General features: G+C 70.7%; 88 protein-coding genes and 2 pseudogenes (1 of these 90 running past the window's edge). 47 read left to right on the top strand and 43 right to left on the bottom strand.

Annotated features, from left to right (window positions below):
* Window positions 1–241: the beginning of a Crp/Fnr family transcriptional regulator gene (locus tag ASF20_RS02295; RefSeq protein WP_244472508.1), read on the bottom strand. The gene continues 476 nt to the left of window position 1, outside the view; 241 of the gene's 717 nt are visible here — the first part of the coding sequence; the start codon lies at window positions 239–241; its stop codon lies off the left edge, out of view.
* Between the two features lie 896 nt (window positions 242–1,137).
* Here ASF20_RS02295 and ASF20_RS02305 point away from each other — a divergent pair.
* Window positions 1,138–1,605, top strand: a complete 468-nt coding sequence (locus ASF20_RS02305) for a Crp/Fnr family transcriptional regulator (RefSeq protein ID WP_244476300.1) — start codon at window positions 1,138–1,140, stop codon at window positions 1,603–1,605.
* 6 nt (window positions 1,606–1,611) lie between these two features.
* Window positions 1,612–1,854: a helix-turn-helix domain-containing protein gene (locus tag ASF20_RS24800; RefSeq protein WP_348271539.1), complete on the top strand. Its 243-nt coding sequence runs from the start codon at window positions 1,612–1,614 to the stop codon at window positions 1,852–1,854.
* Between the two features lie 12 nt (window positions 1,855–1,866).
* On the opposite strand, the gene ASF20_RS02310 is transcribed toward ASF20_RS24800, so the two are convergent.
* From ASF20_RS02310 to ASF20_RS02335, 6 genes and pseudogenes are all read right to left on the bottom strand, one after another.
* Window positions 1,867–2,478, bottom strand: coding sequence for a DsbE family thiol:disulfide interchange protein (locus ASF20_RS02310; protein ID WP_056270393.1), 612 nt, complete (start codon window positions 2,476–2,478; stop codon window positions 1,867–1,869).
* A complete protein-coding gene (gene ccmD, locus ASF20_RS02315) occupies window positions 2,475–2,639 on the bottom strand; it encodes a heme exporter protein CcmD (RefSeq protein WP_056270397.1) in 165 nt (54 codons plus the stop codon). Before ccmD ends, ASF20_RS02310 begins: the two co-directional genes overlap by 4 nt.
* A gap of 64 nt (window positions 2,640–2,703) precedes the next feature.
* Window positions 2,704–3,516, bottom strand: a complete 813-nt coding sequence (locus ASF20_RS02320; RefSeq protein ID WP_056219994.1) for a heme ABC transporter permease — start codon at window positions 3,514–3,516, stop codon at window positions 2,704–2,706.
* Between the two features lie 86 nt (window positions 3,517–3,602).
* Window positions 3,603–6,011 carry a PAS domain-containing protein gene (locus ASF20_RS02325; protein WP_348271540.1) on the bottom strand — a complete coding sequence of 803 codons (2,409 nt, stop codon included), beginning with the start codon at window positions 6,009–6,011 and terminating at the stop codon, window positions 3,603–3,605.
* A pseudogene (locus ASF20_RS02330) lies at window positions 5,974–6,782 on the bottom strand (Crp/Fnr family transcriptional regulator). The gene ASF20_RS02325 and the pseudogene ASF20_RS02330 overlap by 38 nt, the downstream one beginning before the upstream one ends.
* Window positions 6,783–6,970: 188 nt before the next feature.
* A complete protein-coding gene (locus ASF20_RS02335) occupies window positions 6,971–7,222 on the bottom strand; it encodes a hypothetical protein (RefSeq protein ID WP_056220000.1) in 252 nt (83 codons plus the stop codon).
* Window positions 7,223–7,447: 225 nt separating this feature from the next.
* On the opposite strand from ASF20_RS02335, the gene ASF20_RS02340 reads away from it, so the two are divergent.
* Both ASF20_RS02340 and ASF20_RS02345 read left to right on the top strand, forming a co-directional pair.
* Window positions 7,448–7,663: a hypothetical protein gene (locus ASF20_RS02340; protein WP_056220003.1), complete on the top strand. Its 216-nt coding sequence runs from the start codon at window positions 7,448–7,450 to the stop codon at window positions 7,661–7,663.
* A 689-nt stretch (window positions 7,664–8,352) separates the two neighbouring features.
* Window positions 8,353–9,978, top strand: coding sequence for a hybrid sensor histidine kinase/response regulator (locus ASF20_RS02345; protein ID WP_056211791.1), 1,626 nt, complete (start codon window positions 8,353–8,355; stop codon window positions 9,976–9,978).
* Window positions 9,979–10,197: 219 nt separating this feature from the next.
* On the opposite strand, the gene ASF20_RS02350 is transcribed toward ASF20_RS02345, so the two are convergent.
* Window positions 10,198–11,268, bottom strand: a complete 1,071-nt coding sequence (locus ASF20_RS02350) for a hypothetical protein (RefSeq protein WP_056270401.1) — start codon at window positions 11,266–11,268, stop codon at window positions 10,198–10,200.
* A gap of 112 nt (window positions 11,269–11,380) precedes the next feature.
* Window positions 11,381–14,452 carry a transglycosylase domain-containing protein gene (locus tag ASF20_RS02355; RefSeq protein ID WP_056270404.1) on the bottom strand — a complete coding sequence of 1,024 codons (3,072 nt, stop codon included), beginning with the start codon at window positions 14,450–14,452 and terminating at the stop codon, window positions 11,381–11,383.
* Window positions 14,453–14,691: 239 nt separating this feature from the next.
* Here ASF20_RS02355 and ASF20_RS02360 point away from each other — a divergent pair, with 239 nt between their 5' ends.
* Window positions 14,692–16,359 carry an alpha-amylase family protein gene (locus ASF20_RS02360; RefSeq protein ID WP_056270409.1) on the top strand — a complete coding sequence of 556 codons (1,668 nt, stop codon included), beginning with the start codon at window positions 14,692–14,694 and terminating at the stop codon, window positions 16,357–16,359.
* 80 nt (window positions 16,360–16,439) lie between these two features.
* Here the strand turns inward: ASF20_RS02360 and ASF20_RS02365 are convergent, their stop codons facing one another.
* Window positions 16,440–16,700, bottom strand: coding sequence for a DUF3892 domain-containing protein (locus ASF20_RS02365; RefSeq protein WP_056270413.1), 261 nt, complete (start codon window positions 16,698–16,700; stop codon window positions 16,440–16,442).
* A gap of 140 nt (window positions 16,701–16,840) precedes the next feature.
* On the opposite strand from ASF20_RS02365, the gene ASF20_RS02370 reads away from it, so the two are divergent.
* Window positions 16,841–17,140 (top strand): HigA family addiction module antitoxin, encoded by a 300-nt coding sequence (locus ASF20_RS02370; protein WP_056220016.1) that lies wholly within the window; start codon window positions 16,841–16,843, stop codon window positions 17,138–17,140.
* Window positions 17,141–17,155: 15 nt separating this feature from the next.
* Here the strand turns inward: ASF20_RS02370 and ASF20_RS02375 are convergent, their stop codons facing one another.
* A complete protein-coding gene (locus ASF20_RS02375; protein ID WP_056220018.1) occupies window positions 17,156–18,790 on the bottom strand; it encodes an AarF/UbiB family protein in 1,635 nt (544 codons plus the stop codon).
* Between the two features lie 336 nt (window positions 18,791–19,126).
* Between ASF20_RS02375 and ASF20_RS02380 the strand changes: the two genes are divergently transcribed.
* Both ASF20_RS02380 and gyrB read left to right on the top strand, forming a co-directional pair.
* A complete protein-coding gene (locus tag ASF20_RS02380; RefSeq protein ID WP_056220021.1) occupies window positions 19,127–19,771 on the top strand; it encodes an MBL fold metallo-hydrolase in 645 nt (214 codons plus the stop codon).
* Window positions 19,772–19,991: 220 nt separating this feature from the next.
* Window positions 19,992–22,439, top strand: coding sequence for a DNA topoisomerase (ATP-hydrolyzing) subunit B (gene gyrB, locus ASF20_RS02385; protein ID WP_056270416.1), 2,448 nt, complete (start codon window positions 19,992–19,994; stop codon window positions 22,437–22,439).
* A 221-nt stretch (window positions 22,440–22,660) separates the two neighbouring features.
* On the opposite strand, the gene ASF20_RS23025 is transcribed toward gyrB, so the two are convergent.
* Genes ASF20_RS23025 through ASF20_RS02395 form a run of 3 tightly spaced genes read right to left on the bottom strand, consistent with a single transcriptional unit; the run spans window position 22,661 to window position 25,250 of the window.
* Complete coding sequence (locus ASF20_RS23025; RefSeq protein WP_082486892.1) at window positions 22,661–22,777, bottom strand: DUF2474 family protein; 117 nt, start codon at window positions 22,775–22,777, stop codon at window positions 22,661–22,663.
* An 11-nt stretch (window positions 22,778–22,788) separates the two neighbouring features.
* On the bottom strand, window positions 22,789–23,802 hold the full coding sequence (cydB, locus tag ASF20_RS02390; protein WP_056270418.1) for a cytochrome d ubiquinol oxidase subunit II: 1,014 nt from the start codon (window positions 23,800–23,802) through the stop codon (window positions 22,789–22,791).
* Window positions 23,803–23,807: 5 nt separating this feature from the next.
* Entirely contained in the window at window positions 23,808–25,250 is a 1,443-nt protein-coding gene (locus tag ASF20_RS02395) for a cytochrome ubiquinol oxidase subunit I (protein WP_056270421.1), read from the bottom strand.
* Between the two features lie 266 nt (window positions 25,251–25,516).
* Here ASF20_RS02395 and ASF20_RS02400 point away from each other — a divergent pair, with 266 nt between their 5' ends.
* From ASF20_RS02400 to ASF20_RS02415, 4 genes are all read left to right on the top strand, one after another.
* Window positions 25,517–27,463, top strand: a complete 1,947-nt coding sequence (locus ASF20_RS02400) for a heavy metal translocating P-type ATPase (RefSeq protein ID WP_056270425.1) — start codon at window positions 25,517–25,519, stop codon at window positions 27,461–27,463.
* 75 nt (window positions 27,464–27,538) lie between these two features.
* Window positions 27,539–28,354, top strand: a complete 816-nt coding sequence (locus tag ASF20_RS02405; RefSeq protein WP_056270428.1) for a universal stress protein — start codon at window positions 27,539–27,541, stop codon at window positions 28,352–28,354.
* On the top strand, window positions 28,354–28,677 hold the full coding sequence (locus tag ASF20_RS02410) for a cytochrome c (RefSeq protein ID WP_056270431.1): 324 nt from the start codon (window positions 28,354–28,356) through the stop codon (window positions 28,675–28,677). The genes ASF20_RS02405 and ASF20_RS02410 overlap by 1 nt, the downstream gene beginning before the upstream one ends.
* Window positions 28,678–28,735: 58 nt before the next feature.
* The gene (locus tag ASF20_RS02415; RefSeq protein ID WP_056220039.1) at window positions 28,736–29,140 is read left to right on the top strand and encodes a BLUF domain-containing protein; all 405 of its coding nucleotides are present in this window, start codon (window positions 28,736–28,738) and stop codon (window positions 29,138–29,140) included.
* A 196-nt stretch (window positions 29,141–29,336) separates the two neighbouring features.
* On the opposite strand, the gene ASF20_RS02420 is transcribed toward ASF20_RS02415, so the two are convergent.
* Window positions 29,337–30,203: a universal stress protein gene (locus ASF20_RS02420; protein WP_056220044.1), complete on the bottom strand. Its 867-nt coding sequence runs from the start codon at window positions 30,201–30,203 to the stop codon at window positions 29,337–29,339.
* Window positions 30,204–30,505: 302 nt separating this feature from the next.
* On the opposite strand from ASF20_RS02420, the gene ASF20_RS02425 reads away from it, so the two are divergent.
* On the top strand, window positions 30,506–32,056 hold the full coding sequence (locus ASF20_RS02425) for a PAS domain S-box protein (protein WP_056270434.1): 1,551 nt from the start codon (window positions 30,506–30,508) through the stop codon (window positions 32,054–32,056).
* Window positions 32,046–32,654 (top strand): response regulator FixJ, encoded by a 609-nt coding sequence (fixJ, locus tag ASF20_RS02430; protein ID WP_056220050.1) that lies wholly within the window; start codon window positions 32,046–32,048, stop codon window positions 32,652–32,654. Before ASF20_RS02425 ends, fixJ begins: the two co-directional genes overlap by 11 nt.
* 102 nt (window positions 32,655–32,756) lie before the next feature.
* Here fixJ and ASF20_RS02435 read toward each other — a convergent pair whose 3' ends face one another.
* Complete coding sequence (locus ASF20_RS02435; protein ID WP_056220053.1) at window positions 32,757–33,062, bottom strand: hypothetical protein; 306 nt, start codon at window positions 33,060–33,062, stop codon at window positions 32,757–32,759.
* A gap of 80 nt (window positions 33,063–33,142) precedes the next feature.
* Window positions 33,143–33,460, bottom strand: a complete 318-nt coding sequence (locus ASF20_RS02440) for a phasin family protein (protein WP_056270437.1) — start codon at window positions 33,458–33,460, stop codon at window positions 33,143–33,145.
* 284 nt (window positions 33,461–33,744) lie between these two features.
* Between ASF20_RS02440 and ASF20_RS02445 the strand changes: the two genes are divergently transcribed.
* From ASF20_RS02445 to ASF20_RS23765, 4 genes are all read left to right on the top strand, one after another.
* Window positions 33,745–34,113, top strand: a complete 369-nt coding sequence (locus tag ASF20_RS02445; protein WP_056270439.1) for an SPW repeat protein — start codon at window positions 33,745–33,747, stop codon at window positions 34,111–34,113.
* A gap of 7 nt (window positions 34,114–34,120) precedes the next feature.
* On the top strand, window positions 34,121–34,432 hold the full coding sequence (locus tag ASF20_RS02450; protein ID WP_244476302.1) for a hypothetical protein: 312 nt from the start codon (window positions 34,121–34,123) through the stop codon (window positions 34,430–34,432).
* A gap of 124 nt (window positions 34,433–34,556) precedes the next feature.
* Entirely contained in the window at window positions 34,557–35,243 is a 687-nt protein-coding gene (locus tag ASF20_RS02455) for a helix-turn-helix domain-containing protein (protein WP_056270442.1), read from the top strand.
* Between the two features lie 116 nt (window positions 35,244–35,359).
* Window positions 35,360–35,581 carry a hypothetical protein gene (locus tag ASF20_RS23765; protein WP_156647932.1) on the top strand — a complete coding sequence of 74 codons (222 nt, stop codon included), beginning with the start codon at window positions 35,360–35,362 and terminating at the stop codon, window positions 35,579–35,581.
* A gap of 511 nt (window positions 35,582–36,092) precedes the next feature.
* Here the strand turns inward: ASF20_RS23765 and ASF20_RS02465 are convergent.
* The 4 genes and pseudogenes from ASF20_RS02465 to ASF20_RS02480 form a co-directional block, all read right to left on the bottom strand.
* Window positions 36,093–36,953, bottom strand: coding sequence for a universal stress protein (locus ASF20_RS02465; RefSeq protein ID WP_056270448.1), 861 nt, complete (start codon window positions 36,951–36,953; stop codon window positions 36,093–36,095).
* 115 nt (window positions 36,954–37,068) lie between these two features.
* Entirely contained in the window at window positions 37,069–39,660 is a 2,592-nt protein-coding gene (locus tag ASF20_RS02470; RefSeq protein WP_056270451.1) for a cation-transporting P-type ATPase, read from the bottom strand.
* Window positions 39,661–40,429: 769 nt separating this feature from the next.
* Window positions 40,430–40,705, bottom strand: coding sequence for a hypothetical protein (locus tag ASF20_RS02475; protein WP_200927181.1), 276 nt, complete (start codon window positions 40,703–40,705; stop codon window positions 40,430–40,432).
* 114 nt (window positions 40,706–40,819) lie between these two features.
* A pseudogene (locus ASF20_RS02480) lies at window positions 40,820–41,731 on the bottom strand (bifunctional enoyl-CoA hydratase/phosphate acetyltransferase); the annotation flags it as partial.
* Between the two features lie 508 nt (window positions 41,732–42,239).
* Between ASF20_RS02480 and ASF20_RS02485 the strand changes: the two are divergent.
* From ASF20_RS02485 to ASF20_RS02500, 4 genes are all read left to right on the top strand, one after another.
* Window positions 42,240–43,418 (top strand): S41 family peptidase, encoded by a 1,179-nt coding sequence (locus ASF20_RS02485; protein WP_280136462.1) that lies wholly within the window; start codon window positions 42,240–42,242, stop codon window positions 43,416–43,418.
* Between the two features lie 49 nt (window positions 43,419–43,467).
* Complete coding sequence (locus ASF20_RS02490) at window positions 43,468–43,815, top strand: DUF1476 domain-containing protein (protein WP_056270454.1); 348 nt, start codon at window positions 43,468–43,470, stop codon at window positions 43,813–43,815.
* 52 nt (window positions 43,816–43,867) lie between these two features.
* Window positions 43,868–44,518 carry a BON domain-containing protein gene (locus tag ASF20_RS02495; protein ID WP_056270457.1) on the top strand — a complete coding sequence of 217 codons (651 nt, stop codon included), beginning with the start codon at window positions 43,868–43,870 and terminating at the stop codon, window positions 44,516–44,518.
* Window positions 44,519–44,607: 89 nt separating this feature from the next.
* On the top strand, window positions 44,608–45,006 hold the full coding sequence (locus tag ASF20_RS02500) for a hypothetical protein (protein WP_056270460.1): 399 nt from the start codon (window positions 44,608–44,610) through the stop codon (window positions 45,004–45,006).
* A gap of 139 nt (window positions 45,007–45,145) precedes the next feature.
* Here the strand turns inward: ASF20_RS02500 and ASF20_RS02505 are convergent, their stop codons facing one another.
* The 3 genes from ASF20_RS02505 to ASF20_RS02515 are packed head-to-tail and all read right to left on the bottom strand — an operon-like array spanning window position 45,146 to window position 49,096.
* Complete coding sequence (locus ASF20_RS02505) at window positions 45,146–45,346, bottom strand: polyhydroxyalkanoate synthesis regulator DNA-binding domain-containing protein (protein ID WP_056270463.1); 201 nt, start codon at window positions 45,344–45,346, stop codon at window positions 45,146–45,148.
* 55 nt (window positions 45,347–45,401) lie between these two features.
* Window positions 45,402–46,571, bottom strand: a complete 1,170-nt coding sequence (locus ASF20_RS02510) for an acetate/propionate family kinase (protein WP_082501136.1) — start codon at window positions 46,569–46,571, stop codon at window positions 45,402–45,404.
* Window positions 46,568–49,096 carry a phosphoketolase family protein gene (locus tag ASF20_RS02515; protein ID WP_056270466.1) on the bottom strand — a complete coding sequence of 843 codons (2,529 nt, stop codon included), beginning with the start codon at window positions 49,094–49,096 and terminating at the stop codon, window positions 46,568–46,570. Before ASF20_RS02515 ends, ASF20_RS02510 begins: the two co-directional genes overlap by 4 nt.
* 201 nt (window positions 49,097–49,297) lie before the next feature.
* On the opposite strand from ASF20_RS02515, the gene ASF20_RS24805 reads away from it, so the two are divergent.
* From ASF20_RS24805 to ASF20_RS02550, 7 genes are all read left to right on the top strand, one after another.
* Window positions 49,298–49,666: a hypothetical protein gene (locus ASF20_RS24805; RefSeq protein ID WP_244476312.1), complete on the top strand. Its 369-nt coding sequence runs from the start codon at window positions 49,298–49,300 to the stop codon at window positions 49,664–49,666.
* Between the two features lie 108 nt (window positions 49,667–49,774).
* On the top strand, window positions 49,775–50,785 hold the full coding sequence (locus tag ASF20_RS02525) for a zinc-binding alcohol dehydrogenase family protein (RefSeq protein ID WP_056270469.1): 1,011 nt from the start codon (window positions 49,775–49,777) through the stop codon (window positions 50,783–50,785).
* Between the two features lie 110 nt (window positions 50,786–50,895).
* Window positions 50,896–51,084 (top strand): hypothetical protein, encoded by a 189-nt coding sequence (locus ASF20_RS02530; protein ID WP_244476305.1) that lies wholly within the window; start codon window positions 50,896–50,898, stop codon window positions 51,082–51,084.
* 32 nt (window positions 51,085–51,116) lie between these two features.
* Window positions 51,117–51,764 carry a BON domain-containing protein gene (locus tag ASF20_RS02535; RefSeq protein ID WP_056270472.1) on the top strand — a complete coding sequence of 216 codons (648 nt, stop codon included), beginning with the start codon at window positions 51,117–51,119 and terminating at the stop codon, window positions 51,762–51,764.
* A gap of 447 nt (window positions 51,765–52,211) precedes the next feature.
* The gene (locus tag ASF20_RS02540; protein ID WP_056270476.1) at window positions 52,212–53,027 is read left to right on the top strand and encodes a universal stress protein; all 816 of its coding nucleotides are present in this window, start codon (window positions 52,212–52,214) and stop codon (window positions 53,025–53,027) included.
* Window positions 53,027–53,374: a cytochrome c gene (locus tag ASF20_RS02545; RefSeq protein WP_056270478.1), complete on the top strand. Its 348-nt coding sequence runs from the start codon at window positions 53,027–53,029 to the stop codon at window positions 53,372–53,374. Before ASF20_RS02540 ends, ASF20_RS02545 begins: the two co-directional genes overlap by 1 nt.
* A 14-nt stretch (window positions 53,375–53,388) precedes the next feature.
* Window positions 53,389–54,249, top strand: a complete 861-nt coding sequence (locus ASF20_RS02550; RefSeq protein ID WP_056270481.1) for a universal stress protein — start codon at window positions 53,389–53,391, stop codon at window positions 54,247–54,249.
* 132 nt (window positions 54,250–54,381) lie between these two features.
* Here the strand turns inward: ASF20_RS02550 and ASF20_RS02555 are convergent, their stop codons facing one another.
* The 8 genes from ASF20_RS02555 to ASF20_RS02590 all read right to left on the bottom strand — a co-directional run bounded on the left by ASF20_RS02555 (window position 54,382) and on the right by ASF20_RS02590 (window position 59,467).
* Window positions 54,382–54,828, bottom strand: a complete 447-nt coding sequence (locus ASF20_RS02555; protein WP_056270483.1) for a host attachment protein — start codon at window positions 54,826–54,828, stop codon at window positions 54,382–54,384.
* 31 nt (window positions 54,829–54,859) lie between these two features.
* Window positions 54,860–55,669: a universal stress protein gene (locus ASF20_RS02560; RefSeq protein WP_056270485.1), complete on the bottom strand. Its 810-nt coding sequence runs from the start codon at window positions 55,667–55,669 to the stop codon at window positions 54,860–54,862.
* A 75-nt stretch (window positions 55,670–55,744) separates the two neighbouring features.
* The gene (locus ASF20_RS02565; RefSeq protein WP_056270488.1) at window positions 55,745–56,392 is read right to left on the bottom strand and encodes a BON domain-containing protein; all 648 of its coding nucleotides are present in this window, start codon (window positions 56,390–56,392) and stop codon (window positions 55,745–55,747) included.
* Window positions 56,389–56,880, bottom strand: coding sequence for a histidine kinase (locus tag ASF20_RS02570; RefSeq protein WP_348271541.1), 492 nt, complete (start codon window positions 56,878–56,880; stop codon window positions 56,389–56,391). Before ASF20_RS02570 ends, ASF20_RS02565 begins: the two co-directional genes overlap by 4 nt.
* 101 nt (window positions 56,881–56,981) lie before the next feature.
* Window positions 56,982–58,325: an Nramp family divalent metal transporter gene (locus ASF20_RS02575; RefSeq protein WP_056270492.1), complete on the bottom strand. Its 1,344-nt coding sequence runs from the start codon at window positions 58,323–58,325 to the stop codon at window positions 56,982–56,984.
* Complete coding sequence (locus ASF20_RS02580) at window positions 58,322–58,612, bottom strand: hypothetical protein (RefSeq protein ID WP_056270495.1); 291 nt, start codon at window positions 58,610–58,612, stop codon at window positions 58,322–58,324. Before ASF20_RS02580 ends, ASF20_RS02575 begins: the two co-directional genes overlap by 4 nt.
* A gap of 25 nt (window positions 58,613–58,637) precedes the next feature.
* Entirely contained in the window at window positions 58,638–58,853 is a 216-nt protein-coding gene (locus ASF20_RS02585) for a hypothetical protein (protein WP_056270499.1), read from the bottom strand.
* Entirely contained in the window at window positions 58,850–59,467 is a 618-nt protein-coding gene (locus ASF20_RS02590) for a potassium channel family protein (protein ID WP_082501138.1), read from the bottom strand. Before ASF20_RS02590 ends, ASF20_RS02585 begins: the two co-directional genes overlap by 4 nt.
* A 211-nt stretch (window positions 59,468–59,678) precedes the next feature.
* Here ASF20_RS02590 and ASF20_RS02595 point away from each other — a divergent pair, with 211 nt between their 5' ends.
* The 4 genes from ASF20_RS02595 (at window position 59,679) to ASF20_RS02610 (ending at window position 61,227) form a co-directional block, all read left to right on the top strand.
* Complete coding sequence (locus ASF20_RS02595) at window positions 59,679–59,918, top strand: biotin/lipoyl-containing protein (RefSeq protein WP_056270502.1); 240 nt, start codon at window positions 59,679–59,681, stop codon at window positions 59,916–59,918.
* 115 nt (window positions 59,919–60,033) lie between these two features.
* On the top strand, window positions 60,034–60,411 hold the full coding sequence (locus ASF20_RS02600; RefSeq protein WP_056270505.1) for an SPW repeat protein: 378 nt from the start codon (window positions 60,034–60,036) through the stop codon (window positions 60,409–60,411).
* On the top strand, window positions 60,408–60,767 hold the full coding sequence (locus tag ASF20_RS02605; protein ID WP_056270508.1) for a hypothetical protein: 360 nt from the start codon (window positions 60,408–60,410) through the stop codon (window positions 60,765–60,767). Before ASF20_RS02600 ends, ASF20_RS02605 begins: the two co-directional genes overlap by 4 nt.
* A gap of 19 nt (window positions 60,768–60,786) precedes the next feature.
* Complete coding sequence (locus ASF20_RS02610) at window positions 60,787–61,227, top strand: glucokinase (protein WP_056270512.1); 441 nt, start codon at window positions 60,787–60,789, stop codon at window positions 61,225–61,227.
* A 409-nt stretch (window positions 61,228–61,636) separates the two neighbouring features.
* Here ASF20_RS02610 and ASF20_RS02615 read toward each other — a convergent pair whose 3' ends face one another.
* The 6 genes from ASF20_RS02615 to ASF20_RS02645 form a co-directional block, all read right to left on the bottom strand.
* Window positions 61,637–62,329: a copper-binding protein gene (locus ASF20_RS02615; RefSeq protein ID WP_056270515.1), complete on the bottom strand. Its 693-nt coding sequence runs from the start codon at window positions 62,327–62,329 to the stop codon at window positions 61,637–61,639.
* Window positions 62,330–62,407: 78 nt separating this feature from the next.
* The gene (locus ASF20_RS02620) at window positions 62,408–62,698 is read right to left on the bottom strand and encodes a copper-binding protein (protein ID WP_056270518.1); all 291 of its coding nucleotides are present in this window, start codon (window positions 62,696–62,698) and stop codon (window positions 62,408–62,410) included.
* Window positions 62,699–62,862: 164 nt separating this feature from the next.
* A complete protein-coding gene (locus ASF20_RS02625) occupies window positions 62,863–64,281 on the bottom strand; it encodes a copper oxidase (protein WP_056270520.1) in 1,419 nt (472 codons plus the stop codon).
* Between the two features lie 41 nt (window positions 64,282–64,322).
* The gene (locus tag ASF20_RS02630; protein ID WP_056270522.1) at window positions 64,323–65,858 is read right to left on the bottom strand and encodes a TolC family protein; all 1,536 of its coding nucleotides are present in this window, start codon (window positions 65,856–65,858) and stop codon (window positions 64,323–64,325) included.
* Between the two features lie 47 nt (window positions 65,859–65,905).
* Complete coding sequence (locus ASF20_RS02635; protein WP_056270524.1) at window positions 65,906–66,193, bottom strand: hypothetical protein; 288 nt, start codon at window positions 66,191–66,193, stop codon at window positions 65,906–65,908.
* Window positions 66,194–66,993: 800 nt separating this feature from the next.
* On the bottom strand, window positions 66,994–67,602 hold the full coding sequence (locus tag ASF20_RS02645; protein ID WP_056220153.1) for a DUF2231 domain-containing protein: 609 nt from the start codon (window positions 67,600–67,602) through the stop codon (window positions 66,994–66,996).
* A 524-nt stretch (window positions 67,603–68,126) separates the two neighbouring features.
* Here ASF20_RS02645 and ASF20_RS02650 point away from each other — a divergent pair.
* From ASF20_RS02650 to ASF20_RS02660, 3 genes are all read left to right on the top strand, one after another.
* Window positions 68,127–68,681 (top strand): sigma-70 family RNA polymerase sigma factor, encoded by a 555-nt coding sequence (locus tag ASF20_RS02650; RefSeq protein WP_056270687.1) that lies wholly within the window; start codon window positions 68,127–68,129, stop codon window positions 68,679–68,681.
* The gene (locus tag ASF20_RS02655; protein WP_056270527.1) at window positions 68,678–69,328 is read left to right on the top strand and encodes a DUF1109 domain-containing protein; all 651 of its coding nucleotides are present in this window, start codon (window positions 68,678–68,680) and stop codon (window positions 69,326–69,328) included. Before ASF20_RS02650 ends, ASF20_RS02655 begins: the two co-directional genes overlap by 4 nt.
* A gap of 112 nt (window positions 69,329–69,440) precedes the next feature.
* Window positions 69,441–69,917, top strand: a complete 477-nt coding sequence (locus ASF20_RS02660) for a DUF411 domain-containing protein (protein WP_056220158.1) — start codon at window positions 69,441–69,443, stop codon at window positions 69,915–69,917.
* 114 nt (window positions 69,918–70,031) lie between these two features.
* Here ASF20_RS02660 and ASF20_RS02665 read toward each other — a convergent pair whose 3' ends face one another.
* On the bottom strand, window positions 70,032–71,195 hold the full coding sequence (locus tag ASF20_RS02665; RefSeq protein WP_244476307.1) for an AI-2E family transporter: 1,164 nt from the start codon (window positions 71,193–71,195) through the stop codon (window positions 70,032–70,034).
* 298 nt (window positions 71,196–71,493) lie between these two features.
* Here ASF20_RS02665 and ASF20_RS02670 point away from each other — a divergent pair, with 298 nt between their 5' ends.
* The 9 genes from ASF20_RS02670 to ASF20_RS02710 all read left to right on the top strand — a co-directional run bounded on the left by ASF20_RS02670 (window position 71,494) and on the right by ASF20_RS02710 (window position 78,982).
* Window positions 71,494–71,796: an acyl carrier protein gene (locus ASF20_RS02670; RefSeq protein ID WP_055949487.1), complete on the top strand. Its 303-nt coding sequence runs from the start codon at window positions 71,494–71,496 to the stop codon at window positions 71,794–71,796.
* A gap of 75 nt (window positions 71,797–71,871) precedes the next feature.
* Complete coding sequence (locus ASF20_RS02675) at window positions 71,872–72,342, top strand: 3-hydroxyacyl-ACP dehydratase FabZ family protein (RefSeq protein WP_056220162.1); 471 nt, start codon at window positions 71,872–71,874, stop codon at window positions 72,340–72,342.
* A 42-nt stretch (window positions 72,343–72,384) separates the two neighbouring features.
* The gene (locus ASF20_RS02680; protein WP_056220165.1) at window positions 72,385–73,524 is read left to right on the top strand and encodes a beta-ketoacyl-ACP synthase; all 1,140 of its coding nucleotides are present in this window, start codon (window positions 72,385–72,387) and stop codon (window positions 73,522–73,524) included.
* A 52-nt stretch (window positions 73,525–73,576) separates the two neighbouring features.
* Window positions 73,577–74,875: a beta-ketoacyl-ACP synthase gene (locus ASF20_RS02685; RefSeq protein ID WP_056270531.1), complete on the top strand. Its 1,299-nt coding sequence runs from the start codon at window positions 73,577–73,579 to the stop codon at window positions 74,873–74,875.
* Entirely contained in the window at window positions 74,872–75,651 is a 780-nt protein-coding gene (locus tag ASF20_RS02690) for an SDR family NAD(P)-dependent oxidoreductase (protein ID WP_056270533.1), read from the top strand. Before ASF20_RS02685 ends, ASF20_RS02690 begins: the two co-directional genes overlap by 4 nt.
* Before the next feature lie 13 nt (window positions 75,652–75,664).
* The gene (locus ASF20_RS02695; protein WP_056270536.1) at window positions 75,665–75,943 is read left to right on the top strand and encodes an SH3 domain-containing protein; all 279 of its coding nucleotides are present in this window, start codon (window positions 75,665–75,667) and stop codon (window positions 75,941–75,943) included.
* Between the two features lie 108 nt (window positions 75,944–76,051).
* A complete protein-coding gene (locus ASF20_RS02700) occupies window positions 76,052–77,074 on the top strand; it encodes a zinc-binding dehydrogenase (protein ID WP_056270690.1) in 1,023 nt (340 codons plus the stop codon).
* Between the two features lie 92 nt (window positions 77,075–77,166).
* Complete coding sequence (locus tag ASF20_RS02705) at window positions 77,167–78,204, top strand: lipid A biosynthesis lauroyl acyltransferase (protein WP_082501141.1); 1,038 nt, start codon at window positions 77,167–77,169, stop codon at window positions 78,202–78,204.
* A 4-nt stretch (window positions 78,205–78,208) separates the two neighbouring features.
* Window positions 78,209–78,982: a DUF1223 domain-containing protein gene (locus tag ASF20_RS02710; RefSeq protein ID WP_056270540.1), complete on the top strand. Its 774-nt coding sequence runs from the start codon at window positions 78,209–78,211 to the stop codon at window positions 78,980–78,982.
* 149 nt (window positions 78,983–79,131) lie between these two features.
* Here the strand turns inward: ASF20_RS02710 and ASF20_RS02715 are convergent, their stop codons facing one another.
* The 4 genes from ASF20_RS02715 to ASF20_RS02730 form a co-directional block, all read right to left on the bottom strand.
* Window positions 79,132–80,007 carry a hypothetical protein gene (locus ASF20_RS02715; protein ID WP_056270542.1) on the bottom strand — a complete coding sequence of 292 codons (876 nt, stop codon included), beginning with the start codon at window positions 80,005–80,007 and terminating at the stop codon, window positions 79,132–79,134.
* Between the two features lie 393 nt (window positions 80,008–80,400).
* Window positions 80,401–81,696 carry an aminopeptidase gene (locus tag ASF20_RS02720; RefSeq protein ID WP_056270545.1) on the bottom strand — a complete coding sequence of 432 codons (1,296 nt, stop codon included), beginning with the start codon at window positions 81,694–81,696 and terminating at the stop codon, window positions 80,401–80,403.
* A gap of 108 nt (window positions 81,697–81,804) precedes the next feature.
* Window positions 81,805–82,098, bottom strand: coding sequence for a DUF2218 domain-containing protein (locus ASF20_RS02725; protein ID WP_056220187.1), 294 nt, complete (start codon window positions 82,096–82,098; stop codon window positions 81,805–81,807).
* 235 nt (window positions 82,099–82,333) lie between these two features.
* The gene (locus tag ASF20_RS02730) at window positions 82,334–83,800 is read right to left on the bottom strand and encodes an FAD-binding oxidoreductase (protein WP_056270693.1); all 1,467 of its coding nucleotides are present in this window, start codon (window positions 83,798–83,800) and stop codon (window positions 82,334–82,336) included.
* Between the two features lie 145 nt (window positions 83,801–83,945).
* Here ASF20_RS02730 and ASF20_RS02735 point away from each other — a divergent pair, with 145 nt between their 5' ends.
* Entirely contained in the window at window positions 83,946–84,644 is a 699-nt protein-coding gene (locus ASF20_RS02735) for a fumarylacetoacetate hydrolase family protein (RefSeq protein WP_056270547.1), read from the top strand.
* A gap of 5 nt (window positions 84,645–84,649) precedes the next feature.
* A complete protein-coding gene (locus ASF20_RS02740; protein WP_056270550.1) occupies window positions 84,650–85,126 on the top strand; it encodes an NUDIX domain-containing protein in 477 nt (158 codons plus the stop codon).
* The last annotated feature ends 193 nt before the right edge of the window (window positions 85,127–85,319 follow it).

Raw genomic sequence — 85,319 nt, forward strand, 5'->3', positions numbered from 1 at the left:
TACCCTCAGGCCCAACGATCCCGGCCTCCGATTGAACGCCGTCGGGCGTGTGCGCGATCACGGAGATCATGCCCGGCTCCGGAAAATGCACGGCCGCAATCGGCTCGCCAGGGACTTCGAGCACGGCCCCTTGCTCGAATGAGCAACGAACCAGCGATGGCTGGAGACGCTCGAACTCGAGCGGCAGCAACGCGCGAAGGAGGCGGTTACGAACTTCGGATTGCAGAATGATCGACGTCACAACCCCGACAATCAATAGGCGGGCGTGCGAACGCAAGGTCACCCGCAGCCCAGACTTACCTCGGGCGACGAAGCGGACATGCCATATCGAATCTGCATTGTGAAGAGAACAACAAGTTGTATTTCCATCCGTTATCAGACGAAGCACTTATCTAGAAAAATAGAGTGCTTCATCGAAAACGGGGATCACGAGTTACGTCACACATCAATATAGATTTAGTTGAAAATATATAGCCACAACCGACGGAGGCATGGTTCCATCCGTGATTGCCCTGTCAGCCGAGTCGGACATCGGGCGCGTCATTCACCGGTGATCGGCGCGGAATCCCTTCCTGTCTTCTCGATATTCTTACCCGTGGCTGCACCCACGACGGGACCCTCAGATGGCAGACCCAGGGGACCGGGGCTCCTCTACAAAGACACGCACTTCGCGGCGCCCTTCAACCCTCGTGTCGCGTGAGGACATCGAGGTGATTACCGAATGGAACCGCCACGACCCAGTACCTCCTGCGTATCCGGGATCAAGGTACATTGGTCCGTGATCTCCAGGGCGATGTCCGACTGGGCTTGCCTCAGGCAGGGGACCTCGTCGAACGGACTGCTCGCGACATTCGCAACCGCCAAAAGACATATGGTGATCCGAAAAATCAGGAAGCGCCGCAGCTTCGAAGTCACGGATCCATCCGGTTTGATCCTGCTCGCGATCGCGTTTTCGACCGTGCGATCGCGTACCGTTTGGGGCAGGCACAGACATGCCTGGCCCAAGAAATTGTACGGCATAGTACAGACGCCCTCCGGTGCAGTTCCTTCAGACCTGGATCCGGCTATGAGAGACGACTGTCCCCCTGTCCGAGCAGCAAGACGTTCGACGGCTGCTCTATCGAGCCGCTACGTTTCATGCCGGTGTCGTCACAGCGATACGTTCGAAATCACCTCCTCAGCATCCTCAGCCCCGATGATTATGAGGCGATCCAATCCGTTGCGGAAGGCGTGGCGCTGGGGCGCCGGGACATCCTGATCGCCGCCAACAAATCGATCACGCACGTCTATTTCCTTGAATCGGGCATCGCCTCGGAGGTTGCCGCTACACCCGAGGGCCGGCGGATTGAGGTGTGTATCACCGGTCCCGAAGGAATCGTCGGGGTCCCGCTACTGCTCGATGTCGACCGGACGCCCCACGAGACCTTCGTGCAGATCGAGGGGGACGCGGTGCGGGTCGAGGCCGCAGCATTCCGGCGTCTCGTTGAGGAACGGCGGATCCTCAGGCGGATCGTCGGGCATTATGCCTATGCGGCTCATCTACAAACCGCCGGAACCGCGCTTTCCAACGGCAGTCATACCCTGGAGGAACGCCTCGCCCGTTGACTCCTGATGTGCCACGATCGGGTGGACGGAGACGAGTTCCCCGTCACCCACGAGTTCCTCTCGACGATGCTCGGCGTGCGCCGCCCCGGCGTGACGACGGCGATCCATAGCCTTGAGGGGGCCGGCATGATCAAGGCTCGACGCTCGCATGTCCAAGTGCTGGACCGCGACAAACTCAAGGCCGCGGCAGGAGACAGCTACGGCGTGCCCGAGGCGGAGTATCGCCGCCTGATCCACGCGGGGCGCTGAGCACCCGCCGGGTCACCGCGGGACGGAGGCCGCCGATCCGATGGATCGGATCTTGTCGAGCACGCCGGCATAGCTCTCCGGGGTCAGAATTCCCACGAGCTTTTCGCGAATGATCCCATCCGGTCCGATGATGAAGGTCTCCGGCACTCCGTAGACGCCGAAATCGATCCCGGTCCGTCCCTCCGCATCGAGGCCCACGGCTCGGAATGGAACGCCGTTCCGGGTCAGGAAACGACGTCCGTTCTCCGGCGTGTCCTTGTAGTCGATGCCGACCAAGTGGACGCCCGGCTCGCGCGCCAATCGCATGAGCTGCGGATGCTCGATCTGGCAGGGAGCGCACCACGAAGCCCAGAAGTTGACCACCGTGACCTTGCCGAGAAGGTCGGCACGGGAGAGGCCGGGAACCGGCGCGCCCTGCGCAATCAGGCCCGGCATCGCCGGAAGGGTGAAGGCCGGCGCCGGCTTGCCGATCAGCGCAGAGGGAATGGCCGCGGGATCGGCGCCCGAGCGCAGGCGAAGAAAGAAGATTCCGGCAAGGACTGCGAAGGTGACGAGCGGCAGGATGACCAGAAGCGATCGCCGGACCGGTGCCGGAGTCTGCAGCGAGGGTTGGGGCGCGCTCATAAGCGGACTCCCGACCCGTCTATCACCTCGCCTTGCAGCCGATCCAGTTCCCGCTTCCGGGCGCGATGATCGCGCAAGGCATGCAGGATGAGCCCGCCAATCACCAGAGCGGTGAAGGCATAGGCGCCGAGGATGTAGCCGGCGTGGTGGCCAAGGGTCATGGGCGGGACTTCACGAGTGAGGTTTCCGGAGTGCCGGTCTCTTCGGCCCGCATCGACGCGGAGCTCACAGGCTTTGAACCACCCGACCGATCGGCGCCTGCCCCATCGGCTCCTGGCTGATCGACGCCCCACGTACGGACGACGGGCTGGCATCGAGGCGTTCGGCTTCGCGCAGGGTCAGGGCCCGAACGCGCCGGCGCAGGATCTCGGTGCGCATGGCATAGAGGTGCAAGGTGACCCCGAGGATCGTGAAGGCGAGGATCATCTCGAGCAGCGGGTAGAGCATGCTGGGATCGATGGACGATCCGCCCATGCGCATGATCGAGGCCGGTTGGTGCAGGGTCGACCACCAGTTCACCGAGAACTTGATGATCGGCAGGTTCACCGCGCCGACCAGGGTCAGGATGGCGATGGCACGCGCGGCCCGGTTCGGATCTTCGATCGTGCGCCACAGGGCGATGATCCCGCAATAGATCAGGAACAGCACGAGCATCGAGGTCAGGCGCGCATCCCAGACCCAATAGGTGCCCCACATGGGCTTGCCCCACAGCGACCCGGTCACGAGGCAGATGAGCGTGAACGCCGCTCCGATCGGCGCGGCGGCGCGCTGGGCGACGTCGGCCAGGGGGTGACGCCAGACGAGGGTTCCGATGGCCGAGATCGCCATGGCGCCGTAGAAGAAGACGCCGAGCCAGGCCGCCGGCACGTGGATGTACATGATCCGTACGGTCTCGCCCTGCTGGTAATCGGGCGGCACGACGAACCAGGTGAGATACAGACCGACCCCGAGGAGCAGGCCCGACAGCCCGGCGAGCCAGGGCATCACGGGCTGGGTCCAGCGCAGGAAGTGACCGGGATGGGCAAGGCGTGTCCACATGGTCTCGCCCTCTAGCGCAGGGTGCGGTGCAGCGGCAATGCGTGGGTTACGCGCAGGAGGCGCGGCCCGGTCACGTCCTCGGGTGGTCAGCCACTGGACTGGAAGCCTTCCAAAGGTGCCACCACGCGGCAGACGAGGCCGGTGGGGCGATAATCCAACTCGATCGTGCCGCCGACGGCGCCGACGAGGCCGCGCTCGATCAGTCGCGACCCGAATCCCTTGTGCGTCGGCGGTACGACCATCGGTCCGTCCGCTTCGGACCAGATCAGTCGAACGGTCGCTCCACCCGCGGTTGCGTCCCGGTCGAGGCTCCAGTGGAGTCTGACCCGCCCATCGGGAACCGAGAGCGCACCGTACTTGGCGGCGTTGGTCGCCAGCTCGTGCAGCATCAGCGCGAGGGCCAGGGCCGCCTTCGATCCGAGAAGCACTGGGGGCCCCGCGACGTCAAAGCGACCGGGTTGCCGATCGTCATGTATCGAGAGGGCGCCGCGCATCACCGCCTCCATCTCGGCGCTCTCGTGCACCCCGGCGAGCAGGATGTCGTGCGCCTTGCCGAGGGCGATGAGACGGGCGGCCAGGGCTTCCTTGGCCGCCTCGACGTCGGTGACGTTGCGCAGGGTCTGCGAGGCGATGGCCTGGACCATCGCGAGGGTGTTCTTGAGGCGGTGGCTCAATTCCCGGTTCAACGTGCGCTGCTGCTCGTCGGCTTCGACGCGGGTCAGTCCGCCCCAGGCGCGCTCCGCCACTTCGCGCGCGAACGTGATCTCGCCGGCACTCCAGTCGCGGGGATGGCGATCGAGGACGTAGAGAATGCCCACGAGGCGGCCGCGCCGGAGAACCGGCACCTTGATCACGGCGCGCATCCCGAGCCGGCCATAGCCCTCCGGGTCGTCGACGCGTTCGGGGGTTGCCGCGATATCGGCCACGCTGATGACGTCGCCGCGCCCCAGACGGTCGACGCTCGCGGCCAGGGTCGACCGAGATGCGGTCGGCAGGCCGACGGCGCAGGTCGGCTCCGCGTCCCCCTCGGCGGTCCAGTCCGGATTGAGCGACGCGATCTGGCCGCCGGGATCGACCTGGGCATAGCCCGCCCGGGCGACCCGGAGGGTCCGGCCCAGGCTCTCGGCCGTAGCGGAGACCACGTCGGCGTGGGTGTGCAGGTCGCGCAGGCGGTCGCCGAGGGCGATCAGCGCCTCGCGGCGGGCATCGGCCCGCTTCTCCTCCGTGATGTCCTCGATCATCGCAGTGGCGTGGACGTCGCCGCCCAGGCGCTGCGAGACCAGGTTGACCCGCGCCCAGATGATGCGCCCGTCCATGCGCCGGTAGCGCTTCTCCAGGCGGAGCTGCAGGGTCGCCCCGGTCGCGAGGCGCTCGTGCAGCGCCGCCCGGTCGTCGTCGTCCTCGGGCGGTGTCCAGCGGGCGAGGGAATGGCCGAGGATCTCGGATTCCGGCGCCCCCCAGATCTCGCAGAGCTTGGCGTTCACCGCGAGGGCGCGCACGGTCCGCGGATCGAACTGGACGATGCCGATATTGGCGCCCTGGAACACCGCGCGGAACTGGGCGCCGACGCGGTTGCGCTCGGTCAGATCGAGCATCGCGGCGATCATCCGCAGGGGGGCCCCGTCCGCGCCGCGGACCAGGGAGCCGCGGTCGAGGACCTCCGCGTACGTGCCGTCGGCGCGCCGGAACCGGTACTCCTGGCTCCAGGCCTCGACGCCGCCGGCGAGGGTCGCCTGGAGACCGGCCGCGACGCCGGGGCGATCGTGCGGGTGGATCTGGGCGAGCCACCAGGCGCTGGTCGGCACGACCTCCGACGGCGCCCAGCCGTAGGCGGTGGTCAGGGCGGCGTTCCACAGGACGGCCCCGGTGGCGAGGTCCCAGTCGCGGACGGCGTCGTTGGTGGCGCGCGCGGCGATCTCGGCCGCCCGCGCCTCGGTGACGTCCTGCACCGTGCCGACGAGGCGGGCGGGGCGGTCCTGGTCGACCACGCGTCGCGCCCGCGCCCGTATCCACAGAGGTCGTGTCGAGGTCGCGCGCCGGACCGTGCAGTCCAGCGTCCCGGACCCCGCCGGGTCGAGGGCGGCGCCGAATGCCCGGTCCAACGCGGCGCGATCCCCGGGGTCGAGGGCCGACAGGACGGTGTCCGCGTCGGCGACCGGCCCCGGCGACGCGAGGCCGAGCAGGCTCCGGAATCCGGCGTCGCCCCGGAGGGTCCGGGTGGCGGGGTCGTAGGCGAAGAGGCCGAGGCCCGCCGAGTCCGCGGCGAGGCGCAGGAGCGTCGCCGCGTCGGACGGGGCGAAGGGGGAATCGCCGGCGGGCTCGAAGACGGCTCCGCCCGCAGACGTCCCGTCCCCGGCGGCCGGGGGCGGCGCGTCCGGGGCCTGGCCGGGCTGCTGGTCTGCGGCGGGCTGCGTCATCGGGGGCGGGCGGAGGATCGAAGCTCTGCGGAGGGGAGGGTCAGGCCGATTCGGATATCGCGAGTTCGCGCGGCGCATCCGTCTCCCGCCGATCGGGGGGCGGCTCCACCGCCACGAGGGCGCCACCGGGCGCGTAGATCGCGCCGAGCACCGTTTCGTAGTGCCGCCGGACGACGCCGTGGCACTCGCAGGCGGCGGTCTCCGCCAGCACGCGGTGCGGATGGTGATGCGGCCGCGCCCGACCTCGATGAGGCCCTGCTGTTGCAGCGCCCGCAGGATCCGGGTGAGGTAGGTCCGCTGGACGCCCAGCATGGTGGCGAGCAATTCGTGGGTCACCGGCAGGACGTCGGTGCCGATGCGGTCCTGCAGGGTCAGGAGCCAGCGCAGGCAGCGCGACTCGATCGGGTGCAGGGCGTTGCACGCCACCGATTGTAGGACCTGGGCGAGCAGGCAGTCGGCGTAGCGGGTGAACAGGTTGCGCAGGGCCGGGGAAGACCGCTTGACCTCCTGGAGGCGCAGGGCGTCCAGGCGCAGGACCGGTCCGCCGATCTGCACAACGGCGTTCGTGGAGGCGGGCAGGAATCCGCTGCTGACGACGCCGCCCACGGCGCCCTCGCGTCCCACCGTGGCGACCTCGGCGCTGCGGCCGTCGCGCATGGCGACGATGAGGGTGACCACCGTCTGCCGGCACGGGAAGGCGATGGCGGTGACGTCGCTGCCGGCCTGGAACAGGGCTTCGCCGCGGTCCCGGGAGAGGCGATCGAGATGGGGGTCGAGAAGCGCGCGATCCTCGGGCCGGAGGCCGTCGAGGAGAAGGTTGCCCGTCGATGGATCGGAGGCCGGGCCCATGCAGTGCGCTGTGTTCACCGTCTGTCTCTCCGGCCTCTAGCGCAGCGCCGTCGCGTCCGTCTGTCTAGAAGTAGACCCTGGTGAGACAATTTTGTTGTTTTGATGGGAACCCGAAGAATGGGTGCTCCGAAACGGGTCGGGCGGAGAGGCCGACCGGGGCCAGGCGCGCCCATGGCGCCCGTCGCACCTCAGCGCGCCTGTCCGGCCTCGTCGCCCTCGCCGATGCAGTCGAGGGCCCGTTCCACGGCCGTCACGGCGTCGAGGAGGTTCTGGACCGTCCGCTCGACCTCGCGGGCCGGTCGTCCCATGGCGGCGGCCCGGGCGCTCACGAGCTCCAGCTGCTCCAGGAGCGCGAAGAGGTCGTCGGCGACGGCGACCACGTCGGTGACGACGACCGGCGGAGCGGCGGGGCGGCGGAGGAAGGGGACGACGTTGCTCATCGGCCCTATGTCTCGCGTGTTCCCGGCCAAAGCGCCAGCCTGCGCGGGCCCCGATTCCCCATCTTCACCCCCGAACCGCCGCTTCCTTGCGGAGGTGGTGAGCATTTTCGTGGCGCGGCGACATCAGTGCGGCAGGAACCGGCGACGATTCGTTAGCCTTGCGCTTGACGGGCGCGGGGCCCGGGCAGCACCACAGGCGCTGCTTTCGCCACAGGACCCGCCCCGATGCGCCTCGCTTCCCTCGCCCTCGCCGCCACCCTCCTGGGCGGCCTCTGCGCCTGCAACACCGACAGCCCGAGCGGGCGCAGCGGTCTCTCCGACGCCTTCGACACCAGCAACTATCGCCAGTCCAACGACACCAACGGCACCCAGACCCGCCGCGACGTCAACCGCCAGTACACCCAGCCGTCGATGCCCTCGATCGCCAGCCGCGGCAACTGAGCGGGCGGCGCCCCCCCCGGGGCGTGCTCCTTTCCCCGGTGAGGGACGGGGGCATCGCGGTGGCGCCCTCCACCGCGCGGGGGACCGGAGCGGCGTGGCCCGACGCCGTCCAGCCGGGGTGATCGCAAGGACCGGTTCGCGCGCCGGAACGGTTGCCGTCGCCCACCCTCTTCCCGGGGCCGCGCAGCGGAGCCCGGAACCGAAGGGGCGCGCCTCTGGCGACCCGGAATGACGGTGGGCCCTCACCGGCGGTCACCTCGCCCGGAAGCCGGAAAGGGCCAGCGTCGCCCGACGCACGGCCTGGACGCAGGGCGCGTCCCTCTCCCCCCTCGCGGGGAGAGGTTCGGCATGGGCGTGCTGGGGTGCCCCTCAGGCCGAGGAGGCCGGGGTCAAAACCCAATCCGCGCGACCCTGCGAAGGGCTGCCGCAAGTGGTTTGCGGACCCTGACCTTTCGTCCTGAAGCGGATGTTCCGCCTCCGACCAACAATGGCCATAGCGAGCGGTTTCCCTAATCCCCTGAAGCGGTCATTCGCTTTGCTCACACCGGCGCGCCTCGGTGCGACACTGCTACCCTCAGGCCTTGGTCAATTTTTGTTCAGTGGCATTTCCGCTGGCGCAGAGAATACAACAAAGACGTGTTTGGAGTGACCGAGGGCTCCGGCGGTCCTTCGAAGCCCGGAGTTCCTTCTTGCCAACTTCCCCCGAGAAGCCGAAGACCTACGGCCCAAAGACGCCGGTCAGCGGCAGTGGCCCTTCGGGCGTAATCGACCAGCATCACGACATCTTCTTCGCGGCCGTCGAAACGACGCGCATGCCGATGATCGTTACGGACCCGCACCAGGCCGACAATCCCATCATCTTCGTCAACCGCGCTTTCGAGCGCATGACAGGCTACACCCGGGACGAACTTATCGGCACGAACTGCCGCTTCCTCCAAGGGCCTGAGACCGACCGAGAGGTGGTCACCGAACTGCGTGTCGCCATTGCGGAGCAGCGCGAGTTCTCCACGGAGATCATCAATTACCGCAAGGACGGGTCTTCGTTCTGGAACGCGCTGTTCGTCTCGCCGGTCTTCAACCGAGCCGGCGACCTCGTATACTTCTTCGGCTCGCAGCTCGACGTTTCGCGCCGCCGCGACGCAGAGGAGAGTCTACACCAAGCACAGAAGATGGAGAGCCTGGGGCAGCTTACCGGCGGGATCGCGCATGACTTCAACAACCTCCTACAAGTGATCTCCGGTCACAACGAGGTCATGCTGGCGCTGATCGACCACCCGACCATCGATGTCGGCCGATTGCGGCGGGCGGGCGAGGCGGTGCGCGACGCCTCGGAACGCGCCGCCAAGCTGACCCACCAGCTTCTGGCCTTCTCGCGCAAGCAGCGATTGGAGGGGCGCCTCCTCAACCTCAACGGCCTCGTCCAAAGCATGAGCGAGATGGCCGAGCGTACCCTGGGGGACGACGTCACCCTGAAGCAGTCCCTCGCATCCGATCTCTGGAACACCCGCATCGACCCGACCCAGGCCGAGGTCGCCTTGCTGAACGTCTTGCTGAACGCCCGCGATGCGATGCCGGGCGGAGGGTCCGTCACGGTCAAGACCGAAAACCTCCTCATCGAGGACGAGGATACGGCGCTCTTCAAGACGGTCGGCCCTGGGGCCTACGTGGTGGTATCCGTCACCGATACGGGTAGCGGTATGCCGGCCGAGATCCTGAACCGAGTGATGGAGCCGTTCTTCACCACCAAGGGCGAAGGCAAGGGCACAGGCCTAGGCCTCGCGATGGTCTACGGTTTCGCCAAGCAATCGGGCGGCTCGGTCAAGATCTACTCTGAGGTGGGGCACGGCACCACGGTGCGCCTACTCTTTCCAGCAAGCGACCAGAAGATCGAGGACGAGCGCAGGGCCTCGCAGCGCGCCGCCGACCGGCACGGGACCGAAACGGTACTCGTGGTCGACGACCGACCGGACGTGGCGGAGACGGCGGGAATGATCCTGGAGGATTTCGGCTACAAAGTCATCGTGGCCGACGGCCCCCGCGCGGCGATTGAGTTCCTCGACGGCGAGCGCCGGATCGATCTCCTCTTCACCGATCTCATCATGCCGGGTGGGATGAACGGCGTGATGCTGGCCCGCGCCGCACGCGAGCGACAGCCTAAGATCAAGGTGCTGCTCACTACGGGCTACGCGGAGGCATCCATCGAACGCTCGGATGCGGGTGGCACGGATTTCGAGATCATCAATAAGCCCTATAAACGGCTGGAACTCGCGCGCCGCGTGCGGCGGGTCATCGATGGCCCGACCGGCGTAGGTTGAGCTGTCATTCCCCCGGCTTCCGGCCCTGATCGATACGTCCGCCTCGCCCAGGATCTATCCGATCGCAGCCGGGCAGAAATTCACCCGTCCCGGCCGTAGGGCGCTGCTCAACCGTGCAGCCCGCAAGCGGCGGTTCCGGGCTTCTGCAAAGGGTCGGGTGCAGCCCCTCGCGGGGCCAAGCCGATGGGGTTTTCGACCCGAGCGGCGCCGCCCCCACCCTCAGTTCTTCGCCAGCGCGTCCGCGAAGGCGATCATGCGGTTGCGGGCGTAGGTCGGCAGGCCGGCGCTGATCGAGGTGCCGGTGTTGAAGGACGAGTTGCCCATCAGCACCTGGGCCGGCAGCAGGTTCTTGAGCACCGGCACGCGGGCATATTCCTGCTTGCGGTCGAGGACGTCGCCCTTGATCGCAAGCGCCACGTAGGTGGTCACCACGGTCTTGGCCGGATCGCCCGGCATGGGCTGGAACACCGCCAGGAACTTGCCGAAGCGCAGGATCTGGTTGACCCAGAAGATCGTCTGCTCCAGCCCGCCCGTCACCGGCGTGTCGAGCTTGGTGAGGTTGCCCAGCGCCGCGATCTCCGCCGGGGGCAGGGTGCGCAATTCGCTCTGGAACGAGACGAACTCGGCGATCTTCTTCGAGGCCCCGTCCTCCAGCCGGTTGGCGAGCTTCACGCCCAGCGGCAGCTTGCCTTCGAGGTCGTAGCGCGATTCGATGCAGGTGGTGCCGACCTCGCACCAGGGCCGGTCGGGGCGCTTGGCGAAGGCGGCCGCCGGGTCCTTGTTCGGCGTCGCGTCGGCCGGGTTCAGGGCCTTGTGCTTGATGACCGGGTCCATCTTGGCGACGAAGCCGAGGGTGGCGTAGGCGGCGAGGTCGATGCTCTCCGGGGCCTTGGCCACCACGAAGCGCCCCTGCGCCACGTAGACCTTCAGGGTCTCGTGCCGGCGCTTGGCGACGCCGTTCAGGGTCTGCACGTAATCGGGCTCGACATAGCCCGGATGCGGCGCCAGGGCCGCCCGCTCGCCGGGGCGCAGCTTACCCCAGTCGAGATAGGGCACGAGGCCGTTCTCGGGCTTGGCCGGATCGTCGCGATGGTCGGTGAACAGGATGGTGCCGGGCTTCAGCCCGGCGACGCCGGCCGCCTCGATGGCGGGCACGTCCTTGATCCGCTCCGAGACCGCCGGGCTTGCGGGCGGCTGGAGCTTGATGCCCTCCTGGGCGAGGGCCGGGCGGACGGCGCCCCCCGTCAGGGCGAGGGCGAGGAGAAGGGTTGCCGGAAGCGGTCTGTGCACGTCGGGGCCTCGGAGGTCGGCAAGAGGAGGTCGGCAAAGGGGGTCGGCAAAGGGGGTCGAGGAGAGGGGGTCGAGGAGAGGGGGTCGGGGCCGTGCCCCGGGCGGAGCGCCCTCAGAAGCGCGGCTCGTCGCCGAACAGGTAGTCGGGATCGCGGCGGCGCTGGCGCGGCCGGATCTCCTCCTCGTCGCCGAAGGGCGAGCGCTGCGTGCCCGGCCAGGGCTGGTAGGTCTCGGACTGGGCCCGGCGGTTGCGCCGCTCGCCGTAGGGATCGAGGAGGTCGCTCTCGGGCTGGGCCCGGCGCCGATCGTCGTCCGGCTGGCCCCGCAGGCCGCCGAACAGGCCCCCGGCCAGGTCGGGGGCGTCGTCCTCGGCGCCGAGGTCGCCGTCCTCGGGATCGGGCCGCATGGCGGTCCGGGTCTCGCGGGGCAGCAGCTTGTACTGGGTGTCGGCCATGCGGCCGTCCTTGATCCGGAAATGCTCCAGGACGCCGCCGCCGTCGACGCGCTGGCCGCTGCGCGGATCGATGCTGGCCTCGAGGAGGTCCTGGCGCGCCTCCGGGGAGGGCGGGGCCAGGGACGTGCGCGGCACGCCGTTGGCCCAGGCCGCCTGGAGGATGGTGCCGGCGATGGGCACCGCGAGGTGGCCGCCCGTCTGCCCGCGCCCGAGGGTTCGGCGGGTGCCGTCGGCATTGTCGTAGCCGACCCAGACCACGATGGTGATCTCGTTGGTGAAGCCGGCGAACCAGGCGTCGTTCTCGTTCTCCGAGGTACCGGTCTTGCCCGCGATCGACGACGAGAACCGGGCGAGCGCCGCGGCCGTGCCGTGATTCGTCACCCCCTGCAGCATGGTCTTGAGCTGGTAGAACGCCACCCGGTCGGCCGAACCGATCCGGGTCGGGGCCCGGGCCTCGCGGGTGTAGAGGGTCTTGCCGTCGCGCTCGACCGACTCCAGGGCGTAGGGCGCGGGCCGCGCGCCCTCGTTGGCCACCGCGGCGTAGAACGCGGCGAGGTCCACCATCCGCACGGGCTGCGCGCCGAGCACGAAGGGATAGTAGCGCTCGCACTCGGCGTAGATCTGCGCCTCCAGGGCGAGGTCGCAGACCTTCTGCAGGCTGGCCGGCGCCTTGTCGGCGATGCCGCCCTGGAGCAGGCGGGCGGTGACGAGGTTCTTGGAGAATTCCAGGCCCCGGCGCAGGGTCGTGGCCCCGGCCCCCGTGCCCTCGTAGTTCTTGGGCGACCAGGAATCGCCGACGCCGCCGATGGGCGGCAGGGTGATGGCGGAATCCAGCACCAGGGTGTTGGGCTGCAGGCCGGCATTGAGCGCGGCGAGATAGGTGAGGGGCTTCAGGGTCGAGCCCGGCTGGCGCACGGTCTGGGTGACGCGGTTGAGCTGGCTCACCGGATAGGAGAAGCCGCCCGCCATGGCGAGGATGCGCCCGGTCCGGTTCTCCAGCACCAGGGCGGCGCCCTGGACGCTCGGCCGGACCCGCAGGTCGGCGCGCGGCGCCTTCGCGTTCGGATCGCGCAGCTTGACCCGCACCACGTCGTAGGGCTGGAGCTTTCCGCGCGCCGGGCCGGGCTCGAGGCTGGCGGTGCGGCCGTCGGCGAGGCCGACCTTCGCGGTGCCGCCGCGCCCGGTATCCAGGACCACGGCCAGAGGCCAGTGCACGTCGTAGAGGACGGGCCGGGCGGTCTCCAGCGCCCGCTGCCAGGCCGGCTTGGGGCGCTCGACCTTGGGCGCGGCCTGCTCCGCCGCCTTCTCGGCGGCGGCGGCGGCCTTGCGCTCCGCCTTCGTCTTCGGGGCCGGCTTCGGAGCCGGGGCAGCGACCGGCTTGACCGGATCGCCCGTGAGGAGGGGGACGCCCAGGGGCGAGGCCTCGGCGGCGGGGATCGCGGCCTCGAGCTTGCGCACGGCCTCGGCGAGGTTGAGCTCCGGCCCCTCGTAGCGGGCGCGCCCGGTGGCGCGCTCGTAGGTGGAGAGGCCCTCCTGCAGGGCGGTCTCGGTGGCGGTCTGCAAGCCGGCGTTGATCGTGGAGCGCACCACGTGGCTGGCGGCGGTGAGGGAGTCGGCGCCCGCGAAGGTGCGCACCTCCCGGGCCAGGTGGTCGACGAAGTAGAAGCCGGAATCGCGCCGGACCGCGTCGATCGGCTTCAGGCCGAGGGGCGCGTTGGCGGCCTCGCCGAGCTGCGCCTCGGTGATGACGCCCTCCTCCTTCATGCGCGCCAGCACGTAGGCCCGGCGCTCGCGCGCCCGGTCGGGGTACTTGTCGGGGCTGTAGAAGTTCGGGCCCTTGGGCATGCCGGCCAGCAGCGCGGCCTCCGTCACGGTGAGCTGGCCCACCGATTTGCCGAAATAGCTGCGCGCGGCCATCTCGATGCCGTAGGCGCCGCGGCCGAGATAGATGCCGTTGAGGTAGAGCTCCAGGATCTGCGGCTTGCCCAGGATGTGCTCCAGGCGGGAGGCCACGATCATCTCGCGGATCTTGCGCTCGTAGGTGACGTCGTCGCCGACCGAGAGGTTCTTGACCACCTGCTGGGTGATGGTGGAGCCGCCGGCCGGGCGGCCCGGGGAGGCAAGGTTGCCGATGAAGGCGCGGATCACCCCGCGCTCGTCGATGCCCCGGTGGGTCTCGAAGCGCTTGTCCTCCGCCGCCACGAAGGCTTTCTGCACCATCGTGGGCACCTCGGCGATCGGCACGCTGAGGCGCCGGCCATTGGCCTCAAAGGCCTCGGCGTAGCGCTTGCCCGATCCGTCGAGGATCAGGGACGCGCCGGGGAGCTTGCGCTCCTTCAGGGCCTCGGCCGAGGGCAGGTCGGCCACCGCCTTGTTGTAGAAGGCGATGACCTCGGCCGCGTCGAAGGGCGAGTCCTTGGGGGTCTCGCCCTTGCAGAACTGGCGGTAGCTGACGTTGAGCTCGCCGATGTCGAGGCCGTGCAGGATCTTGGGGGCGCTCGCGCCCGCCACCGCGCTGGGGTCCTCCATGGCGGTGGAGATCAGCTCGTCGAGGTTGATGTCCTCGATGTCGAAGGCCTTGCGCATGTGGGCGCAGCCGTCGCGCAGGATCTGCACCACCTGGGCCTTGTCGGCCACGGGATCGAACTGCGTCTTCACCGCATCCGGCCGCGTCGTGACCTGACTGAGCGTCAGCGCCGTGGCGAACAGCTTGATCAGGATGATGTTCATGCGGGCCGGGATACCGGGAGTGGGGTCGTGGCGCGGAGGGCCGCACGGTCATAGCCGAGACCGCGCGCCGGAGCGTGGCAGATGCGCTGCACAAGGCGGCTGATTTAAGGACGGGACGGCCACGCTCGGGGCGTTCCGCACTGGCCAAGCTCACGGCAACGCTCACGGCAACGCTCACGGCAACGCTTTCCCGCGGGCCCGCGTTGTGGCCCGGGGCGCCCGCTCCCGGGGATGACGGCATGATCAAGGACCTCTGGTACAAGAACGCCATCGTCTACTGCCTCTCGGTCCGGACCTTCCTCGACGGCAACGGCGACGGCATCGGCGACTTCGCCGGGCTGGAGCGCCGGCTCGACTACCTGCAGGGCATCGGCATCACGGCGATCTGGCTGATGCCGTTCCAGCCCTCGCCCAAGCGCGACGGCGGCTACGACATCTCCGACTATTACGGCGTCGATCCGGATTACGGCTCGCTCGGCGACTTCGTCGCCTTCACCCACGCGGCCAAGCAGCGGGGCCTGCGCGTCCTGATCGACCTCGTGGTCAACCACACCTCGGACCAGCATCCCTGGTTCCAGTCCGCCCGCTCCGACCCGGATTCGCCCTACCGGGACTGGTACGTCTGGTCGAAGACCCGGCCGCCCCACGCCGACGAGGGCATGGTCTTTCCCGGCGTCCAGACCACCACCTGGACCCGCGACGCCAAGGCAGGGGCCTACTACTTCCACCGCTTCATGCCGTTCCAGCCGGACCTCAACACCGCCCATCCGGCGGTGCGGGCCGAGATCCAGAAGATCATGGGCTTCTGGATCCAGCTCGGGGTCTCGGGCTTCCGCATGGACGCGGTGCCGTTCGTCATCGCCAAGAAGGGGCCGGAGGTCACGGGCGAGCCCGACGAGCAGTTCGACATGCTGCGCGACTTCCGCGAGTTCCTGCAGTGGCGCCAGGGCGACGCCATCATCCTGGGCGAGGCCAACATCCTGCCCAAGAAGGACCTCGCCTATTTCGGCGACGACGCCGACCGGCTCCACATGCTGTTCAACTTCCCCGTCAACCAGGCCCTGTTCTACGGCCTCGCGGCCGGCGACGGGCGCCCCCTGGCCAAGGCCATGCGCAAGACCTGGAACCGGCCCGATTCCGCCCAGTGGGCGGTGTTCCTGCGCAACCACGACGAGCTCGACCTCGGGCGGCTCACCGAGGCCCAGCGCCAGGCGGTGTTTTCCGCCTTCGGGCCCGAGAAGGGCATGCAGCTCTACGACCGGGGCATCCGGCGGCGCCTCGCCCCGATGCTCGGAGGCGACCAGCAGCGCATCGAGCTCGCCTATTCGCTGATGTTCACCCTGCCGGGCACACCCGTGCTGCGCTACGGCGACGAGATCGGCATGGGCGACGACCTCTCGCTCAAGGAGCGCGAATGCGCCCGCACGCCGATGCAGTGGAGCGGCGAGGCCCAGGGCGGCTTCACCAAGAGCGAGACCCCGACCCTGCCGGTGATCGACCAGGGCGCCTACGGCTTCGACCACGTCAACGTGGCCAGCCAGCGCCACGACCGCGGCTCCCTCCTGAACTGGATGGAGAGCGTGATCCGCACCCGCAAGGAGGTGCCGGAGATCGGCTGGGGCGACTTCACCGTGATCGAGACGGCCTCGCCGGCGATCCTGGCGATCCGCTACGACTGGGAGGGCAATTCCGTGCTCTGCGTGCACAACCTCGCGGGCACGCCGATGGAGATCGCACTCTCGGCCGGAATCGCGAGGCCGGAGGGCCACCTCCTCGTCGACCTCCTCACCGGCCGCCGCTGCGAAGCGGACGCGGAGGGCCGCCACTGCCTGATGATGGAGCGCTACGGCTACCACTGGTTCCGCGTCGGCGGCCTCGACGCCCCGCTGAAGCGGCGGGTGGGGTAGGCCAGCCGCCCCGGCGCCGGGACGGCGGCCCTGCTGGGAGCAGGACCGCCGCGGCGTTCACGCCCGAACCCCGAACCGGATCAGCAATCCGGAAGATCGTCCAGGTTGTTCCGGGTGGTGGTATCCCGATCCGTGCGCAGGTACTTGCCGTTCGGCCCCTGGACGACCCGGATCTCGGTCCGTCCGTTTGTCCAGGGCACGTGATAGCTGTGCAGCCCGAGTTCGATGTCGTTGATGGCGTCCTGCTTCCGGCGCGGCGACCACGCGTCGCCATCGTTGCACAACGCCGTGATGTCGCCTTCAGCGTTCTTTCCGGTCTTCCTGACCGCACGATCAGCCATGGTGTCCGCGTCCTTCCGTTGGCAGCCCGATGGGGCATGCGAACTTCAGGTAATTTGTTTCATCAGAAATGCAACCTGAGAGAAACTTTTCGCGGGGCGCGGGCCGATGTATCCTCGCGCGACCGCACAGGAGATCGGCCATGGCCCGCATCCGCACCCATCCCGGCGAGATCCTCGTGGAGGCGTACCTGACGCCGCTCGCCCTGTCGGCCCGGCAGTTCGCGGCGGAGATCGGCGTGCCGCCCAACCGGGTCTCCGAAATCATCCGGGGCCGGCGCGGCATCACCGCCGACACCGCGATCCGGCTCGGCGTCCGCTTCGGAACCACGCCGCAATTCTGGCTCAACCTCCAGAACGCCCACGACCTGTCGAAGGCGCGGGCGACGGTGGATGATTCCGGCGTCCGCCCCCGCGCGGCCGAGCCTGCCGCGGCGTCCTAGGGGGCGCCCGCCCCGCTACTTGTTGCGCCCCAGCAGGACCAGCCAGCCGATCCCGATCACGCAGACCATGGCGCCCACGGTGATGAAGGCCGGCGTGCCGAGGTCCATGAAGCGGGGGGCGAGCTGCGTGGCGAAGGCGGCGACGATGAGCGCCACCGCGATGCGGGCGGCGGCGCGCTCGATGCCGCGGGTGAGCTTCTCGATGCCCTTGAGCTCGATCTCGACGGTGACGCGGCCCTGCTTCAGGCGCACCAGCATGAGGTGGATCAGGGTCGGCAGCTCGGAGGCCGCGCCGAACAGGCCGGCGCCCACCGCCTCGACCTTGCGGGTCAGGCCCTTGATCGAGAACTGCGAGGCGAGCTTGCGCCGCACGGTCGGCCCGGCGGCCGAGAACAGGTCGAAGCCGGGGTCGAGCTGGCGCATCACCCCGTCGGCGGTCACCAGCCCCTTGAACAGGATGGCCAGATCCGTGGGCATGGCGAGGTCGTTCTCGCGGGCCATGGTCATGAAGTCGGTGAGCAGCGCCCCGAAATCCAGGGAGGCGCCGGTGTGGCGGGCGACGAAGGCCTGCGACGAGGCCTCGAGCTTGGTGAGGTCCGGGTTGCTCGAGCCGCTCCAGTCGAGGAGCACGGCCATCAGCCCGTCGGAATCCTCCTTGAGCATGGCGCCGATCAGCATCAGGAGCTGGGTGCGGCGGCGCTGCGAGAGGCGCCCGATGATGCCGAAATCGATGAAGCCGATCCGGTTGTCCGGCATGATCAGCATGTTGCCGGGATGCGGGTCGGCGTGGAACACGCCCTCGATCAGGGCCATCTGCAGGAAGGCGTCGGTGCCCTTCTGGGCGAGCAGCACCTTGTCGTAGCCGGCGGCGTCCAGGCGGGCATGGTCGTTGGGCGGGATGCCGTGCACGAATTCCTGCACCAGCACCCGCTCGGAGGTCCATTCCCAGTGGATCTTGGGCACCACGATGTCGTCGCGGTCGGCAAAGATCGCCGCGATGGTCTCGCAGTTGCGCGCCTCGTTGATGAGGTCGAGCTCGCCGTAGAGGCCGCTGGCCAGGTGGCGCATCTGCTCCTGGGGCTGGTAGCGCCCGAATTCCGGCCACTCGTCCACGACGATGCGGGTGGCGTGGCCCATCAGGCGCAGGTCCGCCTCGATGGTCTTGCGCAGGCCCGGGCGCAGCACCTTCACCACCACCTCCTCGCCGGTCTGCAGGCGGGCGCGGTAGACCTGGGCGATGGAGGCGGCGGCGAGCGGCGTGGTGTCGAACTCGGCGAAGATCTCCGAGGCCGGGCCGCCGAGGTCCTCCTCGAGCTGGGGCCGGATGCGCTCCCACGGGATCGGCGAGACCTGGCTGTGGAGCTTCTCCAGCTCCTCGGTCCATTCCGGGGTCAGGAGGTCGGGCCGGCTCGCCAGGATCTGGCCGAGCTTCACGAAGGTCGGCCCCAGGGTCTCGATGGCGCGCCGCACCCGCTGGGGCTGCGACAGGCGGGCGATGTCCACCTGCGGCGTCCGGCGCTTGGCGAGGCGCGCCACCTGGGCGAGGCCGAGGCGCTCCACCACCTTGGTGACGCCGAAGCCGATGAGGACGGACGCGATCTCCCCGAGGCGCTGCCGGTCCCGTGCGGCGACGAAGGCGGTTTTCAGCATGTGCGCAAGGGGCCCGGATGGGGGAGGGGGACGGTGGCTCGCTCGGCGAGGCGTGCGGCCGGACCGTGGTTAAGGCTCCGTTAGGCCCGTGGCGAGGCCGAAGTTTGACCATGGGGCCGCGACATGGGGGCCGCGACATGGGGGCCGCGACACGGGAACGGCGACCGGGGAGCCGCGCGGCGGGGGACGCGGCGGGCGCGGCGGATTCGCGCCCGCACCGATCTCGGGCTAGACAGGCCGCCACCGGCGCCGCTGCGGCGCCCGCCCTCACGTCCACCCCGCGCTCCGGCGGCGCCGACCCCCGCGCCGCCGCGGCGCCATCGCGCGAGACCCCTGATGCCAGGCACGCCCCGCGCCGGAATTATTCCGGTGACCCCCTTCCAGCAGAACTGCACCCTGATCTGGTCGGACGAGACCAAGGTCGGCGCCGTGGTCGATCCGGGCGGCGACCTCGACCGGATCGAGGCGGCGATCGCCGCCCAGGGCATCGCCATCGAGAAGATCCTGCTCACCCACGGGCACATCGACCACGCCGGCGGCGCGGCCGAGCTGCGCGACCGGCTCGGCGTGCCGATCGAGGGGCCGCACGAGGCCGACCGCTACCTCCTCGACAGCCTGCCGGAGACGGGCGCCAATTACGGCCTCGACGGGGCCCGGGCGGTGACGCCGGACCGCTGGCTGGGCGACGGCGACGTGGTCGAGGTCGGCGGCCTGGCCTTCGACATCCTGCACGCCCCCGGCCACTCCCCCGGCAGCGTGGTGTTCATGAGCCGCGACGCGCGCTTCGCCCTCGTGGGCGACGTGGTGTTCAAGGGCTCGGTCGGCCGCACCGACCTGCCCGGCGGCAACCACGAGCAGCTCATCCGGGCCATCAAGGACAAGGTCCTGCCGCTGGGCGACGACGTCGCCTTCATCCCCGGCCACGGCCCCACCAGCACGCTCGGCGAGGAGCGCGTGTCGAACCCGTTCCTGCAGGATTGAGGCCGGCCGGGCCCCGTCGGCCGGATCCCGGCGGGGCCTTGACGGGGGGTTAACGCGAACGGGGCATCGTGGTCGCGATTCCGGGGGTCCACGGGCCCGAAAACGATGCATTCCCAGTGGGAAATGCTTATATTGCGCGGGTCAAGAAGAAATGCAGGCGGCGGGGGCCCGGCCTGGGCCGGCAAGTCCGGCCTGAATGCCCGCCTGCCCGAGGAAGTTCATGTCCGACAGTTCCCATAACCTCGCCGCCGATGCCTACGGCGCGGAATCCATCCGGGTCCTCAAGGGCCTCGACGCGGTGCGCAAGCGCCCCGGCATGTATATCGGCGACACCGACGACGGCTCGGGCCTGCACCACATGGTCTACGAGGTGGTCGACAACGCCATCGACGAGGCGCTCGCGGGCCACGCGGACCTCGTCACCGTCACGCTGAACGCCGACGGCTCCGTCACGGTCTCCGACAACGGCCGCGGCATCCCCACCGACATCCACAAGGAGGAGGGGGTCTCGGCGGCCGAGGTCATCATGACCCAGCTGCACGCGGGCGGAAAGTTCGACCAGAACTCCTACAAGGTCTCCGGCGGCCTGCACGGCGTCGGCGTCTCGGTGGTCAACGCCCTCTCGCAATGGCTGCGCCTGCGCATCTGGCGGGGCGGCCGCGAGCACGCGATGGAGTTCCGCCACGGCGACGCGGTCTCGCCGCTGATCGTCGTCGGCGACGGCAACGGCCGGCGCGGCACCGAGGTGTCGTTCCTGCCCTCCACCGACACCTTCACGATGATCGAGTTCGACTACGCGACCCTGGAGAAGCGCCTGCGCGAGCTCGCCTTCCTGAATTCCGGCGTGCGCATCGTCCTCACCGACGCCCGCCACGCCGAGCACAAGCGCGAGGAGCTGTACTACGAGGGCGGCATCGAGGCCTTCGTGCGCTACCTCGACCGCTCGCGCAAACCCATCGAGGGCATGCAGAAGCCCGTCATGGTGCGGGCCGAGCGCGACAACATCCGCGTCGAGGTCGCGCTCTGGTGGAACGACTCGTTCAACGAGACCGTGCTGCCCTTCACCAACAACATCCCGCAGCGCGACGGCGGCACCCACATGGCGGGCTTCCGCGCCGCCCTCACCCGGCAGATCACCGGCTATTCGGAATCGTCCGGCATCGCCAAGCGCGAAAAGATCTCGCTGACCGGCGAGGATTGCCGCGAGGGCCTCACCGCCGTGATCTCGGTGCAGGTGCCGGACCCGAAATTCTCCTCGCAGACCAAGGACAAGCTGGTCTCCTCCGAGGTGCGCCCGGCCGTGGAGAACGTCCTCAATGAGGGGCTCTCGAACTGGCTCGAGGAGAACCCGGCGCTGGCCCGCTCGGTGATGGCCAAGGTCATCATGGCGGCCTCCGCCCGCGAGGCGGCTCGCAAGGCCCGCGAGACCGTGACCCGCAAGGGCGTCCTCGACATCGCCTCGCTGCCCGGCAAGCTCGCCGATTGCCAGGAGCGCGATCCCTCGAAGTGCGAGATCCTGCTGGTGGAGGGCGATTCCGCCGGCGGCTCGGCCAAGCAGGGCCGCGACCGCACCTTCCAGGCCGTTCTCCCGCTGCGCGGAAAAATCCTCAACGTGGAGCGGGTGCGGGCCGACCGGATGCTGTCCTCGGCCGAGATTGGCACCCTGATCACCGCGCTCGGCGCCGGTATCGGCCGCTCGTCCACGGACCGCGAGGGCTTCAACCCCGACAAGCTGCGCTACCACCGCATCATCATCATGACGGATGCCGACGTGGACGGCTCGCACATCCGCACCCTGCTGCTGACGTTCTTCTTCCGGCAAATGCCGGAGGTGATCGAGCGCGGGCACCTCTACATCGCCCAGCCGCCCCTCTACAAAGCCGCCAAGGGCAAGTCGGCGCTCTACCTCAAGGACGAGCGGGCGCTGGAGGACTACCTCATCGATGCCGGCGTCGAGGGCGCCGTGCTGCGGCTGGCCTCCGGCACCGAGTTCGGCGGCCCGCAGCTGAAGTCCCTGGTCGAGGAGGCCCGCCAGTTCCGCGGGCTGATGCAGGCGCTCCACACCCGCTACGACCGCGCCGTGGTCGAGCAGGCCCTGATCGCCGGCGCCTTCCGGGCCAATGTCGACGAGAACGCGGCCGAGGCCGAGGTGCTGGCCGAGGAGGTCGCCCGGCGCATGGACCGGATCGCCGACGACATCGAGCGTGGCTGGGAGGGCGCCGTCTCGGAGGGCGGCTACGTCTTGAGCCGGACCCTGCGCGGCGTGCGCCAGGTGGCGACCCTCGACGCCTCGCTGCTGGCCTCGCAGGAGGCGCGCCGCCTCGCCGACCGGGCGGAGGCCCTGCGCGAGATCTACGACCAGCCCGTCACCTACGCGCGCAAGGGCGACGAGACCACCCTGCACGGGCCCGTCGGCCTGTTCGAGGCGGTGATGGCCTTCGGCCGCAAGGGGCTGCAGCTCCAGCGCTACAAGGGCCTCGGCGAGATGACCGCCCAGCAGCTCTGGGAAACCACCCTCGACCGCGACGTGCGCTCGCTCCTCCAGGTCAAGGTCAAGGACACCCAGGACGCCGACGACCTGTTCGTGAAGCTGATGGGCGACGTGGTCGAACCCCGCCGCGAGTTCATCCAGGACAACGCCCTCAGCGTCGCCAACCTCGACGTCTGAGGCGGGTCGGGTTCGGGCCTGAACCGCCCCCTCGTGGCCGTCGAACCCCATCGGGCTTCGGCGGCCAACAGGGAGCCCCTGACCTTGCGACGGATCGCGTCGCCTCGGCCGCTTCGCCTCGGCCGCGCGAGACACGGTGGCCTGCCCCGATGCGGCCTGCCCGATGACCCGTTCGAACCGGGAGGGGGTCGGTGAACGCGGCTCGGCCGAGACGGCCCTCGTCATACGACCTTGAGGAGCCATCGCAGGGGCAGGGCGACCGCCGTGAGGCAGGCGATGCCGCCGGCCCACAGGGCCCCGAACCAACCGAGGCGGCGCATCCAGCGGGGGATGGTCATGGTCCGCCTCCCTAATGGTAGCCGGGCGCGCCGGCGGTGACCTTACCCCGGAACAACCAGTAGACGTAGGCGGTGTAGCCGAGCACCATCGGCAGGAGCACGACCGTTCCGACGAGAAGGAAGCGCTGGCTGCTCGGGTGCGTGGCCGCGTCCCAGATCGTCACCGAGGGCGGCACGATCATCGGGAACAGGCTGATGGCGAGCCCGACATAGGACAGCAGGAACAGGCCGAGCCCGCACAGGAAGGGCATGACCTCCTCGCGCCGGTCGAGGGCGTCGCGCAGGCGCCAGCCCAGGAGGCCGACGAGAAGCGGGACGGGGGCGACGAAGGCCATCGCCGGAAAGGTCAGCCAACGACCGCGGAAGGCGGGGCTAAGGAACGGCATCGCCAGGGACACGACGGCGATGGCGGCGACGGTCGCCCAGCCGAAGGCCCGGGCGAGGCGATAGGCCCGGAGCTGGAGCTCACCCTCGGTCTTCCAGATCAGCCAGCCCGCCCCGAGCAGCCCGTAACCGGCGACCAGCGCGAGCCCGGTGAACAGGGAAAACGGCGACAGCCAGTCCCACCAGCCTCCAGCATAGGCCCGCCCCTCGACGCGGACGCCCTGCACCAGGGCGCCGAGGCAGATGCCCTGGCAGAAGGCGGCGACGAGGCTCCCGGCCGAGAAGGCGCCGTCCCACGCGGTCCGGGAGAGACGCGTGACGGTCCGGAACCGCATCTCGAACGCGACGCCGCGGAACACCAGGGCGAGCAGCATCAGCGTCAGCGGGATGTAGAGGGCCGGCAGCAGCGTGGCGTAGGCCAGCGGGAACACGGCGAACAGGCCGCCCCCGCCGAGGATCAGCCAGGTCTCGTTGCCGTCCCAGACCGGGGCGACGGTGTTCACCATCACGTCCCGGTCGGCCTTCTCCCGGATCGCCGGGAACAGGATGCCGACCCCGAGGTCGAAGCCGTCCATGACCACGTAGAGGAAGATGGCGGTGGCGATGAGGAGCGCCCAGACGAGGGTGAGATCGAGGGTCATGGGGACTACTCCGCGGGCTGGAGGGCGGGACGGCGCGCGCCCGCGTGGGGCGCGTCGAGGGCCGGTGCCGGGGTGATGCCGGCCGTTCGCACCGGCACGCCGGTCGGCGGTCCGGATTCGTGGACCTGCGGGGTCTGGTTGAAGAGGTGCAGCAGGTACCAGATGCCCGCCCCGAACACCGCGAGGTAGACCACCGCGAAGGCCGCGAGGGAGGCGGCGACGGCGGGCGCGGCGATCGGCGAGACGCTGTCGGCGGTGCGGAGCAGGCCGTAGACCGTGAAGGGCTGGCGCCCCGTCTCGGTGACGGTCCAGCCGGCGGTGACGGCGATCAGCCCCGACGGTCCCATGGCGACCGCGAAGCGCTGGAACCAGACGGTCTCGTAGAGCCGGCCCTTCCAGCGCAGCCAGAGCGAGACGAACCCGAGGGCGATCATCAGGAGGCCGAGACCGACCATGATGCGGAACGACCAGAACACCAGCGGCAGGTTGGTCGGCCAGGTCGCGCGGGGCATGTCCTTGAGCCCCTTCACGGTGCCGTTCAGGTCGTGCGTGAGGTAGAGGCTCGCCAGGCCCGGGATGCCGAGGGCGCCCCGTGTCTCGCCGGCCTCGGCGTCGGGCCATCCCAGGACCAGGGCGGGGGCCCGGCTTTGGGTCTCGAAGTGCCCTTCCATCGCCGCGACCTTGGCGGGCTGGTGCTGGTAGGTGTTGGCGCCGTGCACGTCGCCGATGACCAGTTGCGCCGGCGCGACGAGCGCGGCCATCCACATCGCCATGGAGAACATCACCCGGGCACGGGGATTCCGGCCGTCGCGCAGGAGATGCCACGCAGCGACCGCGCCCACGATCATCGCCGTGGTCAGGTAGGCGCCGGTCACCGTATGGGCGAAGCGGTAGGGGAAGGAGGGGTTGAAGACGATGGCCCACCAATCGGCCGGGGCGAACCGGCCGTCGGCCCCCAGCACGTGGCCCGTGGGGGTCTGCATCCAGGAATTGGCCGAGAGGATCCAGAAGGCCGAGGTCAGGGTGCCGAAGGCGACGAGGCAGGTCGCCAGGAAGTGCAGGCGCGGGCCGACCCGCTCCAATCCGAACAGCATGACGCCGAGGAAGCCGGCCTCGAGGAAGAAGGCCGTGAGCACCTCGTAGCCGAGGAGCGGCCCCAGGATCGGCGCGGTGCGGTCGGCGAAGACCGACCAGTTGGTGCCGAACTGGTAGGACATCACCAGGCCCGACACGACGCCCATGGCGAAGGCGACGGCGAAGACCTTGAGCCAGTAGCGGTAGACATCGAGGTAGACGGCCTTGCCGGTGGCCAGCCAGCGGCCCTCCAGGACGGCCAGGAAACTCGCTAGGCCGATGGTGAAGGCCGGGAATAGGAAGTGCCACACGACGGTCAGGGCGAACTGGGTGCGGGCCAGGTCCACCGCGCTCGGCAGGGTCAGGGAAGGCATCGGGATCTCCGGGCGTCCGGGCGATGCGCCCGGATCCATCCGCCCGACGATGGCGGGGGGCCGACGCCGCGACCTTGCGCTGGATCAAGGCAGCGAAAACTCTTCCCGGCGGGCGATGCGGGATCGGCGCGGCGACGCAGCGCTCGCCGTCGCGAGGCTTGGGCCCTCTCCGTCGACGCAACGGGCGCCTGTTGATCCAGCGCAAGGCTTCCCGGTCGACACGGGCGCACCCCGAAGGCCCCCGACAGCTGGAAGCGACCCTGAGAATGACGACCGCGGCCGTTGACCCCAGGACTTCGCGCGCGCCGGCGGGCCTCGGCTGGCTGACGGGCCTGCGCGGAGGGCTGGCCGTCCTTCCGCTCGCCGGCCTCTGCGCCGGCCTGTCCGCCGAGGCGCTCGGTCGCCCGGACATCGCGGCCTGGGCGTGGACGCTTCCGACGCTGGCGGTCCTCGCCGTCCTCGCGCTCCAGGTCGTGACCAGCCTGGCGCGCGGCGACGTCGGGCTCGACCTCGTCGCCCTGCTGTCGATGGGCGGCGCGCTCGCCCTGTCGCAGCCGCTGGCCGGCGTCGTCATCGCCCTCATGTATGCCGGTGGCCAATCCCTGGAAGCCTACGCCTCCGGACGCGCCGGGCGGGCCATGACGGCGCTGCTCGCCCGGCAGCCACGCTCCGCCCTCCGCGAGGACTCGAGCGGCGTGAGGGAAGTCCCCATCGAGACCCTGGCCCCGGGCGACCGCATCCTCGTGCGCGTCGGCGACGTCCTGCCGGTGGACGGCCGCGTCGCCGCGGGCCGGGCCATCCTCGATCAGGCGACGCTCACCGGCGAGGCCCTGCCGGTCACGTTCGAAGCGAACGCGTCCGTGCTGAGCGGCACAGTCAATGTCGGGGCGCCCTTCACGCTCCTGGCCGAGCGCCGGGCCGCCGAGAGCACCTATGCGGGGATCGTCCGGCTCGTCGAGGCCGCCCGAACCCAGAAGGCGCCGATGGCGCGCCTCGCCGACCGCTACGGCCTGGCCTTCCTCGGCCTGACCCTGATGCTGGCCGGGGGCGCCTGGGCTGCCACGGGCGATCCCTTGCGGGCCCTCGCGGTGCTGGTCGTCGCCACGCCCTGCCCGCTCATCCTCGCGGTGCCCGTCGCCCTGATCTCCGGTCTGTCGCGGGCGGCCGGCATCGGCGTCATCATCAAGGGCGGCGGCGCCCTGGAGAAGCTGGCGCGGGTGCGCGTCCTGGTGGTCGACAAGACCGGGACGCTGACCCACGGGACGGCGCGGCTGACGGCCGTGGATCGCCTCGGTCCCGTCGCGGAGCAGGATGTCCTGAGGCTGGCCGCCTCCCTCGACCAAGCCTCCGGCCATCCGACGGCCCGTGCCCTGGTCGATGCGGCCCTCGCCCGCGGCCTTACGCTGACGCAGCCGACGCAGGTGGCCGAAGTCCCGGGCGAGGGCGTGTCGGGCCTCGTCGCGGGGCGGCCCGTGAGGGTCGGCGGACCCCGCACGATGCGGGCGCACGGCATCCCCTTCCCGGAGACGGACGCCGTCCGGAACGCGGATGCCGTGGCCGCGACGGTGCTGGTGGCCGTGGACGGCAGGCCCGCCGCGATCCTGAGCTTCGCCGACCCGGTACGAACGGATGGCGGACGGACGCTCGCGGACCTGCGCCGCTGCGGCATCCGGCGCGTGGTGCTCGCGACCGGAGACCGGCGCAGCGTCGCGCAGGCGCTGATCGCGGGCCTGCCCATCGATGCCCTGGCGGCCGATCTCGATCCTGCGGGGAAGACGCAGGTCGTGGCGCGCGAACGGGGGCAGGGGTTGGTGATGATGGTGGGGGACGGCGTCAACGACGCGCCCGCCCTGGCGGCCGCCGATCTCGGGGTCGCGCTCGGCGCCAGGGGCGCGGCCGCGGCGGCCGAGGCGGCGGACGTCGTCCTGCTGGTCGACAGCCTCGCGCCGCTTCCGGATGCGATCCGCATCGCCCGGCGGGCCCGGGCCATCGCGCTCCAGAGCGTGCTGGTCGGCCTCGGCCTGTCGCTCGCCGGCATGGTCGCGGCGGCCCTCGGCTACCTGACGCCGCTGCGGGGCGCCCTGTTGCAGGAGGTCATCGACGTCGCCGTCATCCTCAACGCCATGCGGGCGCTCGGTGGTCCGATGACCGCCCCGGCATCCGATGCCGACGAATCCGCGCGCCCGGCCCAGCGGCCTCGTGCCGTCCCTTGAGATGGATCAAGGCCGGCGGAGCCGGGCCGAGCCAGATTGCCCTTCCGCCGGGCTCGGCGGCTTGGGGAGGCGGCCGTGGGTTACGCGCACATCCTGGTATCCGTGGACCTGGATCGCGGTTCCGCCGACCGCGTCCGGCTCGCCGCCGGCCTGGCGCGGCGCTTCGCGGCCGACCTGACCGGCGTGGCGGCCCGGCCGATCCCCGGACCGTCCGCATTCGCCAACATGCAGGCGGACGGGATCCTGCGCGCGGCCGAGGAACGCCGATCGCGCGACGAGGCCGCCCGGGTCCGGGACCTGTTCCTGCGCCATGCCCGCGAGGGCCTCCGCACCGACTGGCGGTTCACCGAGGGACATCCCACGGCCAACCTCGCCCGGGAGGCCCGCGCGGCGGATCTCGTGGTGGTCGGGCGCCATGGCCCGGCCGATGCCGTGCCGGGCGCGATGACGGTGCTGCCCGGCCCGTTGCTGATGGAGGCGGGACGTCCGGTCCTGATCGTTCCCCCGGGGATCGAGCACCTGGGCGCCGACCGCATCGTCGTCGCCTGGAAGGACACCCTCGAGGCCCGGCGGGCCGTCACGGCGGCGCTGCCTTTCCTGCGACAGGCGGACCACGTCTACCTCGTCTCGGTCGGACAGGAGACGCAATTCCAGGGAATCGAGGAGGTGGCGGCCCACCTGTCGCGCCACGACGTGAATGCCACCACCCATGCCCTGTTCGGAAGCCGGTCGGTCGAAGCCGACGAGATCCTGCGCTTCGCACGCCGGGAATACGCCGACCTGATCGTCCTGGGAGCCTATGGACATTCGCGCCTTCGGGAATGGATCTTCGGCGGCATGACCCACGACATCCTGCAGACGGCACCCGTCTGCTGCCTGATGAGCCACTGATGCGCCGCGCGCTCGTCCTCGCATCGGTCGCGCTGTTCGGGCTCGTCGCGCCCCCCGCCACGGCCCGTGACGGATCGGCCTCACGCGGCAAGGCGTTGGCCCGCGCGACCTGCGCGCGATGCCATGGCATCGGCTCTCGGGGAGTCAGCCCGATGCCCGAGGCGCCGGCGTTTCGAACGCTCGCCCGCCGCTTTCCCATCGATGATCTCGCCGACATCCTGGTCGAGGGTGTCGAGCGACGTCACCCGGCCATGCCCGCGTTCCAGCTCGATCCCTCCGATGCCGACGACCTCACCGCGTATCTGAAGTACCTGAGGCGATGACAGTCCTCCCCGGGATGGCGATCCGGCCGGTGGACGAAGACGAAGGTCGAAGAAGCCCATGGAGCGATCCTTTCTCTACGTCAGTCGCAGGCAGGCGACGGAAGCGGACATCCGGGACATCGTGGACGCCGCGCATGTCAGGAACGTTCGGCTGAACGTCACCGGCGCGCTGATCGCGACCGACGGACGCTTCGCCCAGATCCTGGAAGGCTCGCGCGCCGCCATCGACGAACTGATGGAGAGCATCCGCCGCGACCGGCGGCATACGCAAGTCCACGTGGTGCAGGACCGAGACGCCCCGCGGCGTGACTTCGCCGACTGGTCGATCGCCTATTCGGGCGGGTCTCTCTTCGTCGACGGTTTGATCGGCGCCCTCGCGACGGGCTCGCGGCCGGAACCCGACCGCCACCATCTGCGACGGCTCCTGGCGTTCATGCGGGAGTTTGCGCGCGCCCCCCGGTGAAGGCCCCGCGCCGCTTCGAAGGGGTCTCGCCACAGCCCCCGGCATCCGTCACGGCGCGCGGGTCGTTTTCGTCCCAAGGCGCCTCCCGCGCCACGGCGGGATCGCGGACGGGACGGGGTGTTGGGCCGTGCGACCCGGACGGCCGCAACGGGAACGCGGTATCGGCGGCTCGGTCTCGTGACCGAACCTCCCCTCGTCAGTGCGCGAGGAGCAGGGGGGCCGGGCTGCTTCTCAGGAGGGCGCGCGTGACGCCACCGAAGAAGAACTCGCGGACGCGGGAATGGCCGTACGCCCCCATCACGATCATGTCGGCGTGAAACATCGTCGCCTGGTTGCGAAGCGTCTCCGCGGTGTCCCCCACCACCGGGACGTCGACGACGCTGACGGTCACGCCGTGGCGCGCGAGGTGAGGCGCGAACTCGGCACCCGGAACCGATGTGTAGAGTTCTTCTGTGCCGGCGACGCAGACGATCTCGACGGCGTCCGCCGCGCAGAGGAACGGCATCGCGTCGTTGGCCGCCCGCGCCGCCTGCGCACTGCCGTCCCAGGCCACGATGATCTTCCGACCGGTGAAGGCGTCGTGTCCCGGCGGCACTGCGATGACCGGACGACCACTCGCGAGGAGGGCTTTCTCGATCACCTCGCGATCCAGATCGTAGGTCCGCGGTCCCGCATCCAGGACGGTCAGGTCATGCAGGCTGGCCTGAGCCACCAGCCGACCGACGACGTCCGGGTAAGGCAGGCTCGGCGTCTGCGTCGTGCAGAGCACGCCCGCCTGCGCCGCGTCCCCGGCCGCACGGTCCGCGACGGAACGGGCCATCGCATCGAGGCGCCGGTCGATGCGCGCGACCCCATCGTCGTCGAGATCGAAACTGCCGAGCCAGGCATCGTCGCCCGAGAGGCACCACGAGGCGGATTGGACCGTGAGGTGGGCGCCGGCGGCTTTCGCGAGCGTCAGGCCGTAACCGATGGCGCTCGAGGGTTCCTCGTACGCGGTCTCGACGGTCGTGCCGACGAGGATGTCGCGAATGGCCGCGAGCGGGGATGAGGGGGGCTTCGCCATGGGGCGTCTCCAAGTTCTGCTGGGTCCCGTGTTCGTCCCGTCGCGACCCAGCCGCCTTGATCCACCTCAAACGCCCCCTTCGCCACAAGATGCTTAGCCGCGGCCAGCAGTTGCGCGGTATCCATCGACTATCTTCAGTGATAGAAACCGCATCAATCGCCGGCCATTGATCTGCGGGCCATGATGTTGGCCGAAGATGTTGCTGTTCGTGGAAGCGTCCATCACGTGACATCCTTGAACGGACTGGTTGCAGAGATTGTTCTTTGGAGCCCTGGAATAGCCAGCGCCGAAGGGGGCGAACGATGACGAACCCCATCGGCTCGATGTCCCTCGGCCATCTGGGCGACGGCACGCTGACCGTCGACGAACTCCGGCAGACCCTGGACGACGTGGGCGTCTGCATCTGGTCTCTGGATATCCCGACCGGCCGCGTCACGGTCTCGCCGACCTGCGCCCGGCTCTTCGGCGTTCCGCCGGAGCGACTGACCACCTTCACGGCCTCCCAGGCCCTGGTGCACCCCGATGACCGCCAGGCGCGGGCCGATGCCATCCAGGGGGCCCTGCGGGATGGCGGGAGCTACGAGGTCGACTACCGGGTCGTGCGGCCGGACGGTCAGGTCTGCTGGCTGCGCTCGTGCGGGCAGGTGAACCGCGACGCAGATGGCCGACCGGTGCGTCACCGGGGCGTCGTCCTCAGCATCCACGAACAGAAGAAGGCCGAGGCGGACCTGCGCGCCCGCGAGGCGCACCTGCGCTCGATCCTCGACACGGTGCCCGAGGCGATGGTCGTCATCGACGAGGGCGGCCTCATCACCTCCTTCAGCACGGCGGCCGAGCGCCTCTTCGGATACGCGGCCGCCGAGACCATCGGGCGCAACGTCCGGATGCTGATGCCGGAGCCGATGCGCGGCGAGCACGATGGCTATCTCGACCACTACCGCCGAACCCGGGAGCGCCGCATCATCGGCATCCATCGGGTCGTGACGGGCCAGCGGGCGGACGGCACGACCTTCCCGATGGAGCTCGCCATCGGTGAGATGCGCTCGGGCGAGCAGGTCTTCTTCACCGGCTTCATCAACGACCTGACCGAGCATCAGAGGATCCAGGCACGGCTGCAGGAACTGCAATCCGAACTCGTCCACATCTCGCGCCTGAGCGCCATGGGCGAGATGGCATCCACCCTGGCCCACGAGCTGAACCAGCCGCTCGGCGCCATCGCCAACTACACCAAGGGCTGCCGTCGCCTGCTCGCGAACCCGGGTCCCGAAGCCATTGCCAAGACCATCGAGGTTCTCGACAAGACCGCCGAGCAGGCCCTGCGGGCCGGGCAGATCATCCGCCGTCTGAGGGAGTTCGTCACCCGCGGCGAGACCGAACGCCGCCTCGAGTCGGTCTCGCGGCTGATCGAGGAGGCGGGCGCCCTGGCCCTGGTCGGCGCCCGGGAGCAGGGCCTCGTCGCCCGCCTCCGCGTGGCCCCCGGCCTGAAGGCCGTTCTGGCGGACCGGGTGCAGGTCCAGCAGGTCCTGGTCAACCTGATGCGCAACGCGCGCGAGGCCATGCAGCACAGCGAACGGCGCGAACTGGCCGTCGACGCCCATGCGCTCTCCGCCGAGGCGGTCGAGATCACGGTGGCGGACACCGGCCCCGGCATCGCGGACGAGGTCGCCGACAGGCTGTTCCAGCCCTTCGTGACCACGAAGGCCAGCGGGATGGGCGTCGGCCTCTCGATCTGCCGCACCATCATCGAGGCGCATGGCGGCCGCCTCACGGTCGAGCGCAACGCGGCCGGCGGGGCGACGTTTCGCCTGACCCTGGCGACCGCCCCGGAGGGAGATGCCATCCATGGCCCATAGCCTCGTGCACGTGGTCGACGATGACCCGGCGATGCGGGATTCGGTCGGCTTCCTGCTCGACACCGCGGGCTTCGAGATCGCGCTCTACGAGGCCGCGACGGACCTCCTCGACACGCTGGTCAAGCCGGCCCGCGGGTGCGTCCTGACCGACATCCGCATGCCCGGCGTCGACGGGCTCGAGCTGCTGCGCCGCCTGCGGGCCTGCGGCCATACCCTCCCCGTGGTGGTGATGACGGGGCACGGGGACGTGCAGCTCGCGGTGGAGGCGATGAAGCTCGGGGCCTGCGACTTCATCGAGAAGCCGTTCGACGACGAAGCGTTGGTGCAGGCGCTGCGCTCCGCCCTGAACCGGGGCGGAGCGGCCAAGGTCGTCGATCCCACCCTCGACGAGTTCGTCCGTCGGGTCGGCACCCTGAGCGACCGCGAGCGTCAGGTGATGGACCAACTCGTCGCGGGCGGCTCCAGCAAGGACATCGGCCGCACCCTCGACATCAGCCCGCGGACCGTCGAGATCTACAGGGCCAAGCTCATGGCCAAGACCCAGGCGGCCAGCCTGCAGGAGCTGGTGCGATGGTCCGTGCTGGCCGGCCTGGCCTGACGCGGCTGCGAGGCCCGGCAAGGACGGAACGCGTGGGGGAGCCGCCGGTCCTGGCGCAACGGGCGCCCGACAGCGCGGAGGGGCGGTGAGGGCGCCGGCCGCTCACGGCCTGCAACGATCCGGCTCGGGCCCCTCGCCGCCCCAGGGACGGGAGTAGCGAGCCGACAGGGTCTCGCAGGGATGATGAAACAGGTAATATCCGAACGCGGCACTGGCCTCGCGCGCCGGTGCGGGTTGGAAGCCGAACGGCAGGCTTCCGGTCTCGCGGACCTCGGCGCCGAAGTTCCAGCCCTGGGCCCCGACGAAGGACGGGATCGACAGGTCCTCGCGGACGGCGCAACACAGCCCCGGCGCATGCCGGTGCTGGAAGATGCGGTAGATCTGGGGGCGGCATGGTCTGCCCGGCATCGGAGCCCGTCCTGCCAACAGCGCTTCAGGGTCTCGGGAGAAGCCCGCCGGAGCCATTGGCCGGTCGGCGGACGCCCGTGTCACGCCGCCTTGGCGAAGGCGGTCTCCGTGACGTCGTGCGACAGGGTCGTCGCCTCCTGCCGGTCGTCGGTCAGGCCCCGGGTCACGAACGCCGCCTGGAGCGCGACGACCTCCTGGAGCGAGCCGCACCGCGCCAGCCCGACGAGGTGGTCCGCCTGGGCCTGAAGGCGACGGCCCGTGAAGCGCATCGTCTCGGCCGCGAGACGCAACGGCACGTCGACGGCGAGGGTGCGCCAGGCGGCCAAGCCAGCCCCCATCGCCTCGGCGGCGTCCTTGGGGTCATGGGCATGCAGGTGCGGCGTGTGTCCGGAACGCATCGCGATCTCCTTGTCTGGCGAAGGGGCGCAGGGTGCGCCGGCCCACGGCAAAGACCTTGACCCAAATCAAACATCGAGGGATGCATCGTCGTTCTGGAGATCAAGCGACGGCTTTACCAATCTTCGGCAGTTCTCCTGCTGCCGGGACCGGACCTCTGTTGATTTGGGTCAAGGCCGCAGACCCGTCGCGCGACGATCGTCCTCGCGTGGAAGCGACGGGACGTCCGTCGCTCGGCGTCCGGTCGGCCCCGACTCCCGGGCGCCTTGCTCGCGAGGAGAAGTCGATGCGCACCATCGAGAACCGAGCCGAGGACGCGGTCTTGAACGGCCTCAACGTCTTTCTGGGCATTACCCTGTTCCTGGCCCCCTGGTACCTGGAGCTGGGCAGCGAAACGGTCGCAGCGCGAAATGCCTTCATCTGCGGCGCCGCGATCGCCGTCATCGCCATGCTTGCGCTCAGCCAGTCCTACGACTGGGAGGAATACCTCAACCTCGCCGTCGGTCTCTGGGTGGCCGCGGCGCCCTGGGTGCTGGGCTTCGCGGAGCTGAAGGTCGTCGCGGGCGCCCACGTGGTCATCGGCCTCGCCGTTTTCGTCCTGTCCGGGTCTGAACTCTGGCGGCTGTACCGGTCGCCCGAGGCGCGCTCCGTCTGACCGGAGCGTGTTCGTCAAACAGCGGCTGCGCCGCGCCGTCACGGCCGGCGCAGCCCCGAAGCTCCAGGGCTCCCGATTGCTGCGAACCACGGTCATGCCGTCCGATCCCCTCGCGATCCTCCTCGCTGCGGCGTTCACCTCCGGCTGCGCCTCGATCCACGCTCTGCGCCATCACGCCGATGGCCTGACGTTCGTCCTCGCGGTGATGGCCTACGCGCTCGCCACCGCCGTCGGGTCCCTGCTCGCGGCCCGCTTCGGCCTGCTCATGGCGCCCGACCATGCCGGCGGATGGATGGCCGTGGCGATCGGCGGGGGATGACGGTCGACCCCCGGACCTACGTAATTGCCCTTACGCAGGGGCCCTTACGAAACGGGCCGGAATTTCCCTCCGGCGACAGCGCGGCCAACTTCCCCCTCATCCGATCCGGACGAGGAGTCGATCCATGGCCACAGAGATGACGCGACCCATTCCGTCGTTCACCCCCGCGAACGTCCCGGTTGCCATCGGCCGCGAGGGCGTCCTCTTCGCGGGTTGCCCCGAGATCGTCGGAACACCGTTTTCCTATGGCCGCGAGGAGGAGATCTACGGTGAGGGCGAGGACGCCGAGTTCGTCTACCGGGTGACCGACGGCGCGGTCCGAACCCACAAGGTCCTCAGCGACGGTCGGCGCCAGATCACCGGTTTCCACCTGCCCGGCGACCTGTTCGGCTTCGAGCAGGGCCAGACCCACCGGCACTCGGCCGAGGCCCTCTCGGACACGAAGGTCCTGATCTTCCGGCGCCTGGGGATACAGCGCGCCGCCACCCGCAATGCCGAGGTCGCCTGCCACCTCTGGAACATGGCCACCCGTGGCTTGCGTCACGCCCAGGACCACATGTTGCTTCTCGGCCGCCGCTCCGCCGTGGAACGGGTGGCGACGTTCCTGATCGAGGTCGACGAACGGCTCGGCGGCACCGGGACGTTCCTGCTCCCGATGACGCGGCGCGACATCGCCGACTACCTGGGCCTGACCATCGAGACCGTGTCGCGGACCCTGTCGCAGCTCGAGGAGGCCGGCGCCCTGCTGCGTGCCGGCGGACGTCAGGTCAGCCTGCGCCGTGCGCGCCTTCGCCGGGTCGTCGAGGACTGACCGGTTCCTCGCCGCAAGGCATGAGCCGCACGCGACGTTCAGGCATGGCTTGACGCAGATCAACGAAGAAGAATTCGCCTCGAAGAAACATCGACCCATTGAACGGAGCGCCAATCATGCCATCGACATCGACTATCAGCCGGAGGATCGTGAAGGTCGTGAAACCCGGGATGAGGGCCAAGGACTTGATTGCGGCCGTTCGCGAGCGCTGGCCAAAGGTCTCCAAGAAGAAGATCCGGCGTTCAGCCTTCGCGGCCCTGATCGTGCGTGCAGGCAAGAAGGCAGGTAAGAGCGGCTCGGGCGAGCGCGGCTCCGTGCAGCCGGCACCGACGCACTGACGGCGGGGCATTGGAGAGGCCGAACGGCAGCCCGGTCGAACGGTCGACCGCCTGCGCACGCACATCTCCGCGGTGTTTCGCGGCAACGGACGCGTCTTCAAGCTGAAGCGGGCGGTGCACGTCCCGGACCTCGACGTCTCGACGACCGAGCGCCGGCACGCGATGTGCCGTCCCGGGGGCGACGAGCGCGATGCGCGGCCCCGTCGCCGGAATGTCCCCCGCGGCAATCCGCTCCTCGGAGACGATGGGCAGTCTCGGGAATCGCCTTGAAGCGGGCCGCCGATGGCGCGCTCGGCGGCGAGATCCGCATCGGTGACAGGCGATCCCCCCTTCCATCTCGGTGCGCGACCGGCCGCGGAGAGGACGGCCGAGACGGCGATGCGCGCGAGATCGCGTGCCCACCCATCCCCAGCGCGACGGGCCGCGGCGACCTCGTTCGAGTCCATGCCGGCTTCCGCGATCCCTGCCGTCCTGCGTGGGGCCCTGCTTGCGGCCGCCGGAGGCGCCCCGGTCAGTGGGACAGGTACAGAGGCAAGGGGCTGCGCTTGAGGAGGGACTGCGTCACGCCGCCGAGGTACCACTCCTGGAGGCGCGAATGCCGGTAGGCGCCCATCACCAGCATGTCGGCGCCGATCTCGCCGGCCCGGACCCTGAGCGTCTCGGCGACGTCGCCGACGACCGGCACGTCGACCGCGGAAACCGTCACGCCATGCCGCGCGAGGTGCGGGGCGAACTCGGCGCCGGCCGCGCAGGTCGAGAGGTCCTTCTCCCCGACGACGGACACGACTTCCACCAGCTCCGCCGCGCGCAGGAACGGCAGCGCGTCGTTCGCCGCCCGGGCCGCCCGGGCGCTGCCGTCCCAGGCGACGAGGATCTGCCGCGCGGCATAGGTCTCGCAGCCGGGCGGAACCACGAGGAGCGGTCGCCCGCTCCGGAAGAGGATCCCGTCGATGAGGTCGCGGTCGAGATCGAGCTCCCTCGCCTCGGCATCGAGGACGGTCAGGTCCGCGAGCCGCGCGCGGGCGGTGAGCCGCGCGACCAGGTCCGTGTAGGCAAGGTAAGGCGCCTCGGCCGTGCAGGTCACGCCCACGCTGGCGGCGTCCGCCACGGCGCATTCGGCCAGGGCCTGCGCGAGGCCGCGCAGCCGCCTGTTTTCGGTCGCCACGAGGTCGTTCACGAACCCCCACGCCCCGCCGGCGACCACGGCCAGGCGCCGTGCCGCGGATTGGACGGTGAGGTGGGCGCGCGTTGCGGCGGCGAGCGAAAGTCCGTAAGCCAGAGCGGTTTCGGCCTCGTCGCCGCGGCCCTCCTCGGTGAGGCACACGAGAACATCGCGGATCTCGGCGTGCGGGGATGAGAGCGGACGGGACATGCGGGGCTCCGGGCGTTTTGACGGACCCAGTTTCGCACCGCGGTTCGGTCCCGCGTTGATCCATCGCAACGCCGGCCGGTCGGGTCGCCTGGGCATCGCGCCGGGACGGCGGCCGTCATGTCCTGCCGACGGGTCCGCGGGCGCCCCTGGCCATCGTCCCGACCTGGACGAGCAGGAGCGGGGCGACGCTCGCGCCGAGGATGATCGCCCACATGGTCGCGTCGGGCGGCTCGAGGCCGAGCACCTTCCCGGCCGCGGGCACGTAAGCCGGGCCGACGAGCAGCACCGTGCAGAGAAGGAGGGCGGCCCAGACCCAGGGGTTGCGCGTCACCTCGTTGCGAAATGGCTTCGCGCCGGAGGCCCGCATGTTGAAGACCTGCCAGAGTTGCGCGAAGGCGAGGGTCAGGAAAGTCACGGTCACGCTGGAGGCCCGGTCGAGGCCGAACCAGGATTCGGCGACCGCCAGCCCCGCGAAGGTCGCGACCGTCAGAACGGCGGCGTGCAGGACGATCCGCACCCATTGGGGACGTCCGAGGATGGGCTCGCGCGGGTCGCGCGGCGGTCGTGCGAGGATGTCGTCCCGTCCCTCGCACATCGCCAGGGCGAAGGCCGGGAAGACGTCGGTCACGACGTTGAGGTAGAGGATCTGCAGCGGCTGGATGGGGAGCGGCAGGGCGGAGACGATGGCGAGTCCGACGATCATCACCTCGCTCAGGTTGCAGGCGAGGAGATAGGCGGCGAAGCGGCGGATGTTGTCGAAGATGATCCGCCCCTCGCGGATCGCGCCCACGATGGTCGGGAAGGCGTCGTCCATGAGGATCATGGCAGCCGCCTCACGCGCCACGTCCGTCCCCCTCCGCCCCATCGCCACGCCGATATCCGCCTGCTTCAGCGCCGGCGCGTCGTTGACGCCGTCGCCCGTCATGGCGACGATCTCGCCCTTCGCCTGGTACGCCCTGACCAGGGACAGTTTCTCGGCGGGGCTCACCCGCGCGAAGACCGCGACCTCGTCCAGGCGGCCCGGGATCTCGCCGGTGCTGCCGCCCTCGACGACGCGGTCCCCGCGGCCGGCGAGCCCGACCGCGCGCGCGATGCTGAGGGCCGTGACGGCGTGGTCGCCGGTCACCATGACCACGCGAATGCCCGCGGCGCGGCAGGCGGCCAGAGCCTCCGGAACGTCCGACCTGGCGGGGTCTTCCAGTCCGACCAGACCGAGGAACGTGAGGTCCCGGAAGGGATGGCCCCCCGCAGCGCCCCCCGACCTCTCCGCGCAGGCAATGACCCGCAGGCCCCGCGCGGCCAGGTCTTCGACGCGACGCCGCCACAGGTCCCGGGCGCCGTCGTCCAGCGGGACGTCCCGCTCCGCGCCACCGACCGAGCGCGAGGCGGCCAGAACGGCCTCCGGGGCCCCCTTGACCGCCACCCAGTGGCCCGGTTCGACGGCATGGACGGTGGCCATCATGCGGGTGCCCGCATCGAAGGCGTGCTTCCCCACGAGCGGCCGGTCGCGCAGGAGTGCCGCGCGGTCGAGCCCGACCGAGCGACCCGCCCGCAGCAGCGCCTGTTCCATCGGGTCGCCGCTGCCCTGCTGGGAATCCTGCCCCAGGGAGGCGTCGTTGCAGAGGACCGCGACGCGAAGCAACCGTCCGGTCTCGGCGGCGGAGCCTGGATCGGTCGGGTCGGCCTCGCCCGACGGCACCGACAGCCACCGCACCGTCATGCGGTTCTCGGTGAGCGTGCCCGTCTTGTCGGTGAGGATCACCGTGGTGGCGCCGAGGGTCTCGACAGCCGACAGACGCTCGATCAACGCATTCCGCCGCGCCATCCGCCACATCCCGCGCGCTAGCGCCAGGGTCGCGACGACCGGCAAGCCCTCCGGGATGGCCGCGACCGCCAGCGCGATGCCGGCCTCGGTCATGAGGCGGAGATCCTTGCCGGTCGCCACGCCGAGGCCCGCGAGGACGAGGGCAAGCGCCAGGATCACCCAGACCATCTGGCGGGACAGACGTTCCAGGCGCCGTTCCAAGGGCGAGGTGTCCGGCTCGGCCTGCGCGACGAGGCGTGCGACGGCGCCGAGTTCGGTTCCCAGGCCGGTCGCCACGACGATACCGAGGCCGCTGCCGCGCGTGATCAGCGTGCCGCGGAACAGCATGCAGGTGCGCTCGGCGAGCCGCGCGTCCGGGGCGACCGGCTCCGGCGCCTTGTCCACGGGCACCGACTCGCCCGTGAGGGTGGACTCGTCCGCGCCCAGGTTCGACGCCTCGACCAGCCGGATGTCGGCCGGGACGGCATCGCCGCCTTCGACCAACACGATGTCCCCCGGTACGAGATCCTCTGCGGGAAGCACCCGTGCGTGCCCATCGCGGCGCACGCGGGCCGAGCGCGTCCCGAGCGCCCGCAACCCCTCGACGGACCGCGCCGCCCTCAGTTCGGTCGAGAAGCCAAGGCCGGTGTTGATGGCCAGCACCGCGATGATCGCGGTCGCCTCCTGCCAGTCGCCGAAGTAGAGCGAGAGCGCACCCGCCGCGGCGAGCAGGGAGACGACCGGGCTCATGAACTGGTTCAGGAGCAGGGCGAGCGCGCCGGCCTTCTCCTTCGTGGCAATCACGTTCGGGCCGAAGCGGGCGAGCCGTCGCCGGGCCTCCGCGTCCGTCAGGCCCGCGCTCTGGCACGTTCCGAACATCTCTGGAACGTCCCCGCTCGGCACGGCATGGGCGCCCTCCTTCCCAGCCAGCGTCGAACGGGGTGCGGTGCGCGGGTCCCAAGGCGCGGCCCCGATGTCCTGCCGGGTGGATCCGTGCGCGGCGATCGGGCGTTCGGGACCGTGAGGTGCCACGGCCGGATCGCAGGCCGTCCTGGGGCTGCCGTGGGGTTGATCGCATGCCATCTGAAAGCCCGGTCTGGTCCGCCCCGTCCCAGTCTCCCGATTGTCGGCCGGCCGGGCGTTGATCCGCGTCAACGTCCAAGCGGATCGGCATCGGGCGCTGTGAGCATCGAAGCACTGCCCGAGGCCTGCGTTCGGACGCGCGGATTCCCCGAGAAGGCAAATGGAGCCGGCCACAGGCACCGGACGCTCCGTTCGCCCAAGAAGGCTCAGAGGCCTTCAACGGCAGCGGTCGTGACCTCGGTGCCGGGCGCAGCGACGATGCCGGTGCTCGCGATAGCCGCGTACGATACGTCTGTGCGTCGGTGACACGAGGCCTGCCCCGAGCCGGCGGACCGAGCCGACCGCTGTCGAAACCGGGGCCGCGGCGATGACCGTTGCAAGCCCAAAGCTGAGCGCGTTCGGGCACATTGCCGCCTCTCACGGCCCGGGGCACCGCAATGGAGAGACGGACGAGCGGACGGGTTAAACGGACTGCCGCCGGACGAAGCGCGCGCCGTTCGGAGAGAACGCCCGGTGGGCGCCGGGTGGCGTTCCCGCCCTCGGTTCGCGTGCGCAGCGGCTGCGTTCCGTACAGTCCGAGCAGCCCGCCTCAAGGGCCCGCATGGCCGCGAGCTGTTGCCGCTGCCTGGCTACGGGGTCGAGGCTCAGGCGTCGCCGCGGGTCCGCGATGACGCGGCGCCTCGTGATGGCGCCCGAGCCGGAGGGAGGCCGGGCCGGGCGCCCCGGCCTCCAGCATCGTCTCCATCATCTCCCCGTCGACGTTCCGGAGTTCCTCAGCAGCCTTCAGCAGGCCGCACCACTCGTCCGTCGCGGCGACGATGCCGAAGGGGTCGAACGGGTCGGGCTCGTCGATGGGGGAGGACATCGCAATCTCCGTCTGGCTCGGGAATCCTCCGCACCGGACCGCGGCCCCGCGGGGACCGGGCTGGCGGGCATGTCGATCCAGTGCCGCGGCCGTCGGCCGGGGCCATGATCTGGATCAAGGCCCCTCGGCGGATCGACGGACGGTGCCAGACCCGATGCAGCGGTGGGGCGCGCTGAGACGCGCCATGGCGCATGACGCCACCCGGGACGGTTCGCCCTCGGACCGGCTGGTCACGACGATCGGCACGCTCGCGCCCAGAACCAGGCCGGCGGCCTCGGCGCCGGCGAGGTGCACCAACTGCTTGGCCAGCATGTTCCCCGACACGAGGTCCGGCACGACGAGCACGTCGGCATCGCCCGCGACCCGTGAGACGATGTGCTTGGCCGCGGCCGCCGGTCCCGACACCGCATTGTCGAGGGCGAGGGGGCCATCGACGATGCCACCGGTGATCTGGCCCCGTTCAGCCATCTTGCAGAGCGCGGCGGCATCGACGGTCGAGACGATCCGCGCGTTGACGGTCTCGACGGCGGAGAGAACCGCGACCTTCGGCTCCCGGATGCCGAGGGCGTGGCAGAGCTCGATGGCGTTCTGGACGATGTCGCGCTTGTCATCGAGCGAGGGGGCGATGTTGACCGCCGCGTCCGTGATGAAGAGCGGCTTGGGATGATGCGGCACGTCGAGCGCGTAGACGTGGCTCATCCGCCGCTCGGTTCGCAGACCCCCCGCCTTTCGGACGGCGGCCTGCATCATCTCGTCGGTATGGAGCGCCCCCTTCATCAGGGCGGCGACTTTCCCGGTACGCGCGAGCGCCACCGCCGTCTCGGCCGCCGCATGGCTGTGCCGCGCGTCGACGAGCTCGAAGCCATCGAGCGCGAGGCCAGCCTCGGCGGCGACCGCCCGTATCCGCGCCTCCGGTCCGACCAGGACGGGTTCGATCAGACCCGCCTCCCAGGCCGCGACCGCACCCCGGAGGGAGGTCGCATCGCAGGGATGGACGATGGCCATCCGGATCGGCGCGAGACCGCGGGCAGCCTCGCGCCATCCCCGAAGGGACGTCGCATTCCCGACCGTTCGGGGATCGCCGGTCCGTCCCCCCTCGTCGCCGACCGCGAGGCGTGCCCCGCGGGTCGCCGCGGCTCCGAGGGACAGGCGCCAGGTCATGCGGTGCTCCGCTGCGACCAGGCGCAGACCCTGTCGGCACGGGAAGCCGGGAACCTTGATCCATCTCAAGGCAGGGGTGACCGTGGCCTGGGCAGTCTCGCGGATGCCTTCCCCGAGGCCTGTCCATCCCGAGGCCTGCCCATCGCGAGGCCTGCCCATGCCCGGCCCGAACGACGCCCAACCCGCGCGACGGGCGATCCCTCGTCGGGTTCGCCACCGCTCCCGCTGGCTGGCCGGCCTCGCGGCCGTTGCCGCCACCCTCCTGGCGTGCACGGCATCCCCGGACGCCCGGCGGGGGACCGGGGAAAGGACCGGGGATAGGCCCGGCGGTCTCTACGAAGCCCTCAGCGTCTTCGGAGCGGCGTTCCATGCCATCCGCGCGAAGGCGGCGGAGGAGCGCCGCGACGATCAGCTCGTGGATGCGGCGATCTCCGGGATGGTCGCATCGTTGGATCCGTACTCGGGATACGTGACCGCGGCCGAGCTTCAGGCGTTCGACGAGGAGGATACCGGGACTTACGCGGGGATCGGCGTGACGGTCGAGGCAGGCGGGCGCGTCCGGTCCGCCTTGCCCGGCGCCCCGGCGGCCCGGGCCGGTCTGCACGCCGGAACGATCATCGAGCGGATCGACGGCAGGGCCGTCCACACCATCGACCGCACCGGGATCGTCGACCTCCTGCGCGGTGATCCTGGAACCGCCGTGCACCTGCGGGTCCGCCTTTCGGAGAGACAGGCCGCCACCGAGGTCGCCCTGACACGGGAGTGGCTTCCCCTGCACCCGGTCCGCACGCGTCTTCTGGGCACCGTGGGCTATGTCGGGCTCGACCACTTCGACGACTTCACCACCGGGAGGCTGCTCAAGGCCATGGCGGGCCTCCAGGCTCACATCGGTCCGGAGGCGATCACGGGTCTCGTCCTCGACCTGCGCGGGAACCCCGGCGGTCTCGTCGTGCAGGCCGTTGCGGTCGCCGGGGCGTTCCTGGGGCGGGGAGAGATCGTGCGCCTGGTGGGACGCGGCCCCGGGGACGTCGAGCGTTTCGCGCTCGACCGCGGCGGCAAGGACCTCGTCGACGGGCTTCCCCTGGTGGTGCTCGTGGACGGCGACACCGCCTCCGCGGCCGAGATCGTGGCCGGCGCGCTTCAGGACCACCGACGCGCGACCCTGGTCGGGACGCGCACCTATGGAAAGGGTGCCGTCCAGACGACGTATCTCCATCGCAGCGGACGCGGCCTGCGACTGACGACGGCCTGGTTCGTCACGCCGGCGGGCCGAAGGGTGCAGGGACGCGGCATCGAGCCCGACGTCGTGGTCGCGCAGGATGGCGATGTCACGACGCGGGACGAGGAAGCGGTGCCGACCGGCCATCCCGACGGGGACGCCACGTCCCTGCAGAACGGCATCGTCGAGGATGCCCGCATCGATCCGGCCGGCGATGCCCCGCTCGCGACCGCACTCCGGCATCTCGGGACCGTGGTGGAGAGCCGTGCCGGACGCCGCCCGCCGGGCCTTGATCTGCCTCAAGGTGCGCGCATCCCGGCGGGGCGAGAGTGAGGGAGCCGTTTCGACGTGGCCCGACGTGGCCCGACAGGTGAGGCATCCGATGAACACGACGTTCGACGAGCGCGAGCGGGCCTTCGAGAGCCGCTTCGCCCACGAGGAGGAGTTGCGCTTCCAGGCGCGTGTCCGCCGCAATCGCCTGCTGGCGACCTGGGCGGCCGAGCGGATGCACCTGACCGGGGACGCGGCCTCCGCCTACGTCACGTCCTTCGCCGAGGAAGCCGTGGTGTCCGACGACGACGCCTTGCTCGCGCGCCTTCGCGCGGACCTTCGTGCCTGCGGCATCGACGAGCCCCTTGCGAACCTGCGCCGGGAAATGGAGCGCTGCATCGCCTTCGTCCGCGCCGAACAGCGCGTCGGGCTTGCGCTGGATCAAGGCTCCTTCGCGTAGGGCGCGTCATCCTGGTCCGGACTTCCTCACGACAGCAGACGGGAGAGACGCCATGACCGACAAGGATCTTCGCCGCGATGTGCTCGACGAGCTCGACTTCGACCCGAGCCTGGATGCCGCCGAGATCGGCATCGCCGTCTCGAACGGCGTGGTGACCCTGACGGGGCATGTCGGCAGCTATGCCGAGAAGGTGGAGGCCGAGCGCGCGGCGAAACGGGTCAAGGGCGTGCGGGCCATCGCCCAGGAGATCCAGGTTCGCCTTCCCGACGCCAAGAAGATCGAGGACGATCAGATCGCCGCGCGGGCCCTGGCCATCCTCGACTGGTCCGTCCACCTCCCGAAGGACGCCATCCAGGTGAAGGTCGCGCAGGGCTGGGTGACGCTCACCGGGGCGGTGCCCTGGCAGTACCAGGCGATGGGCGCCGAGGCGGCCGTCCGCAAGCTCTCCGGCGTCTTCGGTGTGACGAACCTCGTCGAGGTCAGGCCGGACGTGCAACCGACGGCGGTCAAGGCGAAGATCCTGGAGGCGTTCCGGCGGAACGCCCTGTTCGAGGCGGACGCGATCAAGGTCAGCGTCGAGGGCGACCGGGTCACCCTGGAGGGGGCCGTCACGGTCGGCATCGAACGGGATGCCGCCGAGCGGGCGGCCTGGTCCGTACCGGGCGTCCGGACCGTCGTCGATCACATCGTCGCCCTGCGCTGAGGAGACGGGACATGCCTCATGGGACACAGGGATCCTCCCCATCCGACCAGCGACACGGCAAGCCTCCCGGACAGCACGCCCTGCCGGGGATGCTGTATCGGGTGACCCTGACGCTGGCCCGCTGCCCGGACTTTCCGGACGGCAGCGTGGCCCGGGGCTACGAGATGGTCGTGCCGCTCGGACCGGACGGGCACCTCGATCCCGCGCTCTGGCGCGAGACCCGCGACAGTTGCCGCGTGCGCCGCTTCTGGGCGGGCCAACGCGACCGCGACGGTCGCCTCGTTCACCGGGCCGGCGGGGAGGGCGGCGCGACCTGGCTGATCGACTACGAGGATTGGACGAACGAGGACGACGAGCCGGGCTACCACCTCGGCACGCACGCCTTCGTTCCGGGCGACTACGTCTCGATCCGTGATGCCGACGACGGAGTCTACCGCACGTTCATGGTCGCCCGCGTCGGCCGCGCCGGCGCTGGACGTCAGACCTGACGCCGAGGGTTCCCACGGAGGGAAGGCGGGCCGCTCGCGGCGATGGAGCCGGTCGCTCCGGGCCTCGGGTGCGACCGCTCCGAAGCGAGATCGGCGGTGAGCGGTGGCGCGCGGCCCGTGCGGGGTTTCGGCCCGCCGCTCACTGGAGATTCGGGGGAACGACCTCGTGGGTGACGTCCTGACCCGACCCGGCTTCGCGCACGCTGATCCTGACGCCGCGGCGGATCAGCCGCTCCAGGTCCTCGGGCGCCAGGTAGGCTCGGCTCTCGGGGTCGTAGAGCCTGCACCCGCCATACCGTTTGAGCTGGCGGACGGGTGAGGGCTTCGTGTTGGGCGTCATCTCGACTGCGCGGCGCCGGCCGCCTCCGACGTGGGACAGATCTTATCTGGAATAATTAAAGTCTGGGCGCCGGATGTGCAAGGGCCGGCGCCCGGGCCGCGCGCCCCTCGAGGCCCCCGTGCACCGAGCCTCCGGTCGCGACCGCGATCTCACGCTCCTCGTCGGCGGAGACGACGCGGACCTGCACGCGGGAGGCGCGGGCCCCGATGACGCTTGCGGCACGGGCGTTGGCGTCCGCGTCGAGGGCCACGCCTGCGAACCCCAGTCCGCGGCAGACGGCGGTGCGGACCTCGGCGGCGTGCTCGCCGACGCCCCCGGTGAACACGAGGGTGTCGAGGCCGCCGAGGGCCGCGATCAGCGAGCCCGCCTCGCGCACGATCCTGTAGGCGAACAGGTCGAGGGCCTCCCGCGCATCGGGACTTGGGCTCGCCGCCAGCACCCGCACGTCGTCGCTGATCCCCGAGACCCCGAGGAGGCCCGACCGCTCGTTGAGGAGCGAGGCCACCGCATCGGGCGACAGGCCGCGCTCGCGGATCAGGTGCAGGACCAGGCCCGGATCCACCGAGCCGCTGCGGGTGCCCATCATCACCCCGTCGAGCGTCGTGAAGCCCATGGTGGTGGCGACGCTGCGCCCGTCCCGGATGGCGCAGAGGCTGGCCCCGTGCCCGAGATGGGCGGCGAGCACCCGGCCCTGCGGGCAGAACCGGGCGACGTGGGCGTAGGAGAGGCCGTGGAAGCCGAAGCGGACGAAGCCCTCGTCGAGGAGGGCGCGGGGAAGGGGATAGATCTGGGCGAGCCGGTCCTGGGTGCGATGGAAGGCGGTGTCGAAGCAGGCGACCTGCGGCAGGTCAGGCCAGGTCTCCGTCACCGTCCGGATGCAGGCCAACGCCTGGGGCTGATGGGCCGGCGCCAGCGGGACCAACGTCTCCAGGTCGGCGAGCACCTCGGCATCGAGGCGCACCGGCGCGGCGTAGCGCAAGCCCCCGTGGACGATGCGGTGCCCGGCCGCCGTCGGCGCGGCGGGCAGCCGTCCGAAGAGCCACCGGGCGACCTCGGGATGGTCCCCGGCCGGGGGCTGCTCGTCGTCGCGGGCCAGGCCATCCACCGCGAGCCGCGGGGCGTTTCCGATGTCGGCGACGTGCGCGCGCCAGACCGGGGCATCCGCACCGGGCCGGAACAAGGCGCAGCGCAGGCTGGAGGAGCCGGCGTTGAGGACGAGGATCATTGCTCGATTTCCGGCAGGACCGTCCAGCCGTCGACGGTCTCGCCGGCCGGGGGCTCGTGCCTGTCCGGCGGATCGCCCTGCATCAGGTCCGCCTCGATCCGGCGCCGGTCGGCGTGCGCGGGGCCCTCGGGCCAGACCCAGTCCCGGACCGCCGGCAGATCGTCGCCGGTCCGGCAGACGTGCTCGCGATGGGTCGCCAGCACGTCCCGAAGCGCCTCCTGGGCGTGTTCCCCCCGGGCGCCCAGCCGCGGCGCGGCCTGCAGGGCGGCCTGTGCGAGATGGAACCGGTCGAGCCGGTTCAGGACGCACATGTCGAAGGGCGTCGTCGTCGTGCCTTCCTCGATGAAGCCGTGCACGTGGAAGTTGCCGTGGTTCGTCCGCTTGTAGGTCAGCCGATGGATGAGCCAGGGATAGCCGTGATAGGCGAACACCACCGGCCGGTCGCGCGTGAAGAGGCTGTCGAAGGTCGGGTCGTCGAGTCCGTGCGGATGCATCTCGCGCGACGCCAACGTCATCAGATCGACGACGTTGACGACCCGGACCCGCAGCTCGGGAACATGCCGGCGCAGCCAGTCCACGGCCGCGAGGGTCTCCATCGTCGGCACGTCCCCGGCGCAGGCCATCACCACGTCGGGCTCGGACTCGCCCTCGTTCGTCGCCCAATTCCAGATGGAGGCGCCGGCCGCGCAGTGCTTGGCCGCCTCGTCCGGGCTGAGCCATTGCAGGGCGGGCTGCTTGCCGGCCACCACCACGTTGATGCGGTCGTAGGTGCGCAGGCAGTGGTCCATGACGCACAGGAGGCTGTTCGCGTCCGGCGGCAGGTAGATGCGCGCCGTGTCGCCGCGCTTGTTGGCCACGAAGTCGATGAAGCCCGGGTCCTGGTGGCTGAATCCGTTGTGGTCCTGGCGCCAGACGTGCGACGACAGCAGGATGTTGAGGGAGGGGACCGGCCGACGCCAGGGCAGCTCGCGCGCGGACTTCAGCCACTTGGCGTGCTGGTTCACCATCGAATCGACCACGTGCGCGAAGGCCTCGTAGGTCGCGAACAGGCCGTGCCGGCCGGTGAGGACGTAGCCTTCGAGCCAGCCCTCGCAGAGATGCTCGCTCAACACCTCCATGACGCGCCCGTCGCGCCCGAGGTGGTCGTCGCCCGGCAGGATCGCTTCCTGCCACGCCCGGCTCGTCACCGCGAAGACGGCGTCGAGGCGGTTCGAGGCGGTCTCGTCGGGACCCATGATGCGGAAGTTGCGGGCCTCCGCGTTGAGGATCAGGACTTCGCGCAGGTAGGTCCCCAGCACGCGGGTCGCCTCGGCCCGGACCCGGCCGGGCTCGGGTACCGCGACGGCGAGGCGGCGCAGGTCCGGAAGGCGTAGGGGCGCGCTCGTGTGGGCATTGGCGTGCGGGTTGGCCGAGATGCGCCGTCGGCCCTTCGGGGGCAGTGCCGCGAGCTCCGGCACCAGCGCGCCGTCCTGCCCGAACAGCTCCTCGGGCCGGTAGGATCGCATCCAGGCTTCCAGGATGGCGCGATGGTCCGCGTTGTCCCGCACGGCGGCGACGGGAACCTGGTGCGCGCGCCAGGTCCCCTCGACGGGCTTGCCGTCGACGGTCTCGGGGCCGGTCCAGCCCTTCGGGCTGCGCAGCACGATCATGGGCCAGCGCGGCCGCTCGACCTTGCCCCGGTGGGAAGCGCTCCTGATCGCCGCGATGGCGTCGAAGGCCGCGTCGAGAGCCGTCGCCATGGCTTGGTGCATCGCGGCGGGCTCGTGGCCCTCGACGAAGGCCGGCTCGTAGCCGTAGCCGACGAGAAGGCTGCGCAGCTCCGCCTGCGGGATGCGGGCGAGAAGTGTCGGGTTGGCGATCTTGTAGCCGTTGAGGTGCAGGATCGGCAGGACGGTCCCGTCATGGCGCGGGTCGAGGAACTTGTTCGCGTGCCAGGAGGCGGCCAGCGGCCCGGTCTCCGCCTCGCCGTCGCCGACGATGCAGGCGACGGTCAGGTCCGGATTGTCGAGGGCCGCCCCGAAGGCATGCGCCAGTGAATAGCCGAGTTCGCCCCCCTCGTGGATGGAGCCCGGCAATTCGGGCGAGGCGTGGCTCGGGATCCCCCCGGGGAAGGAGAACTGGCGGAACAGACGGGTCATGCCGTCGAGGTCCTGCGCCACGTTCGGGTAGGTCTCGCTGTAGGTGCCCTCCAGGTAGGCGTTGGCGACGAGGCCCGGCGCCCCGTGGCCCGGCCCCCACACGGCGAGCATGTCGAGGTCGCGCTGCCGGATGACGCGGTTCAGGTGGGCGTAGATGAAGTTCAGTCCCGGCGTCGTGCCCCAGTGGCCGAGGAGCCGCGGCTTGATCTGCTCCGCCCCCAGGGGCTCGCGCAGCAGCGGGTTGTCCATCAGGTAGATCTGCCCGACCGACAGGTAGTTCGCGGCCCGCCAGTAGGCGTGGATCTCCCGCAACTGGTCCGGGCCAAGGGGACCGGGCGCGAAGGGGTCGGCAGGCGGGAGCGGGGTGCCTCCGCTGGCGGCGTCCAAGCCTCCATCCAAGCCTCCTGTGAGCGGCTCATCCATGTCGGGGTCCCGGGGTGCGGTGATCTTCCGGACATGATGCGGTCTGCCAAACGTCCCGCCTTGCGCTGGATCAACGCCGCTCCGTCCTGCCGGAGGCAGCCTGCGGATCGTTCTGCGCGCACAGGGATGCGGACCATGATGCCGGCGACTGCCCTTCTCCCCCTCATGGTCTGTCTGAGCGTCTCGCTTCCGGCGCGGGCGCAGTCCCGTGCGCCCGCACTGGTCTTTCACGGCAATTATTGCGGCCTGGGCAACAACGCCCCTCTCCCTCCCATCGACGCCCTCGATGCGGCGTGCGCACGGCACGACGCCTGTACCCCTGTCGCAGGCCTGCCTCCCGCCCCCTGCAATCTGCGCCTGCAGCGCGAGGCGGAACGCATCGCGCGCGATCCGAGGATGCCGGACGATGTGCGGACCCTGGCCGGCATCATCGCCGCCGGTGCCTCCGTGCTCCCCTTCGATCCGAGACCCGCAGCGGTCGTCGAAGCTCGGTCACCGCCCCCGAAGCCACGCGGCCGTCGCACCGCCGGGTGAGGGCCGATAGAGCGTCCGCGGGGGCAATCACCGGCCGCGCCGGCGGGTCGTCGCGCGACGTCACCTTGCGGAACGTCCGCAACGCGCCTGCTGTCGGAGGAGGGCACCATGTTCGCGATGGTCCTGCGGGAGGCCGGAGGATTTCTTGCCCCCGAGTGCCGCCCGACCCCGGAACCGGGGCCCGGCGAGGTCCGGATCCGGGTCGAGGCCTGCGCGGTCTGCCGCACGGACCTCCACCTCATCGACGGAGAACTCCCGCAGGCGACGTATCCCATCGTGCCCGGCCACGAAGTCGTCGGCATCGTCGCGGCGCGCGGCCCGGATGTCCGGGAGCCACCGTTGGGCAGCCGGGTCGGCGTGCCGTGGCTCGGGCATGCCTGCGGGCATTGCTCCCATTGCGAGGCCGGCCGCGAGAACCTCTGCGACGCGCCCGGCTTCACGGGCTGCACGCGCGACGGCGGCTTCGCGACCGACATCCTGGCCGAGGCAGCCTTCACGATCCCCCTCGGTGCCGATCTCGACCCGGTCGCGACGGCACCGCTGCTCTGCGCCGGCCTGATCGGATGGCGAACCTTGCGGATGGCCGGCGCGGCGGAGACGGTCGGGCTGTACGGCTTCGGCGCGGCGGCCCACATCATCGCCCAGGTCTGCCGATGGCAGGGCCGGCGTGTCTTCGCCTTCACCCGCCCCGGCGACCGCGAGACCCAGGCCTTCGCGCGATCCGTCGGGGCGGAGTGGGCCGGCGGGACGGACGCGCCGCCGCCGGCGCCGCTGGACGCCGCCCTCGTCTTCGCGCCGGACGGGGCCTTCGTCCCGACGGCGCTGAAAGCGGTGCGCAAGGGTGGCCGGGTCGTCTGTGGCGGCATCCACATGAGCGATATCCCCGCCTTTCCCTACGAACTTCTCTGGGGCGAGCGCGCGGTGCTGTCGGTGGCGAACCTGGCCCGCGAGGACGCCCGCAGCTTCTTCGCGCTCGTCCCGCGGGCGGGCATCGTTACCCACACGCGTCCCTACCCGCTGGAGCGGGCCAACGAGGCGATCGCGGATCACCGGTCCGGGATCTTGCGGGGGGCAGCCGTCCTGGTGCCTCAGCCGCTCGCCCGGCGCCCGACGACGTGAAGCCCGCAGGCCCCGAAGGGGACGGCCTTGATCCATCTCAAGGCCGTCGCCGGTCCGACGGGCATCATGCCTCGCGTAATCGCGAACGGGAGCCGACGATGACCCTGGTCATGAGATCCACTTACATCCGGTCGGTCCAGCATGTCCGGATGCCGGTCACGCTTCGGGCGCACAATACGGATGCACCCTCGGTCGTCTCGGACGGGCACCGCTACCGAAGCATCGGCAGCCTGCAGGCCCTGGGTCTCGCGATTCTGGCCTCGCTGGTCACGCCGGCCCTGCTCTGGCTCGTGCTCTGAAGCCCCGCGTGAACGCGAACGGGAGACGGACGATGGACGACAGGACCCTGCGCCAGCACGTGCTGGAGGAATTGGACTTCGATCCGAAGGTGGACGCGGCGCATATCGGCGTGACCGTTCGGGACGGTCTCGTGACGTTGTCCGGCCACGTCGCCACCTATGCCGAGAAGATCGCCGCCGAGAAGGTCGCGCAGCGGGTCCGCGGGGTCCGGGCCGTCGTCGAGGAGATCGAGGTCCGCTATCCCGCAGACCAGAAAACCGGCGACGAGGAGCTCGCCGCCCGCGTCGTGAAGGTTCTGGCCTGGAACGTCCAGGTCCCGGACGAAGCCATCAAGGTCAAGGTCGAGGAGGGCCGTGTCACCCTCGATGGCTGCGTCCCCTGGTACTATCAGAGGGCTGCGGCGCAATCCGCAGTGGCGAAGCTCGCCGGAGTCCGGGAGGTCCTGAACCTCCTCGCGGTCAAGCCCTCCGTTCGGTCGCGCGACGTGAAGGCGAAGGTGCTCGCGGCCCTGAAACGGACGGCGCGGGATCCCGACACGATTACCGTGCGCGTGGAGGGCGACACGGTGATCCTCGACGGATGCGTCGACCTGTGGCGGGAGCGCGAACTCGCGGAGCGTGCGGCCTGGTCGACCCCGGGCGTCCATGCCGTCGACGACCGCCTCCGGCTGGCTTGGTGACGGGACCGGTGTTTCCCCGCCCCACCGATGCGGGCGGGTTCGGAATGACCGACGCGGATCAGGGGGGCCGGATGACGCGCTGCCAATCCGGACGTCTCCTCCCGCAGGGGCGGCGCACGAAGCTGTCCGAGGGACTGTTTCAGGGATTGTCCAAGGGACGGGCGGCGGCCACTCCCCGTCATGCGCGGGACGCGCAGAGAATTGGCCCGATGGAGGGCGAAGCCCGGATTCGGGTCGTTCGATCGGGGACCGGGGAGGGCTTCGGCGCCCGCCCGATTCCCCGCCAGCCGCGCCCTCGCGAAGTACCGTCGCGCGCCAGACGCCGCTGCCGCGAAGCGGACGTGGCCGGCCATCCGCCGGTCCTTGAGATGGATCAAAGGCACCGGGGGCCATCGCAGGCATGGTGTCCCGACAGGGCGGTCAAGCCCGGGCTCGGGGGGGGAACTCGTGACGATCTCCAACATCATGGTCTCGGTCGATCTCGGGGCCGCTGCGTCGGACCGCGTTCGGCTTGCCGCCGGCCTCGCCGAGCGCTTCGGGTCCAAACTCACCGGCGTCGCCGGACGCCCGGTCCTCGGTCCGATACCGATCGGAGACGTGCTGCAGGCCGAGCGCGCCTGGGCGGCCGAGGAGCGATCGGCCGAGGAGGATCTCGCCGCGGCCCAGGCCCTCTTCGCGCGCGAGGCGGCAGCGGCGCAGTCTCGGGCCTGGAGATCCGTGACCGGCTCGCCCCTGGCCTACCTCGCCGCACAGGCGCGCAGCGCCGATCTCGTGGTCGTCGGACGGCAGGGGCCGGGCGACGGCGACCCGGGGGTGATGGCTGTCTCGGTCGGTCCGCTCCTGATGGAGGTCGGACGCCCCGTGCTGCTCACGCCGCCCGGACTCGCACATCTCGCGGCAAAGAGAATCGTGGTGGCCTGGAAGGACACCCGCGAGGCGCGCCGGGCCGTCCATGACGCTCTGCCGCTTCTCGCACGGGCGGACAAGGTCCACATCGCCGTGGTCGGCCCGGCGGCGGACCAGGAGGGGGCCGAGGATGCCGCCGCCTATCTGTCCGGCCACGGCGTCACGGTCACCACGCATCTGCTGCGCAGCCCGGAGATCAACCCCGCTGAGGAGATCCTTCGGTTCGCCCGGCGCGAGGAGGCCGACTTGGTGGTGATGGGGGCCTACGGGCGCAGCCGCCTTCGTGAATGGATCTTCGGCGGCGTCACCCGCGACATCCTTCAGACGACCCCCCTCTGCTGCCTGATGAGCCACTGATGCGCCGCGTCTCCCAAAAACGACGTGATCTGCTGGCGATCAGCGCGGCGCCATTCCTTTGGCTGTCCGTCTTCGCCCCCGCCTCCGCCTGGGATCTCAAGGCGAAGCAAGGGGAGACCATCGCCCGGACGAACTGCGCCAGGTGCCACGCCGTGGGGCGGCAGGGTGCGAGCCCGCTCCGGGACGCACCGCCATTCCGTGAGCTGCACACGCACTACCCCGTCGAGAACCTCGCGGAGGCATTGGCGGAGGGCATCACCACCGGGCATCCCGCCATGCCGGAATTTCGCCTCGAACCGGACCAGGCGGACAACCTGATCGCCTACCTGAAGACGCTGGAACGCTGATCGAGGAGGAACTCGTGTACCTGCGCTGCCTCCTCGTACCCACGGCCCCCGGGAACGACGCGACGCCCCGGCTCGATGCCGCGCTGCGCCTCAGCCGCCGCCTGCACGCCCATATCGGGGTCGGCTTCATGGCCCCCGGTCCCGAGCACGTCCTCGCCGGAATGGCGAGTTTGGTGCCCGTGGACGACCTGACCATCCAGGCGATCGAGCAGGGCGTGCGCGAGGCCGCCATCGCCGGAAAGGCAGCCCTGCAAGCCTGGTGCGCCCGGCAGGGCGTCGCGTTCATGCCGGCCGGCGAGCGCCTCGATGCCACCTTCGCGGCTTGGTCCGAACATTCCGGCGAGGTCGAACCGCTCCTGACGCACCTCGGCCGGGTCAACGATCTCATCATCGTCGACCGCCCCGATCCGGCGCAGCCCTTCACCGGGCGGGCACTCGACACGGCCCTGTTCTCCGTCGGCCGACCGACCCTGATGATCGGGGAGCCCGTCAACTACGATCCGCTCTACCATGTGGTCATTGCCTGGAACGGCAGCTTGGAAGCGACGCGCCTGATCGGCCAGTCCATCGCCCTCCTGCGCGAGGCCACCCGCGTGACCGTCCTTCACGTCCGCACCGAGCGGTTCGCGGAGGCCTGCGCCGCCGACCTTTCGGAACACCTGCGCTGGCACGGCATCGTGGCCGAGACGGTGAACCTGCCGATGACGGCAACGGCTTCGGTCGGGGCGGCGATCCTGGGGGAGGCCGAGGCGCGAGACGCCTCCCTGCTCGCACTGGGCGCCTACACCCACAGCCGGGTCCGCGAGTTCCTGCTCGGCGGCGTCACCCGCCACGTCATCGAGAACGCCCGGATGCCGGTGCTGATGGCTCACTGAGGCGCCGGTCCCGGCACGCCGCGCTCCGCGCCCGGATCCTCCCGTTCTCGCCTCACCCGGCAGGCCCGGCTTGCGGGCGGCCTGTGGAGTCGCCCACCATCGGCTTCGGGCCGGCGGCCCGAGGTCGGTCCTTCAGGCATCGGCGAGATGGCGCCCGATCTCCTCGACCGGGTGTTTGGTCAGGTCCTTGTCGACCTCGGCCACGATGGCCCGCCGCAGGCGCTCGGGCAGGACACGCCGAAGTTCCGCGAGCATCCTCGGCGGTGCGACCACGACCAAGGCGAGGAGAGGATCGATGCGGTCCAGGGCCGTCACCACGTCCAGGGCGAAGCGGGTCTCAGCCATCCGATGCCAGTCCGTCTGCTCGATGGAACTGCGGCGGTTTTCCAGCCTGACCCGCGGAGGCCTGTCCGTGCCCTGCTCGCGGGTCGGCGGGTTGGGCGGGGCCTCGAACACCCTCTCCATTCGCAGGTCCAGGGCGCGCGGGTGCCCCTCGTTGCGGAGCACCAAGGCCTTGCGGCCGTCGCAGACGACGACGGAGCCGTCGTGCGGGATCATGAGGTTCAGCCTGCCGGTCATGGGGTCGCTCCAAGCCGAGCGTTCGTCTCCGTCAGTGGCTCAGGAGGCAGCAGACGGGGCAGCCGGCGAGCAGGTTGCGGGTGACGCCCCCGAAGGCCCATTCGCGCAGGCGGCCGTGGCCATAGGCCCCTGCCACGATCAGGTCGGCGGCGTACTCGCTGGCCGCCTCGACGAGCGCTTCGGCGGTCGTGGCGCCATAGGCGTCCTTCGGCATGGCGGTGGCGTGGACGTCATGGGCCTGGAGGAGGCTGACGATGTCCCGGGTATCGCCGGCGCCCTGGCCCTCATCGACGGTCAGCACGACGACATGGGACGCCCGTTTCAGGAAGGGCACCGCATCGCGGACGGCCCGATGCGCTTCGCGGGTGCTCTTCCACGCGACCGCCACCCGCTGCGCATCGAGGTGGTCGATCTCCGGCGGGACCACCAGCACCGGACTGCCGAGCCGCATCACCGCATCGCCTGGATCGACCGACAGGAGCGGGTTGCCCGCGTCGCCCCGGCCGACGATCACGAGGTCCGCCGCGGTCGACTGGCGGGCCAGGAACTCCAGCGGAAAGTCCAGGTTCGAGCGCCACTCGACGCGGCTTCGGCCGGCGGCGGCTTCGTCGAAGGTCGCGTGCGCGATCCAAAGGTCGTTCAGGACGGCCTCCTGAACCGAGGGGAGGCAAAAGGCGCCTCCGAGCATCGGGCCGATGGGCGCAGCCTCGTAGGCCGGCATCTCGGCCGCGATGCCGATGAGGCGGGCCTTGAAGTCGTCGGCGAGGTGCCCGGCGAGGCGGATCCGGCCGCGCGCAGCTTCGCCGAGATCGACCGAGACCATGAGGCTGGCATAGGACATGGGGATCTCCCGTTCGGCGACGGCTTCGGAAGGGGCGGCGCGGGGCCGGCGGCGAGCCCGACCCCGGTCGGTCGTTCAAGCGAGCGTCAGGTGGTCCACGACGGAGCGCACGCCGGGAGCGGACCAGGCGGCGTTCTCGACGAGGTCGCGCTCGTGCCAGGCATGCACCTTGCCCTCCAGGGTCACCTTGGCGTCCTTGACCGTCACCTTGATCGCGTCGGCCTCGACCTCGGCGTTGCGCTTGAGCGCCGCCTCGATCTTCGCGCGCACGTCCGTGGCGCTCGCCGCCGGCTTGACCTCGATCATGTTGATGATGCCGGCGACGCCCGAGAGGCGCTTGAGCGCGGCCTGGGCCTCCTCCTTCTGGTACTGCCACGCGACCTCGCCGGTGAGCGTGACCCAGCCGTCCTGCACCTTCACCTGGATGGCGTTCGGCGGAACGCTGACGGACCAGTCGAGCATCTGAACGGCGCGTCGGGCCAGGTCCTCGTCGCGGGGCGGTGCCTCGCCGGCGAAACGGACCTTGATCTCCTCGACCACGCCGCGCACGCCGCGCACCTTCCGGGCCGCCTTCTCGGCCGCCAGCCGCTCGGTGTAGCTGCCGACATGGCCCGTGAGCGTGACGATGCCGTTGTTTACGGCGACGCCGATGTTGGCCGCATCGATGCTGGGCTCGAAGTCGAGCTCGTCGACGATGCTTTGGCGGAGGATCTTGTCGTTCATGGAAGATCTCCTTCGGGGAGGGACCGGCATCCGTCCTCGTGACGATGGCCGGGTGCCGTATCCTGGCTTCCGCAGGCCGGGGGGCATTGATCCACCTCAAGAGCCTGGCCGGAGCGGATCCCGCCCTCCATCGGGCATTCCCTGGGCTCGGCCCGGGCCCCTTCCGCCAATCGCTGGAGCCGGATCGCCCGTGCGACGGCCTCCGTCAGGCAGGGGCGGTCGAGGACGAGGACGTCGCCGAAGGCTTTTGGAACGGGAATCGAGCCCGCGAACAGCGCGAACGGGATCCCGCGGCGGCGCAGCGCGCAGGCCAGGGGGAAACAGGGGCCTTCCTGCAGGTCGACGCTGACGAGGGCGAAGGCCGGCTCGCTGCGGGCCAACCCGTCCACGGCCTCCTCGCAGGTGGGATAGGGGCCTTCGACCGCGTAGCCCTCATCCGTCAGCGTGTCCTCCAGCCACATGGCCGGCAGCGCCTGCGGCTCGGCCACGAGCACGACCCGTCTCGAGGCTTGATCCGTCCCTGGCATGGCCCGTCCTTCCAAAGCTGCAGGCGCCGAGAATCGGGGAGGGAGGTCCGGTCGACCTTGATCTATCGCAACGGAAGGACGCCGCTGATCAGCATCGCGGCGACGGTGAGCATCATGCAGGCGGTGGCCGCCCAGCCGAGCCACCGGAGCGGCCCGCGCACGGCGAAGGCCCCCATGATGTCGGTGCGGGACGCGGCCAGCATCATCACGGTCATGATCGGCACCGCGATGACGCCGTTGACGACCGCGCTCCAGTAGAGCGCCCGGATCGGGTCGACGGCGCCCAGGCTGATGATCATGCCGACGAGGGTCGCGAGGGCCACCGTCCCGTAGAAGGCGCGTGCCTCGAGCAGGTGACGTCCGAATCCGACCGGCCAGTGCTGCGCCTCGCCGACCGCGTAGGCCGCCGAGCCGGCCAGGACCGGCACCGCCAGGAGCCCGGTGCCGACGATGCCAAGCGCGAAGACGCCCGCCGACAGGGGGCCGGCGATGGGCCGGAGCGCCTCGGCGGCCTGGGCCGAGGTCTGGATGTCGGTGATGCCGTGCGGGTGCAGCACCGCGGCGGTCGTCACCATGATGGCCAGGGCGACGATGTTCGAGAACGTCATGCCGACGAGGGTATCGACCCGGATGCGGTGAAGGGCCGCCTTTCCCTGCTCAGGTGCGTGGGCGAGGTCGCGCCGCCGCGGGAAGGCGTGCAGGTCCTCGGCCTCCTCCGCCGCCTGCCAGAAGAACAGGTACGGGCTGATCGTGGTGCCGAAGATCGCCACCAGGGTGGTGAGGCTCGCCCCGCTGCCGTCGAGACGCGGCACGGCCATGGCCCATCCGAGCTCGGACCAGGAGACATGGGCGAACACGACCACACCGAGATAGGCGAACAGGCTCAGGGTCAGCCACTTCAGCACGGCGACGTAGCGGGTGTACTGCAGCACTAGTTGCATGAACACGCAGGCCCCCGAGAACAGCCCGACATAGAGCCAGCGCGGGCCCGGCAGCAGGAGATTCAGGGCATCGGCCATGGCGCCGAGGTCGGCGCCGAGGTTCAGGATGTTGGCGATGAGCAGGAGCAGGACCACGCCCTGGAGCAGGCCGTTGGGATAGTGCTGGCGCAGCACGCCGGCGATGCCGTGGCCGGTGGTGCGCCCGATCCGGGCCGAGACCATCTGCACGGCGGCCATCAGGGGCAGGCTGTAGAGCATGGTCCAGCACAGGCCGTACCCGAGCTGCGCCCCGGCCTGCCCGTAGGTGGCGATGCCGCTGGGATCGTCGTCCGAGGCCCCGGTGATCAGGCCCGGTCCGAGAACACCCAGCAGGCGTGGTTTCGAGGGGCCGACGGCGGCGCTCAGGCCCTCCGGGTCATTCGGCTCGGTCAGGACGCTTGCGACCGGGACCGGTATCTCGGTCATCGGTCGATGCCGCGCGCGCCACGAGGGCCCGTGTCGTGCCCAAGGGGGGGCAGGGCATCGGGGGCGGACCAGATCGTGCGGGCGACCGTCAGGGCCGCGTCCAGGTCCTCGCGGTCCGTGCCGTAGCGACGGTGCAGGGCTTCGAGCCACGGCAGCGTGCCGTCGGGGCCCGACCAGATCTCCGCGGCCGACACGTGGTACATCCCATCGAGTGCCTCGATGCCGTAGCCGGTGACGGCCCACTGCCGCCCGCGCCAGTGCACCGGTTCGGTAAGCTCGTGCGCCATGACCTCGCTCCCGATCCTCGCGCCGCTAGGCGCGTTCTTCCTGCACCGCGGCGGCCTCGCAGGAGTCCGCACGCAGCCGCCAATCCACGATGCCGTTGGCTTCACAGAACAGCGCCTGCCCGGCTGCGCGGGCGGAGGCCTCCGACGTGGCCGGAACGAGGACCTGGTGCTGGCGCGCAGGCCGCTCGTGACCGGTATCGTCGCTGACCAGCTTGTAGAACGTGACCAGGAATATCCTCATCGGGTCGCCTCCGTGCGCGCGCGACGAGACGCCGTCGCGTCCCCCGCGAGCGGAGTTGACCCCGGATCCGGCTGGGCGCCTTGATCTGCCGCAAACTCGGCCCCCGTCTGCGGAAAGAAGCGCGTCCGCTTCGGCGCAAGGAGCGTGCTGCCGGAGCCGGACGACGCCACCCGATGGGCGTGGCCCTTGCCGTGCAGCGGCCAGTATCGCTCCATGGCGAGATAGGTGAACGAGGCCGACCAGCCGATCAGCAACAGGCCGTTCAGGGCCTCGACGCCGGAGATGAGGCGCGCATGCCCGACCGGGAAGTGGTCGCCGAAGCCGAGAGTCGTGTAGGTCACCACCGAGAAGTACAGGCAGTCCTCGAAGGTGGTGACCGGTACGCCCGCAAAGGCGCCGTTACCGAGCCGCAGCACGAGCAGCCAATAGGCGCCGGCATAGATCCACACCGCCGCCGTATGCCCGACGAAGGCCGCCAGCACCACGACGAGGATGCGGGCGCGCGGTGGAATCGGAAGCTCCGCCAGGTGCTCGGAGGTTAGGCGCAGGATCTCGTACAGCACCAGGATGGTGGTGATGACGAGGGCGACGCTGGCGGACATGGCGAGGAGCATGCGGCTGTCCCGAGAAGGAACCCGGGAGCAGCATGCGCCGCGCCGCACCGGGCGCCTTGACCTGCCTCAACGCGGCCCCGACGTCCGCCCCGCCGTCGTGGGCCGGAGGTCAGCGGGTCCTGATCCAGATCAACGCGTCACCCGATCCCGTACCATCACCTTGTCACTGCGCCCCGATCTTCCGGGCGCGCGTCAGCAAGGGAGGCCGGCCATGCCGGACGTTCGCGTATCCGAGGATCTGTGGTCCACGGGGATGCTGCCCGAAGGCATCCTGGAGCGCTGGCTGGTCGCGGACGGGGCCAGGGTGAGGGCCGGGGAGGCCGTGGCCGCCGTGCGGATCGGCGAGGCGCTCCACGACATCGTCTCGCCGGTCGGCGGGCGCCTGGAGGTCGTTGCGCCGGCCAGCGAGGTCGTCGACCCAGGCTGCATCATCGCCGAGGTTCATGCCTGACGCCGCGCCGCGGAGAGACTTTGAGCGAGATCAAGGCCGGCCGGCCCGCGCGGCGAGAGGATGACGGCAGCGAACCGCGGCGGATGTTGTCGCGGGCACCGGTCGGAGGCGTCCCATGGCTCGATCCAACCTGCACGCGCGCCCCTCGCCACCGGAATGGCGGACGGACGAGATCCTGCTCGGCGCCCTGCAGCACGCGGCCGGCGTCGCGCTGGTGCTGGCCGCGTGGGTCCTCATCCTCGTCGACCAAGGCCGCCCCGGCGCCTCCGCGCTCCTGCCGGGCCTGTTGGTCTTAGGGCTGTCCACCGCCAACCAGCTTCGCTTCCGCGCCGTGTTGGAGCGTGCCATCGCGCTCATCGGGGCCTGGACGCTGCTGGCCCCCTGGATGCTCGGGTTCGCCGCCAACGATGTCGCGACCTGGGCCCACGTGACGCTCGGCGGCGTGAGTCTCGCCTCCGCTCTGGCATGGCTCAAGCTGGCGCGAAAGCCATGACCCCAGCGACACCATCCCGGATTGGATGGCTGGCCTGTTCGGGGCTGGCGGCGGTCACGCTGGGTTTTCCGGTCACTGCCGGCCCGGGGGAGGATCACCGCATCCGGGGCTGGACCGTGGCCGCGCAGCTTTGCAGCCGGTGCCACGTCATCGGCAGGGAGCCGCAGGACGGCGGACACGTCGGACCAGACTTCCGGACCATCGCCGCCATGCCCTCGACCACGGGCGTCGCGCTCAACGTCTTCCTGCAGAGCCACCATCAATGGATGCCGAGCGTGCGGCTGGACCGGGACGAGCTGGATGCGGTCATCGACTACGTCCTCAGCCTCAAGACGGCGGAAGCCGCGAGGCCTTGAGGCCCGGAGATCGAGAGCGATGCTTCCCTTTCCCGTGCTCCTGGCCGACATCGGCGGCACCTACGCCCGGTTCGCCGTCCTGCCGCGGCCGGGCGCCGACCCGACGCCGATCTGGAAGGTCGCGACCGCCGGCTTCCCCGGCCCTGTGGAGGCCATTCGGTCCTATCTCGATCGACCCGGCACGGTCAGGCCGTGCGCCGCCTTCCTCGCCGTCGCCGGGCGGGTCGGGGGCGATGGGACGCGCCTGACCAACGCGGGTTGGCGGTTCGACCCCGGTGAGATCGGCATCGCGCTCGGCCTCGATTCCGTGAGGCTGGTCAACGACTACGTGCCGCTCGCGGCCGCCCTCACGATCCTCGACCAGGAGAACCCGGCCGAACTGGTGCTAATCGGTCCCCCGGCCCCCCCCTCGGGCACGGGGTCATCGGGCCGGGCAGAGACTTCGGCGCGGGGGCCCTGATCCCGGCCGGTGACCGCCTCCTGTTCCGGACCACGGAGCCCGGGCACTCGCGGCGGCAGGCGATGCCGCGATCGACCGGCCCAGTCAGCGGGGGTCCTTGCCATGCGGTCCAAGAGTGCGGTCCCAGGCGAGGCAATCGAACCGTACGCACGCCTGCTCGGCCGTTGTGCCCGCGACCTGTCCGTGTCGGGCGGTGACAAGCCCCTCCCCGAGAGCGTCCGCGAAGGGCGGATACGGGCGGGGTCAAAGCCCGCCAGTGGCGAGGCTTCGCTTTCGGGAAGGCCCCAGGATGTTTGCCGTGGAGGTCTCCGCGGCGGTTCGGTTTCATCGACGGCAACGCTCGTCGCGAGGCAGCCCGGGGTTTTGGGCTCGATCGCGAGACGATGGCCAAGATGCCCACCGCCGGCCCTCACTTCGCCTTCTGGATCCGCGTCACCGCGATCGAACCGTTGATGCGCTCGGCGGAGAAGCGCACCTTCTCGCCGGGTTTGAGACTCTTGAGCAGAGCAGGGTCCTGGACCCGGTAGGCCATCGTCATCGCGTCCATGTCGATATTGGGGATGGACGCGTGGTCGAGGGTGACCTTGCCCGCAGCCTCGTCGACCTTCTTCACCGTCCCGGCGACGAGGGGCGCGTTCGCGGGCGTCGCCGACGCGGCCGGCTTCTCCGGAGCGGGGGGCGATGCGGGCTGGGGTCTCGCGGGCGCCGCCCGGTCCAGGGGGCCTTCGCCCGGCGGCGTCGGGTTGGGCTGCGGCCGGTAGCCCGCCTCGCGACTGCGGACCTGCCACTGCTTCAGGGCGTCGATCCGCGCCTGCTGCGTCTCCTGGATCGTCTGCGCGATCTCGCGCAGCTGACGGTCGGCGCCGTAATCGAGCTGCGTCTTGGCCAGGAACAGCGTCTCCTCGAGGCTGGCGATCAGCAGCGCGGCGAAATCCCGGTCCGGGTCGCCGGTGAGCTTCGTGTCCCGGAACCGGGTCGCCATCGTGTCGCGCGCCCGCTCCAGGGCTGCGGGCGCGCCCGTCGCGGGCTGTGCGCCGGCGGGAGGCGCGACCGAACCGACAAGGACGGCCGCGAGCGCGGTGGACAGGATCAGGCGTCGCATCGGGGCTCCATTTCAAGGCTCGACGGCCCTCGCACCGGACCGGGTGGCGATCGTGCGAGGGCCCCTGGGGGGAGGGCGCTATTTCGCCTTCTGGATCGTCGTGACGGTGTACGCACCGCCTGTCTCGACCACGTCGAAATCGACTTTGTCCCCGGCCTTGAGGCCCTTGAGCACCGCAGGGTCCTTGACCGGATACGCCATCGTCATCGCGCCCATGTCGAGCTTCGGGATCGCGGCATGGTCGAGGGTCACCTTGCCGGCGGCCGGGTCGATCTTCGTCACCGTCCCCCTCACGGATTGCGCCCAGGCGGGCATCGCGACCGCCAGGAAGGCCATCGAGAGGACGGCGAGCGGGATCTTGCGTCTCATGGTCGGTTCTCCTCGAAACCAGCGAAGCACCACGCCGGCCCCGTCGAGCGGATCGCGACCGGTGCGGCGGAGTCCGGACGGGATCGCTCCCGGTCCGAACGGATCTGCCCGGGCGGCAGCCCGGGGGGGCCGTCCGCGGGCGCGGGCGACGCGCGGTCGACCGGTCAGGGCTCATGGCCGCCCGCGTTGGACGCGGTGCGCCGCGTGCGCGGATCCACGGCCCGGAGGTCGGTCTGGCGCGCCCGCCGGCCCTTCGGCGTTCCGGGCGCGCGCGCCGGCTCGGGCATCGGCTCGCCGGTCCACTCGTAGGCCACGGAGCCTGCCGGGTGCTGGTACCAACCCGGGTCGCGATAATCGTCGGCCGCCAGTCCAGGCCGCACCTTCAGGACCGTGAACATCCCGCCCATCTCGACGGAGCCGAACGGACCGGCGCCGGTCATCATCGGCAGCGTGTTCTCCGGGAGCGGCATCTCCATCTCGGCCATCATGCCGCCGCCCGTCGAACCCATCGGCATGTAGCCGGGCGCGATCGTCCGGATCTGCTTGACCGTGCTCTTCAGGTTGACGCCGATATACGTCCGGACCGCATGGCCCATCGCGTTCATGGTGTGGTGCGACTTGTGGCAGTGGAGGGCCCAGTCGCCCGGGTTGTCGGCGTTGAACTCGATCACCCGCATCTGTCCGACGGCGACGTCGGCCGACACCTCCGGCACCTGATAGCGCTCGTCGATCCAGCCGCCATCCGTGCCGGTGACCTTGAAGTCGCAGCCGTGGACGTGGATCGGGTGGTTGGTCATGGTGAGGTTGCCGAAGCGCATCCGCACCTTGTCGCCCTGGCGAACGACCAGGGGGTCGATGCCGGGCCACGCGCGGCTGTTGAAACACCACAGGTTCATGTCGAGCATCGTGTTGACCTTGGGCACGTAGGACCCGGCCTCGATGTCGTAGGCGTTCAGCAACCAGACGAAGTCGCGGTCGACCCGCCGCTCGGCCGGGTTGCGCGGATGCACGACGACGAACCCCATCATGCCCATCGCCATCTGGACCATCTCGTCCGAGTGCGGGTGGTACATGAAGGTGCCGGAGCGCCTCAGGATGAACTCGTAGACGAAGGTCTTGCCCGGGGGGATGCCGGGCTGGGTCAGCCCGGCGACCCCGTCCATGCCGTTGGGGAGCGTCTGCCCGTGCCAGTGCACGGCGGTCGCCTCCGGCAGGCGGTTGGTGACGAAGATGCGGATCTTGTCGCCCTCGACCGCCTCGATGGTCGGGCCCGGCGATTGTCCGTTGTAGCCCCAGAGCCGCGCGTTCATGCCGGGCGCCATCTCCCGCACGACCGGCTCGGCGATCAGGTGGAACTCCTTCCAGTCGCCGCGCATGCGCCACGGCAGCGTCCAGCCGTTGAGCGTCACCACCGGCTGGTAGTCCGGCCCGCTCGTCGGATAGAGCGGCGGCTGCATGGTCGCCTTGTCCATGATCGGGGCCTCCGGCAGGCCCGCGGCCTGGACCCGTCCGCTGATCATCGACGTGCCGGCGAGCACGAGGCCGCCCGCTCCCAGAATCCTTCTGCGCGAGATGTCGGTCATGAGGCCTCTCCGAATGACATGGGCGGACCGGGCTCCAGGGCTCAACCGCCGGGCGTCCCGACGGCGAGGCTCTCGCCCGGGGTGCCTCCGGCGGCTTCGCCGCCGAAGTTGTCCGCCGAGAACCCGCCGCCGACGGTCGCCGCCTTGAGGTCGGTCGCCGCGATCCAGAAGTCGCGCTTCGCCTCGATGGCCTGGATGTTGCTCAGGATCCTGGCCCGGGCGTCGATGATGAGCGTCGTCACGTCCAGGAGCATGCCGCTGTACTGGAGCAGGGCCTGGTCCTGGATCGTCCTGCGCAAGGGTAGGACGCTCGTCTGGTAATGCCGGGTGATGTCGTACTGGCCGCGGTACCGCTGATAGGCCTCGCGGACTTCGGAGCGGGCGTTCACCGCACGCTCCGCCAGCCGGTTCGCCGTGGCGAGATAGGCCTCCTTCGCGCCCCGGACCGCCGTCGTGCCGAAATCGTAGATGGGGATGGTCAGATCGGCCGAGAATCCGTTCAGGCTGCCCTTGTCGACCTTCGGGGCGGCACCACTCTCGAACGTCCGCGACCGGGCGTACTGGTTCGCGAAGCCCACGTCGAAGACGCTGATGAAGCCAGTGGCCTGGTCCAGGCCGAACTGCCCGACGAGCGACTGCAGTTCGAAGCGGGCCGCCTGTACGTCGGCCCGCCGCCTCAGCGCCTCCACCTCGATGCCTCGACCGTCCACGAGGCGCTTGGGCAGCGCGGGAAGGTCCTTCGGAAGGCGGAACTCGATGTCCCGCCCCCAGAGGCCGAGCAGGCGGGTCAGGCGCTCCCGCTCCGCCCGCTGCTGGACGCGCGCCTTGGCGAGCTGCGCCCCCAACTCGCTGTAGAAGGCGTGCTCGCGCGCCTGCTCCAGCTTGTTCAGTGCACCCGTCTCGCCCAGTTGCTGGGTCAGGGTCGACGCGGATTCGGTGCTCGCCAGCGCCTGTTCGAGGAAGGCGATGGCCTGGTTGGCCGCCACCGTCCGATAGAACTGGCGCCGGGCCTCGCCCGCGAGTTTCAGGACCTGGTCCGCCGCGTTGTACTGGTCGCCCCGGAAACGCTGGCGGGCGATCTCGGCGCGGGCCGGCAGCGTCGCCAGGTCCAGCACGCTGGCGGCCACGGAGCGCTCGATCTCCGTGTTGAACCCGAGCCCCCATTGCGTGATCGAGAAGGTCGGGGCGTGCGGCAGGGTCGCCTGCACGTACTGCGCCTCGGAGACGCCGAGGCCGTTGAAGGCGGCCTGCAAGCCCCTGTTCCTGAGAAGCGCGACCTGGACGGCGCCATCCGCCGTGAGGGGACGCCGCAGCAGCGCATCCACCCGCGCCTCCGCGCTCGGCGCGATCCCCTGGTCGCTCGATTTCGCGATGTCCTTGCCGAGTTCGAGCGAGGCATATTCGCTGGCGACCGACAGGCCTGCATCCGGTGAGAAGCTCGCGCAGCCTCCCAGCAGCAAGGCCACGCCAGCCAAGCTCCCGGTCAAGCTCCCGCCCCCCGGGCGCCCCCGGACGGCGCCGCCCGGAGGACGCGCCGTCGTACCGGCATCTCCCGGCGTGGTCGTGTTGCGTCCCATGACCGTTAGTCCGGGAGGGGGATCGATCGGGTTACAGAGACGGACCATCACCGACCTCCCGAATCGCGCTTTCCGCCCATGCCGTCCATGCCCGGCATGCCTCCCGTCCCGCCGGACCCCGCCTTCGGGGCCACCTGCCGGTTGAGCTCCAGCCAGTCCTTCGTCTCGACCACACCGAAATCCTTCACGCCCCGGGTGACCGTCGCGTAGCGAGGGGGTGGGACCGTCGCGTTCGGGTCGGAGGGCAGGACAAGCCCGACGGGCACTGTGGCGGGGATGCAGCCGGCGAGCGGCAGGACCGCCGCGAGCGCGGCCGGTCTCGGCAACTTGAACATCTTATATTTCCCGAACTGAGGCGGAGGGCCGGGGACATGGCCCGGCGAGCCGCCGGCCGCACGGCGGAAGCCGACGACGGGGTCGCGCTCGACCAGGGCACCAAGGCGATGAGGGGGGAGGGGGTGGCCGTCCCGTCGGAACGGCCGTCGGCGGTCGCGAGAGCCGCCCGCGCATCAGGCGCCGAGCCTCGGCGGTCGCTCGATCCGGAGCGGATGGGCGTCGACGGGTCCGTCCGCCCGTCCGATCCGTCCGCGGTCGGAGGGCGTGTCCTCCAAGGGCGGTCCGCCCCCTGCCATCGTCGGCAACGCGGCTTGGCAGCCGAGGGCGCAGCAGGGCGACGGGCCGCCCGGGCGCTTCGAACCGTGTCGGTGTCCCGGGCCGCCGTCATCGCCGGCGGACGCGGAGGGACCGTCCTGTGACGGCGCATGACGCGCCGCGTCCCGCGCGCTGTCCGGCGTGTCAGAATCCCGCGACGCCCGCGCGGGGTCGGCGTGCGGCATCCGCGCGGAGGCGTCGGAGAGCCAACGGTCGGCCGCCGCGGCCTGACGGCCCATCGTGCATGCCGCCGCCGGCGCGATGGCCAAAGCAAAAGCCAGGACGGCGAGCATCACTGTGCGCAGGAAGAGCATCGCTCAGGATTCCGGCCCGATCTGGAGAAAACATCGCGCAGCCCGGCGGGGCCTGCAATCCCCCCGACAGCAACAATCTCAGATAACAACCTTCTGTTGCATTTCTACCATGAGCCGGGTCCCGGACAGGTTCTGCAGGATGGGCGACGCAGCGGGCGGCGGCGGGAAGGTCAATGGGTATGGTCGTTGGGAAGGGCACTCGGAGCCGGGACCGCATCGGTCCTGCCCACGGCATCGGGCGTGGCGGCGTCATTCGTGGGGGTGTGATCGTGCGCGTGGCTATGCCCCTCGGCATGGTCGCCGCCACCGGGATGGACGTGGTCGCCGGATGTCGGGAGTGCCATGACGCCCAGGCCATAGCGGTAGACGTTCTCGCCCCCGAGCCAGCCCGTCACCGCGAGCGCGCCCGAACCTCCCGCCAGCAACGCCAGCAGCACGAGGCCCGCTCCGGCGCTCTTTCGGCGCTCCAACCAGGCGACGCCCCCGGCGGCGAGGAAGACCAGCGCGGTGGCCACGGCCCAACGCAGGTGGATCGTCATGTTCCGGTGCGAGGCCGCGTCGTGCGCCACCGTGTTGTAGGCCGACCAGCCCGTGGCGAGGGTTGCGACCGTGATGCCGACACCCATCGCGAGGTTCCAGCGGGCGGCCGTCGTGAGCGCGCCTCCGTACGGCCGCTGCCCGAGCAAGGTCCCGAGGGCGAAGAGGCCGCTGCTCGTGATGAGGAGAGCGACCGTGAAATGGACCGCGACCGGATGCCAGTTCGGGATCACCTCGATCATGACTGCACTCCAAGAAAAGCGTCGATGGCCGGACGGCCGGTCTTTGTCCGGGTCAGTTCAATCGCGGGGAGGGACCGAGCGAGACATCGCACGGGGACACGGCCGACGCCGTCACCGGATAGGACGTCAGACCTAGCCGGATCCGGCCCGGAACACCTTGTCGTGGGATGGGGAGCGCGTCGGCGCCAAGGCTCGGAAACCTCCCTGCCCACCTGTCTCACCGTACCCGTCCGGGGTATAGGAATGCTACCTAAGCTTGACAATCATTCCCGCAACATACCTGTGCGTGAAGGCATGACGGGAGCGCAGTAACCTTTCGGGCCACGATTGCGGACTGTCCGTTTGAGCGGCGGGAGCGATTCCGTGTGGCGATTGGGCCGCCGACCGCGTGAACTGGATCGCCGGACGAACGGCGTGCTTCGGCGACACCGCGTGGCCGTTATGAGGAGTTCTGCGGGGTGGCGGATGATGCGATCGACTTCGTTCTTCCGCTCGGCGGCCATGAACCGGCTCGCCTAGCTCGCGTGTCCCAGGCGGAGGAAGAACTGCGTGGCCTGCTCGTCGCCAGCCTCGGGGGGAGCGCCGTCGACTACCGGCGCTTCCTCGAGCGCCTCGGTTCGCATCTGCGCGCGTACTACAAAGGCAAGCTGGTCCGGTCCGGGCGGACGGACACCGAGGCGGAGGACCTGGTCCAGGAAACCCTGATGGTGATCCATACGCGGCGGCACACCTATGACGTCACGCAGCCTGTGACGCCGTGGGTCCACGCCATCGCCCGATACAAACTGATCGACCATCTCCGGCAGACGCGCGCGACCGCTGCGAACGTCCCCGTCGAGGATGCGGGTGTGCTGCTGGCCCACGGCGATCACGTCGCGGCGGAGAGTTCCCTCGATGTCGCGCGCCTGCTCGCGCACTTGCCGGCCAAGATGAGAAGCGCGATCCAATCCACGAAGGTCGACGGCCTGAGCACCGCCGAGGCAGCCGCGCGCTCCGGCATGTCCGAGACGGCGGTTAAGGTGAGCGTCCACCGTGGCCTGAAGGCGCTGGCGAAACTGGTCGGAGGCACGGCGCGATGAAGACGGACGACCTCATCGGTTTCCTGGGCAGCAGTTTCGAGCGCGAACCGGTTCGGACCTCGTGGATGACCCGGCGGCTCGGCCTCGCCGTGGCCGTGGGCGCCGCTTGTGCCCTCTTTCTCGCGCTCGCCGTCCTCGGCGTACGCCCCGGCCTCATGCAGGGCCGCCCGCTCCTGTTCCTCGCCTTCAAGCTCGCCTTCGCGGCCGCGGTCGGTGGCCTCGCGATCCGGTATCTCGTCAGGGTGGCCAGTCCGGGCGGGGAGAGCCGCGTCCATCTCGGGATCGCGTCATTGCCGTTCGTCGCGGTCGCGGCCCTGGCCGGGGCCAGCCTCACGACGGTGCCCCGCGAGCACTGGCATGGCCAGATCTCGGGCCATTCCTGGCTCGAATGCCTGGTCTCGATCCCCCTGATCGCCATCGTTCCGTTCGCCGTCGTCACCTGGGCGGTCCGCCGGTTCGGGGCTCCGACGGACCTGATTCGCGCCGGAGCCCTGGTGGGTCTCGCAGCGGGCGCCGTGAGCGCGCTCGGCTACTCGCTGCACTGCATGGACGACACCGTCCCGTTCGTCGCCGTCTGGTACGGCGGGACGATCGCGTTGTGCACCCTGGCCGGGGCGGTTCTGGGGCCGCGTCTCCTCCGCTGGTAGCGCGCCGCCGAGCCTCCCCACACCTGAGCCCGATGCTGTCGGGACAGGGGCGGGGGGATGGGATCGGTCAACGGGCCCGGGCGGCGGAATAGAGGACAAACGGGAGATGAGGATGGGGACGGAAACCTTGGCGTCCCGGCGAGACGTGCTCGTCGGCCTGGCGGCGGGACTGATGCTCGGAAGGCCCGCCCTGGCGGAGGGTCTGCCCCGGGTCGCCGTGGCGAAGGACCCGAGTTGCGGCTGCTGCGAGAAATGGGTGGCCCACCTGCGGGAGGCCGGCTTCACGGTGACGGTGACAGAGGGGCCCGTGAACCCGGTGAAGGCGCGCCTCGGCGTGCCGCGGGACCTCGCCTCCTGCCACACGGCCGAGGTCGGCGGCTACGTGGTCGAGGGGCATGTGCCGGCCGGCGCGATCAAGCGGCTGCTGGCGGAGACGCCCAAGGCCACGGGACTGGCCGTTCCGGGCATGCCGGCCGGCTCGCCCGGCATGGAGGTCGAGGGCATGGAGCCCGACACCTATGCGGTGATTCTGTTCGGTCCGGAAGGCCGAAGCCCGTTCGCCCGGTACCGTGGCGGGGTGCCGGCGTAAGACCGCGGCGCGACCGGACCGGGGATCGGGCGCGGGCCGACCTGGCTGAGCCGCCCGGGGGCCTCGTGAGCCCTCGGACCGACGCGTCCGGGCACCGGATGCGGACCCCGGGGCTCAGGCCCGGGGGCCCTCGGCCGGCTCGCCCTGCGTGAAGTCCCGCCAGAGCAGGATCAGCGCCGCCATCACGGCCGGGCCGAGGAACAGCCCCAGGAGGCCGAAGGTCTCGACGCCGCCGAGGATGCCCAGCAGCACCCAGAGGAAGGGCAGGCGGGTGGTGCCGCCGATCAGGGCCGGACGCACGAAGTGGTCCGCCACGAAGGTGACGACGAAGCCCGCCACCACCACGACCGCCGCCGGCACCACCGCGCCGTTGGCGAGCAGGATCGCGGCCGCGATGCCGAAGACCAGGGGCGCCCCGAACGGGATCATCGCCGCCACCGCCGTCAGGGCCCCGAGCAGCACCGGGTGCGGCACGCCGGCGAAGAAGTAGACGATCCCCAGAAGCAGGCCCTCGCCGAGGCCGACCAGGACGAGGCCGTCCACGGTGCCGTGCACCGAGGCCACCATCTGCCGTGCCACCCGCTCGCCGCGGGGGCCGAACAGCTTGGCGCTGGCGGCCAGCACCTGCGCGGCGACCGCGCGGCCGTCGCGGAACAGGAAGAACAGCGCCACGAGGGTGAAGCCGAACAGGACCACGCGCCGGACGATCTGCGCCCCGAGGCTGCGGGTCACGCCGATCACCGAGGAATTGTCGAAGCGGTGCAGGAGCTCCGAGCCGGCGGCGGGGTGGCTCAGATTCTCCGCCCACCAGGCCTGCGCCTGCGCCGCACCGAAGGGCAGGTGGCCGAGAAAGTCCGGCACGGGGATGCCGGATTTCTCGAAGGAGCGGGCCCAGGCGACCACGTCGTGGGCCTCCCGCGCCGCCTGCACGCCCAGCACCACCAGGGGAATCAGGAAGACCAGGGCCACCGCCGCGGTGAAGAGGAGCGGCAGGAGGATGTTGTGCCGGCCCGGCGGCCAGCGCCGCTCCGCACGGGCGTAGAGGGGCCCGAGGGCGATCGCCAGGATCACCGCCCAGACCAGGGCCGGGATGAAGGGGTGCAGGACCCAGATCCCGAGGCCCGCCAGGGCGAGGAACAGGGCAAGGCGCGCGAGGCTCTGCGCCGAGCCCGATACCGGGTGCGCCCCCGCACGCGGCGGAGGGTCGGAAAGCGAGCGCGGGTCGGGCGCGCCCGCCGGCGGCGGGCCGGCCGGCGTCATGGAGGGAAGCTGGACCATCGTGTTGTGCGACCTCGTGCGGAGCGGCCGCGGCGGCCACGTCCTGCCGGTGCATCTAGTCCATCGCCGCGGGATCGGAATGGAGGAGCAGGCCGGATCGCGACGCCGTGATGGCCACGGTTGCCCCTCCTGACCCCCTCGTGTAAGGGACCGCCTTCACTGTCCAGGGCGGCGGCAGCGCCGGCCCACGGGGCATGCTGCGCGACCGGGGGCACCGGGCATCATGCGCCGGATCGCTCCGGCCCCCGATCGGCACGGGCCGAATCCGGCGGGATACCCAGTCACACGGCGAGAACGCATGTCCGACCAGACCCACACCGCCACCTTCGACCGCGTCGCGGACATCATCGCCGACACCGCCGACATCCCGCGGGACACGATCACCCCCGAGAGCCACGCCATCGACGATCTCGGGATCGATTCGCTCGCCTTCCTCGACATCGCCTTCGCGGTGGACAAGGCCTTCGGCATCAAGCTCCCCCTCGAGCGTTGGACCCAGGAGGTCAACGAGGGCAAGGTGCCGGCCGAGGAGTACTTCGTCCTGAAGAACCTCTGCGCCCGCATCGACGCCCTCGTGGCCGAGAAGGCCGCCAAGGCCTGAAGCCGGGCCGCCCGGGACGCCCCGGGCGACCGACGCCGCCCCTTCGACCCCCGCCCGCCCGGGACCCAGGACGCCATGCGCCTCGAATATTTCGAGATGATCGACGCCGTGACCCGCTTCGACCGCGAGGCCGGCCGGATCGAGGCCCTGGCCCGCGTGCCGATGGAGAGCCCGGTCTTCGAGGGGCACTTCCCCGACCACCCGCTGGTGCCGGGCGTGCTGCTCACCGAGACCATGGCCCAGGCCTCGGGCTACCTCGTGCTCGCCCATCTGGGCTTCCGGCAGATGCCGTTCCTGATGGGCGTCGACAAGGCGCGCTTCCGGTCCTTCGTCGGCCCGGGCGCCGAACTGCAGATCGAAGCCAGCCTCGAACATGACGGCTCGGGCTACGCGGTGACGAAGGCGGCGATCCAGCACGACGGCAAGCCGCTGGCCAATGCCGAGCTGCGCTTCCGCACCATGCCGTTCCCGGCCGGCCTCGACGGGCCGATGCGCGCGCGGGCCCGCAAGATCGGGCTGTTCGATCTCGCGGGCGAGCCCGCGTGAGCGTGCGGCGAGTGAGCGTCCAGAGATGAGCGACGAGGTGAGATGAGCAGTTCGCGCGACGTCGTCGTCACCGGCATCGGCCTCGTCTCCTGCGCGGGCGAGGGCATCGCGGCGCATCTCGCGGCCCTCGGGGCCGGCGCGCCGGCGCGCACCGACACGCAGGCCTTCGCGCCCTACACGGTGCATCCGATGGCGCCCCTCGCCCTCGACGGCCAGATCCCGAAAAAGTCCGACCAGCGCCAGATGGAGCCCTGGCAGCGCCTGGGCGTCTACGCCGCCGGCCTCGCCCTGGATTCCGCCGGGGTGAAGGGGGATGCCGACCTGAAGGGCCGCATGCACCTCGTGGTCTCGGCCGGCGGCGGCGAGCGCGACACGGCGGTGGACGGCGCGATCCTCACGGGCCTGCGGGAGGCCGCCGATCCGGGCGCCTACCTCAACGAGCACCTGCAGAACGACCTGCGCCCGACCCTGTTCCTGGCCCAGCTCTCGAACTTGCTCGCCGGCAATATCGGCATCGTCCACGGGGTCACGGGGGCGTCCCGCACCTTCATGGGCGAGGAAGCCGCGGGCACGGACGCCCTGCGCATCGCCCAGGCGCGGATCGCCTCGGGGCAGGTGGACTGCATGCTGGTGGGCGGCTCCTACAGCGCCGAGCGACCCGATGTCATGGTCATCCACGAGATGGGCGGCTTCCTGCGCGCCCGCGACTTCCGCCCGGTCTTCGACCGGACCCCGGCGGCAGAGGCCGGCTTCATCCTCGGCAGTGCCGCCGCCTTCCTGGTTCTGGAAGCGGCCGAGCATGCCGCCGCCCGCGGGGCCCGGGCGCTGGCGCGCCTCGGCCCGGTGGCGAGCGACCGCACGACGCGCACGGCCGGCAGCACCGAGGCCAGCCTGGCGGCCCTCTGGACGACGGCGGGCGTCGCGGCGCCCGAGATCGTCCTCGCCGGTGCCACCGGCGTCGCCCCGGTCACGACCGAGGAGGGCGCAGCCCTGGCGCGCCTCGCCCCGGGCGTGGCCGTGACGGCTCTGGGCGATGTCACCGGCCACACCCTCGAGACGGTAGCGCCGTTCGGCGCGGCCCTGGCGGCAGCGCTCGTCGCCGAGAAGGGCCTGCGCGAGGTCGCCGTGACGGTGGTGGGCCATCGCCGGGGCGAGGGCGTGATCCGGGTGACGGCGGCCTGACCCGGGGCGATCCCGGACTCCGGTGGTGACAAAAAGAGTGTAAGACGGCGCGATGACGAACCAACCTCCCCGGGACGCCAAGGTCCGCGACGCGAAAGGCCGGCCGCTGGTGGCGGTCACCGGCCTCGGCATCGTCACCTCCCTCGGCCAGGGCCAGGCCGACAACTGGGCCGCCCTGACCGCCGGCCGCTCCGGCATCCACGCCATCCGACGTTTCCCCACGGAGGGCCTGCGCACCCGCATCGCCGGCACTGTCGACTTCCTCGATACCGACCCCCTGGTGGCACCGGCCCTGTCCCAGCGCTTCGCGGAAGCCGCCGCCGACGAGGCGATCGCGCAGTCGGGCATCGGCCGGCCCGGGGACTTTCCCGGCGCCCTGTTCATCGCCGTCCCCCCGGTGGAGATCGAGTGGCCGCAGCGCCAGGCCCTGGCCGAGGCCTCGGGCCAGACCGGCCCGATCACCTATGCGGACCTGCAGCGCGCCGCCGCGAGCCGGCGCTTCGACCCCTGGCACGACCTGTTCATCTTCGGCACGGTGGCCGACCACATCGCCGACCGCTTCGGCACCAAGGGCTCGCCGATCTCCCTCTCCACCGCGTGCTCGTCCGGCGCCACCGCGATCCAGCTCGGCGTCGAGGCGATCCGGCGCGGCGAGGTCACGGCCGCCCTCTGCATCGGCACCGACGGCTCGGTGAACCCGGAATCGCTGATCCGGTTCTCGCTGCTCTCGGCCCTCTCCACCCAGAACGACCCGCCCGAGGCCGCCTCCAAGCCCTTCTCGAAGAACCGCGACGGCTTCGTCATGGGGGAGGGCGCGGGCGCCCTCGTCCTGGAGGACGCCGAGGCGGCGCGCGCCCGCGGCGCAAGGATCCTCGGCTACGTCCTCGGCTGCGGCGAGAAGGGCGACGGCTTCCACCGCACCCGGTCGAGCCCCGACGGCGCCCCCGGCATCGCGGCGATCCGCGCCGCCCTGGCGGATGCCGACACGGCGCCCGACGCCATCGACACCGTGAACGCCCACGGCACCTCGACGCCGGAGAACGACAAGATGGAGGCGATGAGCTGCGCCGCCGTGTTCGGCGACCGCATCCGCACCCTGCCGGTCTCGTCCAACAAGTCGATGATCGGGCACACCCTCACGGCCGCGGGCGCGGTGGAGGCGGTGATCTCGCTGCTCACCATCGCGCACGGCCGAATCCCGCCGACCATCAACTACGCGGTGCCCGACCCCGCCATTCCCCTCGACATCGTAGCCGAGGCCCGGGACGAGCCGGTGCGTCGGGTGCTGTCGAACTCGTTCGGCTTCGGCGGCCAGAACACCTGCCTCGTTCTGGCGGACGAGCCGGCATGACGACGGACCCGAGCGCCGGGCCCGGCCGCCGCGTCCTCGTCACCGGGGGCGCCTCCGGCCTCGGCGCCGCCATCGTGCGGGCCCTGGTCGCCGCCGGCCACGACGTCGCCTTCACCTACCGGTCCTCCGCCGAGGCCGCCGAGGCGCTGGTGGCGGACCTCTCGGCGGCCCATCCCGACCGCACGATCACCGCGCAGGCCCTCGATCTCGCCGATCGCGCCGCCGTCGCGGCGTTCTGCGAGGAGCTCGAGGCCAGCGACGGCTTCCACGGCTTCGTCCACAATGCCGGCCAGTCCTACGACGCCCTGGCGGCGATGCTGGACCAGGACCGGGCCGAGGCGGCCATGCAGGTGAACTTCTGGTCGCTGACGCGTCTGGCGAAATCCCTGGTCCGGGGCATGACCCGCGCGCGCGCGGGACGGATCGTCGCCATCGGCTCGGTGGCCGCCCTCCGGGCCAACCCGGGCAACGCGGCCTACGCCGCGACCAAGGGCGCCCTCATCGCCTATTGCCGCACCCTGGCGGTCGAGTCGGCCAAGCGCGGCGTCACCGTCAACGTGATCGCGCCGGGCTTCATCGATACCGGGATGATGGCCCCCTACGCCGCCTACCGCGCCACCATGGAGCGCCAGATCCCGGCCGGCCGCTTCGCCCGGCCGGAGGACGTCGCCGCCCTCGCGGCCTTCCTGATGGGCGAGGGCGCCGCCTACATCACCGGCGCGGTGCTGCCCGTCGACGGCGGCCTCACCGCGATGATGGGCGTCCATCGCTCCTGAGGCGGAACCGAGCATGTCCCCGATCCCCGCCGCGCTGGTCCTCCTGCTCCTCGCCGCCGGTCCCGCCGCCGCGGCCGACGCGTTCCGGGTCGACGGGCTCCCGCGCGGCGAGACCCTGAGCATCCGCGAGACGCCGGATGCCGCCGCGCCCGCCCTCGGCCAGGCCCCGCTGGGCGCCCGCCTGCGCGGCTTCGGCTGCACCGCGGACACCCCGAGCGGTCTGACCTGGTGCCGTGTCAAGGCCGGCCCGATCCTCGGCTGGGCCCGGCGGCGCTACCTGTCGCCGGAGTGAGGCCGGCCCGGCGGGTTGATGCCTGGCCCCGCAGAGGCTAGCGAGGGGCGCATGAACGCCCAGCCCCTGCGGGGGCATCCGCGGCGCCCCGCGAACGGAAGCGAACCGATGCAATCCCTCCAGCTCCACGGTGACCGCGACCTGCGCCTCGAGGATGTCGCGGAGCCCGCGCCCCCCGGCCCCGGCGAGGTCCAGATCCGCGTGCGCGCGGTGGGCCTGAACTTCATCGACGTCTGGGGCTTCCGCGGCATGGCCTTCGCCAAGCGCAAGCTGCCCCTGGCGGTCGGGGCCGAGGCTTCGGGCGAGATCGTCTGCGTCGGGGAGGGCGTCACGGGCCTGGCCGCGGGCGACCGGGTGGCGATGTACGGCGCCCGGACCTGCGGCCGGTGCAAGGCCTGTCGGGAGGGCCGCGACAACCTCTGCGAGGACGTCTCCGGCGTGATGGGCTTCCACATCGACGGCTTCGCCCGCGAGCGGGTGACCATGCCGGCGCGCCTCGTCATCAAGATGCCGGACGGCGTCAGCTTCACCGATGCGGCCTGCGCCCCGGTGGCCTTCGGCACCGTGCAGCACATGCTGTTCGACAATGCCCGCCTTGAGCCGGGCGAGAGCATCCTCGTCCATGCCGGCGGGTCCGGCATCGGCACGGCGGCGATCAAGATGGCCAAGGCCATCGGCTGCACGGTCTTCACCACGGTGGGCGACGACGCCAAGGGCGAGAAGGCCAAGGCGCTCGGCGCCGACCACGTCATCAACTACCGCGAGGAGCGCTTCGAGGGCGAGGTCCGCCGCCTGACCAAGCGCAAGGGCGTCGACGTGGTCTTCGAACATGTCGGCCCCGACACCTGGAACGGCTCGCTCCTCTGCCTCAAGCGCGGGGGACGGCTCGTCACCTGCGGCTCCACCTCGGGCGTCTCGACCAGCATGAACCTGATGCAGCTATTCCAACAGCAGTACCGCATCACCGGCTCGTTCGGCTGCTCGATGGCCAATATCCGCGACGCCATGGCCAAGATGGCGGACGGCCTCACCCCCGTGGTGGACACGGTCCTGCCCCTGCCCGATTTCGCGAAGGGGCTGGAGCGCCTGGAATCCCGGAAGGTCTTCGGCAAGATCCTCGTGACGCTCTGAGTTGCAGGCCGCACGGGTGCCCTCCCGGGCTAAAATGAATTATGCCAGGGGCCAGGGTCGTCGCCGGAACGCCCCGCGTCACGGGATTCGTTTTGCTTCGCCTTGCCCTCGTCCTGAAGCGTAACCTGCCGCGGCTGGCCGGCCTCGCCATGATTCCCCTGATCCGGGGGCTGTTCTGGCTGGCGCGCCTCCTCGGGGCCGAGCGTGCGAGCCGGGTCGGCGGCTGGGTCGCCCGGATGGTCGGTCCCTTCCTGCCGGCCCACCGGATCGCGACGGCCAATCTGCGCGCGGCCTTCCCCGAGCGGGACGAGGCCGCGATCCGCGCCCTCGCCCGGGAGGCCTGGGACAATCTCGGCCGGACGGGTGCGGAATACGCCCATCTCCACACGCTGTTCGATCTCGATCCGGCGGATCTCGCGGCGGGCGGGCGGATCACGGTGGCGGGCGAGACGCATTTCGCCGACCTGCGCGACGACGGCAAACCGGGCCTGATCTTCTCCGCCCACCTGGCGAACTGGGAATTGCCGGCGATCTGCGCGGCCCAGTTCGGCCTCGACGCCACCGCGATCTTCCGGCCCCCCAACGACGCGGCCTCCGCGCGCCTGGTCCAGGAGGTCCGCCGCCAGACCATGGGAGGCCTGGCGGCGGCCGGGCAGGGCGCGGTCTTCGCCATGCAGGGTGTGGTGGAGCGCGGCGGCCATCTCGGCCAGCTCATCGACCAGCACTTCACCCGGGGGGTGGTGGTGGAGTTCTTCGGCAAGCCGGTGCTGGTCAATCCGCTCCTGGGCAAGCTCGCCCGCCACTACGAATGTCCCGTCCACGGCGCGCGGGTGGTCCGCCGCGACGGGACGCGCTTCCATCTTGAACTGACGCCGCCCGTCGACCTGCCGCGCGACGCCTCGGGCGCCATCGACGTGCAGGGGGCGATGCAGGCGATGACTCGGGTGATCGAGGGCTGGATCCGCGAGAATCCCGGTCAATGGCTCTGGATGCACCGGCGCTGGCGTCCCGCGATGCTGCCGAAGCCCAAACCCGCTCAGGGTCCGGCTTCGGGCACGACGGCCCCGGCCGGCGCGCCGGAGGATCGAGCGACCGTGATGACGGGGAATGGCCCGGCGACGGTATCCTGATCCCATGAGCCGCGCCGCCCCGTCCCTTCCGCGCCGAACCGTCGGCCTGCGCCTCGCCCTCCTGGTCGCCGCCGGTGCCCTGGTGGCGGGTGCGACCCAGGCCCTGGCGGGCGAGCGCACCCCGGTGGTGATCGAGCTCTACACGAGCCAGGGCTGCGCCTCTTGTCAGCCGGCCTCGCGGGTGCTCGGGGAGTTCGCCCGGGAGCCCGGCGTGATCGCCCTGACCTTCCCGATCACCTACTGGGACTATCTCGGCTGGAAAGACGCCTATGCCCAGCCCGCCTTCACGGCGCGGCAGCGGGCCTACGCCTCTCTACGCGGCGAGCGACAGGTCTTCACGCCGCAGGCCATCGTCAACGGCGAGCCCTCGATGATCCGTTCGGATCGCAACTCCCTGGAACGGGCCCTGCGCCGGGCCCGGGCAACCAGCCCCATCCAGGTGCCGGTCCGGAGCTGGGAAGAGGGCGACCGGATCTGCGTCGATGTCGGCGCGAGCACGGGACCGGACACCAAAGCCGAGCTCTGGCTGCTGCCCGTGATGCGGCGGCGGCGCATCGCCATCGGCGGCGGCGAGAACAAGGGACAGGTGTTCGACTACATCAACGTCGTGCGCGGGATGCACCGGATCGGCCCCTGGACGGGTCATGCCGCCCATTTCGAGGTGCCGCGCCACGCGGCCCAGGTCGCCGATGCCGATTCCTACGTCGTCGTGCTCCAGGGGGGCAACGAGGGCCGCCCCGCCCGCATCCTCGGCGCCGCCAAGGGGCCTGGCTTCTGAAAGGCACCTGGCTTCTGAAAGACACCGGGCTTCTGAAAGACACCGGGCTTCCGACAGCGCCCCGGGATCGCTCCCGGGGCGCCGTTTGACCGAGCGGCCAGTCTGATCGGGCTGGGGAGGCTCGGGCCAAAAGCGGGTCCGGCGACGGGTCAGTACGTCCCGAACTTGTAGTTCAGGCCGGCGCGGACGACGGCGAACTCGTCGGAGCGGCGGCTGGTATAGCCCGTCGCGGCTGCATAACCCGTGCCGGAAACGCTGTACTGGGCGCCCGTCGAGTTCGAATAGGCGAACACGCCGTTGGTGCTGTTCCGGTCGAGGCTGACATAGAGGCCCTCGATTTTCACGGTCACGGCGGAGGACTTGAAGAAGTTCAGGAACGAGTCGGAGGGCAGGGCGTACTCGATGCCGCCGCCCGCGGCCCAGCCGGTGCGGAACGTATCGGTGCTGCTGTTGGGCAGGCCGAAGCTGGAGCCGCCCCCGCCGCCATAGGCGAAGCCGCCGGTGCCGTAGACCAGGGTCCGGTCGAAGGCGTAGCCGAGGCGGCCCCGCACGGTGCCGAAGTAGTCGAGGTTCGACAGCCCGTTCGGGTTGACGAAGGTCAGGTCCGCGTTGGGCGTGCCGACGAAGGACGCCGTGTTGCGGTTGGTGCCGAAGCCGAGATACTGCGCATCCGCCTCGACGCCGACCACCACGCCGGAGCCGGGCGTGAACTGATAGTTGTAGCCGATCTGGCCGCCCCCCGTGAAGCCGTTGTTGGCGTTGCGGTTGCTGAAGGCCACGAGGCCCGGATCGGCGCCGTTGGCGACGACGCCGGAGGCGGCGGTGGTACCGATCACGGTGGCGCCGCGGCTGCTGTTGGCATCGAAGCCGTAGCCGGCGTTGAGACCCGCATAGAACCCGGTCCAGCTGAAGACCGGAACCATGGTGAAGACCGGCGGCGCGGCGCGGCGCGGAAGGTCGGCGGCAGAGGCCGCTCCGGCGAGCAGGACAGCCATCGGGCCGGCCAGGAGAAGGGGCTTGGTCATGAGATCCTCGTTGTCTCCCTCGGGAGATGGCGAACCCGAACGACGGTTCCAACCCGCAGACCGGTGCCGGACACCCGGCGCGGAAACCCGCGGGCGCCCGGGCGTCACCGCGACGAGGCCGGCCCCGATCTCCGCATCCGTGCGCCGGCAGACACGGGAGCGCGGGGATCGGGCGGTCGTCTACGCCTGCCGAACCCGCCCGAAGGCAGCGGCCGTCTGTACGGGCGTCCGTTCGAAAGTCCGTGGCCGGTGCGACCACATCCGGACCATGCGTGGGAAATTTGCCCACGTCAATTCGACGCCATCGTCTGCGTGCGCCTTCACACGGGGAAGGGCGCACGCGGATCGATGGCGTATCGGCTCAGGCCGGCGGGGGGCGCTGCCGGGAAGGCGTCAGTCGACCCACTCGCCGGCGCGCATCACCGGAACCGCCCGGCCCTCGGCGGAGAGTCCGTCGACGTCGATCCGGTCGGAGCCGATCATCCAGTCGATGTGGATCAGGCTGCGGTTGGCACCGCGGGCCGCGAGGTCGTCCGCGCTGAACTCCACGCCGCCGTTGCGGAAGCATTTGCTGTAGGCCTGGCCCAGGGCGATGTGGCTCGCCGCGTTCTCGTCGTAGAGGGTATTGTAGAACAGGAGTCCCGAGGCGGAGATCGCCGAGGAGGCGGGCACCAGGGCGACCTCGCCGAGGCGGCGCGCGCCCGCGTCGGTCTCCAGCACCTTGGCGAGCACGTCGCCGCCGGTTCGGGCGGTGGCCTCGACGATGCGGCCGCCCTCGAAGCGCACTTGGATCCCGTCGATCAGTGTGCCCTGGTAGGAGAGCGGCTTGGTGCTGGTGACGGTGCCGTCTACCCGGTCCTTGTGCGGGGTGGTGAACACCTCCTCGGTGGGGATGTTGGCGTTGCAGACGATGCCGCTGCGGGAGGCCGAGGCGCCGCCGCACCATTCGTGGTCGTCAGCGAGGCCCACCGTGAGGTCGGTGCCGGGTCCGAAGAAGCGGAGGGCCGCGAAGCGGTGGGCGTTGAGCGCGTTCATCCGGGCGTGAAGGGCGGCGTTGTGCGCCTCCCAGGCCGCCACCGGGTCGGGGCCGTCCACCCGCGAGGCCGCGAAGATCGCGTCCCAGAGGCGGGACACGGCCTCGGCCTCCGGTAGGTCGGGGAACACCGTGCGGGCCCAGGGCGTCGTCGCCGCCGAGACGATGGTCCAGTTGGTGGAGAAGTTGGCGATGAGCTCCAGGGCGGGCACGTAGGCCTTCGACCGGGCCTGGTTGGCACGGGCCACCTTGGCCGAGTCCTGGCCGGCCAGGAGGGAGGGATCGTCGCCCGCGATGGCGAGGCGGGCCGCGCCGTTGCGGTAGGCCTCGGCCATGCCGCTGTAGAGCCAGCCGGCTGCGGTGTCGAAGGCCGCCTCGGGGGCGTGGGCGAAGCGCGCCAGGGTGGCGGCATCGTCCGTGTAGAAGGTGGTGACCAGGGAAGCGCCGGCCTTGTAGGCCTGTTCGGTGATGAGGCGGGCCAGCGGCACCGTCTCGAGCGGCGCGGTGATCACGAGTTCCTGGCCGGGCCGGAGACCCAGGCCGACCTTCACGGCGACCTCGGCCAGGCGCTCCAGGCGCTCGGCATGCCGTGCCCCGTGCGACGACGCGGTCCCGGTCGGTGTGGAGCCAGCGGTTGTCTGCGCGATCCCGTCCATGCCTGTCTCCCGATGCTGCCTTCAGCGCTGTGCGCTCAAGATCAGGTCCCGGGACGGCAGGTCAACCCTCGGTGGACGCAGGCCGGGCGGGCCGGCCACGGCGTGGGTTCAAGCGGCGCGGGACCAGGTGATCTCGCCGAGGTTCTCGCGGAAGGCGAAGCGCAGGAGATGGTCGGAGACCACGTTCTCCAGGCGCGTCAGGGCGGCCGGATCGGGCGTCGCGACCCGCATCAGCAGGGCGTCGGGGCCGGCCTCGAAGGTGCAGACGCGGTCCTCGCCGAAGGGCACCCGGCCGGCCTCCTCGGTGGCTTCCACTGGGAACTTGTGGCTCCAGTGACGGCAGAGCTGCTTGAGGTAGCGGCTCGCCTCGGCCGTCGGGACTCTCGCCTGGGAAGTCGGCATCGAACGTGTCTCCTGCTCGGTCTTCGATCGCGACGTCTGATCTGTTCTCTCGTTCAAGAGAGGGCGGAAGGGTTAAGACCGGCCTAACCCACCGCACTGCAACCAGCCGTGCGCCGTTGTCGTGCAATCTCCTCCGCCCGCAGCGGAGCCGATTTATGGCGCATTGCCGTCGACAATCTGGCAAGTCTTTGTGCGCCGCACAACAGCAATCCGGACGGGCCCGGTCCGGTTCCGACTAAATTTTTGTTGAGCCTTCGGAAAAGCCGAATGACGCCGCCTCGCCGGCCCGGCGGTCGGGCAGAACCTTGCCCGGGTTGAGGATGTTTGCCGGGTCCAGGGCGGCCTTGAGGCCGCGCATCAGGTCGAGGGCCACCGGGTCGGCGTAGCGCGCCAGTTCGTCGCGCTTCAGGAGGCCGACGCCGTGCTCGGCCGCGATGGAGCCGCCGAGCCCGGCGACGATGTCGTGGACAATCCGGTTAAAGCGCTCCCAGGCGGCGAGGAACGCGGCGCGGTCCATGCCCACGGGCTGGCTGAGGTTAAAGTGGATGTTGCCGTCACCGAAGTGCCCGAAGGCGCAGACGCGCAGACCGGGCATCGCCGCCTCGCAGGCCCGCGTCGCCCGCGCGAGAAACTCGGGTAGGCGGGAGAGCGGCACCGAAACGTCGTGCTTGATCGAGCCGCCCTCCGCCTTCTGGACCTCGGAGAGGCTCTCGCGCAGATCCCAGACGGCGTTCGCCTGCGCCTCGCTCGCCGCCAGGGCCGCATCTTCGAGGAGCCCCGCGTCCTGCGCCCGGGCGAGCAGCATCTCCATCAAGGTCGCCGCGTCCTCGCCGGGTCGGGTGGTGGAGAGCTCCACCAGCGCGTAGGCCCCGTGCGCCCCGGCCAGGGGCCGACGGGCCCCGGCCCGGTGGCGCAGGACGATCTCCAGCCCGAAGGGGGCGATGTACTCGAAAGCGGTCAGGGTCGGGCCGGCCTCCGCCCGCAAGCGCCGGAACAGCGCCAGGGCGGCCTCGGCCGAGGCGAGGCCGACGAAGGCCACGGCGCGGGAGGTCGGCCGGGGAAAGAGCTTCAGCACCGCGGCGGTGATCAGCCCGAGCGTTCCCTCCGAGCCGAGGAACAGGTGCTTGAGGTCGTAGCCGGCATTGTCCTTGCGCAGGCCCTTCAGCCCGTTCCAGACCCGGCCATCGGCCAGCACCACCTCGAGCCCGAGGACGAGGTCGCGGGCGTTGCCGTAGGCGAGCACGGCGGTCCCGCCCGCATTGGTGGAGAGATTGCCGCCGATGCGGCAGGACCCCTCGGAGGCCAGCGAGAGCGGGAACAGCAGGCCGGCGGCCTCGGCGGCCGCCTGGACGTCGGCCAGCACCATGCCGGCTTCCACGGTGATGCTGGCATTGACGGGGTCGATCGCCCGCAGGCGCGTCAGGCGTGCCATCGACAGCACGATGCCCCCCTGCGGCAGGCCGCCGCCGACATGGCCGGTGTTGCCCCCCTGGGCCACCACCGGCACCCCGGCCTCGACGCAGGCACGGACCACGCCGGCGACCTCGGCGGTGTCGGCGGGCCGTACCAGCGCCAGGGCGTGGCCGCGCCGCAGCCCGCGGGTCTCGGCGAGGTGGGGCGCGAGGTCGGCCGGGTCGGTGAGGACGTGGGCGGCGCCGAGATGCGCGGCGAGGTGCGCCAGCAGGCGGGAGGAGTCGGTCACCACGGAACTCGCAACGGCAGGCCTCGGCTCGCGGCGGGATGGCGCGGCCGGGCCCGCTGCCTATGATAGGGATGGCGCGGCGTCCTGTGCAGGGCGAGCGACCGGGCGCCGCGCCGCATCCGCCGAGAGAAGAAGTTGGAGACCCATGCTGTCCGTGATCCCGAACCCGCCCCGCATCGCCCTTCCGATCGTCGGCAGCGACGACCTGTTTCCCGTGCGGCGGGTCTACTGCGTGGGTCGCAACTACGCCGCCCACGCCCGCGAGATGGGCAAGGACCCCGACCGCGAGCCGCCGTTCTTCTTCATGAAGCCCGCCGATGCCCTGCAGATCGTCACGGGCGACGATCCGGTGGACCACCCCTATCCGCCGCGCACCGAGAACTACCACTTCGAGGTGGAGATGGTGGCGGCCCTCGGGCTGGGCGGCCGCGACATCCCGGAGGCTTCCGCCCTCGACCACGTCTACGGCTACGCCGTCGGGCTCGACATGACCCGGCGCGACGTCCAGGACGAGGCCAAGCGCCTGGCGCGCCCCTGGGACCTCGCCAAGTCCGCCGATGCCTCGGCGCCGATCGGACCGCTGCACCCGGCCTCGGCCATCGGCCATCCCGCGCGAGGCGCCATCACGCTGGCGGTGGACGCGGGCGAGCGCCAGCGCGGCGACCTCTCCGAGATGATCTGGTCGACGCAGGAGCAGGTCGCGCTGCTCTCGACCTATTTCGAGCTGCACCCGGGCGACCTCATGTTCACCGGCACCCCGTCGGGCGTCGGCGCCGTCCGGCGCGGCGAGACGATGACGGCCGCCATCGAGGGCCTCGGCGCCATCCGCCTGCGCGTCGTCTGAGCCGCATGCTCCTGCAACGCCCCTGGATGCGGCGCCTGATCCACTACGGCGCCCTGGCGACGCGCGGCATGACCCTGGGTGTTCGCGGCGTCGCCATCGACGCCGAAGGCCGGGTCTGCCTCGTCCGCCACACCTACGTGTCGGGCTGGCACCTGCCCGGCGGCGGCATCGAGGCCGGCGAGAGCGCGGTGGCGGCCATGGTCCGGGAGTTCCGCGAGGAGGCCGAGATCGTCGTCGATCCCGTGCATCCTCTGCGGCTGCACGGCTTCTATCACAGCCGCACGGGGGCCGGGCGCGACCACGTCGCCCTCTACGTGGCCGCCGCCTTCGCGGTGCGGGCGCCAAAACAGCCCGACCGCGAGATCGCCGCCTGCGGCTTCTTCCCCCTCGATGCGCTCCCGGCCGAGACCACCGCCGCCACCCGCGCGCGCCTGCGCGAAATCCGCGAGGGCCTGCCCCCGCCCGCGCAGTGGCAGCCCTGAGGGGCGGTGCGATGCCGGCAAACGGCCCGCGGGGCGAGCGCCGGGATTCAGCGCTTGCAACGCCCGACGGAATGGTGTTTAGAGACGCCGTCCGGGGCCGCCGGCGGGTCTTTCCCACCAGCGGCGCGGTTGTGAGCGGGTGTAGCTCAGGGGTAGAGCACAACCTTGCCAAGGTTGGGGTCGAGGGTTCGAA

The sequence above is a fragment of the Methylobacterium sp. Leaf88 genome, from assembly GCF_001422795.1.
Lineage (GTDB): Bacteria > Pseudomonadota > Alphaproteobacteria > Rhizobiales > Beijerinckiaceae > Methylobacterium.

Bases quoted from the DNA above. Each gene is read 5' to 3' on its own strand.
- ASF20_RS02575 (WP_056270492.1), bottom strand. From the start codon at position 58,325: ATGACCGAGATACCGGTCCCGGTCGCAAGCGTCCTGACCGAGCCGAAT.
- ASF20_RS02710 (WP_056270540.1), top strand. From the start codon at position 78,209: ATGAGCCGCGCCGCCCCGTCCCTTCCGCGCCGAACCGTCGGCCTGCGC.
- ASF20_RS02535 (WP_056270472.1), top strand. From the start codon at position 51,117: ATGGACGACAGGACCCTGCGCCAGCACGTGCTGGAGGAATTGGACTTC.
- ASF20_RS02655 (WP_056270527.1), top strand. From the start codon at position 68,678: ATGAAGACGGACGACCTCATCGGTTTCCTGGGCAGCAGTTTCGAGCGC.
- ASF20_RS02605 (WP_056270508.1), top strand. From the start codon at position 60,408: ATGACCCCAGCGACACCATCCCGGATTGGATGGCTGGCCTGTTCGGGG.
- ASF20_RS02665 (WP_244476307.1), bottom strand. From the start codon at position 71,195: ATGGTCCAGCTTCCCTCCATGACGCCGGCCGGCCCGCCGCCGGCGGGC.
- ASF20_RS02620 (WP_056270518.1), bottom strand. From the start codon at position 62,698: ATGAGACGCAAGATCCCGCTCGCCGTCCTCTCGATGGCCTTCCTGGCG.
- ASF20_RS02740 (WP_056270550.1), top strand. From the start codon at position 84,650: ATGCTCCTGCAACGCCCCTGGATGCGGCGCCTGATCCACTACGGCGCC.
- ASF20_RS02720 (WP_056270545.1), bottom strand. From the start codon at position 81,696: ATGGACGGGATCGCGCAGACAACCGCTGGCTCCACACCGACCGGGACC.
- ASF20_RS02445 (WP_056270439.1), top strand. From the start codon at position 33,745: ATGCGCACCATCGAGAACCGAGCCGAGGACGCGGTCTTGAACGGCCTC.
- ASF20_RS02585 (WP_056270499.1), bottom strand. From the start codon at position 58,853: ATGAGGATATTCCTGGTCACGTTCTACAAGCTGGTCAGCGACGATACC.
- ASF20_RS02725 (WP_056220187.1), bottom strand. From the start codon at position 82,098: ATGCCGACTTCCCAGGCGAGAGTCCCGACGGCCGAGGCGAGCCGCTAC.
- ASF20_RS02595 (WP_056270502.1), top strand. From the start codon at position 59,679: ATGCCGGACGTTCGCGTATCCGAGGATCTGTGGTCCACGGGGATGCTG.
- ASF20_RS02505 (WP_056270463.1), bottom strand. From the start codon at position 45,346: ATGACGCCCAACACGAAGCCCTCACCCGTCCGCCAGCTCAAACGGTAT.
- ASF20_RS02510 (WP_082501136.1), bottom strand. From the start codon at position 46,571: ATGATCCTCGTCCTCAACGCCGGCTCCTCCAGCCTGCGCTGCGCCTTG.
- ASF20_RS02320 (WP_056219994.1), bottom strand. From the start codon at position 3,516: ATGTGGACACGCCTTGCCCATCCCGGTCACTTCCTGCGCTGGACCCAG.
- ASF20_RS02380 (WP_056220021.1), top strand. From the start codon at position 19,127: ATGCCAGGCACGCCCCGCGCCGGAATTATTCCGGTGACCCCCTTCCAG.
- ASF20_RS02615 (WP_056270515.1), bottom strand. From the start codon at position 62,329: ATGCGACGCCTGATCCTGTCCACCGCGCTCGCGGCCGTCCTTGTCGGT.
- ASF20_RS02455 (WP_056270442.1), top strand. From the start codon at position 34,557: ATGGCCACAGAGATGACGCGACCCATTCCGTCGTTCACCCCCGCGAAC.
- ASF20_RS02630 (WP_056270522.1), bottom strand. From the start codon at position 65,858: ATGGGACGCAACACGACCACGCCGGGAGATGCCGGTACGACGGCGCGT.
- ASF20_RS02410 (WP_056270431.1), top strand. From the start codon at position 28,354: ATGCGCCGCGCGCTCGTCCTCGCATCGGTCGCGCTGTTCGGGCTCGTC.
- ASF20_RS02415 (WP_056220039.1), top strand. From the start codon at position 28,736: ATGGAGCGATCCTTTCTCTACGTCAGTCGCAGGCAGGCGACGGAAGCG.
- ASF20_RS02495 (WP_056270457.1), top strand. From the start codon at position 43,868: ATGACCGACAAGGATCTTCGCCGCGATGTGCTCGACGAGCTCGACTTC.
- ASF20_RS02475 (WP_200927181.1), bottom strand. From the start codon at position 40,705: ATGTCCTCCCCCATCGACGAGCCCGACCCGTTCGACCCCTTCGGCATC.
- ASF20_RS02360 (WP_056270409.1), top strand. From the start codon at position 14,692: ATGATCAAGGACCTCTGGTACAAGAACGCCATCGTCTACTGCCTCTCG.
- ASF20_RS02425 (WP_056270434.1), top strand. From the start codon at position 30,506: ATGACGAACCCCATCGGCTCGATGTCCCTCGGCCATCTGGGCGACGGC.
- ASF20_RS02695 (WP_056270536.1), top strand. From the start codon at position 75,665: ATGTCCCCGATCCCCGCCGCGCTGGTCCTCCTGCTCCTCGCCGCCGGT.
- ASF20_RS02555 (WP_056270483.1), bottom strand. From the start codon at position 54,828: ATGACCGGCAGGCTGAACCTCATGATCCCGCACGACGGCTCCGTCGTC.
- ASF20_RS02675 (WP_056220162.1), top strand. From the start codon at position 71,872: ATGCGCCTCGAATATTTCGAGATGATCGACGCCGTGACCCGCTTCGAC.
- ASF20_RS02625 (WP_056270520.1), bottom strand. From the start codon at position 64,281: ATGACCGACATCTCGCGCAGAAGGATTCTGGGAGCGGGCGGCCTCGTG.
- ASF20_RS02685 (WP_056270531.1), top strand. From the start codon at position 73,577: ATGACGAACCAACCTCCCCGGGACGCCAAGGTCCGCGACGCGAAAGGC.
- ASF20_RS02355 (WP_056270404.1), bottom strand. From the start codon at position 14,452: ATGAACATCATCCTGATCAAGCTGTTCGCCACGGCGCTGACGCTCAGT.
- ASF20_RS02440 (WP_056270437.1), bottom strand. From the start codon at position 33,460: ATGCGTTCCGGACACACGCCGCACCTGCATGCCCATGACCCCAAGGAC.
- ASF20_RS02370 (WP_056220016.1), top strand. From the start codon at position 16,841: ATGGCCCGCATCCGCACCCATCCCGGCGAGATCCTCGTGGAGGCGTAC.
- ASF20_RS02715 (WP_056270542.1), bottom strand. From the start codon at position 80,007: ATGACCAAGCCCCTTCTCCTGGCCGGCCCGATGGCTGTCCTGCTCGCC.
- ASF20_RS02670 (WP_055949487.1), top strand. From the start codon at position 71,494: ATGTCCGACCAGACCCACACCGCCACCTTCGACCGCGTCGCGGACATC.
- ASF20_RS02490 (WP_056270454.1), top strand. From the start codon at position 43,468: ATGAACACGACGTTCGACGAGCGCGAGCGGGCCTTCGAGAGCCGCTTC.
- ASF20_RS02590 (WP_082501138.1), bottom strand. From the start codon at position 59,467: ATGCTCCTCGCCATGTCCGCCAGCGTCGCCCTCGTCATCACCACCATC.
- ASF20_RS23025 (WP_082486892.1), bottom strand. From the start codon at position 22,777: ATGACCATCCCCCGCTGGATGCGCCGCCTCGGTTGGTTCGGGGCCCTG.
- ASF20_RS02435 (WP_056220053.1), bottom strand. From the start codon at position 33,062: ATGCCGGGCAGACCATGCCGCCCCCAGATCTACCGCATCTTCCAGCAC.
- ASF20_RS02305 (WP_244476300.1), top strand. From the start codon at position 1,138: ATGCCGGTGTCGTCACAGCGATACGTTCGAAATCACCTCCTCAGCATC.
- ASF20_RS02610 (WP_056270512.1), top strand. From the start codon at position 60,787: ATGCTTCCCTTTCCCGTGCTCCTGGCCGACATCGGCGGCACCTACGCC.
- ASF20_RS02310 (WP_056270393.1), bottom strand. From the start codon at position 2,478: ATGAGCGCGCCCCAACCCTCGCTGCAGACTCCGGCACCGGTCCGGCGA.
- ASF20_RS02690 (WP_056270533.1), top strand. From the start codon at position 74,872: ATGACGACGGACCCGAGCGCCGGGCCCGGCCGCCGCGTCCTCGTCACC.
- ASF20_RS02680 (WP_056220165.1), top strand. From the start codon at position 72,385: ATGAGCAGTTCGCGCGACGTCGTCGTCACCGGCATCGGCCTCGTCTCC.
- ASF20_RS24805 (WP_244476312.1), top strand. From the start codon at position 49,298: ATGGTCTGTCTGAGCGTCTCGCTTCCGGCGCGGGCGCAGTCCCGTGCG.
- gyrB (WP_056270416.1), top strand. From the start codon at position 19,992: ATGTCCGACAGTTCCCATAACCTCGCCGCCGATGCCTACGGCGCGGAA.
- fixJ (WP_056220050.1), top strand. From the start codon at position 32,046: ATGGCCCATAGCCTCGTGCACGTGGTCGACGATGACCCGGCGATGCGG.
- ASF20_RS23765 (WP_156647932.1), top strand. From the start codon at position 35,360: ATGCCATCGACATCGACTATCAGCCGGAGGATCGTGAAGGTCGTGAAA.
- ASF20_RS02500 (WP_056270460.1), top strand. From the start codon at position 44,608: ATGCTGTATCGGGTGACCCTGACGCTGGCCCGCTGCCCGGACTTTCCG.
- ASF20_RS02375 (WP_056220018.1), bottom strand. From the start codon at position 18,790: ATGCTGAAAACCGCCTTCGTCGCCGCACGGGACCGGCAGCGCCTCGGG.
- ASF20_RS02395 (WP_056270421.1), bottom strand. From the start codon at position 25,250: ATGCCTTCCCTGACCCTGCCGAGCGCGGTGGACCTGGCCCGCACCCAG.
- ASF20_RS02645 (WP_056220153.1), bottom strand. From the start codon at position 67,602: ATGATCGAGGTGATCCCGAACTGGCATCCGGTCGCGGTCCATTTCACG.
- ASF20_RS02700 (WP_056270690.1), top strand. From the start codon at position 76,052: ATGCAATCCCTCCAGCTCCACGGTGACCGCGACCTGCGCCTCGAGGAT.
- ASF20_RS02420 (WP_056220044.1), bottom strand. From the start codon at position 30,203: ATGGCGAAGCCCCCCTCATCCCCGCTCGCGGCCATTCGCGACATCCTC.
- ASF20_RS02465 (WP_056270448.1), bottom strand. From the start codon at position 36,953: ATGTCCCGTCCGCTCTCATCCCCGCACGCCGAGATCCGCGATGTTCTC.
- ASF20_RS02600 (WP_056270505.1), top strand. From the start codon at position 60,034: ATGGCTCGATCCAACCTGCACGCGCGCCCCTCGCCACCGGAATGGCGG.
- ASF20_RS02325 (WP_348271540.1), bottom strand. From the start codon at position 6,011: ATGCGCCGCGCGAACTCGCGATATCCGAATCGGCCTGACCCTCCCCTC.
- ASF20_RS02735 (WP_056270547.1), top strand. From the start codon at position 83,946: ATGCTGTCCGTGATCCCGAACCCGCCCCGCATCGCCCTTCCGATCGTC.
- ASF20_RS02580 (WP_056270495.1), bottom strand. From the start codon at position 58,612: ATGGCGCACGAGCTTACCGAACCGGTGCACTGGCGCGGGCGGCAGTGG.
- ASF20_RS02400 (WP_056270425.1), top strand. From the start codon at position 25,517: ATGACGACCGCGGCCGTTGACCCCAGGACTTCGCGCGCGCCGGCGGGC.
- ASF20_RS02545 (WP_056270478.1), top strand. From the start codon at position 53,027: ATGCGCCGCGTCTCCCAAAAACGACGTGATCTGCTGGCGATCAGCGCG.
- ASF20_RS02530 (WP_244476305.1), top strand. From the start codon at position 50,896: ATGAGATCCACTTACATCCGGTCGGTCCAGCATGTCCGGATGCCGGTC.
- ASF20_RS02340 (WP_056220003.1), top strand. From the start codon at position 7,448: ATGCGCCTCGCTTCCCTCGCCCTCGCCGCCACCCTCCTGGGCGGCCTC.
- ASF20_RS02635 (WP_056270524.1), bottom strand. From the start codon at position 66,193: ATGTTCAAGTTGCCGAGACCGGCCGCGCTCGCGGCGGTCCTGCCGCTC.
- ASF20_RS02335 (WP_056220000.1), bottom strand. From the start codon at position 7,222: ATGAGCAACGTCGTCCCCTTCCTCCGCCGCCCCGCCGCTCCGCCGGTC.
- ASF20_RS02525 (WP_056270469.1), top strand. From the start codon at position 49,775: ATGTTCGCGATGGTCCTGCGGGAGGCCGGAGGATTTCTTGCCCCCGAG.
- ASF20_RS02560 (WP_056270485.1), bottom strand. From the start codon at position 55,669: ATGTCCTATGCCAGCCTCATGGTCTCGGTCGATCTCGGCGAAGCTGCG.
- ccmD (WP_056270397.1), bottom strand. From the start codon at position 2,639: ATGACCCTTGGCCACCACGCCGGCTACATCCTCGGCGCCTATGCCTTC.
- ASF20_RS02660 (WP_056220158.1), top strand. From the start codon at position 69,441: ATGGGGACGGAAACCTTGGCGTCCCGGCGAGACGTGCTCGTCGGCCTG.
- ASF20_RS02365 (WP_056270413.1), bottom strand. From the start codon at position 16,700: ATGGCTGATCGTGCGGTCAGGAAGACCGGAAAGAACGCTGAAGGCGAC.
- ASF20_RS24800 (WP_348271539.1), top strand. From the start codon at position 1,612: ATGTGCCACGATCGGGTGGACGGAGACGAGTTCCCCGTCACCCACGAG.
- cydB (WP_056270418.1), bottom strand. From the start codon at position 23,802: ATGACCCTCGATCTCACCCTCGTCTGGGCGCTCCTCATCGCCACCGCC.
- ASF20_RS02565 (WP_056270488.1), bottom strand. From the start codon at position 56,392: ATGAACGACAAGATCCTCCGCCAAAGCATCGTCGACGAGCTCGACTTC.